At 71.5% G+C, this 115,343-nt stretch carries 88 protein-coding genes (1 of these 88 only partly in view); 31 read left to right on the plus strand and 57 right to left on the minus strand.

The window, feature by feature from the left end:
• Positions 1 to 109: 109 nt before the first annotated feature.
• From WME97_RS00220 to fadI, 9 genes are all read right to left on the minus strand, one after another.
• The gene (locus tag WME97_RS00220; protein WP_437548462.1) at positions 110 to 1,117 is read right to left on the minus strand and encodes a tetratricopeptide repeat protein; all 1,008 of its coding nucleotides are present in this window, start codon (positions 1,115 to 1,117) and stop codon (positions 110 to 112) included.
• Entirely contained in the window at positions 1,104 to 2,492 is a 1,389-nt protein-coding gene (locus WME97_RS00225; RefSeq protein WP_437548463.1) for a serine/threonine-protein kinase, read from the minus strand. Before WME97_RS00225 ends, WME97_RS00220 begins: the two co-directional genes overlap by 14 nt.
• 135 nt (positions 2,493 to 2,627) lie before the next feature.
• Positions 2,628 to 3,620, minus strand: coding sequence for a M14 family metallopeptidase (locus WME97_RS00230; RefSeq protein WP_437548464.1), 993 nt, complete (start codon positions 3,618 to 3,620; stop codon positions 2,628 to 2,630).
• A gap of 138 nt (positions 3,621 to 3,758) precedes the next feature.
• On the minus strand, positions 3,759 to 4,745 hold the full coding sequence (gene speB / locus WME97_RS00235; RefSeq protein WP_437548466.1) for an agmatinase: 987 nt from the start codon (positions 4,743 to 4,745) through the stop codon (positions 3,759 to 3,761).
• A gap of 8 nt (positions 4,746 to 4,753) precedes the next feature.
• Positions 4,754 to 5,533, minus strand: coding sequence for a lysophospholipid acyltransferase family protein (locus WME97_RS00240; protein ID WP_437548468.1), 780 nt, complete (start codon positions 5,531 to 5,533; stop codon positions 4,754 to 4,756).
• A gap of 12 nt (positions 5,534 to 5,545) precedes the next feature.
• The gene (locus WME97_RS00245; protein ID WP_437548470.1) at positions 5,546 to 6,106 is read right to left on the minus strand and encodes a GNAT family N-acetyltransferase; all 561 of its coding nucleotides are present in this window, start codon (positions 6,104 to 6,106) and stop codon (positions 5,546 to 5,548) included.
• 163 nt (positions 6,107 to 6,269) lie between these two features.
• A complete protein-coding gene (locus WME97_RS00250) occupies positions 6,270 to 7,250 on the minus strand; it encodes an SDR family oxidoreductase (protein ID WP_437548472.1) in 981 nt (326 codons plus the stop codon).
• Between the two features lie 250 nt (positions 7,251 to 7,500).
• A complete protein-coding gene (fadJ, locus tag WME97_RS00255; RefSeq protein WP_437548474.1) occupies positions 7,501 to 9,723 on the minus strand; it encodes a fatty acid oxidation complex subunit alpha FadJ in 2,223 nt (740 codons plus the stop codon).
• A complete protein-coding gene (gene fadI / locus WME97_RS00260; RefSeq protein ID WP_437548475.1) occupies positions 9,720 to 11,030 on the minus strand; it encodes an acetyl-CoA C-acyltransferase FadI in 1,311 nt (436 codons plus the stop codon). The genes fadJ and fadI overlap by 4 nt, the downstream gene beginning before the upstream one ends.
• 259 nt (positions 11,031 to 11,289) lie before the next feature.
• Here fadI and WME97_RS00265 point away from each other — a divergent pair, with 259 nt between their 5' ends.
• The gene (locus WME97_RS00265; RefSeq protein ID WP_157906336.1) at positions 11,290 to 11,502 is read left to right on the plus strand and encodes a hypothetical protein; all 213 of its coding nucleotides are present in this window, start codon (positions 11,290 to 11,292) and stop codon (positions 11,500 to 11,502) included.
• Positions 11,499 to 11,705: a hypothetical protein gene (locus WME97_RS00270; RefSeq protein ID WP_012232684.1), complete on the plus strand. Its 207-nt coding sequence runs from the start codon at positions 11,499 to 11,501 to the stop codon at positions 11,703 to 11,705. The genes WME97_RS00265 and WME97_RS00270 overlap by 4 nt, the downstream gene beginning before the upstream one ends.
• Positions 11,706 to 11,913: 208 nt before the next feature.
• Here the strand turns inward: WME97_RS00270 and WME97_RS00275 are convergent, their stop codons facing one another.
• The 4 genes from WME97_RS00275 to WME97_RS00290 all read right to left on the minus strand — a co-directional run bounded on the left by WME97_RS00275 (position 11,914) and on the right by WME97_RS00290 (position 17,531).
• Positions 11,914 to 13,860 carry a CBS domain-containing protein gene (locus WME97_RS00275; protein WP_437548478.1) on the minus strand — a complete coding sequence of 649 codons (1,947 nt, stop codon included), beginning with the start codon at positions 13,858 to 13,860 and terminating at the stop codon, positions 11,914 to 11,916.
• A gap of 137 nt (positions 13,861 to 13,997) precedes the next feature.
• The gene (locus WME97_RS00280; protein ID WP_437548480.1) at positions 13,998 to 14,735 is read right to left on the minus strand and encodes a hypothetical protein; all 738 of its coding nucleotides are present in this window, start codon (positions 14,733 to 14,735) and stop codon (positions 13,998 to 14,000) included.
• Positions 14,736 to 14,935: 200 nt separating this feature from the next.
• Positions 14,936 to 15,739, minus strand: coding sequence for a hypothetical protein (locus WME97_RS00285; RefSeq protein ID WP_437548482.1), 804 nt, complete (start codon positions 15,737 to 15,739; stop codon positions 14,936 to 14,938).
• 94 nt (positions 15,740 to 15,833) lie between these two features.
• Positions 15,834 to 17,531, minus strand: coding sequence for a hypothetical protein (locus tag WME97_RS00290; RefSeq protein ID WP_437548483.1), 1,698 nt, complete (start codon positions 17,529 to 17,531; stop codon positions 15,834 to 15,836).
• An 80-nt stretch (positions 17,532 to 17,611) separates the two neighbouring features.
• Here WME97_RS00290 and WME97_RS00295 point away from each other — a divergent pair, with 80 nt between their 5' ends.
• Together WME97_RS00295 and WME97_RS00300 are read left to right on the plus strand one after the other, a co-directional pair.
• Positions 17,612 to 18,937 carry a hypothetical protein gene (locus WME97_RS00295; protein ID WP_437548485.1) on the plus strand — a complete coding sequence of 442 codons (1,326 nt, stop codon included), beginning with the start codon at positions 17,612 to 17,614 and terminating at the stop codon, positions 18,935 to 18,937.
• 37 nt (positions 18,938 to 18,974) lie between these two features.
• Positions 18,975 to 22,304 carry a lamin tail domain-containing protein gene (locus tag WME97_RS00300; RefSeq protein ID WP_437548487.1) on the plus strand — a complete coding sequence of 1,110 codons (3,330 nt, stop codon included), beginning with the start codon at positions 18,975 to 18,977 and terminating at the stop codon, positions 22,302 to 22,304.
• A gap of 141 nt (positions 22,305 to 22,445) precedes the next feature.
• Here WME97_RS00300 and WME97_RS00305 read toward each other — a convergent pair whose 3' ends face one another.
• The 6 genes from WME97_RS00305 to WME97_RS00330 form a co-directional block, all read right to left on the minus strand.
• Positions 22,446 to 23,081 (minus strand): hypothetical protein, encoded by a 636-nt coding sequence (locus WME97_RS00305; RefSeq protein WP_437548489.1) that lies wholly within the window; start codon positions 23,079 to 23,081, stop codon positions 22,446 to 22,448.
• A gap of 484 nt (positions 23,082 to 23,565) precedes the next feature.
• A complete protein-coding gene (locus WME97_RS00310) occupies positions 23,566 to 25,251 on the minus strand; it encodes an SBBP repeat-containing protein (protein WP_437548490.1) in 1,686 nt (561 codons plus the stop codon).
• Positions 25,251 to 26,243, minus strand: a complete 993-nt coding sequence (locus tag WME97_RS00315) for a tetratricopeptide repeat protein (protein WP_437548492.1) — start codon at positions 26,241 to 26,243, stop codon at positions 25,251 to 25,253. The genes WME97_RS00310 and WME97_RS00315 overlap by 1 nt, the downstream gene beginning before the upstream one ends.
• Positions 26,244 to 26,251: 8 nt before the next feature.
• Positions 26,252 to 27,778, minus strand: a complete 1,527-nt coding sequence (locus WME97_RS00320) for a protein kinase domain-containing protein (protein ID WP_437548494.1) — start codon at positions 27,776 to 27,778, stop codon at positions 26,252 to 26,254.
• Between the two features lie 276 nt (positions 27,779 to 28,054).
• Positions 28,055 to 29,410 carry a cyclic nucleotide-binding domain-containing protein gene (locus WME97_RS00325; protein ID WP_437548496.1) on the minus strand — a complete coding sequence of 452 codons (1,356 nt, stop codon included), beginning with the start codon at positions 29,408 to 29,410 and terminating at the stop codon, positions 28,055 to 28,057.
• 128 nt (positions 29,411 to 29,538) lie between these two features.
• Positions 29,539 to 30,213: a dienelactone hydrolase family protein gene (locus tag WME97_RS00330; protein WP_437548498.1), complete on the minus strand. Its 675-nt coding sequence runs from the start codon at positions 30,211 to 30,213 to the stop codon at positions 29,539 to 29,541.
• Between the two features lie 207 nt (positions 30,214 to 30,420).
• On the opposite strand from WME97_RS00330, the gene WME97_RS00335 reads away from it, so the two are divergent.
• Positions 30,421 to 31,203 carry a hypothetical protein gene (locus WME97_RS00335; protein ID WP_437548500.1) on the plus strand — a complete coding sequence of 261 codons (783 nt, stop codon included), beginning with the start codon at positions 30,421 to 30,423 and terminating at the stop codon, positions 31,201 to 31,203.
• Positions 31,204 to 31,389: 186 nt separating this feature from the next.
• Here WME97_RS00335 and WME97_RS00340 read toward each other — a convergent pair whose 3' ends face one another.
• Both WME97_RS00340 and WME97_RS00345 read right to left on the minus strand, forming a co-directional pair.
• Positions 31,390 to 32,436, minus strand: coding sequence for a PLP-dependent aminotransferase family protein (locus WME97_RS00340; protein WP_437548501.1), 1,047 nt, complete (start codon positions 32,434 to 32,436; stop codon positions 31,390 to 31,392).
• A 552-nt stretch (positions 32,437 to 32,988) separates the two neighbouring features.
• The gene (locus WME97_RS00345) at positions 32,989 to 33,384 is read right to left on the minus strand and encodes a cellulose binding domain-containing protein (RefSeq protein ID WP_437548503.1); all 396 of its coding nucleotides are present in this window, start codon (positions 33,382 to 33,384) and stop codon (positions 32,989 to 32,991) included.
• Here WME97_RS00345 and WME97_RS00350 point away from each other — a divergent pair.
• Positions 33,383 to 34,144 carry a hypothetical protein gene (locus tag WME97_RS00350; protein ID WP_437548505.1) on the plus strand — a complete coding sequence of 254 codons (762 nt, stop codon included), beginning with the start codon at positions 33,383 to 33,385 and terminating at the stop codon, positions 34,142 to 34,144. The two genes, WME97_RS00345 and WME97_RS00350, sit on opposite strands and share 2 nt — an antisense overlap.
• Positions 34,145 to 34,353: 209 nt before the next feature.
• On the opposite strand, the gene WME97_RS00355 is transcribed toward WME97_RS00350, so the two are convergent.
• The 3 genes from WME97_RS00355 to WME97_RS00365 all read right to left on the minus strand — a co-directional run bounded on the left by WME97_RS00355 (position 34,354) and on the right by WME97_RS00365 (position 35,607).
• Positions 34,354 to 34,560, minus strand: coding sequence for a hypothetical protein (locus WME97_RS00355; protein ID WP_437548507.1), 207 nt, complete (start codon positions 34,558 to 34,560; stop codon positions 34,354 to 34,356).
• A 39-nt stretch (positions 34,561 to 34,599) separates the two neighbouring features.
• Positions 34,600 to 35,064 carry an SRPBCC family protein gene (locus WME97_RS00360; RefSeq protein WP_437548509.1) on the minus strand — a complete coding sequence of 155 codons (465 nt, stop codon included), beginning with the start codon at positions 35,062 to 35,064 and terminating at the stop codon, positions 34,600 to 34,602.
• A gap of 288 nt (positions 35,065 to 35,352) precedes the next feature.
• Positions 35,353 to 35,607 (minus strand): hypothetical protein, encoded by a 255-nt coding sequence (locus tag WME97_RS00365; protein WP_437548510.1) that lies wholly within the window; start codon positions 35,605 to 35,607, stop codon positions 35,353 to 35,355.
• A 121-nt stretch (positions 35,608 to 35,728) separates the two neighbouring features.
• Here WME97_RS00365 and WME97_RS00370 point away from each other — a divergent pair, with 121 nt between their 5' ends.
• Together WME97_RS00370 and WME97_RS00375 are read left to right on the plus strand one after the other, a co-directional pair.
• A complete protein-coding gene (locus WME97_RS00370; RefSeq protein WP_437548512.1) occupies positions 35,729 to 37,363 on the plus strand; it encodes an FAD-dependent monooxygenase in 1,635 nt (544 codons plus the stop codon).
• A 68-nt stretch (positions 37,364 to 37,431) separates the two neighbouring features.
• On the plus strand, positions 37,432 to 38,067 hold the full coding sequence (locus WME97_RS00375; RefSeq protein WP_437548514.1) for a TetR/AcrR family transcriptional regulator: 636 nt from the start codon (positions 37,432 to 37,434) through the stop codon (positions 38,065 to 38,067).
• A gap of 41 nt (positions 38,068 to 38,108) precedes the next feature.
• Here the strand turns inward: WME97_RS00375 and WME97_RS00380 are convergent, their stop codons facing one another.
• The 3 genes from WME97_RS00380 to WME97_RS00390 form a co-directional block, all read right to left on the minus strand.
• Entirely contained in the window at positions 38,109 to 38,975 is an 867-nt protein-coding gene (locus tag WME97_RS00380; RefSeq protein ID WP_437548515.1) for an Hsp33 family molecular chaperone HslO, read from the minus strand.
• A gap of 191 nt (positions 38,976 to 39,166) precedes the next feature.
• The gene (locus tag WME97_RS00385; protein ID WP_437548517.1) at positions 39,167 to 43,420 is read right to left on the minus strand and encodes a hypothetical protein; all 4,254 of its coding nucleotides are present in this window, start codon (positions 43,418 to 43,420) and stop codon (positions 39,167 to 39,169) included.
• A 13-nt stretch (positions 43,421 to 43,433) separates the two neighbouring features.
• Positions 43,434 to 45,260: an OmpA family protein gene (locus WME97_RS00390; protein ID WP_437548519.1), complete on the minus strand. Its 1,827-nt coding sequence runs from the start codon at positions 45,258 to 45,260 to the stop codon at positions 43,434 to 43,436.
• A gap of 347 nt (positions 45,261 to 45,607) precedes the next feature.
• Here WME97_RS00390 and WME97_RS00395 point away from each other — a divergent pair, with 347 nt between their 5' ends.
• On the plus strand, positions 45,608 to 46,219 hold the full coding sequence (locus WME97_RS00395; protein WP_437548521.1) for a superoxide dismutase: 612 nt from the start codon (positions 45,608 to 45,610) through the stop codon (positions 46,217 to 46,219).
• A 174-nt stretch (positions 46,220 to 46,393) separates the two neighbouring features.
• A complete protein-coding gene (locus tag WME97_RS00400) occupies positions 46,394 to 47,185 on the plus strand; it encodes a GNAT family N-acetyltransferase (protein ID WP_437548522.1) in 792 nt (263 codons plus the stop codon).
• A 46-nt stretch (positions 47,186 to 47,231) separates the two neighbouring features.
• Here the strand turns inward: WME97_RS00400 and WME97_RS00405 are convergent, their stop codons facing one another.
• Both WME97_RS00405 and WME97_RS00410 read right to left on the minus strand, forming a co-directional pair.
• Positions 47,232 to 48,566 carry an acetylglutamate kinase gene (locus WME97_RS00405; protein ID WP_437548524.1) on the minus strand — a complete coding sequence of 445 codons (1,335 nt, stop codon included), beginning with the start codon at positions 48,564 to 48,566 and terminating at the stop codon, positions 47,232 to 47,234.
• Between the two features lie 5 nt (positions 48,567 to 48,571).
• Positions 48,572 to 49,573, minus strand: a complete 1,002-nt coding sequence (locus tag WME97_RS00410) for an N-acetylornithine carbamoyltransferase (protein WP_437548526.1) — start codon at positions 49,571 to 49,573, stop codon at positions 48,572 to 48,574.
• Positions 49,574 to 50,060: 487 nt separating this feature from the next.
• On the opposite strand from WME97_RS00410, the gene WME97_RS00415 reads away from it, so the two are divergent.
• Positions 50,061 to 50,372, plus strand: coding sequence for a hypothetical protein (locus tag WME97_RS00415; protein WP_437548527.1), 312 nt, complete (start codon positions 50,061 to 50,063; stop codon positions 50,370 to 50,372).
• Between the two features lie 24 nt (positions 50,373 to 50,396).
• Here WME97_RS00415 and WME97_RS00420 read toward each other — a convergent pair whose 3' ends face one another.
• Positions 50,397 to 51,245 (minus strand): GNAT family N-acetyltransferase, encoded by an 849-nt coding sequence (locus tag WME97_RS00420; protein WP_437548528.1) that lies wholly within the window; start codon positions 51,243 to 51,245, stop codon positions 50,397 to 50,399.
• Positions 51,246 to 51,398: 153 nt separating this feature from the next.
• Between WME97_RS00420 and WME97_RS00425 the strand changes: the two genes are divergently transcribed.
• The 3 genes from WME97_RS00425 (at position 51,399) to WME97_RS00435 (ending at position 54,300) form a co-directional block, all read left to right on the plus strand.
• The gene (locus tag WME97_RS00425) at positions 51,399 to 51,926 is read left to right on the plus strand and encodes a hypothetical protein (protein ID WP_437548529.1); all 528 of its coding nucleotides are present in this window, start codon (positions 51,399 to 51,401) and stop codon (positions 51,924 to 51,926) included.
• Positions 51,927 to 52,388: 462 nt separating this feature from the next.
• Complete coding sequence (locus WME97_RS00430; protein WP_437548531.1) at positions 52,389 to 53,006, plus strand: hypothetical protein; 618 nt, start codon at positions 52,389 to 52,391, stop codon at positions 53,004 to 53,006.
• Between the two features lie 1,000 nt (positions 53,007 to 54,006).
• Positions 54,007 to 54,300 (plus strand): hypothetical protein, encoded by a 294-nt coding sequence (locus WME97_RS00435; RefSeq protein WP_437548532.1) that lies wholly within the window; start codon positions 54,007 to 54,009, stop codon positions 54,298 to 54,300.
• Between the two features lie 277 nt (positions 54,301 to 54,577).
• Here WME97_RS00435 and WME97_RS00440 read toward each other — a convergent pair whose 3' ends face one another.
• Both WME97_RS00440 and WME97_RS00445 read right to left on the minus strand, forming a co-directional pair.
• Positions 54,578 to 55,204 (minus strand): Uma2 family endonuclease, encoded by a 627-nt coding sequence (locus tag WME97_RS00440; RefSeq protein WP_437548534.1) that lies wholly within the window; start codon positions 55,202 to 55,204, stop codon positions 54,578 to 54,580.
• Between the two features lie 76 nt (positions 55,205 to 55,280).
• Positions 55,281 to 59,006 carry a UvrD-helicase domain-containing protein gene (locus WME97_RS00445; RefSeq protein WP_437548536.1) on the minus strand — a complete coding sequence of 1,242 codons (3,726 nt, stop codon included), beginning with the start codon at positions 59,004 to 59,006 and terminating at the stop codon, positions 55,281 to 55,283.
• A 250-nt stretch (positions 59,007 to 59,256) separates the two neighbouring features.
• Here WME97_RS00445 and WME97_RS00450 point away from each other — a divergent pair, with 250 nt between their 5' ends.
• The 4 genes from WME97_RS00450 to WME97_RS00465 are packed head-to-tail and all read left to right on the plus strand — an operon-like array spanning position 59,257 to position 62,586.
• Positions 59,257 to 60,216 carry a prenyltransferase gene (locus tag WME97_RS00450; protein ID WP_437548538.1) on the plus strand — a complete coding sequence of 320 codons (960 nt, stop codon included), beginning with the start codon at positions 59,257 to 59,259 and terminating at the stop codon, positions 60,214 to 60,216.
• Complete coding sequence (locus WME97_RS00455; protein WP_437548540.1) at positions 60,213 to 60,947, plus strand: ferrochelatase; 735 nt, start codon at positions 60,213 to 60,215, stop codon at positions 60,945 to 60,947. Before WME97_RS00450 ends, WME97_RS00455 begins: the two co-directional genes overlap by 4 nt.
• A complete protein-coding gene (locus WME97_RS00460; protein ID WP_437548542.1) occupies positions 60,944 to 61,861 on the plus strand; it encodes a prenyltransferase in 918 nt (305 codons plus the stop codon). Before WME97_RS00455 ends, WME97_RS00460 begins: the two co-directional genes overlap by 4 nt.
• A gap of 14 nt (positions 61,862 to 61,875) precedes the next feature.
• Positions 61,876 to 62,586 carry a lycopene cyclase domain-containing protein gene (locus WME97_RS00465; RefSeq protein ID WP_437548544.1) on the plus strand — a complete coding sequence of 237 codons (711 nt, stop codon included), beginning with the start codon at positions 61,876 to 61,878 and terminating at the stop codon, positions 62,584 to 62,586.
• Here the strand turns inward: WME97_RS00465 and WME97_RS00470 are convergent.
• The 4 genes from WME97_RS00470 to leuC all read right to left on the minus strand — a co-directional run bounded on the left by WME97_RS00470 (position 62,552) and on the right by leuC (position 69,269).
• Positions 62,552 to 63,271 carry a TIM-barrel domain-containing protein gene (locus WME97_RS00470; protein WP_437548545.1) on the minus strand — a complete coding sequence of 240 codons (720 nt, stop codon included), beginning with the start codon at positions 63,269 to 63,271 and terminating at the stop codon, positions 62,552 to 62,554. The genes WME97_RS00465 and WME97_RS00470 overlap by 35 nt on opposite strands.
• A 1,518-nt stretch (positions 63,272 to 64,789) precedes the next feature.
• Positions 64,790 to 66,286: a hypothetical protein gene (locus WME97_RS00475; RefSeq protein ID WP_437548547.1), complete on the minus strand. Its 1,497-nt coding sequence runs from the start codon at positions 66,284 to 66,286 to the stop codon at positions 64,790 to 64,792.
• A 928-nt stretch (positions 66,287 to 67,214) separates the two neighbouring features.
• Positions 67,215 to 67,832, minus strand: a complete 618-nt coding sequence (gene leuD, locus WME97_RS00480; protein ID WP_437548549.1) for a 3-isopropylmalate dehydratase small subunit — start codon at positions 67,830 to 67,832, stop codon at positions 67,215 to 67,217.
• Between the two features lie 27 nt (positions 67,833 to 67,859).
• Complete coding sequence (gene leuC, locus WME97_RS00485; protein ID WP_437548551.1) at positions 67,860 to 69,269, minus strand: 3-isopropylmalate dehydratase large subunit; 1,410 nt, start codon at positions 69,267 to 69,269, stop codon at positions 67,860 to 67,862.
• A 230-nt stretch (positions 69,270 to 69,499) separates the two neighbouring features.
• Between leuC and WME97_RS00490 the strand changes: the two genes are divergently transcribed.
• Positions 69,500 to 70,411, plus strand: a complete 912-nt coding sequence (locus WME97_RS00490) for a LysR family transcriptional regulator (protein ID WP_437548553.1) — start codon at positions 69,500 to 69,502, stop codon at positions 70,409 to 70,411.
• A 118-nt stretch (positions 70,412 to 70,529) separates the two neighbouring features.
• On the opposite strand, the gene WME97_RS00495 is transcribed toward WME97_RS00490, so the two are convergent.
• Positions 70,530 to 72,074: an IMP dehydrogenase gene (locus WME97_RS00495; protein ID WP_437548554.1), complete on the minus strand. Its 1,545-nt coding sequence runs from the start codon at positions 72,072 to 72,074 to the stop codon at positions 70,530 to 70,532.
• 210 nt (positions 72,075 to 72,284) lie between these two features.
• Positions 72,285 to 73,250, minus strand: a complete 966-nt coding sequence (locus WME97_RS00500) for an AraC family transcriptional regulator (protein WP_437548556.1) — start codon at positions 73,248 to 73,250, stop codon at positions 72,285 to 72,287.
• Positions 73,251 to 73,650: 400 nt separating this feature from the next.
• Between WME97_RS00500 and WME97_RS00505 the strand changes: the two genes are divergently transcribed.
• Positions 73,651 to 74,571, plus strand: a complete 921-nt coding sequence (locus WME97_RS00505) for a transposase (RefSeq protein WP_437555674.1) — start codon at positions 73,651 to 73,653, stop codon at positions 74,569 to 74,571.
• A gap of 461 nt (positions 74,572 to 75,032) precedes the next feature.
• On the opposite strand, the gene WME97_RS00510 is transcribed toward WME97_RS00505, so the two are convergent.
• The 3 genes from WME97_RS00510 to WME97_RS00520 form a co-directional block, all read right to left on the minus strand.
• Positions 75,033 to 76,154 (minus strand): DUF4185 domain-containing protein, encoded by a 1,122-nt coding sequence (locus tag WME97_RS00510; protein WP_437548558.1) that lies wholly within the window; start codon positions 76,152 to 76,154, stop codon positions 75,033 to 75,035.
• Positions 76,155 to 76,356: 202 nt separating this feature from the next.
• Entirely contained in the window at positions 76,357 to 76,695 is a 339-nt protein-coding gene (locus WME97_RS00515) for a four-helix bundle copper-binding protein (RefSeq protein WP_437297157.1), read from the minus strand.
• Between the two features lie 382 nt (positions 76,696 to 77,077).
• On the minus strand, positions 77,078 to 77,734 hold the full coding sequence (locus WME97_RS00520) for a ferritin-like domain-containing protein (RefSeq protein ID WP_437548559.1): 657 nt from the start codon (positions 77,732 to 77,734) through the stop codon (positions 77,078 to 77,080).
• A 79-nt stretch (positions 77,735 to 77,813) separates the two neighbouring features.
• Here WME97_RS00520 and WME97_RS00525 point away from each other — a divergent pair, with 79 nt between their 5' ends.
• The 3 genes from WME97_RS00525 (at position 77,814) to WME97_RS00535 (ending at position 80,296) form a co-directional block, all read left to right on the plus strand.
• Entirely contained in the window at positions 77,814 to 78,797 is a 984-nt protein-coding gene (locus tag WME97_RS00525) for a hypothetical protein (RefSeq protein WP_437548561.1), read from the plus strand.
• An 82-nt stretch (positions 78,798 to 78,879) separates the two neighbouring features.
• The gene (locus WME97_RS00530) at positions 78,880 to 79,698 is read left to right on the plus strand and encodes an MOSC domain-containing protein (RefSeq protein ID WP_437548563.1); all 819 of its coding nucleotides are present in this window, start codon (positions 78,880 to 78,882) and stop codon (positions 79,696 to 79,698) included.
• A gap of 121 nt (positions 79,699 to 79,819) precedes the next feature.
• Positions 79,820 to 80,296, plus strand: coding sequence for a DUF2059 domain-containing protein (locus WME97_RS00535; RefSeq protein WP_437548565.1), 477 nt, complete (start codon positions 79,820 to 79,822; stop codon positions 80,294 to 80,296).
• A gap of 32 nt (positions 80,297 to 80,328) precedes the next feature.
• On the opposite strand, the gene WME97_RS00540 is transcribed toward WME97_RS00535, so the two are convergent.
• The 4 genes from WME97_RS00540 to WME97_RS00555 form a co-directional block, all read right to left on the minus strand.
• Complete coding sequence (locus tag WME97_RS00540) at positions 80,329 to 81,189, minus strand: alpha/beta fold hydrolase (RefSeq protein WP_437548566.1); 861 nt, start codon at positions 81,187 to 81,189, stop codon at positions 80,329 to 80,331.
• A 126-nt stretch (positions 81,190 to 81,315) separates the two neighbouring features.
• Positions 81,316 to 82,128 carry a dienelactone hydrolase family protein gene (locus tag WME97_RS00545; RefSeq protein WP_437548568.1) on the minus strand — a complete coding sequence of 271 codons (813 nt, stop codon included), beginning with the start codon at positions 82,126 to 82,128 and terminating at the stop codon, positions 81,316 to 81,318.
• Between the two features lie 280 nt (positions 82,129 to 82,408).
• Positions 82,409 to 83,260, minus strand: coding sequence for a dienelactone hydrolase family protein (locus tag WME97_RS00550; protein WP_437548570.1), 852 nt, complete (start codon positions 83,258 to 83,260; stop codon positions 82,409 to 82,411).
• The gene (locus tag WME97_RS00555) at positions 83,257 to 84,240 is read right to left on the minus strand and encodes a TauD/TfdA dioxygenase family protein (protein WP_437548571.1); all 984 of its coding nucleotides are present in this window, start codon (positions 84,238 to 84,240) and stop codon (positions 83,257 to 83,259) included. Before WME97_RS00555 ends, WME97_RS00550 begins: the two co-directional genes overlap by 4 nt.
• Positions 84,241 to 84,397: 157 nt before the next feature.
• Here WME97_RS00555 and WME97_RS00560 point away from each other — a divergent pair, with 157 nt between their 5' ends.
• The gene (locus WME97_RS00560) at positions 84,398 to 84,655 is read left to right on the plus strand and encodes a hypothetical protein (protein WP_437548573.1); all 258 of its coding nucleotides are present in this window, start codon (positions 84,398 to 84,400) and stop codon (positions 84,653 to 84,655) included.
• Between the two features lie 204 nt (positions 84,656 to 84,859).
• Here the strand turns inward: WME97_RS00560 and WME97_RS00565 are convergent, their stop codons facing one another.
• The 9 genes from WME97_RS00565 to WME97_RS00605 all read right to left on the minus strand — a co-directional run bounded on the left by WME97_RS00565 (position 84,860) and on the right by WME97_RS00605 (position 98,272).
• The gene (locus WME97_RS00565) at positions 84,860 to 85,720 is read right to left on the minus strand and encodes a class I SAM-dependent methyltransferase (RefSeq protein ID WP_437548575.1); all 861 of its coding nucleotides are present in this window, start codon (positions 85,718 to 85,720) and stop codon (positions 84,860 to 84,862) included.
• Positions 85,721 to 85,783: 63 nt separating this feature from the next.
• A complete protein-coding gene (locus tag WME97_RS00570) occupies positions 85,784 to 86,659 on the minus strand; it encodes a transglutaminase family protein (protein WP_437548576.1) in 876 nt (291 codons plus the stop codon).
• 30 nt (positions 86,660 to 86,689) lie between these two features.
• Positions 86,690 to 87,103, minus strand: coding sequence for a DUF4150 domain-containing protein (locus WME97_RS00575; protein ID WP_437297167.1), 414 nt, complete (start codon positions 87,101 to 87,103; stop codon positions 86,690 to 86,692).
• 12 nt (positions 87,104 to 87,115) lie between these two features.
• Positions 87,116 to 87,856, minus strand: coding sequence for a DUF3540 domain-containing protein (locus tag WME97_RS00580; RefSeq protein WP_437548579.1), 741 nt, complete (start codon positions 87,854 to 87,856; stop codon positions 87,116 to 87,118).
• A gap of 44 nt (positions 87,857 to 87,900) precedes the next feature.
• On the minus strand, positions 87,901 to 89,913 hold the full coding sequence (locus WME97_RS00585) for a pentapeptide repeat-containing protein (RefSeq protein ID WP_437548581.1): 2,013 nt from the start codon (positions 89,911 to 89,913) through the stop codon (positions 87,901 to 87,903).
• Complete coding sequence (locus WME97_RS00590; RefSeq protein WP_437548583.1) at positions 89,910 to 92,267, minus strand: DUF2169 family type VI secretion system accessory protein; 2,358 nt, start codon at positions 92,265 to 92,267, stop codon at positions 89,910 to 89,912. The genes WME97_RS00585 and WME97_RS00590 overlap by 4 nt, the downstream gene beginning before the upstream one ends.
• Positions 92,268 to 92,315: 48 nt before the next feature.
• The gene (locus tag WME97_RS00595; RefSeq protein WP_437548585.1) at positions 92,316 to 94,994 is read right to left on the minus strand and encodes a type VI secretion system Vgr family protein; all 2,679 of its coding nucleotides are present in this window, start codon (positions 94,992 to 94,994) and stop codon (positions 92,316 to 92,318) included.
• On the minus strand, positions 94,991 to 96,451 hold the full coding sequence (locus WME97_RS00600) for a type VI secretion system Vgr family protein (RefSeq protein WP_437548587.1): 1,461 nt from the start codon (positions 96,449 to 96,451) through the stop codon (positions 94,991 to 94,993). Before WME97_RS00600 ends, WME97_RS00595 begins: the two co-directional genes overlap by 4 nt.
• Before the next feature lie 162 nt (positions 96,452 to 96,613).
• Positions 96,614 to 98,272, minus strand: coding sequence for a DUF2169 family type VI secretion system accessory protein (locus WME97_RS00605; RefSeq protein WP_437548589.1), 1,659 nt, complete (start codon positions 98,270 to 98,272; stop codon positions 96,614 to 96,616).
• 387 nt (positions 98,273 to 98,659) lie between these two features.
• Between WME97_RS00605 and WME97_RS00610 the strand changes: the two genes are divergently transcribed.
• From WME97_RS00610 to WME97_RS00640, 7 genes are all read left to right on the plus strand, one after another.
• Entirely contained in the window at positions 98,660 to 99,238 is a 579-nt protein-coding gene (locus WME97_RS00610) for a Uma2 family endonuclease (protein ID WP_437548591.1), read from the plus strand.
• Between the two features lie 280 nt (positions 99,239 to 99,518).
• The gene (locus WME97_RS00615) at positions 99,519 to 100,052 is read left to right on the plus strand and encodes a DUF6531 domain-containing protein (protein ID WP_437548593.1); all 534 of its coding nucleotides are present in this window, start codon (positions 99,519 to 99,521) and stop codon (positions 100,050 to 100,052) included.
• Positions 100,046 to 103,606: an RHS repeat-associated core domain-containing protein gene (locus WME97_RS00620; protein ID WP_437548595.1), complete on the plus strand. Its 3,561-nt coding sequence runs from the start codon at positions 100,046 to 100,048 to the stop codon at positions 103,604 to 103,606. The genes WME97_RS00615 and WME97_RS00620 overlap by 7 nt, the downstream gene beginning before the upstream one ends.
• Positions 103,606 to 104,877 carry a hypothetical protein gene (locus tag WME97_RS00625; protein WP_437555676.1) on the plus strand — a complete coding sequence of 424 codons (1,272 nt, stop codon included), beginning with the start codon at positions 103,606 to 103,608 and terminating at the stop codon, positions 104,875 to 104,877. The genes WME97_RS00620 and WME97_RS00625 overlap by 1 nt, the downstream gene beginning before the upstream one ends.
• Positions 104,878 to 104,979: 102 nt before the next feature.
• Positions 104,980 to 106,275, plus strand: a complete 1,296-nt coding sequence (locus WME97_RS00630) for a hypothetical protein (RefSeq protein ID WP_437548597.1) — start codon at positions 104,980 to 104,982, stop codon at positions 106,273 to 106,275.
• 162 nt (positions 106,276 to 106,437) lie between these two features.
• Positions 106,438 to 108,099, plus strand: a complete 1,662-nt coding sequence (locus WME97_RS00635; RefSeq protein ID WP_437548599.1) for an amidase — start codon at positions 106,438 to 106,440, stop codon at positions 108,097 to 108,099.
• 32 nt (positions 108,100 to 108,131) lie between these two features.
• A complete protein-coding gene (locus WME97_RS00640) occupies positions 108,132 to 108,830 on the plus strand; it encodes an acetoacetate decarboxylase family protein (protein ID WP_437548601.1) in 699 nt (232 codons plus the stop codon).
• Between the two features lie 64 nt (positions 108,831 to 108,894).
• Here the strand turns inward: WME97_RS00640 and WME97_RS00645 are convergent, their stop codons facing one another.
• The 3 genes from WME97_RS00645 to WME97_RS00655 all read right to left on the minus strand — a co-directional run.
• Entirely contained in the window at positions 108,895 to 109,308 is a 414-nt protein-coding gene (locus WME97_RS00645; protein ID WP_437548603.1) for a PilZ domain-containing protein, read from the minus strand.
• A 243-nt stretch (positions 109,309 to 109,551) separates the two neighbouring features.
• The gene (locus tag WME97_RS00650; RefSeq protein WP_437548605.1) at positions 109,552 to 113,652 is read right to left on the minus strand and encodes a DUF3344 domain-containing protein; all 4,101 of its coding nucleotides are present in this window, start codon (positions 113,650 to 113,652) and stop codon (positions 109,552 to 109,554) included.
• Positions 113,649 to 115,343, minus strand: partial view of an OmpA family protein gene (locus WME97_RS00655; RefSeq protein WP_437548607.1) — the 3' portion only. Its footprint extends 159 nt past the window's final position; the window shows 1,695 of its 1,854 coding nt (coding positions 160-1,854); the start codon falls outside the window, past its right edge — the gene reads right to left on this strand; its stop codon occupies positions 113,649 to 113,651. The genes WME97_RS00650 and WME97_RS00655 overlap by 4 nt, the downstream gene beginning before the upstream one ends.

The raw sequence follows: 115,343 nt of genomic DNA on the forward strand, positions 1-115,343 counted from the left end.
CGCCCTCGCCTCGATCATGGGGTAGCGCCCGGGTGCGGAAAGACAAGCTCAGCGACGCGCGCTCCCACGCTGCCGTGTCGCGGCGCCGGCCGCGTCCGATCGCCGGACCTCAGAACCTCACGAGCAGGCGCGAGCCGAGGCCGCCCGGCGCTGGCGTGAGGACGAGCTCTGCCGCCGGTTTGCCAGAGGCCGGCGCCGTGGGCTCGGAAGGGCTCAGCAGGAGCAGCGTGACGCCGGCGCCGATCCCGACGAGGCCGACGCCGGCGAAGACGCCGGCGAGCGTCGAGGCGGTCTTGCCCGTGTCGTAGTCGCCCTGGAGCGACGGCGGGCACTCGTAGGCGCCTCCGCCGGCGGGGGAGCACCCCTCCTCGACCGCGGACAGCGCGCCGGCGCGCACGGCCAGCGCCACGACGGTCGCGATCGCGCCAGCGCCGCCGACGCCGAGCGCGACGTAGCCGCCCATGCGAATGCCGCTGGCCGGCGTGCCGGAGGCGCTCGGCGCGGAGAGCGCGTCGCGCCCCGGGAGCGGCGCGGGCACGGTCAGCGTCACGACCTGACGGGCGCCAGGCGTGAGGTTGGCGCGCTCCGCGATGGGCGCGGCGCCGCCGTAGAACAGCTCGACCGTGTGGGCGCCGAGATCGCGCTCGAGCTCGACGCCGAGGAGCCTCGGGTCGAGGGGCTTGCCGTCCAGCACCACCTGGACCGGCGGCCGCCCCTCGGCGCCTTTCAGCCGGACGGTCAGCGTCCCGACCTTGCCGCCGAGCGCCCGGTAGCGGGCCTCGGCGTCATCGCTCCACCCGGCGTACTTCGCCTCGTTGGACTGCAGCGCGGCGCGCCGGAGATCCCACCAGTCTCGCCTCGCCGAGGCATAGCGGCCGAGCTCCTCCTCGCACTCGGCGATGTTCCGGAGCGCGCCGAGCCCCTCGGGGTAGATCTCCAGCGCGCTCCGGAAGGCGATGACCGCCTGCTCGCACTGTCCGGTGCTCCGCAGCTCGCGCCCCCGGGCGAACAGCGTCTTCGCGTCCTCCTCGGCCCCGATGGCGAGCGCGCGCGCCGGCGCCGCCGCGAGCATGGCGACGCCGCAGAGCGTGATGAGCCGTCGCTCAAAAGGTCTCACTCTTGTCGATCTCCTTGCGGCGCCGGGGCACCGTGGGCGCGGCGGTCGCCGTCGCGCGCGGGGTGGCCTTGTCAGCCCCGGGGCGGCGCTGGGATGAGCGCGGCTGCGCAGGCGCTGCGGAGGCAGGCGGCGCGGGCGCTGCTGCGGAAGCAGGCGGCTCGGCCATGGCCGGCGGCTCGGTCGCGGCGGGCTGCTGCGGTGGGGGCGGCGAGCGCAGCGCGACCGCCTGGAGCGCGCCCCGCACGCCGGGGGCCATGAGCCGCGCCGGCTGTTCCAGGCGCGGCCGATCGAGCAGGCGCGCCGCCAGCGCGGCGGTCCCCCCGAGCGCGGTCAGGCAGGCCAGCGCCACGGCGGGCGCCACCCGAGGCCGCCGCGGCGGCGCGACCTCCGCGGGCCGCTCGGGCGGCGGCGCCGAGAGCGCGGCGTGGTAGGCCCCGACCATCTCGCGGATCGAGGCGAACCGCTGCGCCGGCCCCTTCGCGAGGGCGCGCGAGAACCAGGCGTCGAGCCCCTGGGGAAGCGATCGCCGGACCTCCGTGGCAGGCTCGAAATCGCGGGTGCTGACCGCCACGATGATCTCCGCGATGCTGTTGCCTTGAAAGGGCGTCCAGTCCGTCAGCACCTCGTAGGTCAGCACGCCGAGCGCCCAGACATCGGCCCGCGCGTCGACCGCGAGCGGCGAGGCGAGCTGCTCCGGGCTCATGTAGTTCGGCGAGCCCAGCATCACGTCGGCCTCCGTCTCCTGCGGCCGATCCAGGCCTAGATCGCCGTGCAGCGCCTTGGCGATGCCGAAATCCGCGACCTTCACCGTCAGCTCCGCGCCGGGCGCGTCGACGAGCATCACGTTCGAAGGCTTCAGGTCGCGGTGCACGATGCCCATGTCGTGCGCCACGGTGAGCGCGTCCCCGATCTGATCAAGGATGTTCCCGAAGCGCGCCGGATCGATCGGCCCCTTGTGGCGCACCTCGGCGAACAGCGTTCGCCCCGGGATGTACTCCATCACCAGGTAAGGGATGTCGTCGTGGACCCCTGCGTCGTGGACCGCGACGATGTGCCGCGTGCGCGCGCTCAGGCGGGCCGAGATCTGGGCCTCGAACCGGAACCTCTCCAGGACGGTGCGGCTCCGCTCCGCGTCGCCGGTCAGCGAGGCGCTGAGGAACTTCACGGCGAGCTCGGTCTTGAGCGTGACGTGCACGGCGAGCCAGACCTCGGCCATGCCCCCGCGCCCGAGCGGCCGGACCAGCCGGTATTTGCCGTCGACGACCTCGTCGGGGGTGTGCTGCCAGATGTCCGACTCGTCGGCGCCGGCCTGACGGGCCGCCGCGCTCGGGCTGATCCGCACGGTCGGCGGTATGCGGGGCGTGGCGGCGTCCACGCCCGAAGGATAGTGGATGCGGCGCGCGGGACTGGCACTTTTCGACAGCCCTCGCCGCCGTCGCCCTCTGGCCAGCGCGGAATGCCGGCCGCCGGCAGCCGCGCGCCCGGCGAGTACACGAGGAGCGCGGCCGTTTCACTCGGCGGCGTCGGCGAAGAGCTCCGCAGGCGGCGCGTCGATCGGCGGGGCCTCCCGCGAGGCCGCGCCGCCCACGCCGCGGTCGAGGGCGTCGCAGAGGAGCGCGCCGACGCCGGGGACGACGTTGGCGATCGACTCGTCGGCCTCGCGCGGGTTCAACCACCAGAACGGGTTCAGCAGCCGGCGGAGGTCGCGAAAGGAGCGTGCAGGACGGCTGACCTCCACCGTGAAGGCGAGCGTTCCAAGGTTGGCGTCGAGCCAGTCGTCCATGTCGCCGACCGTGGGGTACCAGTGCGCCGCCTGGCGGATCTCGTACCGCTCGTGCGGCAGAGCCCGGCAGAAGGCGTCGCCGAGCGCCCGGTACAGCGGCTCGCGCGGGTTGGGCACGTCGGTGTGCGCCCACGGGTAGAGCAGGAGGTTGCCGCAGCTGTGAAAGCCGATCGCGAGCGAAGGCCGCGTCTCCAGCGCGACGTCGCGCAGGGCGCGCGACTCGGGCTCCGAGAACGCGTGAGGCCCCGTGTAGTGCGGCGACCACCGGAGCCGCGAGCCCGCGAACGGGTGCAGCGGCCGTGACGAGGACAGCGGCGCGAAATTCCGGTTCAGATCCACGCCGCGGGCGTTGCAGCGCTGCGACGCCCGCCGCTCGCCGCGGAGGCGCTCCAGGTTGTCGGCGAACGCGTCGGGGTTGACGACCGGCACCACGACGAGCCGCGCCCGCGCCGCCGCGCCCGCGCGTCCGCTCGCCAGGATCGACCGGACCGCGTCGAGCAGCGCGAGCCCGCCGATCACCTCGACCCCGTGCATGAGCGACGTCAGCAGGAACGTCGGACCCAGCGGATTGCCGAAGTCGTAGCGCCGCAAGGGTCGTCCATTCGCAGACGTCCCGATCGCTATGTCCCGTCCGCCGTGGGTGCGCGCGAGGCGCGTCCAGGCATCATCGAGCTGCGGGAGCTCGGCGTAGCGGCCGCATAGATCGGGCGAGCGTGTCATCCCAGTGTCTCTTATGTGACACCGGAATGGCGGCGGGCGCCAGCGGATTGAGTGGATTCATGGGTCGCGATTCCACGGTTCCGCGATTCGCGTCGGTTCGCGTCGGTTCGCGTCGATTCGCCGATTCGTCGATTCGCATCATCCGCGCGGCTGGTCGCGCTGGTCGCGCTTGTCGCCCTTGCGCGTCGCGAGGAGAGCCAGGCCCTCGAACAGGAGGTGCGCGCCGAGGTGGAGGGTGACGTCGGCGTGATCCAGCGCGGGGCATACCTCGACGAGATCCATGCCCACCAGGTTGATCCCCGCGAGGCCGCGGAGCAGCTGGATCGCCTCGCGTGAGGTGAGCCCGCCGGGCACGGGCGTGCCGGTGCCCGGGGCATAGGCCGGGTCGATGCCGTCGATATCGAAGGAGATGTAGACGGGCGATTCGCCCGCGGCTGCCCTGATGGCGGCGGCGATCGCAGGAGCGCCGTCGCGGTCGATCCGATCCATGCCGTACGGGGTCGCCCCGGCGTGCGCCGCGAAGGCGCCTTCCTCCGGGTGGCCCCACGTGGCGCGGATGCCGATCTGGTGGAGCGCGCTCCGCCCGATGAGCCCCTCTTCGATCGCGTTGCGGAACGGCGTGCCGTGGTGGAACGGCTCGCCCCACACCTCCGAGGTGCTCGTGTCGAGGTGCGCGTCGACGTGAACGACCGTGACCGGGCCGTGGCGCCGCGACAGCGCGCGGAGCACCGGAAGCGCGATCGAGTGGTCGCCGCCGACGACGAACGGGACCGCGCCGGCCGCGAGCACCTCGTCGACCGAGGCCTGGATCAGCTCGCGAACGGAGTCTGCGTGAAACGGGGGAAAGGGCACATTGCCCCCGTCGAGCACGTCGATCGCACGGAACACGTCGATGCCGTGGCCGGGGTGATACGACTGCACGAGCGCGCTCACGCGGCGCAGCTCGTAGGGGGCGAACCGTGTGCCGGGGCGGTACGTGACGCTCCCGTCCCACGGGACGCCGAGGAGCACGGCGTCGGCGCCGGAATAGGCGGACGCGCCGGCCTCGTGGAATCCCGCCGTGGGGAGGCGAAAGAACGGCGTCTGCCCGTGCCGCAGGTAGGCGGCTGCTCGTTGTTGGGACATGAGATCTCCTACAGGCTCAAGAGGTCCAGGATCACGGCGCGGGCGCGGTCCGCGAGATCCGCCGCGCCGCCGTGATCGCCGAGCGGCGGGCCAAAGGCGACGCGGGCGCTCGCCTCTCGGCGGCTGGAGAAGCGGAGGAAATGGGGGAGGAAGGTGTCGTCGCCCGCCCAGCAGAGCTCCGGATCATCGTAGGTGATGGCCGCGGGCACGATGGGGACGCCCGCGAGCCGGGCGACGCCGAAGATGCCTTTCCGGAACGGGAGGACCTTCTCGCCGCGGGTGGTCGATCCCTCCGGGAAATTCAGCACCGGGACGCCATGGCGCAGGGCCCGGAGCGCGCTCCGGAGCACGCGCGCGCCGCTCGCCGGGCGCTGCCGATCGACGAGCAGCACGCCGAGATCGCGCGCGCGATCGCCGATGATCGGCCAGCTGCCGATCTCCTGCTTCGCGACGGCGGTGCAGGGGGTGAGCGACGCGAGCAGGATCGGATCGAGGTAGCTGACGTGGTTGGCCACGACCACGAACGGCGACGCGGGGAGCGCGCCGGTCACGCGGACACGCAGGCAGTGCAGCGCGCATAGATCCCGCGCGATCCCGTGAAGGAGGCGCGCCCTCTCGCGGCGGCGCGAGGCGGGCAGCGTGGGCAGCAGGCTGGTCCGGAACACGGTGTCGAGCGCGAGCCCCATCACGCCGGAGACCCGGCTGGCGATGGAGAGCGCCTCGGTCCAGGGCCGGTCGCCCGCCGCCGGCGCGCGGCGGCCGTGGTCGAGCGGAGCGGTGGTCGTCATGGTCCGTCGGCCTCAGGCCACCGCGGCGATGCCGCCGCTCTCCGCCGCGCGCGGCTCCTTCACGTCGGCCTGGCGATCGACGAGCCCCACCTTCTCGAAGCGGGCCCGGAGCGCCATGAACGCGTCGCGATCGATGCGCGAGATGATGCGCGGGTGTCCGGTGCCATAGAAATCGGGGCGGACCTCGATCTCCCTGGCGCCGAGCATGGCGTGGAGCGCCCGCGCGGCGTGGTTGTCCTCCTCGACGGTGAACCAGCACGACTCCGCCCATCCAAGGATCGACCCGACGAACGCGCGGAGCAGCGTGTGCGTCGCGCGGGAGCCCTGATACTCGGGCAGGACGGCGAGGGTCGTGCAGTAGACCTCCTTGCCGCGCGCGAAGGAGAGCAGGTAGCCCGCGGGCCTCCCAGCGGCCTCGACCATGAAACAAGAGTCCTTGAAGAAGTCGCAGCAAAGACGGATGTAATACCGCCCGAGCTCCCCTTCGCCCGCGCCGCCGAAGAGGGTCGTCTCCAGTTCCATCAGAGTCGAAAAGTCATCGCTCCGGAGCGTGCGCGCCACATAACGGCTCATTGTTGCGCCTCCTTACTTCAATTGAATCGTTGCTGTGGGCGCAGCATGCCGGGACTCGGTGGAGAACAGGTCACAGGACCCCCGAGGTTGAGAGACACGTCGGGGGCGATGGCGCGTCAAGATGGCTGGAGAATCGCGTACGGAAGGTGCCAGGACGGCAATGTCATCGTGGCCTGAGGCGCTCTGCCGCGGTGGACGGGAGTGCGAGCGCGAGGCCGGCGAAGGCCCGGGCGGTGTCGAGGAGCGCGGCGAGGCCCGAGGACGCGCGCCATCCGCCGGTCACGCCGGTCCAGTGCTTCATGGGCACGAAGAGGTTGCCGTCGGTGTGCGGCGCCGCGCGATCCAGGAAGGTCGCGCGGAGCGTGTACGCCGCGAACAGCCGCTCCATGAGGCCCGGGAAGGCGACGAACGCCGCGGCGGTGATGCGGCCAGCGGCGCCGACGTAGACATCTCGCCGCGGCCGCTCGGCGAGGGAGACCATCGCCGCCGCGACCCGCTCGGGGTCGACGATCGGCCGGATCGGCTGGACGGCGCGGCCGGTGAAATTGCCGGCGTGCTGGTAGATCGGGGTGTCGATCGTCGCGGGAAGGAGGTTGCAAACGTGGATGTCCGGCGTGCTGGAGAGCTCCTGTCTCAAGCAGGACGTGAGTCCGAGGACCCCGAACTTGGAGATGACGTAGGCGCTCATCGTCGGCGCGCCGAACTTGCCAAGAACGGAGACGTTGTTGATGAGCACCCCGGCGCCCTGCGCGCGGAAACAGGGCAGCACCGCCCGCGCCCCGTGCACATAGCCGAGCAGGTTCGTCTCGATGACCTGGCGGTAGGCCTCGTAGGGCGCCTCGTCCGCGCGCGTGTAGAGGAACACGGCGGCGTTGTTCACCCAGACGTCGATCCTGCCGAACACCTCGACGGCGGCGCGGGCGAGCGCTCGGACGGCTTGCTCGTCCCTCACGTCCGTCGGGACGGCGAGCGCCGGCGCGCCGACGCTGGCGCACTCGGCGGCGACCTCCTCGAGGGCCGCCTCGTTCCGAGCGGCGATGACGACCCGCGCGCCGCGCCTCGCGAACGCTAGCGCGGCCGCCCTGCCAATGCCCGAAGATGCCCCGGTGATAACGACCACCGCGTCACGAATGCACTTCCGCATGACTGGCCCCCTCCCGCGCGGTCTGTCCCTCGCCGGGAGGAGAGCAAGGCGCGGGCCATCAGGGCCGGGGGCCGGGTCGGATGTGGCTGCGGAGCTCGATTGAAACGGCGAGCGTGGTGGATGGATGAAGAATTTCAAACGCAAAGACGCAAAGACGCAAAGACGCAAGGAGAAGAAGAAACAAATCTTTCTCTCTCCTTTGCGCCTTTGCGCCTTTGCGCCTTTGCGCCTTTGCGTTCTTTCTCTCTCTTCAGCCGTAGAAGGGCTTCCCGGTCCTCGCCGCCTCGACGAGCGCCGGGGCGGGCGTCCAGCGCTTGCCGAAGCGGCGCTCGTAGATCTCGATGCGGCGGAGCACCTCCGCGGCGCCGAGGCCGTCGACGTAGCGGAACGGCCCGCCGCGGAACGGCGGGAAACCCAGGCCGAAGATCGCGCCGATGTCGCCGTCGCGCGGGCTCCGGAGGATCCCCTCGCCGAGGCAGTGCAGCGCCTCGTTCACGAGCTGGAGCGAGCAGCGCAGCTGGATCTCCTCGACGGGCACCGGCGGGCTGTCCTTCGCCCTCGGCACCGGCAGCCCGAGCACGCCATAGACGCCCTCGTCGGCGTGCTTGCCCTTGCCCTTCTTCTTCGCCGCCGCGCCGTACAGGTACATCCCGCGCTCGTTCTTGCGGCCCCTCCGGTCGTCGGACACCAGCCTGGCCATCGTGGGAGGCGGCGCGAGGCGGTCGCCGAACGCCTCGAGCATGATCGGGCCGACGTGCGCCGCCACGTCGATGCCCACCTCGTCGAGCAGCGCGAGCGGGCCGACCGGCCAGCCCCACGCGACGAGCGCCGCGTCGACCTGCTCGATCGCGACCCCCTCGGCGAGCAGCCAGCTCGCCTCGTTCATGTACGGACCGAGGATCCGGCTCGTGTAGAAGCCGACCCCATCGTTCACGACGATGACCGTCTTGCCCTGGCGCTTGCCGACCGCCACCGCCGTCGCGACCACCTCGGGGGACGTCGCCTCGGTCCGGATGACCTCGAGCAACGGCATCTTGTGCACCGGGCTGAAGTAGTGCATCCCGACCACGTTCTCCGGCCGCTTCGACGCGGCCGCGATCCGGGCGATCGGGATCGACGACGTGTTCGACGCGAAGATCACCCCGTCCTTGCCGTGCTGCTCGACGTCCCGCAGGACCGCTTGCTTCACCGCCAGATCCTCGAACACCGCCTCGATCACCAGATCGGCGCTCCGGAGGCCCGAGCCGTCCGTCGTCGCGGTGAGCAGCGCGAGCTTCTCGTCGCGCTCGAGCGGCGTGAGCTGCTTCTTCTTCACCCGATCGCCGAGGATGTCGGCCACGTACTTGAGCCCGCGGCCGATCGACGCGTCGTCGCGGTCCCGGAGCCGCACGGAGATGCCGGCGTTCAGGCTGACATAGGCGATGCCGGCCCCCATCAGGCCGGCGCCGATCATCGCGATCTTCTCGACCTTCCTCGGCTGCACGGCGGGGTCGTCCACGCCGGTGTCCTTCTTCATCGCGTTCGTCGCGAAGAAGAGCTCCATCAGCCGGTGCGCCGTGCTCGACGCGACGAGCTCGCCGAACGCGCGCGCCTCGACCTCCTTCGACGCCTCGAAGCCCTTCTCCGCATAGGTCCTCAGCACGTCGATGATCCGCTCGGGCGCCGGGTAGTGCCCGCCGGTCTTCTTGCGGGTCTGCCGCGCTGCCTGCTGGAAGAGCAGGGCACGGCCGATCGGGTTCCGCTCGAGGGCAGCGCGGGTGAGCGCGGCGGTGTCGAGCTTCGGCGCGCTCGCCCGCTTGGGCCGGAACGGCGGGCCGGCCGCAGCGAGCTTGAGCGCGAGCGCCGCGGCCGTCTCCCTCAGGATGGCCGCGGGGACGACGTCGTCGGCGACGCCGAGCTGCCGCGCCTTCGAGGGGCGCATGTTCTTGCCGGTGAGGCCGTGGTCGAGCGCCGCGTTCAGGCCGGCGCGCTCCGCGAGCCGCTGGAGCCCGTTGATCCCGGGGAGCAGGCCGAGCTGCACCTCGGGCAGGCCGAGCACCGTCTTCCGGTCGTCGCTCAGCACCCGGGCATGGCAGGCGAGCGCCACCTCGAGGCCGCCCCCGAGCGCGGCGCCGTGGATCGCCGCGACGATCGGCTTCGGCGAGCGCACGATCCGCAGGATCGCCTCGTGCCCGGCACGGCACATCGCCTCGGCCTGGGCCGCCGTGGAGACGCTCTTCAGCATCTCGATGTCAGCGCCCGCGATCCAGGTGTCGGCCTTGCCGGACACGAGGATCGCCGCCTTGATGAGCGGGTTGCTCGCGATCTGGCCCGCGATCCGCTCGAGATCGCCGGTGAACGTGGGCTTCAACGTGTTGACCGCCTCGCCCGGGACATCGTAGGTGACGACGGCCACGCCGTCGGGGCGCACCTCGAGGGACAGCGGGCTCGCGGCCGCGAGGGCCGGCGTGGCGGCGGCGGATGTCGTGGTCATGCGGCCTCCAGGACGACGGCGGCGCCGAGGCCGCCCGCCGCGCAGACGGTGAGGAGCGCGTGGTGCCCGCCGCGCTTCTTGAGCTCTCGGAGCGTGGAGAGGACCATGCGTCCTCCCGTGGCCGCGAAGGGGTGGCCGAGCGCGATCGAGCCGCCGTTGACGTTGAGCTTCTCCGGATCGATCTCGCCGACAGGGGCGGACCGGCCGAGCTTCTCCGCGGCGAACGACGGCGACGCGAGCGCCTTCAGGTTGGACGCGACCTGGGCGGCGAAGGCCTCGTGCATGTCGACGAGATCCATGTCGGCGAGCGAGAGGCCGGCGCGCTCGAGCGCCCGCGGCACGGCGAGCACCGGGGCCATCAGGAGCTGCCAGCCAGGGTCGACCGCCGCGTAGGACCACGATTTGACGTACCCGAGCGGCTGGTAGCCGAGCGCCTTGGCCTTGCCCTCGCGCATCAGGAGCAGGGCGCTCGCCCCGTCGGTGAGCGGCGACGCGTTGCCCGCGGTGATCGTGCCGTGCCGCCGATCGAAGGCCGGCGACAGCTTCGCGTAGGCGTCGAGGGTCGAGTCGTCCCGGACCACGTTGTCGCGCTCGACCGGCTTGTCGTAAGGCGGGGGGATCACGTGCATGACCTCGGCGGCGTAGGTGCCGTCGCGCCAGGCGCGCGCGGCGTTCGTGTGCGAGCGGTGGGCGATCGCGTCCTGCTCGGCGCGCGAGATGCCGTTCTGCTTCGCCATCTTCTCGGCGGCCTCGCCCATCTGCTCGCCCGTGGTCGGCTCGCGCGAGAAGCCCGGGATCGGGGGCACGAGGTCCTTCAGCGAGAGGCGGGAGAGGATCTCCAGCCGGGCGCCGAGCGTCCTGGCCTTCTGGAAGTCGGTCAGCGCGGAGGCGAGCTTCCGGGAGACGCCGAGCGGCACGTCGCTCATGCTGTCGGCGCCGCCGACGAGGGCGACGTTGTGCTGGCCGGCGAGCATCGCCTCGGCGGCGCTCGTCATGGCCTGGAGAGACGTGGCGCACGCGCGCGAGACGCTGTAGGCGTCGGTGTCCTTGGGCAGGCCGGTGCGCAGCACGACCTCGCGCGCGATGTTGAGCCAGTCGAGCGTCGGCACCACCTGGCCGTAGACGACCAGCGTGACGTCGCGCGGGGTCACCTCGCTCCTCTGGAGGAGCTCCTTGACCACCGTGGCCGCGAGATCGACCGTGCGCAGCGCCTTGAGCGCCGTCCCCGCCTTGGTGAACGGCGTGCGCAGCCCGGCAACGACCGCCACCCGGTCCTTGCCGCCCTTCCCATTCTTGCCTGAAGCCATGTCGACTCCTCTGCTGCCGGAGAGCCCATCGCGAGCCCGCCCCGCGCGCCCCGCGCAGCCCCCCGGATCCCGGCGTGCCAGCGCACACCGGTTGGGGGTATTCCCTTAGGTGTGCTAACGCGGCGTGTCAACCGTGGGCGGCCAGGGCGTCGCAGGTGGCGAGGCGCTCCACGAGAACGCGACGTGGGAGGAAGGACGGTTGGGGCAGCCTGGGCGCTAATTTGGCCCACGCCTGAGCTTGCCGATAGGGTGGTTGGCCATGCGGAAACTCATTCTATGCAGTGCGTTGCTCTGCGGCGCTCCGGCGCTCGCCGGGTGTGCGACGTTTGCAAGCGACTCGGCGCCGGCGGCGCCGGGTTATGTGTATGTGGCCGGTCACAAGAACAACCAGCCTGCGATGTGGATGTGCCCTGACGCGCCGGGCAAGGCGGAGTGCACCGAGGTCGAGGTAACGACGGAGGCAGGCGAATGAAGCGTTCTTTGATTTTCGGGCTCTTGCTCGCGAGCTTCGGCGCGATCGGCTGTCAGGGGAGCTACACGAGCATCCGGCAGATCGACGGGACGCGGTACCACGTCACGCGCACGAAGCAGGGCTTCTTCAACGCGTACGGCACCGTGTTCGACTGCCAGGCCAAGGGCGACGCGATGACGTGCGTCGAGATCAGCGATCTGTGAGCTCCGCGGGAGCGCTGCTCCCGCAGGGTCTCTAGATCGCCGGCCGGTCGAAGAATAAAAAACGCAAAGGCGCAAAGACGCAAAGGCGCAAAAAGACGTCGAGAAGGATTTTTTTTCTCGCTTCTTCTTGCGCCTTTGCGTCTTTGCGTCTTTGCGTTTCATTCTCTCTCTGCGGCTCCGGTGCGCGCCTCGCGGCAGCCGCGCCCGCTCACGCCTCGCGCAGGAAGGCCTCGAGCAGCGCCGCCGAGACGTCGAGGAGATCGCGCTCGGTCACGATGCCCACGAGCCGCTCGCCCGCGACGACGGGCAGGCAGCCGACGCGGTGCTCGCGCATGATCCGCATCGCCTCCAGCGTCGGCGTGTCAGGCGCGACGGTCACGGGGTCGGGCCGCATGATCGACGCCACCGTGGGCGGCGCGGATCCGCTCGGCGCCGCCGCGGCGCCGCGGGCGACGAGCCGGAGCAGCGCGCGGTGGGAGACGACGCCGACGAGCCGGCCCTGCTCGTCCTCGACCGGGACATGGCGCACGTGCCGCCAGTCCATGACGCTCGCGGCGAAGTCGACGATGTCGGTGGGACGCACCGTGAAGAGATCGGTCGACATGAACTGGCCGACGGTCCGGTAGCTGTCGCGCACGAGGTCCAGGTCGTCTTCGAGGGCGGCGGGCTCCCACGCGTGCACCGGGCGCCCGGCCCCGCCGCCCCGGGCCTCCTCCCGCTGGCGGGCGAGCATCGCGGCGCAGAGGGCGCGGCTTCGCAGCTCGGGGGTGCCCCGCCCGGCCATGGCCGCGAGGGAGCCGAGCGCCCACTGCGCGCCCGTCTGGCCGCGGTGGACCCGCTCCTCGACGACGCCGAGGTACCGGTCGACGTCGGCGGCGTCGATGCCCGCGGCCGAGAGGCCCGCCCGGGCGGCGGGGAGGAGGTGCGAGAGGATGAGCTCCGGGGCAGGGAGGCTCCGGCCGCCGAGCCACGTGAGCTGCGCCTTGAGGCCGTGGCGGGCCGCCGCGAAGAAGTTCGCCTTGGCGTCCTCGAATGGCATCTCGAGGTCGATGCGCGGGTGCTCGTCGGCGAGGCCGGTCATGAGGCCGAAGAAGAAGGCGGCGTTCGCGACCTCGTCGAGGACCGTGGGCCCCGAGGGCAGCGCGCGGCTCTCGATGCGCAGGTGCGCGACCCCGGCCAGGGCCCCGTAACAGGGGCGGTTCCAGCGGTAGACGGTGCCGTTGTGGACCCGCAGGGCCTTGAGGTCCGGCACCTCCCCGCGCGCGAGCACGGCCGCGGGGGGCTCGCCGGGATCGGCGGTCATGATCACGCGGAACCGCGCGATGTCCTCGCGGAAGAGATCGAGCACGCCGCCCTGCACCCAGCCGTCGCCGAAGTGGACGCGGGGCCTCTGCTGCCGGCCCTCGAGCGCGCTCGGGCGGGTGTCGACCGAGGTCTCGAAGAGGGCGATCCGCGTCTCGTGCCAGAGCCTCTGCCCGAGGAGCAGCGGCGAGTTGACCGCGGCGGCGAGGACGGGCGCGGTCACCGCCTGGGCGAGGTTGTAGAGCGACGCGAACTCCCGCGCCCCGACCTGGAGGTGGACCTGGAAGCTCGTGTTGCACGACTCGAGCAGGATGTTGTCGTGGGTCATCTCGAGCTCGTCGAGCCCGTGGATCGAGACGCGGAAGTCGCCCTGGCGCAGCCGCAAGAGCGCGCGGTTGAGCTCGTGGTAGCGAGGCGCCGGCGTGAGGTTCTCGAGGCGGAGGTCGCCGGCGCGCAGGGTGGGGAGGATGCCCGTGAGCAGGACGTCGGCGCCGGCGGCGCGCGCGGCCTCGGCCGCCCGCCCGATGACCTCCGACAGCTCGGCCTCGAGCCGCCGCAGGCAGTCGCCGCCGAACGGGAGCGGGGTGAGGTTCGCCTCCAGGTTGAAGCGAGCGAGCTCGGTCGTGAGCCGATCGTCGGCGGCCCGCTCGAGCACCTCCAGCGCGAGCGGAGCGGGCCGGAGCGCGCGGTCGACGAGGAACATCTCCTGCTCGGCGCCGATGCGGCGCACGCCGGACTCGATGCGATCCTCCACGAGGAGGCGCTCGAGCGCCTCCACGTCGTCGAGCAGCGCCCGCATGAACGCCTTGTGCTGCTGCTCGCTCGCCTGCTCGGAGACGTGCTGCTCGCCCATGGTGATCGCCCCGCCTTTCGCTCGCTCTCGCTCCAGGGAAGCCTACGACGGCGAGCGGCAGGGGGCGCGGGGGATCCCCCGGCGGGGAGGGCGGGCGTCTGGCTCGGCGCGGGCGGCGCGGCGGCGGCCCGTCGCGGTCAAAAGCTGCGGCCGGCCGCGAGCCGCAGGGTGGCGACCTTGTCCTCGGCGAGGCCGAACCCGAGCGGCGGGTCGAGCGCCACGAGCAGCCCTGCCCGGGCGTAGTAGCCAGGCTGCTTCAGCGTGTAGGTGAAGAACGGCTCCATCGCGAGCTGCATCCTGTCGTCGCGGGTGAGCGTCAGCGCGGCCTGGAGGCGGAGCCCGCCGCCGTAAGGGCCTCGGCCGCGCAGCTCGAGCTCGTCGCCCTGCTCGACCACGAGCTCGACGCCGGCCCTGCTGGTCGGGAGGGCGAACATCACCGCCGTGTCCGCGCGGTAGACGAGCCGCGCGGCGAGCTCCGCCTCGACGCCGCCGCGGGCCCTCAGGGGCAGGTGCCCGACGGTGAGCCGGTGCAGGTCGAAGGAGGCGCGCGCGGGGGCGGTCGCCTGCAGCGTGGCGCGGGCGTCGGCGTCGGGGGCGCTGAGGACGGGGATCGAGAGCGCGCCGCCGCCGAAGACGGTGACCTTGCGCGAGAGGGCGCGCGCATAGTGGGCGCCGACCGTGGGGTTGCCGAAGAGAAGGCTGCCGGCGCTGCTGCTCTCGTCGACGCCGAGCCGGTCGGACCGGAACGAGGCGGAGACGTCGCCATAAGCGAGCGGGAGATCCACGTCGAGGTGGAGCCGGCCGAACCACTCGAGCTGACCTCGGAGATCGAAGGTCAGCCCGAACGTGCTGACCTCGGAGGTGACATCGTCCATGGCCCAGGAGGCCGACTTGCTCAGGACGTCGAGCTCGAGCTCCGCACGCGATCCCTGGGATTTAGCCCAGCTGTTCTTTTCTGCCGGAGCGGCAGGTGGTGCCGTGAGCCAGAGCGAGAGCAGGAGAGCGGAGGAGAGCAGTGATCTCGCGTTCAATCAGGCCCACCTGCGAGGACTACCATGGCTCGGCTCGGCCGTGGCTATCGAACGGCACCCTCGGCGCCCGCGGCGTCCTCGTCGTCGTCCTCGTCCTCGTCGTCGTTCTCCTCGTCGTCGTCGTCCTCGTCGTCGTCAGCGTCGCCGCTGCCGTCGAACAGCAGGGAGGGAGCGTCTTCGTTGCCGTGCTCCGCGAAGATCGCGTCGGCGGCGATCACGAGCTCCTCCATGCGGTCGGCGTCGACGGGGCCGTACACGGCGAGCGCCATGGCGCGATCCTGCACGAACAGCCACGCGTCGGGGAAGTCGAGCAGGGCGTCGCGGATGCTCTTCGAGAGCCAACGGCCGATGGCCTTCGCTTCGGGTCCCTCGACAAGGAACTGCTCCATGAACTCCGGGTCCTTCTTGAACTGGACGCCGGTGTTGGGGGCACGCCTGCCATCGACGATGGGCAGCGGGCACACGGTGAGCCGGGGTCCGGCCTTGGCCAGCTTTGTGAGGACCACCTGGTACTCGCTGCCGTTCTTCGCGTCCGGGCCCACGACCGCGACGTAGGCGAGCTTCGGGACGAGCTCGTAACGGGCGAGGACCTCGCCGCCGCCCGTCTCCTGCAGCGTGTGCTGGAGGCTGGACGGCAACGAGCGCACCGGACGAGGGCCGTCGCTGCCGGCGCCGGCCTTCTGGCCGCCGGGCTTCGCGCCGGGGCGGGCCGGGGCCGCCTCGGGGGTCATCAGCGCGCGCCAGCGCGCGAGCTCGCGGTCGCGCCGCGCCTCGTGCCGACCGCGCAAGCCGGTCAGGAACCAGACGACGAGCAACGCAAAGGGACCTACGTACCAGAGCCAGGGCATGGGGCGGCGATGCTAGCAAACCTCGCGGAGCTGCGGTGGGGTCGCGCGCGCCCGCGGTCGCGCCCGCGGTGGGGTGCGGCTGTCGCGGCGAGGTTCAGGGCGCGGGGGCCGGAGCGGCGTCGTCCGGCCGCTCGAAGACGCACCAGTAGCCGTTCTTGCTGTGGCGCACCATCCCGGCCACCTCGTACACGCCCCGGAAACGCCGGTCCTTGCGGAGCTTCTCCTGCGCCGGGAACGGGAGCTTGTCGCACGTGTCGGCGCCGCCGACGAACACGAAGTAGCGCGGCATCTTGTCGAAGACGTGCTGCACGTAGCCGGGGCCCGTCTTGCGCGTGTAGCCGCCCGGGAGCTTGGAGATCACGGGATCGACGAGGCCGAGGAGATCGAGCACCGGGTAGTCCGTCACATACCCGATGTACCCGATGTCGCCCACGGCGACCTCGCCGGGCTTGCCGTGCTCCTTGAACCAGTTGGCCACGCCGCCCGCGGCGCTGTCCCAGAACCGCTTCTCGTCGTCGAGGATCCGGTGCTGGGCGCGCTCGATCCGCTGCGCCCGGAAGGCGCCCAGCGCGATGAGGCAGCCGAGCGCGAGCACGCCGGCCCCCGCGGCGAGGGCGATCGTCCCGCCCTCGGGCGCGTCCGCGGCGCGGGCCGAGAGCTGGGCGAGCAGCGGCTCGAGCAGCGCGCGCGCGCCGAGGCCCGCGAGGAGGAAGCAGAACGGCTCGAACGGGCTCATGAAGCGGTAGTACGGCATCCAGTCGCCGCCCACGAGGAGCACGTAGCCCCCCACCGCGAGCGCGAGGGCCGCGACGCAGAGCGCGTCGCGGTGGCGCGCGACGATCGCCACGCAGAGGCCGAAGAGCCCGAGCAGCAGCGCCGGCCACGTGTGCCCCGCGTACTCCGCGAGGTAGTGCTGGCCCCCGGCCAGCTGCTCCGCGAGGCTGCCGGTCTTGGCGCTCAGCGTGTTCGGCAGCCACGTGCCGTAGTAGCTGTGCCGCCAGAGCATGTGGCACGCGATGGGCGCGGCGAAGACGACGCCGCGGAGGAGGTTCTGCCGCCCGAAGAAGCGCAGGCCGAGGAAGAGCATCGGTATGCCGATGAACATCGGCGCTTCCGGGCGCGTCAGGCCAGCGAGCCCGAAGACGAGGCCCGAATACGGGAAGCCGGTCCCCCGGTCGCGCTCGCGGAACATCATCTCGGTGCCCGCGAGGACGAGCAGGACGAACAGCGGCGTCTCCAGGCCGAAGACGGCATATCCGCTCTGCACGATCGAGCTCGCGAACAGCCACGTGGCGATGCAAGGGACCGCGCCGTACGGGCGGAGCCGGGCCGAGAGGAGGTAGAGCGCGCCGAGCGAGCCGCAGGCGGCGAGCCCGCCGAGCACCTTGGCGACGACGTCGGGGTCGAGGCCGAGCTTGATGCCGCCCGCGAGCAGCACGGTCCAGAGGAAGTTCGTGTACCCCTCGATGCGCTCGCCGGCGTTGTAGACGAGCCCGAGGCCCCGGGCGAAGTTGCGCGCGTACCGGTACGAGATGTACGCGTCGTCGATCGTGAACGAGCGCACGCGCACCATGTTCACGACGAGCAGGAACGCCGGCAGCACGAGGCCGAACGCGAGGTGCAGGCGCTCGGAGAGCGGCGCGCCTCGCAGCCAGTCGCGCCAGCTTCGGGCCGGGGGCGCGCCTTCGACGACGCCGTCGCCCGCCGCTTCCATGTCGCCGTCGGCCTCGCCGCTCGGAGGGGCGACCCCGAGTTGCCCGTGCTCTGCTTCTTCCGGTTCCAGGAAAGCCATGTGAAGCCTCTCCCTACCATGGATGGTTCATGTCGGGGTCGTTTCTTGGTCGAGGCGCTCATCCCAGCTATCCTCGCGACATGCGTGCAGCCATGTTCGCTCTTGCCGCCTCCTCCGCCCTTTTCGTCGCGCCCCCGGCGCTCGGCGCCCGAGGCGTGCCGTGCGGCTTCTATGGCATCGATCCAGGGGCGCCCGTCGACGCAGGGGAGGTGATCCTCGACGACGATCACGCGAAGCGGCTCGCGCGCGCGGGCGCCGGCGCCGTGCGCGTCGAGTTCCTGCTCGATGACGTCGAGGCGTGGGACGACGACAAGCTCGAGCAGTACGACGCCATCATCGACGCGGCGCGCGCCGCGGGCCTCGAGCCGGTCGGGCTCCTCTCTCACCGCACGATCGGAGAAGGACAGGACGTCTGGAATGACGATCCGGACCGGGACGGCGACAACGCGTACGTGGAGGCGTTCGCCGAGACGGCAGAGGCGCTCATGACGAGGTACGCCGGGGACGTCGTCCAGTGGGAGATCTGGAGTCAGCCGAACTGCGCCGAGCTCCCCGACCCCGCGCTCGACCCGGAGCACGCCGGCTGCACCTTCATCCTGCCCCGGGTGCTCGCGCAGATCCTCGCCCAGATCCGCATCCGCAACGAGGCGCTCTTCAACGTCGACGAGCTGTCGCTGACCACGGGCGGCCTGCTCGCCTCGGACGACGCGGCCGCGCCGTTCTCGGGGGTCGATTACCTGCGCGAGCTCTACGCGCAGCCGGTGTGGGACGAACTCGAGGCGCGCTTCGGCCAGCGGACGCCGTGGTCTCGCCTCGGTCAACAGCTGTTCTTCCATCAGGGCACCGAGGTCGATCCGGTGACGCTCAACGATTACCTCGACGCGCTGCGCGACCTCGCCGACGAGGAGGGGGACGAGAGCCCCTTCGCCGTGACCGGGATGGCGTGGTCGAGCGCGCTCGCCGGCGAGGAGCTCCAGGCGGCGAACCTGACAACATCGTTCGAGCTCCTCTCGGAGCGCGACGACATCGCCGGCGTGGTCTGGGCCAGCTTCCAGGACGCGCCGCTCGACGAGCAGCCCTTCGGCCTCGTCGACGAGGCCGGCGTGGAAAAGCTGGCGCTCGCCGCGTTCAGCGGGTCGGCCGACAACTGCGAGCCGGCGGTGCAAGGCGGGGGGTCGGGGAGCGGCGGCGGGGGGAGCGGATCGAGCGGCGGCGGCGTCGTCGCCGGCTCGCCGCCCGGCACCAGCGGACAGATGGGGCGGCCGATCGACGGAAAGCGGCGCGCGAGCTCCTGCAGTTATGCCGCGGGCGCAACCAGCGGAGGCGGAACGCGGCCCGATGTGGGTTGGCTCGCGTTGTTCGCGATCGGCGCGATCGCGATGGTGCGCTGCCGCCGCGTCATTTGAAGGCAACTCGAGCGCTCTCGTCGCCGACAGGGGAGGCATGCCTCACAGCTCGGCGCGCGTCGCGCGGCGGATTGCCGTGCACGTCGGACTTTTGCTCTTCAATGGTTGCGGGCGCGACGGCGCGGGTGATCGCTTCGGCGTCTGCGGCGACGGCGTGGTCGACGAGGGCGAGGCGTGCGACGACGTCAACACCGCGGAGGGCGACGGCTGCTCGCCGACGTGCCAGCGCGAGGCGCCAGCGGCGCCCCGCTGCGGCGACGGCGCGCTCGACGCGGGCGAGGCGTGCGACGATGGCAACACGGCGGCCAGGGACGGCTGCTCGGCGGCGTGCGAGATCGAGGTGCCCCCGCGCTGCGGCGACGGCGCCATCGATCCGGGGGAGCAGTGCGACGACGGGAACGTCGCGACGGGCGACGGCTGCGAGGTCGATTGCGCGAAGACGCCGGCCGAGGAGACCGTCTGCGAGGAGCTTTTGCCGCTCGCGCAAGGGACGTGCGAGGTGGTCGCCGGCGCGGGCGCGACGCTGATCCGGGGCGTGGTGCTGGCCCCGGGCAGGGTGTACAGGGGCGGGCGGGTGCTCGTGGACGAGCGGGGCGCGATCGCGTGCGTCGGCTGCGATTGCGGGGCGGCGGGCGCGACGGAGATCCTGTGCCCGACCGGCGTCGTCTCCCCGGCGCTGATCAACACGCATGATCACATCACGTACACGCAGAACAGCCCGTATACCCCGACCGAGGAGCGCTATGAGCACCGGCACGACTGGCGCATCGGCAACAACAAGCACACGAGAATCGATACGCCCGGCATGGCGAGCCCGGCGCAGATCCGCTGGGGCGAGCTCCGCTTCCTGATGGGCGGCGCGACCTCGATCGTGGGCTCGGGGAGCGCGCCAGGCCTCCTCCGGAACCTGGACCGGGCCGACCAAGAGGGCCTGGGCCAGAGCGCGGTCCGTTTCGACACGTTCCCGCTCGACGACACGGGCGGCCGCGAGCTCGTGAGCGGTTGCGGCTACTCGGCCGATATGGTGACAGGGGAGGACGTCGAGGGAGAGGACGCCTATTGCCCGCACGTCGCCGAGGGGATCGATGCGTCGGCGCGCAACGAGTTCGCCTGCCTGAAGGCGGAGCCGAACGACGTGCTCGAGCCGCAGAGCGCGTTCATCCATGGGATCGGCCTGACCGCGCCCGACTACGCGGCGATGGCGGCGGAGGGCACGGCGCTCATCTGGTCTCCCCGCTCCAACATCACGCTTTACGGCGACACCGCCGTGGTCACCGCCGCCGCCCGCCTCGGGGTGCAGATCGCGCTCGGCACCGACTGGATCGCGACCGGATCGATGAACCTCCTGCGCGAGCTCCGGTGCGCGTCGGCGCTCAACGAGACGTATTACGACGGCTTCTTCACCGATGAGGAGCTGTGGAGGATGGTCACCGGGAGCGCCGCCGCGGTCACCGCGATGGACGACGTGATCGGCGCGCTGTCCACGGGGAAGGTCGCCGACATCGCGATCTTCGACGGCAGAGAGCGCGAGGGCCACCGCGCGGTCGTCGCCGCCGATCCCGAGGACGTCGTCCTCGTGATGCGCGGCGGAAAGGTCCTGTATGGCGACGCGGCCGTGGTGTCCGCGGTCCGGGGCGCGGGCGCATGCGACGCGGTCGATGTGTGCGGCGTGTCGAAGCAGGTCTGTCTGCAGGACGAGATCGGGATGACGCTGGAGGACCTCGAGCAGCAGGCGGGCGAGATTTACCCGGCCTTCTTCTGCGGCGAGCCCGAGGGCGAGCCGCTCTGCACCCCGTCGCGCGCGGTGAGCGCGCCCCGGAACGCCTCGGTGAACGGCTCGACTGTCTACACCGGGCAGCCGACGGACGCGGATCTCGACGGTGACGGCATCGAGAACGGCGCGGACGATTGCCCGAGCGTCTTCAACCCGATCCGGCCGCTCGACGACGGGGTCCAGGCCGACTTCGACGGCGACGGCGACGGCGACGCCTGCGACGCGTGCCCGCTCGACGCGGGCAGCGCGCTCTGCTCGCCGCCGGACCCGAACGACGCCGACAACGACGGCACGCCGAACGGCGCGGACAACTGCCCGAACCTCCAGAACCCCGGCCAGGCCGACGCGGACGGCGACGGCAAGGGCGACCCGTGCGACCTGTGCCCGGACCAGGCGAACCCAGGGGCCCTGGGCTGCACGGTGGCGATCTACGATATCAAGGACGGCACGCGCGCGGAGGGCGACACGGTGGCCCTGGAGGACGTGCTCGTGACCGGGAAGCACGCGAGCGGCTTCTTCGTCCAGGCGAAGCCGGGCGACCCGGGGTACGCGGGGCCTGCGCACTCCGGCGTCTACGTGTACAGCCCGCAGAACACGGTGCTGACCGGCGATCGCGTGCGGATCACGAGCGCGGTGATCGCGAATTACTTCGGGCAGATCCAGCTCGGGTCCGCCGTGGTCGAGGTGAGCGCGTCGCTCGGCGAGGCGGCGCCGGCGCCGGAGCCCGTCGCGCCGGCCGACATCGCGACGGGCGGCGCGCGCGCCGCCGAGCTCGAGGGGGTCCTCGTCGAGGTGGAGGACGTCACGGTGATCGGGCTCGATACGATGGTTCATGAATTCGTCGTCACAGGCGATCTGCGCGTGGACGACCTCCTGTACCGGTCCAGCCCCTTCCCGGCGGAAGGCCAGCATTTCGCGAGCATCCGCGGCATCCTCACCCACCGGAACGACGACTCGAAGATCGAGCCGCGCGGCGTCGAGGACCTCGTGACGACCCTCGGGGCGGCGGCCGCGACGGCAGGGCTCGTGATCAACGAGGTGGATTACGATCAGCCGGGCGGAGATGGAGCCGAGTTCATCGAGATCTACAATGGCGCCGGCGCGCCCGTGGATCTCACGGGCCATGCGCTCGTGCTGGTCGATGGATCCAGCAGCGCGCCCTCCGCCTACAGAACGCTCGATCTGAGCTCCGCGGGTACGCTCGCGGCTGGCCAGTACCTCGTCGTCGGCAGCAGGGCGGTGGTCGGCACCGACACCATGCCAGGCGTCGTGGCGGAAGGTGCGGTGACGATCGCCTTCTCGGGCGCGCAGACCGACCGGATGCAGAACGGGGCTTCCGACGGGATCGCGCTGATAAACACCAGCTCAGGGGCCGTGATCGACGCGCTCTCTTACGAGGGGAGCATCCCCTTCGTCACGATCGGGGGCGCCAGCGTGAGCCTCGAAGGCGACGCGTTGCCGGCCACGGTGGCGGACGGCGGCATGGCGGCTGGCTCGCTCTGCCGCCTGCCCGACGGGACGGACACGAACCAGGCCGCCGCCGACTGGGCGCTCTCCGCGACGATCACCCCTGGTGCGGCGAACGTGCCGTGAGCCCGGCCGAGACGCTGCGCTCCTCGGCGCAGCGCACCCAGCGCCACGCGGTCCACGCCGCGAGCGCCGGTGTCTTCGTCCTGTCAGCTGTGTCCGGAGAGAGTGAAGAGAATCAAGGAGGAATGAGCCGTGAGCGGGCGCTCACAGGCAGCCGCAGAGCGGGTCGCCCGCCTTGCACACGCACTTTCCGCCCTTCTTGGCCGGCGCCGCCGCGCTGGCGCCCCGCGCCGCGCTGGCGCCCCGCACCGCCTTGCCGGACGTCGCCGCTCGGCCGCGGAGGGTTGCGGCCCCCTTGATGTTCGACGTCTTTGCGTCGGCCACGTCCTCGCCCTGCGCCAGCGCCTTGGTCGCCTCCGTCGCCTTGTAATCGGAGAACGCCTTCTGCGCCTTCTCGGCGTCGCTCTTGGCGGCGTCGAGCGCGAGGGTAAGCTCGGTGATCTTCCGGTTGCGCTCGTCGAGCTGGAGGTTGAGCTGCGCGATCCTGTCCTGCTCGGCGACGCGGGCGGCCACCGCCTCGGCCTGAGCCGCCTCGGCTTCCTTCACCTTGCCGGCGAAGGTGGTCACCGCGACCGCGGCCACGGCCGCCACGACCAGACCCACCCCGAACACGAACCGACCCCGCCGCTTCTGTCGCACGCCCTGGGCGATCGCCTCGAGCTCGCGTTCAAGGTCCCCCGAGCCCGACATGGGCGGCACGCTGGCAGCGACCGGCGCGATGCTGGCGGGCCCTCTCGTCCCCTGGTAGAGCACTCCCGGGCTTTGCTGCGTGTTCATCATCGCGCGAGACCTCCTCCTGCGTGAGCGATTCCTCCTCTAAGCAAGTGGGGGGCCTCTAAGCAAGTGTGGTGCCAGGTGAGCGCGCCCCGACTTGGCACCGCGTGCATCGTCCGTGAAGCAAACGGCGGTGCAAAGCGAGGACTCCCACCGCAAAGCGGTGGCTCGCACCGCAAAACCAGGACTCCCACCGTAAAACGACGACTCTCGAGGTGCTCCAGAGGCGAGCCGCGGGAGATCCGGGTGGATCACTTGTTCTGGTGCATGGATCGCTCACCGGACCTCGACGCGTCCCCTGGTCCAACGGAGGTCCTGCACCACGCGCCGGCAACACCGGTGCTGCCGGCGGGGAGGGAGGGCCGCCTCAGGGCAGCGACCGGAATCGCTCGAAGTGCGCCAACGATTCCGGCTACTTGCGGCCGTAGATCGGCCACGGCCGCGTCTCCGCGGGATCCGAGGACGAGAGCGCTTCGTGGCGAGGTGGCCGTCAGGGCTGCAGTTTGGCGACGAAGGCGTCGGGGCCCCCGGAGCTCATCATGGGGTCCCCCCCGAGATCGATCCTGCCGCTGAAGCTGCCCGTCAGCGCGATGGTTCCCAGCGCATCCACGGCGACGGCCCGGGCGCGCTGCTCCGCCGCGTCGCCGAACGATTTGGCCCAGGCCGTATCGCCGTTCGGAGCGAGCTTCGCGAAGAAGGCGTCGTTGCCGCCGAGCGCCTGGAGCCTCGGGCTCGGGGCGCCGAAGTCGATGGCGCTCTCGAACTCTCCGACCACGATGACGTTGCCCGCCTGGTCGACCGCCACCCCCAGCGCCTCCTGATCTTCGTCGTCCCCGTACAGACGGTTCCAGAGGTGCTTGCCGTCCGCGTTGAAGGCGGCGACGACCGCGTCGTTTCCTCCGGCGTATCTCCGCGGCGCTCCGTCGAAATTGATCGTTCCCCCGGTGCTCCCTGCGACGACGATGTCCCCCTCCGCGTCCACCGCGACCGCCGTGAATTCCTGGCTCATGGTGTCGCCAAACATCTTGGCCCAGAGCGGCGTCCCGCCCCCGTCGAGCTTCGCAATGAAGGCGTCGTCGCCCTGAGCCGTGAGGAGCGTCGTCCCGAAGTACACCTTGCCCGCGATGCGGCCGACCAGGACCACGCCTCCGTCGGGCGTGATGGCAGCGTCGTTCGCGACCTCGGCGGTCGTATCGCCGAAGTTCGTGCTCCAGGCGAAGTTCCCGAGGCGGTCCATCTTCGCGACGAAGATGTCCTCTCCACCTTTGCTCGTCAGGTGGTCCCCGCCCATCCGCTGCCCGCCCAGCACGTCGGCCCAGTCGGTGAAGCTGCCAGCGACGATGATGTTGTCGTCCGAATCCACCGCGAGCCCGTAAACTCTATCGACGCTCGGACCGGTGATCGTCTTGATCCAGTCCAGGCCGCCAATTGCGTCGAGCTTCGCCACGAACACGTCCGAGCTGCCTTGGCTCGTGAGCGACGTCCCGTCGAAGTTAACTGTATTTTCGAAGGTCCCGGCCACGATCACGCCGCCGTTCTTGTCGAGCGCCACGCGATTGCAAGAATCCGAGCCGTTCCCCCCGAGCACCTTCGACCATTCCGTCGCGCCGCCAGGAGCGAGCTTGACGACGAAGCCGTCGTACGCTCCCTGGCTGCCGACGGAACCCAGGCTGGTGCTGAAGGCACCCGCGATCAGGAGGTTCCCTTCCCTGTCGAACGCGACGTCATACCCGATCTGGTCGCCGTTCCCTCCGAGCTTGGCGCTCCAGTCGTGAGCTCCGGTGCACTCCGCCACACGATCGCAGTTCTCGTCATTCGCCTTCGTCGTACAGGCCTCGGTCCTGGGGAGCACCTCGTCGACGCACGAGTCGTCGCGCAGGCAGCCGTCCTTGCACTCGCCGACTCCCCTTGTCGACTCGGGGCCTGTATAACAAGGCACGCAGGGCTCGTTGCCGCCTGCGCCGCCCGTGCCGCCCGCACCTCCCGCGGCGCCCGCGCCTCCCACGCCGCCCGTGCCGCCCGCGCCTCCCGCGGCGCCCACGCCGGCCATCCCGCCTTGCGCGGCGCCGCCGCCGCTGATGGCGCCCGGCACGAGCACGCCTTGATCGAAGCACCCGCCGAGCGCGCCGGCCACGCCGAGCGCGCCGCAAAGGATCATGAAGCCGTTGCGTTTCATCAAAACACCCCCGCGATCCCGGCACCCCACGGCGATATCCATGGACGGACCGCTGCGCCCTTGGGCCTCGCCGCCGCGGACGGTGCGGTGAGGAGCAGCGCGACGCCGCCCGCGGCGAGCGCCCCGCCCACGATGAACGCCGGCGCAGGGACGAGGCGCAGGTCGTTGTACGAGCCCAGCTTGGCCCGCGTCTTCGGCGTGTCCGGGCACACGACATCTTCGGTGCACCCGAGGTCGATCAGCTCGGCGCGCCGCGCGCTCGTGATGCCGAACGTGATCCCACCGACCACGAGCGCCGCGGCGCCCGTGCCGACGGCGGTCCAGCCGAGCACGCGCTGCGTGGTGCCCGGCGCCGGGCCGGCGGGCGGGGGGAGGACGATAGGCGGGCGGACACCGACGGGGAACTCGAGCGCGAGCGCCGCCTCCTGCCGCTCCTGCAGCGCGACCTCCCGCCGGACGACGCGCCCCGCCCACGCGGCCTCGACGACGTGCTTGCCAGGATCGACAGGCTGGCTGACGCCCACCAGCGCGGGTGGCATCGGCTTGCCGTCGATGGTGATCTGCACCTCGCGCTCCGGGGCGCCGCGCACCCCCACAGAGAGCCTCGGGATCCGGGGCTTGAGATCGTCGTACGCTTTCCCGGCGTCGGCGACCGCGGCCTTGAAGACGTCGCTGGCCGAGGCGTCGAGCGAGGTGCGGCTCACTTGCAGGTAGCGCTCGGAGGCCTCGATGAGGCGCCCGAGCTGCTCGAGGCACCGCGCGGCATAAAGGTCGATCGTCGGCGCCTGGATCAGCTGGTCCGCGCGCCCGAACTTGTCGAGCGCCGCCGCGTACTGGCCCTTGTCGAAGAGGTCGAGGCCCTCTTCGGCGAGGGCCCGGGCGGCGTTCATGGTGGCAGGGTCGACGTCGGCCGCCCGCGCGGTGGTCGCGAGCGCGAGCGCGAGCGCGAGCGCGATGGTGGCGGTGCCCGAGACCCTCGATCGCGCGCGCATTCGTCTCCTCAGAAGCCGAGGCGGTCGGACCTGGGGCGCGTCGCGCTGGAGGCCGCGGGCGGGGCCGCCGACGAGGACCTGGGCCGCGGCGGGGAGGACGCGGCCCTGCCCGGGCGAGCCGGCGCCGTCTGGGCGGAGGAGGCGGCAGCGGCCGGAGCGCTGGCCGCCAGCGCGGAGCCGGCGCGGGGCGCAGGCGTCGAGGTCGCCGCGGCCGTCGTGTCCTGGGGAGGCGCGAGATCGGGCGCCCCCCTGGGCGAATTCGCTTCCGCCGGCGGATTGTTCGCGGGGGCGGCGACAGGCGGTGTCTCGAGCGTCACCGGCGGCGAGGCCGCGCCGGATGGCGGCGGTGCGTGCGGGATCGGGTCGTCCCCGAGCGCGCGCCAGCCGATGAAGAGCGCCCCGCCGAGGACCGAAGCCGCGAGGCCGAGCGCGACGGCCGGGATCGGCATCCTGCGGCGAGGTCTCGAGTCGGCCCCGGCCTCGTCGTAGAGGCCCGGCGGCGAGGCGACGCTCCCCTCCGGCGAGACGGAGAGCGGGGAGGTGGAGATCGGCGGACCGGAGAGCGGCGCGGCGGAGAGCGGCGCAGCGGAGAGCGGCGGGACGGAGGGCGACGTGCTGCCCGCGCCCCCGGGGATCGAGCTCGCCGAGGCCCGCCCGCCCTCCTGCGCGTCGCTGGGCGGCAAGAGCGCGTCGCGCAGCGCGTCGACCATCGCCGTCGCCGAGGCGAACCGCCCGTTCGGGTCACGGCTGCACGCCTGCATGAACCACTCATCGAACGCCGGCGGCACGGGCACAGACGCCACCTTCGAGGGGACAGGCAGCGGATCACTGCATATCTCGAGGATCATCGCGCCAGGCGCCTCGGCCGTGATCGCAGCCCGGCCGCACACGCATTCGAACGCGATCACCCCGAGCGCCCAGAGGTCCGACCGGTAATCGACGGTCGCGCCCTGCGCCTGTTCAGGGCTCATGTACGGCAGCGTCCCGATCAGCACGCCAGCCTGCGTCCCGATGCCCTCTTTGCCGGACATGCGCGTCTTGGCGACGCCGAAATCGAGGACCTTGGCCACCTCCCGGTCGTCGTCGCGGGCGAGGAAGATGTTGTCGGGCTTGAGGTCGCGGTGGACGATGCCGGCGTCGTGGGCCTTGCGCACGGCGCGCGCGACGTCGGCGAAGATGCGCGCCGTATCGGCTGGATCGAGCGCGCCGACACGCTCGAGCCGGTGCGCGAGGTCCTCGCCCTCGAGGAGCTCCATCGCGATGAAGGGGACGTCGTTCTCGACGCCGTGATCGAGGATCTGCACGACGTTCGGGCTGCGGAGCGCCGCCGCCGCCTGCGCCTCCTGGTAGAAGCGCGCGCGGACCGTCTCGTCCTTCGCATAGAGAGGCCCGAGCATCTTGATCGCCACCGGCGAGCCCAGCGTGAGATCGTCCGCGCGCCAGACGGTGCCCATGCTGCCCGAGCTGAGAGGGCGGAGCAGCCGATAACGGCCGACCAGCACCTGTCCCTCCAGCCCGAACGCGTTCGTCGTCATTGTCGCAGGACCTGTGGAGCGCGCGTGGCCTTCCCTACGCTGGTGGTTGTTCAGTGCTGGTCAACAACAACAACGGGTAGACTGAAAGTCTACGGGGCGTGGCGCGGAGCGTCAATCGGTGCACCCGCCGCGTGCTCGCAGGGCGTCGCCAGAGCACCGAACAGGTTGAAACGCCGCGCGAGAGAGAGTTTGAACCACAGAGACACAGAAGCGACAACAACAAAACCTCGGCGCATCCGTGGTTCGTTTCGTCAATTTTTCGATCGGATCGGTACCCTAGATCAACACGAAGTCCTCGGCCACGGAGACCTCCTCGGCCATGATGCTCGTGGTCTCGTCGTCGCGCTGGACGGCGAGCTTGTAGAGTTGCGCCAGCACGGCCGGGTGATCCTCGACCAGACCCATGAACTCGGTGGCCGGCAGGTACAGCGTCACGGTGGGGTGCACGGCGATCACATCGGCGTTCGCCGGGCGGCGGAGGACCATCGCGATCTCGCCGGCGACGTCGCCGGGGCCGAGCGTCGAGAGCACGAGCGGCTCGACGCGGGCGTCGTCCGCCGCGTCGCGCCGGACGACGGCGACCTCTCCGGAGGCGATGAGGAACAGGCCGGGGGGCCGCTCATCCTGGACGAGCAGCCGCTCGTTCTTCTCGAACGTGCGCGTGCGGAACCGCTTCACGAGCGCGGGCCTGTTGGCCTCGGGCACGACGCGGAGCACGTCGCTCATCCGGACGAGGTTCTCCACCATGCGGTCCCGGCAGTAGGCCGCGAGCTCCAGGCCCACCTCGGGCTCGCGCTGCGCGATGTCGTCGATCGCGTCGCGCTTCACCTCGAGCACGATGGAGGGCCGCGTGGCGATGACGCTCCCGGTGCGCGGGGCCCGGGAGAGCAGCGCCATCTCGCCGAACATGGCGCCGTTCGTGAGCCGGGCGAGGAGGATCTCCTCGTCCGCGCGCCGGCGCCGCGCCTCGAGCTCCCCGCGCGCGACGAAGTAGGCCTCGCTGCGCGCGGCGCCCTGCTCGATCACGGTCGTCCCCGCCGCCACCCAGATGGGCGTGAAGGCGGCGCACAGGGCGCGGAGCGCGTCGCGCCCGACGGACGAGAAGACCGGCTGGGGCGCGATCCCCGGGTGATCGGCCTGGGCGGCCAGCCTGCGCGTGGCGTCGTGGAGGATCTCCGTCGCCTTGTTGAGCAGGAGCGCGCCGGTCAGCACGGAGGCGAGCGGCTGGAACGCCTCGGCGGCCGGCAGGGGCGGCGGCGGCGGCGCGCCCTCGCCGAGCCGCGGCGAGTCCCGGCAGAACGCCTCGGCGATCTGGTCGAGCCCGGGCCCGGCATCGCCGCCGAAGCGCTCGCTCTCGCGCGCGGCCGCCACGGCGAGCGGCAGGTTCTCGAGGTCGATCGCGCGGGCGATCGCGGTGGAGCACGCCTCGCGCGCGGCCTCGTGCCGGTTCAGCTCGCCGAGGAGGCGCCCGCAGAGGCAGAGCGCCGACGGCATCGTCGGGTCGTGCCGGACCAGCGCGGCGGCCCAGCGCAGCGCGGCGTCCCGCTCTCCCGCGAGCGCCAGCGAGAGCGCGCGGTCGATCGGCGACTCCGCCTGCTGGATCGAGCCCGGGAGTACCGGGGGGAGGGCCATGTAAGCGTCTATATCAGGGTTCATTGCGCGGCGGCAAAGAACGCGCCCGGTTGACGGCGCGCACGCCCCGCGCGCCGTCAACCGGGCGCCCCGCGCGGATTACCCCGGGAAGGACCGAGGCGTCGTGCTCAGGCGAGGTGCTGCTTCAGGAACGCGATGCTCCGCTCCCACGCGAGCTTCGCGGCCTCGGGGGCGTAGACCTCGGGGCGCGTGTCGTTCGCGAACGCGTGGTCGGCGTCATAGACGTGGAGCTCCATGGATTGGCCGCGGGCGGCGAGCTCGTTCTGGATCGCCTCGGCGGCGGCCGGCGTCGCCCAGCCGTCGCGCGCGGCGAAGTGGGCGAGGATCGGCGCCTTGACGCGCGTGGTGTCGGGCGCGGGGCTCGGGACGCCGTAGAAAGGCACCACGGCCGCGAGCTCGGGGATCGTCGCGGCGGCGGCGAAGCTCAGCGCGCCGCCCATGCAGAACCCGATGACGCCGACCTTGCCGGTCGACCGCTCGTGCGCCGACAGGAAGCGGGCGGCGCCGGCGATCTCCTCGAGGGCGCGCGGCTTGTCGAGCTCGGTCATCAGCCGGTTGGCCTCGGTGGGGTCCTTGGTGGTCTTGCCGTGGTAGAGGTCGGGCGCGAGGGCGATGAACCCGGCGGCGGCGAGCCGGTCGAGCAGCGAGCGGATGTGGTCGTTCACACCCCACCACTCCTGGATCAGGACGACGGCAGGCGACTTGTCCCCCTGCTTCGGCCAGACGATCTCGCCGGTCGCCGACGACCCGTCCTTCGCGGGGAACGAAACCTTTTCGGACATGCGACTCCTCCCTTTCGAGACGGGGATGGGCTGCGCCGTCCTCGTCAGCAATCGGGGATCGGCGTCCGCCGTCCCCGTCAGCAATCGGGGATCGGCTGCGCCGTCCCCTCATGGCGCGGCGCAGGATAACCGCCCCGCGCACGTTGCGTAGCGCAAATTGCCTGGCACGCGCTCCACGCCGGGACGCCGGCGATGTAGATTGACGGCGTGGATGCGCTGGCGGGACGATGGAGGCGAGCCGTCTCGTCCTTGAAGGAGCTCCGGCTGCGGGTCGCGTTCCTGCGGAGCGAGGTGCTGCGGGCCGATCTCCCCTCCGTCGCCCGCGCGCTCGACGACCTCTGCCGCGACGCCGAGCAGGCCAACCCCCTCGCGCGCGACGTGCTGGGCGCCGTCGTGCCGGTCCTCGTGGATCCTGCGCTCTCGGAGCGCGTCGAGCAGCTCCGCGAGCTCGCGTCCTCCCATGCCCTGCTGCCGCTCTCGCGCCTCCTGCGCCGCAAGGCGCGGCGGCCCGAGGCGCAGCCGGCCTCGCCGGCGCCCGACGAGCGGCTCCTCGCCACGTCGAGCGCCGGTCGCGCGCTCACGCTCGGCGAGCGGCGCGCGCTGGCCCGGCGGCCGACCCGCGCGGCCTTCGACGCCCTGCTCCGGGACCCGCACCCGCTGGTCATCCGCAACCTGCTCGCCAACCCGCGCTTGACCGAGGATGACGTCGTCCGCCTCGCGGCGCGCCGCCCGGCGAACGCGGAGGTCCTGACGGAGATCGCGAAGCACCCCGAGTGGCCGCAGCGCGCGCGGGTGCGCATGGCGATCGTGCAGAACCCGGGCGCGCCGCAGGAGATCGCGGTGCCCATGGTGCGCCTCCTCCTGCGGCCCGAGCTCCTGCGGCTCGCGGCGGCGGCGGACGTGCCCGCGGTCGTCCGGGCCGCGGCGCGGGAGCTGCTCGATCGCCGTCCGCCCGTCCCGCACAAGCCAGGCGGCCCGCTGGCGCAGTGAGGCCGCGCCCTGCGCGGGGCCGGCGGCGTGCGCGCAGGCCGCCGCCGCGGTGTCGCGATCGGAGAGGAGACGAAGAGAGCAGAAAGGGAGTGAAGGAGAGATGGAGTTGAAGGAGAGAGGGAGTTGAAGGAGAGAGCGAGAGAGGTCGTGTAGAGCGCTTTCATGAATCGGCGCCCGCGGGAGAGGCTACGCGACCTCGGCCCAGCACCGCGCGAGGCGACGCACGCCCTCGTCCAGGTCCTCGTCGCACGCCACCGAGGAGAAGCAGAGCCGGAGGGCGAACGGGCTCACGGCGCCGTGAGCCCGGAACAGCGAGCCCGGGTCGAAGGCGACGCCGTGCTCGATGGCGGCGGCCAGGAAGAAGGCCTCGTTCGGCTCGGCGTCGGGCTCGACCCAGATCGCGAAGCCGCCGACGGGGGGGTCGAACCGCCAGCCGGGAAGGTGCTTTCGGAGCGCCCGCTCCATGCGGGCGGCGCGGCGACCGTAGAACTCCCGCAGGCGCACGAGCCGCTGATCGAAGTCCTCCGTGCGGAGGTAGTCTTCCAGGATGGCCTGCGGCAGGCTGGCCGCCTGCTGATCGGCGGATTGCTTCAGCTGGAGGACCTCGGCCCGGAGCGAGCGCGGGGGCACGAGCCAGCCGACGCGGAGGCCGGGGCAGAGCGTCTTCGAGAACGTCCCGACGTGGAAGACGCGATCGGGCGCCTCGGCCAGGAGCGGCCGAGGGGCGGCGCCGTCAAAGGAGAGATCCGCGTAAGCATCGTCCTCGATGATGGGCCGGAGGGTCGAGAGGACCCTGGCTCGCTCGCTGCGTGACAGCGTGCGTCCACGCGGATTGGAGACGGCGGGCATGAGATAATAGGCATCGACGTTGCTGCCGCCGTCGACGACCGTCGCGCCGAGCTCCTGGAACCGATCGAGCGCGCCGGGGGAGCTCTCGCGGTCGACGCCGATCCTGGCGCGCGAGCCGCGGACCAGCTGCGCGGCGAGGGACACGGCCTGCTGTGCGCCGCTGGTCACGATGACGTCGTCGCAAGCCACCTGCGCGCCGCGCCGGCGCAGCTGCCCGGCGATCCAGGCGCGGAGATCCTCGTCGCCCTCGGGCCAGCTACACTGGAGCGCCGGGCAGCTGGGGTTCTGAAGAGCGCGAACGAACGAGGCCGCGAGCTTCGATCGCGGGAACTCGCCCGGGGCGGGCAGCCCGCCCGCGAAGCTGATGAGGCCAGGTGTGTCCACGGCTCGCCGCTTCAGGGGGTCGAACGGCTCGAGGCCGTGTCCGAGCCGCGGTCCGCTCCGCGGCGCATCACGCGAGATCGGGGCCTGCACAGGCCGGGTGTGGGACGACGGGGGAGGAGGCGTTGCGCGCGCGGTGGCATCCATAGAGTTCAGGGTCCGAGCGAGGCCATTCAAGGATGGTGCCGCCCGGGCTGCCCGTCTCCAGATGGAGCGGAAGCGCTCGGGTCTCGTGACGGGACGGAATTCCATGGAAAATTGGTTACATCGCGGCAACCTGGGACGGGTCAGGGCGTGTAACGGCATGTTGCGGGGTGTGGCGTGCGCGCGCGGCGAGTCAGGCCGCCACAGGGCACCGATGGGCGTGGAGGGGCGCGCGTCCGCACAGGGCGGCAGGCCCTGGAGCCAGGTCGGGCTGGTCTGGCCGGCGGGGGATCCGTCCTGAGTTCGATCTCCGGAGCTGACCGTACGCCGAGGTCCGGCGAACGTTCGCCCGGGGCGGCTATCGATGTGGGGCTTGCTCCCGCAGGCCGTGGAGCTCGTTCTCGTGGCCAGTCAAGGCTCTGTTCCCCAGGCGAGCACGCCGTCGTGGTACACGGTGACCCGCTCAAAAGGCATGAAGGCGGTGTTGGTGCCGAAGGAGTAGTCGTCGGTCTGCGTCATGCGGTCGTAATTGACGCCGTTGTAGATGCGGATCTGCACGTTTCCGGACGTGACGTTCGGGGCGACGCTACCCGCGGCGGCGAGGAAACCGAGCTCGAGATAGTGATCGGCCTTCGTGTCCGATGCCTCGCCGAACGTCCTTGTGACGTTGGCGCATCCGCCGATGATCGACGAAAAGTCGCACATGCTCTTGAGATCCACCTTCTCGACGTCGGCCGTGAACCAGTAGCGAATCGTCAGATCGCTGAGCGCGATGCTCGCATCGTCCGTGTTCTTGACCTGTACCATGAACGACAGATGCTGGGACTCGACGGTGGTGTCCCTCGCAGCATATTGCAGCTCGAGCGCCGGTGTTGTCACGCCGCCGGTGGTGGAGCTCGCGGTGGTGGAGCTCGTGGCGCTGCCGCCGCCAGCGCCTGTCGTGCTGCTCGTCGTGGAGCTGGCCGAGCTGCTCGCCGAGGAGCTCGCCGAGGCGCTCGCCGAGGAGCTGGCCGTGGCGCTCGCAGCGTCGTCCCCGCCAGCGCCGCCCAGACCCCCAGCGCCGCCGGCACCATCCGCGCCACCTGAGCCAGACGAGCTGCTCACCGTCGCGCTCGTGACATCGCCTGCGGCGCTGGACGAGACGCTCGTTGCAGAGCTCGTCGAGCTGCTCGTCGCAGACACGGTGGAGCCAGCGCCGGCTGAGCTAGACGAAGGTGCCCCACCCGAGCTGGCGGCGGCGCCGCCTCCGGCTCCTGTGTTCTCGCCGTCCAGGCTGGAGCCTTGGGCACATGCCACGAGCGGCAGGAGCGAGATGGCACAGAGCGCGGTGGTTCCCTTCGGCCAGGAGCTCGATCGGTTGACTCGATTGCCACAACTGCCCAGCTGCGGCAGCGCTCCTGCCCTCGTCGACACCTTTCCCCTGGAACTCCGGATACGAGCTGCTCCCGAGGTCATCGGGCCGAGCAGCGACGCACACCTTGCCATCGGTCGCATCTTGAACACCCCTGCGACCGCTCGACCAAGTCCGAAGGCCGAACGGAAGGAAGTTGAGGTCAACAGCTTATAGAGAACCGCCTGGTATCTGCAAGAGGCTTGCCATGGGAACTTTCTGTCGATGTCGCAGATGATGGGGTATTCGTCTACATGCATTGCCCTCGGATCGGGCGGATGAATGCTGGCCATGCACTGGACGACGCTTCATGTGTTTTGCGGACACAGCGCCAGCGGCGTCCGTTCGCGTCGCTGGCGCCGGTCATGTGAAGTGACGGGGCCGCGCTACGCATCCTCCAGCGGAGGCGGCGCGTGGGGCCGGTTGAACTCGGAGTCCCCCATGAACCGCGTTGACCACGGCGCCGGTCTCTCGCCGTTGCCAAACGAGAGCACCGAATCGCAGAACGGGTCGCCCGTGCCCTCCGTGGACGGCGTGCTCCAGCGAGAGGATCGGTCCGCCCAGCCGTAGTTCACGTCCAGGGGAAGGGGCATGAAGACCCGGCGCTGCCTGTCGGCGAGCGCGCGAGAGGGTCACGTGGCGCGCGCGGGCTGCGAGGCCTCGAGCCGCGCCTTTTCAGCGAGCAGCAGCTCGGTGAACGCCGCGATGAACATGCGCCTGGCGAGCGAGCCGAGCGGCTTGCCGATGAGCGGCAGCGGGATGTCGAAGCGCGATGTCCAGTCGATCTCCGTGCCCTCGCCGCGCGGGGTGAAGCGGAGACGCGAGCCCTGGTGCCGGAGCGGCTGCGTGCTCTCGATGATCTGGTAGTCGAACGAGGACGGCCGCTCGAAGGCCGTGATCTCCTCGACGTAGCGGATCCGCTTCCCGACGTGCACCTCGCGGAGGGCGCCGAGGCCGTTGTGCTCCGTGAGCCCTGGCCGGATGACCTTCGTGTGGGTGCCGTCCCCGGAGCGCAGGAAGCGTTCGTGGTCAGCCACCGCATCGAAAACCCGCTCGACCGGGGCGTGGATGTAGACGTTGACGTGGACCTCTTGCATGCGGCGACCATCGCACGAGGACCTCGCCGAGCGAGCACGCAGGCGCGGTCTGCCGAGCGAGGGCGGGGTGGGGGCGGGTGAGCGGAGAGTTCGCTGGTGGGCTTCGAGATCCGTTCCTGTTGAATGTGGCGGCGTCGCGCTGAGCTCAACCAGGGGCGATCGTTGGTCTCCGGTCGTCGGCTCAACCTCGGTCGTCGGCTCAACCTCGGTCGGCGGCTCAACCTGCGGTCGGCGGCTCAACCTCGGTCGGCGGATCAACCTGGGTGCGGTCGACGCAGCTGGGCGAGCTCAACCATGGTGCGGCTCAACCTCGGTCGGCGGCTCAACCTCGGTCGGCGGCTCAACCTCGGTCGGCGGCTCAACCTCGGTCGGCGGCTCAACCTCGGTCGGCGGCTCAACCTCGGTCGGCGGCTCAACCTCGGTCGGCGGCTCAACCTCGGTCGGCGGCTCAACCTCGGTCGGCGGCTCAACCTGGGTGCGGTCGACGACGTCGGTCGTCGGCTCAACCTGGGTGCGTCGACGCAGCTGGGTGAGCTCAACCAAGGTGCGGTTGACTGTGTTAATGTATGTGGATGTAAGACATATTTGCCTTGATGCCTTGCCAACCGACTGGGATCCTCACATAAGGTGAGTGAATGCTCACTCACCAATCCGGAGGCGGTCTATGACAGAAGCTGTGGATGCGCTGGTCGTCGGTGGAGGTCCGACGGGGTTGACGATGGCCGGAGAGCTTGCTCGGCGCGGGCTCACCGTGCGGATCGTGGACAAGGCATTGGAACCGCCGCCGGATCACTCGCGAGCGCTCGTCGTGCAGACGCGGACGATGGAGATCTTCACCAGCATGGGGATCGCAGACGCCGCGCTGGCGCACGCCACGCGCGTCGGAGGGCTCAACGTCCTCCTCTCGAACGGCCAGCGCGCACGCTTGCCGATCTTCGACTTCCCGGAGCTCTCCACGCCCGTTCCTGGCATCTTCGTCATCCAGCAGTTCGACACCGAGCGCGTCCTCGGATCGCGGCTCTCGGAGCTGGGCGTGACGGTCGAGCGCGGCGTCGAGCTCGCCTCCTATACCCAGGACAGCGCCGGCGTCACATGCACGCTCCGCAGGGTCGGCGGGAACACCGAGGTGGTGCGCGCGAAGTGGCTCCTCGGTTGCGACGGCGCGCGCAGCGCCGTCCGCCAGGGCGCAGACATCGCCTTCGAGGGCGACACCTACGACGATCACTGCATGCTCGGCGACCTCGTCATCGACTGGCCGCTGCCGGACGGCGACATCTATATCAGCCCTTCGCGTTGGGGCCTCGCAGCGGCCTTCCCCGTGCCCGGAAGCCACCGGTTCCGGATCGTCCTTATCCTGCCCGAAGCGTCGCCGGCGCGCGGCGCGTCGCTCTCGCTCGAGGAGTTCGAAGGCGTGATGCGCTCGATGATCCCCACGCCGTTCGAGATACAGAAGGCGATCGTCCTCTCGCGCTACCGGCTGCACCACCGCGTCGCAACGCGGCTGCGCAAGGGGCGCGTGTTCCTCGCCGGCGACGCGGCGCACATCCACAGCCCGGCCGGCGGGCAGGGGATGAACACCGGAATCCAGGACGCGTACAACCTGGCGTGGAAGCTCGCGGCCGTCGAGCAGGGCAAGATGCCAGCGTGGCTGCTCGACACCTACGAGATGGAGCGGCTGCCCGTCGCGCGCCGGCTGATCGACTTCACAGACCGCCTCTTCGGGCTCATGGCCGGACACGGTCCCATGGGCCGGGCGCTGCGCCTCGTCGCGCCGCGCCTGATGACCCGCGCCATCGGCGTCGCTGCCGTGCAACGCCGGATCCTGGGGTTCGTCTCGCAGCTCAAGATCCGATACCGGAAGAGCCCGCTGTCCATCCAGATCGGCCACCGGCCGGAGCGCGGGCCCCGCGCCGGATATCGCGCGCCGGACGCCTCGCTGCGCAGCGCGGCGGGACAGCAGGTCCACCTGTTCGAGCTGATGCGCGGCGTCGAATCCACGCTGCTGCTCTTCGCCGGTCCACCCCAGGGCAGCGCGAACACCGAGGCGCACGGGCACGTCCGGCGGCTCGCCGCCGAGCTCAGCCGGCCGGGCCTCAAGGTGCTGGTCATCGGCGCGCCCGAGGCCGGAGGGTACGCAGATCCGGACGGGCGCGCCCACGCGGCGTACGGCGCCGAGGCGGCAGCCGCCGTCCTCGTCCGGCCGGACGGCTACGTCGGCGTGCGCTGCGACCCGCTCGACGAGCGCGAGCTCAGGCAGGCGCTCGACCGGCTCTTCACCCGCAAGGCCGAGGCCGCGTAGCACAGGCCGACCCCAGCGCGCCCGAGCCGCCGCGCGGCGCTGCTAGAAGTCGAGGAGAGAGGACACAGATGAGCCGACGCCCGCGCCCGAACGACACGTTGACCGAGGCGCAGAAGAAGATCGTCGACGCTGCGGTGGCCGCCTTCGCCGAGCAGGGCTTCCACGGGACCGCGACCAAGGAGATCGCGCGGCGCGCAGGGGTCGCCGAGGCGACGATCTTCAAGTACTTCCCGAGCAAGCGGGACCTCCTCCTGGGCGTCATCGGTCCCGCCGTCGAACGGCTCGTCGGGCCCGCGCTGGCGCGGTCCATGGACCCGCTCTTCGACGCGACGTACCCGACCTTCGAGGCGTTCTTGCGGGCGCTCCTCGCAGAGCGCATCGCCTTCGTGCGCGCGCACCCGCAGCTGGTGCGCATCCTCGCGCAGGAGCTGCCGTTCGACGCCGAGCTGCGGCTCGGCATCGCCGGCAGGGTGTTCGCGCCGCTCCTCGAGAAGGGGATCACCTTGATCGAGCACTTCCAGCGCGAAGGGCAGATCGTCGGGTGGCCGCCGCCCCTCGTCCTCCGCTGCGTCGCCTCGACGTTCGTAGGGTACATCGTCCACCGCGTGTACATCGCTCCCGATGCGGCGTGGGACGACGAGGCGGAGATCGAGCGGGTCATCACCTTCGTGATCCGCGGCCTCTCACCCCACGAGCCCGCGTGACCCCGTGCGCGGGTGTGGAGGCCGCGCGGGCGCGCGGCGGCTCAGCTCGTCGTCAGGAGCGAGCGGAGCTGCGACGGCGACACCTGGTAGTCCTTGCCGCAATAATCGCAGCGGATGTCGAGGACCTTCCCGTCCGTGACCATCTCCTCGATGTCGCTCCGCGGCAGGCTCGCCAGCGTGGCCATCACCCGGAGCTCGCTGCAGCGACAGCTGAAGCTGAGCGGCGAGTCCTCGAGCCGTGAGAATGGCATGCCGTAAAGCAGCTCCCCGAGCAGCACGTCCGCCGAGGCTCCCTCGTGCGCGAGCACGTCGTCGAGGCGCTCGAAGTCCTTGAGCCGCTCGGTCATCACCATGAGCGGACCGCGCTCGACCTCCGGGAGCAGCTGCACGAGGTAGCCGCCGGAAGCGCCGACGCCGTCCTCGCCGATCAGCGTCGCCACCGCGATCATCGAGACGACCTGCTCCGATTCCTGCATGTACGTCATCAGGCCCGCGGAGATGCCGCCCTCGGTCGGGATCTCGACGACCCCCTGGTGGAGCATGCCGCTCGGCAGCGTGCGCATGACCTGCAGCAGCGACCCGTCGCCGATCTCCACCGCGCTCTCCGCCGTGGCCCCCTTGCCCAGGTTGACGAGGCCGCGGCTCGTGCCGTCCGGGTGCGAGTCGGCCACCAGGCTCCCGTTACCGGCCGCGCCCTTGACGATCGCCTGGACCCGCAGGTTCGGCGCCATCGCCTCGCGCACGAGGATGGCGCCGGTGATCAGCTCTCCCAGCCGCTGCGCGGTCACGCCGGTCGCAGATTGCACCGCGACGGCCCCCCGCACGGTCTCGGTGGTCAGCGCCGTGATGACGCGAAAAGCGCCATCCATCGTGATGGCGCGGACGACGGAATCAGAAGGTCGGGGCAAGATGCACTCTCCCGTGGGGAAACATCGTTAGGCCACGGACGGCCGATGGCAACCCGCGGCGCATCGGTCGCCGCAGGCGGAGGCGCCCCACAGGCGGGCGCGCCTCGCATAAAAGCACAGTTATTCCGTTGGCTTGTAGCACAGGCGCCCTCTCCTGCGCGGCGCGGGGGGCGCGGTGCGGGGGGGAGAGCTCAGCTGCGCCGGCGGCGCCGGTGCAGCACGGCGGCGCAGGCGCCGGCCGCGAGCAAGGCCCACGGCGCCGAGCGGCTGCCGTCGCCCTCCGCGCCCACCGTGCAGGCGCAGCCGCCGCCTTCCACCACGACGCCCTCACCGGGGAGCGGCTCGGTGCACGGGCCGATCGTATCGTCGGGGTTGCGGCAACCCGGGACGCACTCCTTCGTCTCCTCGTCGCACACCATCCCAGCGCCGCAAGCGCTGTCCTGCTCGCACTGCGCGGGCTGATCGTCCGCGGGGTTGTTCGGATCGCGCTCGCCCTCGTCGACCACCCCGTCGTGGTCCGTGTCCTCCTCGCCGTCGCTCGCTCCGCCGCCGTCGGTGTCGGCCTGCGTCGGCGAGGTCGTCGTCTCCCCGTCGTCGCCGTCCGGCACGCAGGTGGCCGCGTCGGCGTCGGTGTCCTCGTGCGAGCAGCCCTTGCCCAGCTCGGTCCCATCGAGGAGCCCGTCCCCGTCGCTGTCGGGATCGAGCGCGTTGATCTTCCCGTCCTCGTCCGTGTCGACGCCGGGCTCGACCTCCTCGCCGTCGAGCGCGCCGTCGTCGTCGCTGTCGGCGTCGTCCGGATCGGTGCCGAGCGCCGTCTCCTCGCTGTTCGAGAGGCCGTCGCCGTCGCGATCGCCGAGATCGTCCCCGGCGTCGTTCGGATCGGTCTCGCCCTCGTCGACCTTGCCGTCGTGGTTCAGGTCCTCATCGCCGTCGCTCTGGCCGCCGCGGTCCGTGTCGGGATTCACCACGCTCGTCGTGGTGGTCCCGCCGTCGGCATCGGGCGTGCAGCTCTCGGCGGCGGCATTGGTGTCCGCGTCCGCGCAGTCCTTCCCGGCCTCGGTGCCGTCGAAGAGCCCGTCGCCGTCGCTGTCCGCGTCCAGGACGTCGGGCTGGTCGTCGCCGTTGCCGTCGTCGCTGGGGTTCGGCTCCTCGCCGTCGAGCAGGCCGTCGTCGTCGCTGTCGCGATCTTCCGGATCCGAACCGAGGAACACCTCGAGATCGTCGCTCAGCCCGTCGTCGTCTCCGTCGGCGTTCTGGCTATCGTCGGCGCCGTTGCCGGCGGTCGGGTCGGTCTCGCCGGCCTCGAGCGCGCCGTTCAGGTTGGCGTCCTCGGAGCCGTCGGTCGCGCCGCCCCGGTCGGTGTCACGGCTCAGCGCCGACGTGGTCGTGGCCCCGCTGTCCCCGTCCGCCGTGCAGTGCTCGGCGTCCGCGTCGGTGCCGGGGCCGTCGCAGGCGAGGCCGAGCTCGGTCCCGTCGTAGAGGCCGTCGTCGTCGCTGTCCACGTCGAGGGGGTGGATGAGCCCATCGCCGTCCGCGTCGTCCGACGGGTTCGGCTCCTGCCCGTCCTGCACGCCGTCGTCGTCCGAGTCCGCGTCGTCCGGGTCCGTGCCCAGCGTCTCCTCGAGGTCGTCGCTCAGCCCGTCCTCGTCCTCGTCGTCGTTGTCGCCGTCGTCGTCGCCGCTCCCGCGGGTCGGTTCGGTCTCGCCGTTGTCCGCGACGCCGTTCAGGTTGGCGTCCTCGGAGCCGTCGCTCGCGCCGCCGTCGTCCGAGTCCGCGTCGAGCGGCGACGTCTTCGTGGCGCCGGCGTCCCCGTCCGGGGCGCAGTGCCGCGACGGCGCGGTGCCAGGGCCGTCGCAGGCGAGGCCGAGCTCGGTCCCGTCGAAGAGGCCGTCGTTGTCGCTGTCGACGTCGAGCGCGTTGAGGAGCCCGTCGCCGTCCGTATCGTCCGCCGGGTTCGGCTCGAGCCCGTCGCGGACGCCGTCACCGTCGGTGTCCGCGTCGTTCGGGTCCGTGCCGAGCGAGACCTCGAGATCATCGCTCAGCCCGTCGTCGTCGGTGTCCGTGTTCTGCGGATCGTCGTCTCCGTGACCGGAACGGGGGTCGGTCTCGCCCGCGTCGAGCGCGCCGTTCAGGTTGACGTCCTCGGAGCCGTCGCTCGCGCCGCCGCGATCCGTGTCGGCCTCGAGCGGCGACGTCCTCGTGGCGCCCGCGTCGCCGTCGGCAGCGCAGTTGCCCGCCGTCGCGTCGGTGCCCGGGCCGTCGCAGCCGAGCCCGAGCTCGGTCCCGTCGAAGAGGCCGTCGTTGTCGCTGTCGACGTCGAGCGGGTTGATCAGCCCGTCGCCGTCGTTGTCGTCCGTCGGGTTCGGCTCGTCGCCGTCGCGCACGCCGTCGTCGTCGCTGTCGGCGTCGTTCGGATCGGTGCCGAGCGTGCCCTCGAGATCGTCGCCGAGCCCGTCGTTGTCGGCGTCGTCGCGCTGGTCGTCGGCGCCGTGCCCGGCCGCCGGATCGCTCTCGCCCGCGTCGAGCACGCCGTTCAGGTTCGCGTCCTCGGAGCCGTCGAGCACGCCGCCGTTGTCGGTGTCCGCGTCGAGCGGGTCGGTCGTCGTCGCTCCGGCGTCGCCGTCGGGCACGCAGTGCCCCGCCAGCGCGTCCGTCCCCGGACCGTCGCAGTCCGTCAAGCCGATCTCCGTCGCGTCGAACAGCCCGTCGTCGTCGCTGTCGACGTCCCGCGCGTTGACGAGGCCATCGCCGTCGGTGTCGCGATCCCAGAGCTGCTCGTCGCCGTCGCTCACGCCGTCGTCGTCCGTGTCGGCGTCGTTCGGGTCCGTGCCAGCGAAGTTCTCGTCGCCGTCGCTCAGCCCGTCGCTGTCGCTGTCGACGAGGATCTCCGTGGGCGGCGTGCCCGGCTCCGCGCCGTTGCCGTCCGTCGGGTAGTCCTGGGCCGCGCCTCCCTCGGGGCTCTGCCCGGTGATGATGGCCTGGTTCGCGATCTCGCCGTCCGTGCCCGGATCGATGGTCACGCGGAACCGCACCGTCGTGGTCTCGCTGACGCCGAGCGACCCGCCCTGGGCCGCGTCGGCGCCGTCGCCGAGCCGGACGCGGATCGTCCGCGTGCCGGCGACGTACTCGCCCTCGTCGTCGCCGGGCGCGTCGGTCACGCCGCCCATGTTCGGGCCCGAGGCGATCTCGAGCGAGCCCGGCACGAAGGTGACGCCGGCGGGCAGCGGGTCGTTCAGCACGACCGCCGCGGCGTTGTCGTCCCCGGTGTTGGCGACGAGGATCGTGTATTCGAGCGTGTCGCCAGGCGTCACGCCGCCGCCGTTGAGGTCGAGGACCGACTTGGTCGATGTGGAGAGATCCGGGAGGCGCGTCGGCACCGACGTGATGAGGCCGCCGAGCAGGTAGCTGTCGGCGCCGTCGACGGCCGCTCCGACGTTGGCCTCCGTGTCGCCGGCCATGAGCAGGTTGGCCGGCACCTGCGTCACGTCGATGTCGATGCCGCTCATGCTCAGCGGCCCGCCGGTGAGCCTCGGCAGATCGCCCGCCGAGGACATCGGCGCGCCGAGGAACGAACGGGAGCTGTTGAAGAAGTTGTTCGCCGGGTTCTGCGCGTCGAACAGCGCGGTCCCGTTCCACTCGAGCGCGTCGCCGGTCGAGCTGTCGCCGTCGTACCCGATGACGCCGAGCTTCGCCTGGCCGCCGCCCGAGGGGACGACGAACCCCGAGATCCTCCAGCCGACCGTCGCGCCGTCGATCACCTGATCCAGCCCGTCGAAGACGGCGAGGTTCCGCGCGGGCGCGGTCGTCAGCTCGTAGAGCACGACCATCCACCAGCCGGCGAACGCGATCTGCTGGCTCACGCTGTCCAGATCGGTCCCGTTGGAGATCCCGCTCAGGCGATACGCTCCCGCGCCGCGCGTCTGCACGATCGACGTGACGTTGGCGACCGTCTGGGCGTGGGCGAGGCCCAAGATCTCCGTCTGGCCCGAGATCGTACCGGTCACGCTCGAAGAGAAGCCGCCAGGCCGATCCAGGGTCACGGTGAGATCGGCCGAGGTGCCGCTGTCGCGGCTCGCCGTCCAGTAGAGGTACGCGTGGGTCACCCGAGCGCCCGTGGGGAGGCTGAGGACCGCGGTGCTGCGGGCGGCCGCGGGATCGACGGTGTTGTTCGCCTCGGCCTGGCCGGCGAGGGGGCTGTCGCCCCGCCAGTAGATATCGGGCGCGGAGTCCGCCAGCGTCGCGGTCGTGCCGCACGTCCCGACCGTGCCCACCAGCGGCGCGGGCGTGGACGACGCGCAGTCGTGCGCGAGCGTGTTGCCGATGAGGACGAAATCACCCCGCTGCGCCACCTGGACCCGCCGCACCGGAGCCGCGCTCGCGGTCCCGGAGAGCGCCCCGAGCAGCGCGGCGCTGGTGAGCCCCGTGAATGCCAATCGCTTTGCCATCGACGCCTCCAGCCTAGGGCTGCTTCTTTTCCTTCTCGATGATGTTGAACTGGACGCGCCGGTTCTTCTGGCGACCCGCCTCGGTCTTGTTCTCCGCGATCGGGACGTCGGGGCCGTAGCCCTTCGCCTGCAGGCGCTGGGCCGTGATGCCGCGCTCGACGAGCGCCTTCAGCACCGACTCCGCGCGGGCCTGGCTCAGCTTCGTGTTGAACTGGCGCGTGCCGCGGTCGTCCGTGTGGCCCTGGACCTCGATCTTGAGGATCTCCGGGTGGTCCTTGAGCACGCCGGCGACCTCGTCGAGCAGCTCGTTGCTCACCGGACGGATGGTCGCCTTGCCGATGTCGAACTGCACCTGCTGCAAGATGACGATCTCGGTCTCGGTCACCCGGACCGCGACCGGGCACCCGTTCTGCGTCGGATCTTCGTTCGGCTTGCCCTTCTCGTTCGGGCAGGCGTCCTTGTCGTCGCGGATGCCGTCGCCGTCGGTGTCGCCCGGGCAGCCGTTCGTGGCCGGGTCGGTCGTGATGAGGCCGGGCAGATCCGGGCAGGCGTCCGACGCGTCGGGGACCTTGTCGCCGTCGCGATCGGGCGGCGGCGGGCACCCGTGCTGCTTCGGGTCGTCGTTCGGCGGGCCGGCCTGATCCGGGCAGGCGTCGACGTCGTCCGTGATGCCGTCCTTGTCGCGGTCCCCAGGCGGCGGGCAGCCGTTCTTCTTCGGGTCCGGCGAGGCGACGCCGGCCACGGCGGGGCAGGCGTCGACCGCGTCGAGGATGCCGTCGTGGTCCGCGTCCTTGGGCGGCGGACAGCCGTTCTTCGTGCGATCCGGGCTGCGGACGCCCGGGGTGTGCGGGCACGCGTCGTCCACGTCGGCGATGCCGTCGGCGTCCTGGTCCTGCACGGGCGGCTTCACCTCGGGCGAGTAGGCGACCATGGCCACGGCGCGGAACGAGGGCGTGCCGACGCCGGGGGTGAGGCCCGGGCCCACGCCGAGCCCGGCCTCGAAGTCGTCCGCGAAGCGGTAGCGCCCGCCGAGCAGGGCTTCCACGTTGGTCGTGCGCTGCTGGACGTCGGTGACCGTGATCGCGCCGGTGATCTCAGGGCCGATCTGCAGGCGTCGCTCGTCGTCGAGCAGCAGCCCGACGCCGGCGCCCCAGTGCACCGTCATCCCCTGCTCGACGTTGGCGAACTGTTTCGTGGACCGGAACTCCGGCCCCGCGGCGAGCGACCACACCGCGCGATCCAGGTGGCCGCCGAGGATGAGCTGCGGACCGCCGCGCACGCTGCCGTCGCCCGAATACGCCTCGGGGTCGCCGGTCGGCAGCCACACGTAGCCGCCGAGGGCGAGCTGGAAAGGATCGAAGTAGCCGCCGAGGAGCGTCGCGCGCGCGCCGAGCCGGAGATCCCCGAGGGCGCTGCTGGTCGGCGGCGGCAGCAAGGCGCCGGAGGCGGCGCCGCCGTCGCCTGACTGGAGCGCGATGGGCAGATCGACGTTCACCGTGAGGCGCTCCCACAGAGCGAGCGAGGCGCTCAGGTGGAGCAGCAGCTGGCTGCCGACGACCTTGCCGTCGCCGATGTCCTCGTTCCCCGACAACCGCCGCAACACGAGCGGATCCTGGGCATAATCGCCGAGGAGCATGATGTGGGGTGCGGCGCTTCCTGCCGTGTAGGCGGACTGGACTCCGAACATCCTGTCGCCGGCGGGTGCAGGCTGGAACCTGTCGAGCGCGAAGCCTTCGGGTCTCTCGGGTTCCTGCGCCTCGGCGTGAGCCGCTGCGCCGAGCAGGCACAGCGCCGCCGCGAGCGCGGCCGTCGGATGGGTCCCCTGTGTACGAGCCGGCATGAACGAGGTCGCCTCCTTGCGCGAAGGAACAGCAAGCACCAGGAGTATCGACCGAAACGGCGGCGGCGTTCAACGTTTCACGAGGTTTTTGGGCGTGCGCCGGCCGATCGGGCCAGCTCGGGCGCGGCGCCCTGCGGCGCGCGGGGGTCGTGGCGTCCCTTTGCGGGATCACGGCGCGGCCAGAGCCGGCGTCCGGAGTTTCCTGCGCGGAAGGTCAGGCCCGATGGCGTCGTGAGTCGGCGGTGTGTCACGTCGCACGGCAGGGTTGCTACCAGAGAGCGGCAGCGGTAGAGCGGCCACCTGACGCCGCGGCACGCACTGCTTGCGGTGCTCGTTCAGGAGGGACCATGTCACGCGAACCCAAGAGTTTCGACAACCTCCTCGGCGGCAACGCCAAGGGTTTGAGCGACTTGCAGCTCAAGGCGCACTTCACGCTGTACCAGGGCTACGTGAAGAAGCTCAACGAGATCTGGGAGCAGCTTGGCAAGGCCGACCGCAGCGCGCCGAACTACTCGTACAACGCGTACAGCGAGCTGAAGCGCCGCGAGCCGGTCGCCTTCAACGGCACGGTGCTCCACGAGCTGTACTTCGAGAACATCGGCAACGGCTCGACGCAGCCGAGCGCCCAGTCGAAGAAGCTCATCGAGGCGTCGTTCGGCAGCTTCGACGCCTGGCTGGCCGACGCGAAGGCGTCGCTCCTGAGCGCGCACGGCTGGACGGTGCTCGTGTACGACTACCAGGAGCAGAAGCTCTTCAATAACCTCGTCCGGACCGAGCACGATGTCGGTCTGTTCGCGAACACGCATATCATGGTCGCCGTCGACGCCTGGGAGCACGCGTACTTTGCGGACTACCAGACCAAGAAGGCGGACTATGTGGCCAACGTGCTCTCGGGCCTGAACTGGGACGTGATCAACGCGCGCCTCGCGCAGATCGGGCCGCACGCTCAGCAGGGTTGATTCGTTCCACGGCGGGGGCACGCGTCCCCGCCGCCCCCACCGGCGAGTTCGGCGCTCCCGCGCCACGCGACGACCACCTCCCCCTCGGGCCGGACTGCCCGGAGACGCGGCTTTCCAGATCATGCCTCGCCCCCAGTGCCCCGCCCGCGTTCGTCCTGTAGACTGGGCGCGGCGATGAGCAAGGCCGAGTCGAGCACCCGCGCCGCCGGGGAAGAGAGCCTCATCTACGTGCGCCGGATCCACCGGCGCGACCTGAACCGGGTCTGGGAATTCCTCAAGAAGGTGTTCCGCGACGTCAACCGGGAGACGGTCGAATACCAGCGGCCTCGCTCGAAGAAGCGGTTCCTCGAGGTCTACGAAGAAGAAGGGGTCGAGCAGCTCCTCTTCGAGGTCCGGGCGGCGCATGGTCAGGAGATCGTCGGCTACGCGGAGTGCGCCTTCGAGATCACCGGGACCGATAACTGGATGAACGAGCGCTACTTCACGAAGCACGACATGCGCCCGCTCTTCGTCGAGGAGCTCGCGGTCCACCCCGAGTACCAGGGCCGCGGCGTCGGCGCCTTCATGCTCGAGCAGCTCGAGCACCTCGCGCGCATCCACGGCTGCACCCACCTCGTGCTGGAGGTGGCCGAGAACAACGACGGCGCCCTCAAGTTCTACCGGAAGCGCAGCTTCTACCGGCTCGACGCCGCGATCTTCATGGCGAAGAAGGTCGCTGTCGACGCGGAGCTCCTGCCGCCTCGAGCGCTCAAGAAGCCCCGCAACCCGGAGGCGCTCGGCGCGCCCGCGAAGCCGAAGCGAGCGCCGCGGCGGACGCTGAAGGCGCGCGGCGGCGAGAAGAGGTCGAGCGCCCCGCCGCCGGCGTCGCGCCCGCAGCCGGCGTCGCGCCCAGAGGGCCCCGCGACGGACGAGGCGATCGATCCGCTCGAAGAGGCGGAGAACGACGGCGGCGGCGACCCGCCGTGAGCCCGAGCGCGGCGAGGCGCGCTCGCCACGGCGGGTCAGGGCCGGGTCAGACCGTGCCGTGCTGGCGCAGGGTCGCCGGCAAGGACAGCGCGTGATCGATGCAGGCGCGGATGTCGTCGAAGCTCGACAGGCCGTACCAGAACACCGTCCAGTTCTCGTTGCGGTAGCTGCCCTCGGCCTGCTGGAAATACCAGGGGTTGATCTCGTTGCCGTTCCGGGCGCGCCAGAACAGCTTCGGGTTCTCGCTCTTCATCCGCGTCCAGAGCGAGCCGCCGATCCCCACGCCCTGCGCCTCCGAGGTCACCGCGAACTTGTCGAGGTACGGAGTGAGCGGGGCCCTCCCGCCCGGATCGAGCGTGAGGATCGCCGTCGCCCGGTAGGAGTCGGACAGGTAGATGCGATAGAAAGGCTTCTTGTCGAAGTAGTGCTCGTCGAGCTTCCGCAGGAAGCACGCCTCGAGCAGATCGCGAAGCCGGTCGCGGTCGATGCCGTCCAGCGTGTCGTGCCGGAGGATCCGCTCGCCGCGGCGGACGAGCGTGCCAGAGCCCGTGTGCGTGAAGAGCTCCTTCGCCAGGTGATCGGGCGATGTGATCGAGACCGAGGAGGTCGCCGGCAGCCCGTCGAGCAGGAGCTTGATCTCCTGCAGCTTGAGGCGCATGCCGTCGTTCAGCGAGGGCTGGGCCATGAGGCCCGCGAAATCCTCCTCGAGGTTGATGGCCGAGATGATGCGCCCGTGCTCGTCGAGGAGGCCACCCGTGCTCGTGAGGAAGATCATCTTGAACGGCTGCGTCGCGAGCGCGAGCTCGCGCGCGGCGACGTCGGCGTTGATGTTGAGGATCTGCCCGCCCGGCGTCTCCCCGAGGCAGGCCAGGATCGGCAGGTGCCCGGCGCGGAGGCTGGACCTCACCGCTTCGACGTGGACGCGCTCCACCTTGCCCACCAGCCCGAGGCGCGGCTCGTCGAGCAGCGACGCCTCGAAGACGCCCGCCGTGATCGGCCGCGTGCGCGTGCCCATCTCCTCGAGCGCCTCGACGAGCCGCAGGTTCTCGCGGAGGAAGACGCGGCGGGCGATCTCCAGGATGCGGGGCGTCGTGACGCGCAGGCCATTGACCCGCTCCGTCGGGATGCCCGCCTGGGCGAGCGCCCGATCGAGCTGCGGCCCGGCGCCATGGATGACGACGGGATACAGCCCGACCTGGTTGAGGAACACGAGCGAGGTCGCGAGCGCCTCGAGGTCCTCGTCGAGGATGGCGCCGCCGACCTTGATGATCGCAAATTTCTGCTGATCGACGGCCGCGTACTGCTTCAGGTACTGCTCGACCTCCTTGCGGCTGCCGAGGTTCCTGAGCAGGCGGACGATGACGTCTTGCGTCGAACCCATCGTTGTCACCACCCGTTGGCCAGCACGTCCATCACGGCCTTCTGGACATGCAGCCGATTCTCTGCCTCGTCGATGACCATCGATGCTGGCGAGTCGATCACCGCGTCCGTGACCTTCACGTTGCGCCGGACCGGCAGGCAGTGGGAGAAGAGCCCCCCCGCGGTGAGCGCCATCTTCTGCTCATCGACGATGAAGTGCTTGTTCTTGTCGCGGATGGGCTTCTCCTGCTCCCAGCGCCCGAAGTACGGAATCGCGCCCCAGCTCTTCGCGTACACGACGTGGGCGCCCTCGTAGGCGGACTTGATGTCGTAGGTGATCGAGAGCTTCTGCCCGTTGCCTTCGGCGCTCTTCCTGGCGGCGTCGAGGTAGCGCTCGTCGAGGTGGTACTCCTCGCTGGGGCACAGGAGGGTGACGTCCATGCCGAGCTTGGACGCGATGAGGACGGCCGAGTTGGCGACCGCGGTGTTGAGCGGGCGCGGGTGATACGTCCAGGTGAGGACGAACTTCTTGCCGTCGAGGCGGCCGAGGCGCTCCTTCATGGCGAGCGCGAGCGCGAGCTCCTGGCAGGGGTGGGTGATGGTCTCCAGGTTGATGACCGGCACGGTGGCGTGGCGGGCGAAGCCCTGGAGCACCTTGTCCTGGCGATCGTCCTCCCAGCGCTGGAACTTGGGGAACGCGCGCACGCCGATGAGATCGGCGTAGCGGGAGAGCACGCGGGCGACCTCCTGGATGTGCTCCTCCGGCTCGCCATCCATCGCGATGCCTTCCTCGAACTCGATGGGCCAGGCGCTCCGGCCAGGCTCGAGCACGACGGCGTGGCCGCCGAGCTCCCGGATGCCGACGTCGAAGGAGGTGCGCGTCCGCAGCGATGGGTTGAAGAAGACGAGCGCGATGGTGCGGTCCTTGAGGCGCGGCTCGATCGGCCGCCGCTTGAAGCGCTGCGCGCGCTCGAGGAGGCCCTCGATCTCTGCGCGGGTGTAGTCCATCGTGGTCAGGAAGTGCCGCATCGGATGCCTCCTCGTGTGAACGGCGCGGAGCGGGCACTCGCATTAGGAGCAAGCCTGGCGGTGATGTCAACGCTGCTCGCGCCGCGCGGCGCGCGGGCGATTCAAGGGGGCGGCCCTTCGCCTCCGGCGAGCGGGGACCGCTGCGCGATGCGACGAGAAACCGGTGAGCGTGGTTCGCTTCGAGGACATGTCGGGAGCGGGAACCGACGCCGGTGGCGGGCACGGTCTCGTGCCGGCCCCACCACCCGCTGGACGAGCTCCTCGGCAGTGGCGAGGACACCAGGATTGCAGGTGATGATTTCAGGAACGAAAGGAGTACGCAGGTCCCCTAGGGAAAGACTCGCGGAAATCGGGGGTGCAACCCTTGGCCTGCATCCTGCTAAACAAGTAGGGCAGAGCGCCCGTGACGGTTTCCCCCCCCACCGTCGAATGGGCGCTCTTTTTTTGTGCTTTGGTGATGGGGTGGCGTGAAGGAGCGGCTGTTCCTGTGACGCTGGTCGTGATCCTCACGGTGCGGTGCGAGGCGCTCGACGCGTTCCGCGCGTACGAGAGGAAGGCCGCGGCGGTGATGGCGCGGTACGGCGGCGCGATCGAGCGGACCGTGGTGACCGCGCCCGACGGCGGTGGGCTCACCCTGAAGGAGATCCACCTCGTCACGTTTCCGGATGAACAGGCCTTCTCGGCATATCGCGGCGACGCCGAGCTCGGGGAGGTGGCGCACCTGCGGAGCGCGTCGGTCGTTCATACCGAGATCCTGCGCGGGGAAGAGGGACCGGACTACCACGTCGCCCCTGTCTGACCGGCGCCGCGGTGGGGCGCCGCATCACGTTCCGAGGACGGCGCCGCTCTCCGCTTGCGCGGGCGGTTCTGCGATGCACGCGGTGGCGACGCGCCGGAACCCGACCCGCTCATAGACGCGCGCGACGCGGTCGTTCTGCGCGGACAGGAACACGGTGCGGAGCCCGGCGTCCAGCGCATGGCGGGCCAGAACCGCGGTGACCGCGGCGGCGAGGCCGCGCCCCCGGGCCGCCGGCAGCGTCCCCACGCCGACGATCTCGGCGACGTCCAGCGCGTGCTGGTAGCTGCCGGTGCAGAGCGGACCGGCGAGCGCTCCTTCGCGGCCCCGAGCGGCCGCGTGCACCAGCGTCCCCTCGATCAGCGACGCGTGCCACGCGGCCGCCTGTCCGGCCGGGAGCACGGCCGCGGCGGCCTCCCGCTCGGCCGGTCCCGCAGGACCGACCGCGGTGTCGAGCACGCCGAAGGCGACGGGCGCGACGGCCTGCACCGCGGCGAGATCCGGGTCCTGGGCGGTGACGATCGAGAGCGAGACGTCCTCCGGCAAAGGCGTCTGGTGGGGCTCGCCGCAGAGCACGAGCAGCGGGCAGCGCCGGACATGCAGGCCGGCGGCCTCGGCCGTGGCGTCGAGCCCAGGGGTGGTCTCCAGCACCCACTCGAACGCCTCCGGGATCGAGAGCTCCCGCTGACGCGCGCGCACGGCGGCCACGTCTTCGACCGATACGGGGCCGGGATGGCCGAGGGCAGGGCGGGCGTAGTAGGGCCAGCCGTCGCCGCGGCGAACGAAGAGGGTCAGCGGTCCGTGATCCTCTGCGTCAGCGCGCCAGCGAGGGACGGCATCGTAAAACCGCTCGATGGCGGCGAGGAGGGCGCTCACAGGCCGCGATTGTGTCACCGGATGCGCTCCGGTGCGAGGAACACCGGGCTCCTCGGAGAGGCCCTTGGGTGCCGGCGTCGAGCGGCGCCGGCGCCGGCCGTACATCGCGCGTCCAGGGGGCCGGCGCCCGCCGCCCGGGTGTAGACTCGCCTCATGCACCGACGTGGCTTTGGCGCGACGTGCGCCGCCCTTGCGCTCGCGACGCTCTACATGAGCGGCTGCGGGTCCTCGCCAGCTCGGCTGCCGTCGGGGGCCGCCGCCCCGGTCGAGGTCGTGCTTCCGCCCTCGCGCCCTGGCGCGCCCGAGCCCAGGCTGGCGGCGGATGAGCCGGAGTCCCGGAGGAACGAGACACAGCGCTTGCCCTTCGTGGGCATGTGGGTCAGCGAGGATGACGGCTCGCTCATCGAGCTGAGCGCGACGAGCTTCCACCACCGCTTTCCGTACATGGGCGCTCCGCGCGACCTCTACGCGCGCGTCACCTCGTACAACACCGAGCGTGGCCACATCGCGCTGGAGTACACCCGCATCCTGCAGGATGGAGTCGAGGAGCCCATCGAGGAGCCCGTCGTGTACATGCGCTACGAGATCCGCGAGGGCGACCTGTACAAGCACATCGACGCCGACGATTTTCCCACCACCGTGGACGACGAGCGGTTCGTGCGGACCCCCGGCCGGCGGTGAGCGCCCGTCGGACCCCGGCGTCCACGGCCCGCTGCGTGACATGTCACGGCCCGCTGCGTGACATGTCACGGCCCGCTGCGTGACATGTCACGGCCCGCTGCGTGACATGTCACGGCCCGCTGCGTGACATGTCACGGCCTTGCGGCCGCTCGCGCGGGCAGCGCTCCGGCTTCTTGGCGCGGCGCGAGGAGCTCGTTTCGGACTGCATTTCCCGTGTCGAGGAGCGGTACCGGTCCGGCTTCGAGGCTCGGTGATGACGTTGAAGCCGAGGGGGGCCGGGGTGGCATCTCTCTTGCGAAGTGCCCCTGCGGCGACGACGAGCCGGGCGAGGGAATGCGCCGCTGAAGAGGCGATTCGCCTCCACACCTCCGGCTGGGCGAACCAGCGCATCATGAATTCCGCGGTCCCCCGCTGAACGTCGAGACGCCGTACTCATACGCTTTACACATGGAGAGTGGCACGATGAGCCGAGCTTATGCCGTGGTGGGGTGTCTATTCGCTTCGATGGTCGCGATGGCCGCCACGGGTTGCGCCGTGGAGATGCAGGACGATCTGGTCGACGGGGTCGATTCGCTCGATGAGGACGTCGCTGAGGTGGAGCAGGCGTACAGCGAGGCGACGTGCGCTACCGTCGCGCCGGTGACGACCTACATCGGTGGCTACAACTACACCTCGCCGCAGACGTACACCACGACGGCCTGCTACAAGAGCCTGGCGGTCGACGTCGTCGGCTACGAGGCCGGTTTCACTCCGGCGCCCGGCCCCAACCACGAGCTGAATACGTACGTGGATTGGGCGGACACCCTGCCGACGGACCCGGAGGCGTGCCGCGATCTGTTCATGGCCGCCACCCTGTACCACGAGGATGACGGGGTGATGGTCCCCGTGGAGATGGCGCAGAGACGCGGCAACTACGTCGCCGGCAGCGGCTGCAACGTTGGCCTCAGTCACGGACTCAAGTTCTATACGCCCATGGTGGCCACCCACAGCTACCGCGTCGTCGCCACTGCCCGAACCGGCAATGGCAGCGGCTTCCCGACGCGGAAGTTCAGGGTCCGTTCGGTGTGGGAGCCGAACTGAGCTGCCGATCGCAGGCGCCTGGCGCTGGGGCCGCTCACACCCTGAGCACAACCCCTCTCGCCCTCTCGCCCTCTCGCCCGTCGCCTCCGCGATCGCCTGCACGTAAAGCCGCACCTGCGCCTCCTGCGCTGCGTGCGCCGTGCCCGCCTCGGAGCCGGCCTTGAATCCGACCACGGTCCAGATCCCCACGTCGCCCACGCTCTCGCGGGACGAGAGATCGACGATGCCCTCCGCGAGCGCCGTCACCCCGCGGGAGCGGTGAGGCGAGCGTGCGGCGCAGCCGCGGTACCGGCGCCCGACGACGCTCACCGTGATATGTCACGGCCTGCCGCGTGACATGTCACTTCCCGCTGCGTGACAGACACGCCTTGTGCGGCTCGCGCGGCCAGCGCTCTGGCTTCCTGGCGCGCCACACGGGAGCCCGTTTTGGCTGGATTTGCCGCGTCGAAGGAGCATCCCGGCCCGCGCCCGGGGGCCTGGCGATGGCCTTGAGTCAGAGGGGCGCCTGGCTGGCATGCGCGCTGCATAATGACTCTGCGGCGACGATGAACTGGATGGGGGAACGCCCTCTTGAAGAGGCGACGCGCCTCGACGCCTTTCGCGTGGGCGAACCAGCGCATCATGACCTCCTCGGTCCGGCTGAGCATCGCGGCGCCATTCTCGTACGCTTTACACATGGAGATTCGAAACGATGAGCCGAATCAATGCCGTAGTGGGGTGTCTCTTTGCTTCGATGGCCGCGATGGCCGCCACGGGCTGCGCCGTGGAGATGCAGGACGATTAGGGCCATGAGGACGTCGCGGAGGCGGAGCAGGCGTACAGCGAGTCTACTTGCGCCACCGTCGGCGCGGTTTCGACGTTCACCGGCGGCTACAACAACTACACCTCGCCGACGACGTACAACACGACGGGCTGCTACAAAAGCCTGGCGGTCGACGTCGACAATTACAGGAACGGTTTCACGCCGCAGCCCGGTCCCGGCCACACGCTGCATACGTACGTGACCTGGGCGGACTTCCTGCCGACGAATGAAGCGGATTGCGAGAAGCTGTTCCTGGCGGCCACCCTGTACAAGGAGGTGAACGGGGTCATGCAGTACGTGGATGACCAGGTGCTGCGCGGCGGCTATGCTGATTTCGGCGGCTGCATGGTCGGCTCCCCGGTGGGAATTCACTTCACTGACTTTGTGGCCGGCGCCAACCACCGCATCGTTGTCACGGCTCGAACCGGCAAAGACGGCAGCTTCCCGACGCGGAAGTTCAACATCTCGACGGTGTGGGAGCCATCGATCTGAGCCGCTGGCGCGAGCGCGGCGCAGGCCGCGCTCGCCAAGCTCACCAAACCGCAGGCCGCCTTCGCGAAGGCCCTCGCGGAGCGGGACGCCCTCCTGCCCGAATGGTCCAAGGCGCTCAGGACGCTGAGGAAGCACGCGGCGGCAGCGTGCGACGAGGACGTCGGGACCTACAAGGCCCTGTTCGCGCCGCTGGGCGCCGTCCAGGCGCCGAAGACGCGGCGCTCCAAGGCGAAGCCGGCCGAAGCTCTCGCGGCAGCGCCGGCCTGAGGTCCCCGGCTCACCTGTCGCCGCTCTCGTCCCGCTCCGGCTCGTCGTCGTCCAAGAGCGGCGCCACCTCGGCCCAGAGCGCATCCAGATCGAGCTCCAGCCCGTCGAGCCCTGGTACGCGCACCCTCCCTTCCGAGGCGGGCAACCGCTGCACGTAGTACCCGTCGGGGCCGAGCTCGAACAGCTCGAAGAGCTGCGCGTCCGGATCCACGAGCCAGTACCAGCGCACCCCGAAGCGGGCGTACTCGAGGGTCTTCTCCATCCGATCGCGTCGCACGTCACGCGGCCGCTGCGAGAGCACCTCGACCACCACGGTCGGGGGGATCCGGGAGAGCGCATCGCGGCCGCGGAGAGGCGCGCCCGGGGCGTACATGCACACGTCGGCCTTGCGCCCGCGTCGCGCCGACACGCCGAGCTTGTACTCCGAGCCGAACACCCAGCCGCCCCGCGGTCGGGCCCATCCGCGCAGCACCTCGATCAGCCAGCTCACCACCGCTTCGTGCAGCGTCGTCGGCACCTCTTCCTCCACGAGACGACCGTCCAGGAGCTCACCCGGCTGGTCCTCCTCCAGGTCGGCCCACTGCTCCAGCGTCATCGGCTCAGGTCGGAGGATCTCCGCTGTCGCTGTCGAACCCATGGCACCCATCGTACCACCGCACGGGCTTCCCGCGACGCGCCACCCACGGGCCTCCCTCTGCGTCCGGCAGCGCCCCTCACACCCTGAGCACCACCCCTCTCGCCCTCTCGCCCGTCGCCTCCGCGATGGCCTGCACGTAGAGCCGCACCTGCGCCTCCTGCGCCGCGTGCGCCGTGCCCGCGTCGGAGCCGGTCTTGAAATCGACCACGGTCCAGATCCCCACGTCTCCCACGCTCTCGCGGAACGAGAGGTCGACGATGCCCTCGGCGATCGTCCCGTCCTCGAGCCGCAGGAGCAGCGGCGTCTCCCGCTCGCACGCGCCGCGGGCCGCGCTCTCCGCTGCGCGCCGGAGCAGCGGGTGATCGAGCGCCGCGACCGCCGCGGCGACCGCCGCGTCGAGCTCCTCGGCCGGCGCCCCGAGCAGCCTCGCCTGCGCTGCCGCCACCGTCCTTACCTCGTCCTCGCCCGCCCGGAGGTCCACCTCGGCCAGCACCGCGTGCACCAGCGTCCCGAACCGCTTGCCGTAGGGCCGCCCCTCGCGCGCGATCTCCGTCTGCTCGAACGAGATCACCGGCAGCGCGTCCGCCCTATCCCCGCGCGCCGCCGCTCCGCCGCTCCGCTGCGCCGCCGCCATCCCCGCTCCGACCGCCGCCGCCATCCCCGCTCCGACCGCCGCCGCCGCCTCGTGGCTGATCTCCGTCGCGGTCTTCACGCGGACCGCCGCCACCGCGCCGTCCAGGATCGCCCGCTGCCGCGCCTCCAACCACACCTCGTGCCCGCGCTGTCCGAGCTCTCCTGCGATCACGGCGCTCGACGTCGCCCCGGCGCTTCCGATGATCCCGGCGCCCGCGGCCGCCGCGCCGCCCGCGTCCGCCTGCAGGATCCGCTGCTGGCGCAGCCCCGCCTCCGGCTCGCGATCCAGGTCGAGCGCCCCCGGATCCCACCACACAACGCGGTGCGATCCGGCCATTGGCGCGTGCTCCCCCGGCGCGACCGCGTCCCGCTCGTCGGCCTCGCACCGCGCCGGGCGCTCCAGCACCGTGTCGGTCCCGAACGGAGGGCAGCCGAGGTCCTCGCAACGTCGAGGGCTTCGTCGCTCGCGCGGCGCCGGGTAGAGCACCGGGTGCAGCACGTCGAGCCAGCCGTCGCTCGTGCCGTCGCCTGGGCGCGCGTCGCCGACCGCGGGCACCACCAAGAGCTCGCGCGCGCGCGTCGCCGCCACGTACGCGAGCCGCACCGCCTCCTCGCGATCGCGGCGCAGCACTTCCTCGCGGCGCTCGACGAGCTCCGCGGGCACGCAGCCGGCGATCGGCTCCGCCCACAGGCCGAGCTCCGGATCCACGTGCCGCGACGGGAGCTGGTGCGCCGCCGGCGACGCCGGATCGGCCAGGATCACCACAGGGAACTCGAGCCCCTTGGCCCGGTGCACCGTCATGATCCGCACCCCCTCCGTCCCCTCCTCGACGACCGGCGCCTCGGCGACCTCACCCCGCTCGGCGTCGAGCTCGAGCCGCTCCACGAACGCGCGGAACGACGTCGCGCCGGCCGCCTCGAAGCGCCGCCCGAGATCCATCACCCGCAGCACGTTCGCGAGCGCTTGCTCCCCCGTCGGCCAGATCGCGATGCCCGCGTGCGCGCGCGTCTCGTCGAGGAGCCCGCCGAGGGTGTCCGCGATCGGCCGCCGGTTGCGCTCGCGGTGCAGCCGCCCGAGCACCGCGAGCGCCTCGGCGACCTCCCGGAGCGGCCGCGCCCCGCCCTCCACCGCGAGATCGAGCGCCCCGTCGTCCGGCGGTTGAAACAGCGGGTGCAAGCGCCGGAAGCGGTCGCGGTAGAGCAGCAGCACGTCGTCCGTCAGCGCGAAGAGGGGCCCGCGCAGCGTCGCGTAGACGCTGAGCTCGTCGTCCGGCCACTCGATCGCGAGCAGCGCGCTCCGCACCGCCATCACCTCCTCGCGATCGTGGAACGACCGCCCGCCCACGAGCACGTGCGGGATCCGCCGCGCCTCGAGCGCCCGCACGTAGGCGCGGGTCGCGTCCTCCCCGAACGTCTGGAACCGCTTGAACAAGAGACAGATGTGCCGCGCCTCGAGCGGCACCCGCTGGCCCGGGCGCTCGCGCTCCGTCACCGTCCAGCGCCGCGCGCCCGACGCCGCGCCGCCGTGGATGAGGTGGTGGACGAAGGCGCCCACCGCGTCCGGGATCGACTGCCGCACACGGAAATCGGAGATCTTGCCGAAGTCGCCGTAAGGCCGCGGCACCGGGAGCGCGATGACCGTCGGCTGCTCCGGCGGATCGTCCCGGAACCGCTCGAGCGCGACGTACCGCGCCTGGGTCGCCGCGCGCTCGCCCTCCGCGGTGCCTCCCTGCATCAGCGGCGCGAACGCCGCGTTGACGGCCTCCTGGATCGACGGGGCGCTGCGGAAGCTCGTCGACAGGTACAGGACGCTCGCGCCGCACGCGACGAGCCGGGCCTTGGTCGCCTCGTAGAGCGCGACCTCGGCGCGGCGGAAGCGGTAGATCGACTGCTTCGGATCGCCGACCACGAAGAGCTTGCCGGGCACCGGGCGCGCCCGCGTCCAGTCGGCCTCGGAGAGGTCGTCGGCCGCGAGCAGGAGCAGGATCTCCGCCTGGAGCGGGTCGGTGTCCTGGAACTCGTCGACGAAGAGGTGCGAGAAGCGGAGGTTGAGCTCCTCGCGCACGCCGCGGCTCGATCGGAGCAGGTCCCGGGCGCAGAGCAGCAGGTCGAGGAAGTCGAGCTTGCCGGCGCGGGCCTTGAGCGCGTCGTACGCCTCGATCGGCGGCCGGAGCTCGCGCGAGAGGCAGGCCGCGAGATCGGCGCTCGCGGCCGTGAGCACGGCGTCGAGCTCGACCTTCACGCGGTCGCGCTGCGCGAGCACCTCGGCGCGCGTGAGATCCCCGCCGAACGCCTTGCCTGAGCCCTTCCAGCGCCATTCCTTCCAGCGCGCGACGTCGCCGAGCTCGGCCTCCAGGCCGTCGTGGTCGCGCCCGCCCGTCACCTCCTCGCGGCGGCGGAGCTCCGCGAGGTAGCGGTCGAGGTTCCGGAGGCTCTGCGCGAGGTAGTCGCCCTCCCGGTCGGCCTCGGCGCCCAGGTCCGCGAGCGCCGCGAGGCGGTCCAGGATCTCGTCGATCGCGCGCTCGCGGTCGAACGGATCGCGCCGCCAGGGGCGCGTGAAGTCGCGGTGCTCGGCGAGCTTGAACGCCGCGCTCCGGAGCAGGTCGCGCGGGCCCTGCGCGCCGTCGCGCGGGCGCCGGCGCAGGATCCGGCGCACGCCCTCGGGCGGGTCGTTCAGGGTGCGCTGGAACCAGGCGTCGAAGGCCTGGTCGAAGAGCGCCTCGGCCTGATCCGCGGCCGCGACCTGGAACAGCGGGTCGACGCGCGCCTCGACCGGCCATTCGCGCAGGAGGTCGGCGCAGAAGGAGTGGATGGTCCCGATGCGCGCCGCCTCCAGGTGCGCGAGCGCCTCGTCGAGCCGCGCGCGCTCCGCCGGGCCGGCGCCCGGGTCGCTGCGCGCCCGCTCGATCTCGGCCCGGAGGCGCAGCTTCATCTCGCCGGCCGCCTTCTCCGTGAAGGTCACCGCGACGATGCGATCGAGCGTCCCGCCGCCCTCCTCGGGCGCCCTCCGCAGCACGGCGACGATCCGCGACACGAGCGCGGTGGTCTTGCCGGTGCCCGCGGCGGCCTCGACGACGAGCGTCGTCCGCAGATCGTCGCGGATGCGGCGGCGGGCGGGCTCATCCGCGAGCTCCCGCGCGCCGCGCGATCGGACCGCGTCGGCGGTCACGCGCGCCTCCGCGCGGGCTCGAGGCGCTGCCCGGGGGCGCGCGGCAGGAGCGCGCCGGCCAGGCTCGGGGAGGGGAGGAGGACGTGCCGCACTGGGTCGCGTGGGGAGGCTGTCGGGGGAGTAAGGTGGCGCAGATCGGCGTGGAAGGAAACGCTGCCGTGCCCGGCGGAAGGCGGTCCGTTTTTCCGGACGGGCTCATGTAACCCCTGAGCGTGGATGTTCTTGTGCTAGCAGCAGGGGGAGCTGATCCATGCGCCTCGAGTCGATGAGCCCTGGAGCGCGGTGGGCGTACGCGCTCAAACCCGCGAGCTGGCCCAAGGTGCTCGTCCCGGCCGCATACGGGCACGCGGTGGGCGCGGCCGTCGCCGGCCGGCTGTCCGCAGGGGCCCTCGCCTTCGGCGCGCTGTGGATGATGGCCGACGTCGCCTTCGTCGTGCTCCTGAACGACTGGGGCGATCGCGAGGTGGACGCCCTCAAGCGACGCATGTTCCCGGGCGGCTGCTCGCCGAAGACCATCCCGGACGGCATCCTTCCCGCCAAGGCCCTCCTGCTCGCCGGGCTCGGGGCCGGTGTCTCCGCCTTGCTCATGGCCTGGGGGGCCGGCGCCGCGCTCGATCGCCCGCTGCTGCTCCCCCTGGCCGCGCTCGGCCAGCTCGTCTTCGTCGCCTACACGCTGCCGCCGATCAGGCTCAACTACCGCGGCGGCGGCGAGCTCCTCGAGATGGCCGGCGTCGGCGGCGTGCTCCCCGTGCTGCACGCGTATGCCCAGTGCGGCGCGCTGGCGCCAGCGTGGCTCGTCGCGCTCCTGCCGGGGTTGCTCCTGCTCGCGCTGGCGAGCGCGCTGGCCAGCGGGCTGTCCGACGAGCAGAGCGACCGCGCCGGCGGCAAGCGCACCGTGGCGACGCTGCTCGGCAATGCGGCCACGCGCCGGGTCACCGAGGCCCTCGCCGGCCTTGGCCCGCTCCTCTGGCTCGCGGCGTCCCTCCTCGCCGAGGGCGCGCCGCCGCTCTGGTCGGTCGCGCCGGCGGCGGCCGTGGCGCTCTTCTTCAGGGCGCGGCTCGTCGAGAAGAGCCCCGAGGCGGTGACGAACGCCTTCGCCGCGCAGGCGGCCTACAAGCGCGAGCTCCACCGCGCGATCCAGTGGGGCATCGTCGCCCTGTCGGCGGCCGTGCTCGCCGCCGGGCTCCTCGCCGGGGGAGGGCCGACATGACGGGCGTCGCGGTCATCCCCCCGGAGGAGCGCGACGCGCTCGCGCGCCTCACGCCCCTGCTGGGCGCGCGGGCCTCGGTCGCGCCGGGCCGGCCGTGCGCGCCCACCCCCGTCGCCCTTGTCGAGCAGATCGTGAACGGCAGCGAGGACGCCGAGCGGGCGCGCGCCTTCGCCCGCGGGCTCGGCGAGGTGATCTGCGCGGTCGCCGACAACTTCCCCGACAACATCTTCTGGGATGTCGACTACCTGGCCTGCTGCCTGTGGCAGGCCGGGAGCGCGCCCGCGATCGGCGACTTCGCCCGCCGCGTGGTGTCGCTCTGCCTGGGCTTCGGCAACAAGTCGAAGCTGCGCTTCCGCTACGCGCACGACTTCCTCTACGGCTACGACTGGGCTCGCTGGGTGATGCGCAAGCCGGAGGAGCGCGCGGGCATCGGGCCCTTCGACGTCTCGTTCTTCGACTACCTCGACGGCCGGCAGAGGACGCTCGTCGAGCTCGTGGCCAGCAACGACCGCAAGTACTCGCAGCTGAACGGCCGGGAGTACCGCAACCCCTTCTCGTTCATCCGCGAGCCGCCCGAGGAGTCGCAGCTCCACTGCCTGCTCGCCCAGGTCGACCTGATCCCGCTCAAGGCCTGGCGCCTCGACGGCGAGCGCCGCTGGGACCTCCCCTTCACCGATCTGCGCGCCAAGCTGGCCGATCGCCTCGGCCTGTCGCGGGGCGAGGGGCGATGAGCGTCCGGCCGGGCGCGCTTCGAGCGTGGCTCGATGCGTCTCGGCTGGCCTCGCAGCCGAGCATCGCGCTCCCGCTGCTGCTCGGGCAGCTCGTCGGCGCGCGGGCGGCCGGTCGCCCGCTCGACGTGGGGACGCTCGCGGCGGTCCAGCTGTTCGGCCTGCTGAACCAGCTCTTCATCGTCTACGCGAACGACGTCGCCGACCAGGAGACCGATCGCCGCAACCGGACCGCCACGCCGTTCTCGGGCGGCTCGCGCGTGCTTGTCGAGGGGCGCCTCTCGCCCCGCGCGCTCGGCGCCGCGGCCGTCGTGTGCGCCGCGGCGCTCGTGGCCGTCTCAACGGCGCTCGCCGCGGCGCTGGCGACGGCCGCCGCGCCGCTCCTCGTGCTCCTGGCGATCGCGGCGCTCCTGCTGCTCTGGGCCTACAGCTACCCGCCGCTTCGCCTGTCGTACCGCGGCGGCGGGGAGCTGCTCCAGATGGTCGGCGTCGGCGCGGTCCTGCCGCTCTACGGGTACATCGCCCAGGGGGGCGACCCCGCGCGTTTTCCCTTCGCGCTGCTCGCGTTCCTGCTGCCGAGCCACCTCGGCTCCGCGATCGCCACCGCGCTCCCGGACGAGCCCTCGGATCGCGAGAGCGGCAAGCGGACGCTGCCCGTGCGCGTGGGCGGAGAGCGGGCGGCGCGGTGCGTGGTCCTCCTGAACGGGCTCTCGCTCGTGCTCGCGCCGGTCGGCCTGGGCGCGGTGGGGCTGAGCCCTGGGGCGGCCCTGCTCGCGCCGGCGGCGGCGGCGCTCGTCGTGCTGCTGGCCCGCCCAGCGCCGCCGGGCTCGCGCCTGCTGCTGGTCCGGGTCGCGGCGGCGGGCGCGGCGACGCTGTCGCTGGTCGGCTCGACCGTCATCGCCCTCGCCGCGCGCTGAGGAGCGAGGGCGCGATGTCGCACGAGTTCCTGCTGCTCTCGTTGCTCTTCCTCCTGCCGGGGGGCGTCATCTGGCTCGCGCGCCCGGATCTGCGCCCCCTGATGAAGCGGATGGCGCTCGCCTCGCTGCCGTTCGCGGCGACCGAGCGGCTGTTCTACCCGAGGTACTGGGCCCCGAAGTTCCTGTTCGACCTGGCCGATCGGATCGGGTTCGGCATCGAGGACGTGCTGTTCGTCGTCGGGCTCAGCGGATTCTCCTCGACCGTCTATGCCGTTGTGTTCCGCCGCGCGCCGGTGCCCTGCGCGGCGCAGGGGGCGCCGCGCGCGCGACCGTGGTTGCGTGCCGGGGTGGTGATCGCGCTCGCGCTCGCCGCGGCCGGGGCGCTGGTCGCGGCGGGGGTGCCCGTCCTCTACGCCGCGGTGGCGGCGATGACGGCGTTCTCCGCGGCGCTCGTGGGGGCGCGCCGCGATCTGCTCGTGCCGGGCCTGCTCGGGGCGCTCCTGTCGGCGGCGCTCTACCTCGGCCTGTGCCTCGTCTTCGCTGCGCTCGTGCCCGGCGTGTTCGAGCGCACCTGGCGGCCCAGCGTGCTGCTGCCGGGGAGCGCGCTGCTCGGCGTGCCGCTCGACGAGGTCCTCTACGGGCTCGGCGCGGGCTTCGCGGGCACGGTGTTCCCGGCGTGGGCGTTCGGGTTCAGGTACGGGCACGCCGGAAGCGACGGGGATTGAAATTCCCTCGGCGCTTCCGGCGCGCGTCTTCGGCGAGCGACGCCGTCCATCCGCCTGGACGTCGACGGCCGTAGCTCAGTTCGCGGTTACAACGGTCGATGCTCTGCGTCGCATACTGGATGCTGGGGCCCATGGGGACGATCGATCCCGCTTTGACGAAGAGCGGCAGCTCGCTCAGCGGCGCGGGAACGGAGGCCGTACGTCCGCCGTCTGTCGTCGAGCCCGTCCAGAAATCGTACCAGGTCCCCGCGGGGAGATAAACGGAGCGGCTGGTAGCGCCCGCGGTGGTCACGGGATTGACCAGGAACGCGGGGCCGAACAGGAACTGATCCTTGATGTTGAACACATTCGCATCGCTGGGATAGTCGAAGACCAGGTGCCGCATCATGGTGTAGCCGTCGCTGGTCACCTTCCATGCCAATGAGTAGATGTAAGGCATCAGCCGATAGCGCAGATTGTCGATCTTGAGGAGGTTGGCCTTGGTGGCGGCGCTCCAGCTGTTGCTGTACAGCTCCCTCGAGCCGCCTCCGTGAATCCGGAAGATCGGGGAGAAGGCGCCGTACTGAAACCAGCGGGTGAAGAGCTCATTGTTCGCGCTGGTGGTCCAGTCCACGTTGTGGCCCCAGTACCCGCCGATGTCCGTGGTCCAATAGGGCATCCCCGCGAGCGAGATCAAGTTTCGCATGATTCCTCGCAAGCAACAGAGTTCATGAGTGCTCCCGACTTCAATGGTTCACGCCAGCTGTAAGAGCGCGGACTGTCCCCATGCGGTCGCGGCGCGGAGCTGTCTTCGCCCGCGCTCCGCGCCGCTGAATCAGCATGAGGGCGCCTGGCGACAGCCCGCTTGACCCGTCGCTCGGGAGAGGCGGAGCGCGCGGCGGAGTACGGCGCGGGGGAGCCGCTGGCGCCGGAAGAACGCTGGGGGCGACCTGAACCGCTGCTGTCGAAGACGGAGCCGAAGGCGCAGGGCGGCCGGCCGCGTACTCGTGATCAGATCGCCCTGACGGGGATCTTGTTCGTGCTCAAGGCGGGTTCCTCGAGAGCACCGACCGCAAGAGCTCGGCTACAGCGGCATGGCTCGCCGGCGCGGACTGCGCGGCTGGCAGCAGGCGGGCGCCCTGGGCGCAGCCTGGCTCCGTGATGAAGAAGCGCGATGAGCGCGGTGCGCACCCAACCTCCCGCGTGGCTCAGCCGGATCCCCGGACGGGCCGATGTGATGACACCGGTGCGCCCGAGGAGCGCCTGAGCGTGGCCCGCCGCAAACAACGTTACTCCGCTCCCGAGGTGGCCATCCGGCCACACCGCCAGTATCGCCGGATCCTTGGCGAAATCATGTCCGGTGGACAGCATCCAGGCTTTCACGACAGGCGTCGAATACGCGATGTCTGTCGTGTCCTCTGGCGGATCGCCCTCGGCACAACACCAATCACCCTCGAGCAGCGATCGCTTTCTCGAAGGCCAGGCGAATAGAACTGGTGCAAAAATCGATGAAGAGCGAACAGATGACGAAGATCTCGGTGCCCAGGGCGACCGAGGAGGCCGAAGCGAAAGGATACCCCTCGAGTGCAATGGGAACGCTCACATTGCCGATGTCAATTCCAATCTACCGGCCCGCGGGCATCGTCGAATCCGGGGGAGGACGAGGCTGGCAGGGCTCCTCCGGAGCGCCGCGTCAACAGGGTGAGCGCTGGATCGCGGTCATCGCCGGACCGCCAGACCCGCTCGCAGCGTCGGAGGCAGCCCGATCAACCGTCAAGAAGGCGTGCGCGAAGAGCGCGAGGGGGGATGTGGCGGTGCCCGCCGGTGAAACAGCGAGCCTCCTCGTGGTCAAGGCGGACCTCGCCCGTCGCCGTCTCTCGAAGCGCCCTTCAATCGATCAGCGACCTTCAACGGCACGGATCACGTCGATCGAGCAGGCACGCTTGCTTCAGGGCCCGCTCCACCGTCTTCAATGCGGGTCGCGGCCTGGTCCCGAACGTTGTGCTCTCGGGCGCTCCGTGCGTTGGTGTCGGGTACGAGCCTCGGTGGATGACAGCCGCGCAACGCCGCGACGGTGCCGTCCTGGAACGCCGAAACGCCGGGAGCGCCAGGGGATCGTGCTTCCCCTGGCGCTCCCGGCGCCTTCGTCATCGGATGGGCGCGGGCGGCGGCGTTTCGCTCGCGAAGCCTCCCGCGGTCGGGGGGATCGCCCGCGCCCGTCGCGTCACGGCAGCATCAGGACGCACTCGGTCCGGCAGACGGGGCCGCCGGCGCCGCCGCCGCTCGGCTCCTCGCAGATGGTCCGGACGATCGCGCCGGGGGGGCAGGTGGCTCCGTCCACACACTCGATCCAGCAATCGCCGGGCGGGTACGCGTCGGCGCCGCCCATGCCGGTGCCGGTGCTGCTGCTGCTGCTCTCGCCGGAGCAGACCTTCTGCTCGATCATGCCCGCGGGGCAGTAGGGCTCGACGGGCACGCACTCGGTCCAGCAATCGCCGGGGTAGGGCATGGCGCCCGCGCCGGTGCCGGAGCTGCTGGAGCTGCCGACAGCGACGGAGCTGCCGCCGCCGCAGACGGTCTGCGGGATGCTGTTCGGCGGGCAGTAGGGCTCGGTGGGCACACAGTCGGTCCAGCAGCCGCCGCCGGGGAAGGGCATGCCACCCATGCCGGTGCCGCTGCTGCTCGTGCCGGGCACGGGCTCGCCGTCCTCGCAGATGGTCTGCTGGGTCGTGCCCGGCGGGCAGTAGGGCTCGACAGGCACGCACTCGGTCCAGCAGTACTCCTGGCCGGGGTACGGGTCCTGGCCGGGGTACGGGCCGCTGCCGCCGCTGCCGCCATAGCCGGTGCCGGTGCTGCCCGAGCTGCCGACCGAGACCGCGCTGCCGCCGCAGACGGTCTGCGGGATGCTGTTCGGCGGGCAGTAGGGCTCGGTGGGCACACACTCGGTTCGGCAGCCGCCCCAGTCGCCGTCATAGGCGCCAGTGCCGCCGACGCCGCTGCTGCCGCTGCAGACGGTCTGCGGGGTGGTGCCCGGCGGGCAGTAGGGCTCGGTGGGCACGCAGTCGGTCCAGCAACTGCCGCCGGGGGGGCGCGGCGCGGCGAAGCCTGGATCGGAGCCGCCCATGCCCCCGCCAGCGGTGCCACCGCCGGCGCCGCCGGTGCCCGCCCAGCCACCCGAGCCGCCGACGCCGACGCTGCTGCTGCTGGTGACGGAGGTGCCGCCGTCGCAGTAGGTCTGCGGGGTGGTGCCGGGCGGGCAGTAGGGCTCGGTGGGCACGCACTCGTTCCAGCAGCCGCCGCCGGGGTACGGCGGGCTCGCGCCCGCATCGGCGCCGCCGGTGCCCGCCCAGCCACCCGAGCCGCCGACGCCGACGCTGCTGCTGGTGACGGTGGTGCTTTCGTCGCAGAAGGTCTGCAGGGTGGTGCCGGGCGGGCAATAGGGCTCGACGGGCACGCACTGAGTCCAGCACGGCTCGGAAGGCATCGGCATGCCGCCGGTGCCCCAGCCGCCGGAGCCGACCGTGGTGGTGCCGCCACACACGGTCTGCTCGATCGTGCCCGGCGGGCAGTACGGCTGCGGCGGGATGCACTCGGTCCAGCACTCGCCCGGATCGACGGGGATGGCGGTGCCGCCGGCGAAGCCACCCTGGCCCGAAGACGTGGTGCCGCCGCTGCAGATGGTCTGTTCGCTCCAGTCAGCAGGACAGATGCTGTCGGGCACACACTGCTCCTCGCACATCTCGCCGATCTCGCACGGTGAACAGACCGTCTCCCAGTGAAAGCCAGGTCCGCAGTCGGGCTCTGGTGGCGGTGGGGGCTCGTCCACGCCCCCACAGCCCTGCCCCTTGGCGCCGGTGAGCACAACGAGCGCGGAGAGCGCAACCAGACCCTGGAGAGAGGAGCGAGCGGCTGACGAACGCGAGATAAGAGAGGAGAAGATCGCGAAACGCATGGGGGTACTCCATCCTGCGTGCCTGTGCGAGACACGCGATCAAGGAACGATGGCTCTGCGCCGCAGCCTGCGAGCGCTGCTGCGCGCGGCGTCTCAGCGCCGACTCGGAGAGCTCGCGTGGAGATAAAGCACTGGACATGCCAGGCGCGTCCGCCTGCTCGGTAGCGTCGACGGCCGCACGGCGCGCCGCGCATCGGCCGGCTTTTCGCGGTCGCGCGGCGCCCGCTGCGCGCATCCGCTCAGCGCGACGGGGCGGCAGTGTGACGGGGAGCGCTGGCTACGTGTCACGTTGAGCCAACTGGCGCCACAGGGGGTGCCGGGAGGCAAGGGGATGGAAGGATGGGGAATTTTTTTTCTTGAGTGAGCTGGGTTACGCGACCCAGGGGGGATGACCCGACCCAGGTTGAGGTACGGATGACCGACCCAGGTTGAGGTTCGGCCGGCGATGACCCGACCCAGGTTGAGGCTAGCCGCGACCCAGGTTGAGGTTCAGCAGGGGGCGTGGGCGTGGTGGCCCGACCCGGGTTGAGGTGCTCGGGGGCGTGGGCGTGGTGCCCGACCCAGGTTGAGGTGGTAACCCAGGTTGAGGTGGTAACTGAGGTGGTGACCCAGGTTGAGGTGGTGACCCAGGTTGAGGTGGTGCTCGCGAGGTGCTCGCGCGCCCCAGGTTGGGGCAGCGCCCCGATCGAGCGCGGAGCTACTGCGCGGAGGTGGGCCGCACGTAGGGCAGCCGCGCCGCCACCTGCCGGACCTCCGCGGCCCCCTCGAGCAGCTGGGCGATCGGATCCCAGGTGCCCCGGATCAGCGACTCGCGCGCGCCCGGCTTGATCGTGAAGGGCACCGTGAGATCGCTCCCCGCCCGGACGAGCTGCCCCTGCAGGTCGACCGTGACGGGGGTCGTCGGGTCGGCGTTCACGCGCGCCACGAGCGCGGCGCGGTCCTCGCGGCTCACCGAGACGCAGGGGATGCCGAGCGTCGTCGAGTTGCCGAAGAAGATCTCGGCGAAGCTCTCGGCGATGACGGCCTTGAAACCCGCCTTCGCGATCGACTGCGGCGCGTGCTCGCGCGACGACCCGCAGCCGAAGTTGCGATCGGCGATCAGCACCGTGGCCCCCGCGAAGCGCGGGTCGTTCAGCGGGTGCTCCCGCTTCTCGCCGCGCTCGTCGAAGCGCACGTCCCGGAAGAGGTGCTCGCCGATGCCGTCGAAGGTGACGCACTTCAAGAAGCGCGCCGGGATGATGCGGTCCGTGTCGATGTCGTCCCCCGGAACGTGAACGGCGCGACCGGTGACGGATTGAATCAAATCGAGTGCCATTGGGATCTCCCTCGGGTGCGAGCGTCGTCAGATTCCGAACACGTCACGAGCGTCGGCGATCTCGCCGCGGACGGCGGCAGCCGCGACCATCACCGGACTCATGAGCACGGTGCGCCCGGTGGGGCTCCCCTGCCTGCCCTTGAAGTTGCGGTTGGACGAGGACGCGCACAGCTCATCCCCGATGAGCTTGTCGGGGTTCATCGCCAGGCACATCGAGCAGCCCGGCTCGCGCCACTCGAAGCCCGCGTCGCGGAAGACCCGGTCCAGCCCCTCGGCCTCGGCCGCGCGCGCCACCTCCATCGACCCCGGGACGGCCAGCGCGCGCACGTGCGGCGCGACCCTGTGCCCCTGGATGCGCCGCGCGACCTCCCGGAAATCCGACAGGCGCCCGTTCGTGCAGCTCCCGATGAACGCCACGTTGATCTTCGTCCCCTCGATCGGCTTGCCGCCCTCGAGCCGCATGTACTCGAGCGCCTCGCGGATCAGCGCCCGCTCGGACTCGTTCGCCACGTCCTCGGCCGCCGGGACCTTCTCCTTCACCGAGATCGCCTGCCCCGGCGTGATGCCCCAGGTGACCGTCGGCGCGATCTCGCTCGCGTCGATCCGGACGACGTCGTCGTAACGCGCGTCCTCGTCCGACGCGATCGAGCGCCAGTACTCGAGCGCCTTCTCCCACGCTTCGCCCTTCGGCGCGTACGGACGCCCCTTCATGTACTCGAACGTCACCTGGTCCGGGTTGACATAGCCGACCCGGGCGCCGCCCTCGATCGACATGTTGCACAGGGTCATCCGCTCCTCCATCGAGAACCCCTCGATGGTCGACCCGCCGTACTCGTACGCGTAGCCCGTGCCGCCGGACACGCCGAGCCGGCGGATGATCTCGAGGATGATGTCCTTCGCGTAGACGCCCGGCCCGAGCTTGCCCTCCACCTGGATCCGCCGGACCTTGAGCCGCTGGAGGCTCAGCGTCTGCGTGGCGAGCACGTCGCGCACCTGCGTCGTCCCGATCCCGAACGCGATCGCGCCGAACGCGCCGTGCGTCGACGTGTGCGAGTCGCCGCACGCGATCGTCATGCCCGGCTGCGTGAGGCCGAGCTCCGGGCCGATGATGTGCACGATGCCCTGCTTCCCCGACTCGAGATCGAAGAAGGTGACGCCCTGCTCGGTGCACGCCTTCTTGAGCGCGTCGACCATCCCCTCGGCCAGCGTGTCCTTGAACGGCCGCTTGCGGTTGTCGGTCGGGACGATGTGATCGAGGGTCGCGAACGTCCGCTCGGGCATGCTCACCCGCAGGCCGAGATCGCGGAGCATCCCGAACGCCTGGGGGCTCGTCACCTCGTGGATCAGGTGAAGGCCGATGAAGAGCTGGTCCTCGCCGCTCGGCAACGTGCGGACTTTGTGGAGGTCCCAAACCTTGTCATAGAGACTCTTACCCATGATGGCCTCTCGCGGTGCGCTGGAATCGGGTGAAGGGGGGTGAAGGGGACGGCGTGCGAAGCGAAGCGGACCGGCCCGACGCCGGCGCCAGGGCGCGCCAGCGGCCTCCCTCGAAGGCCGCCGGCCGCCGCCGGTCTGGCGGTGCAACGTCGGGCGGGCGGCATGACTATGCGGGCGCGAGAGAATTAAGTCGAATGAAACTTTTTTCACGATCGATTAAGTAAAGCTACATGGACGCGTCGCTGCTCCCCGCGCTCGAGGACGTGCTGATGGTGGCCCGGTCGGGCTCGGTCGCCGAGGCGGCGCGGCGGCTGCACAAGACGCCGTCGGCGATCAGCCAGCAGGTGCGCCGGGTGGAGGAGCGCTTCGGGGTGGCGCTGTTCGAGCGCGACGGGCGCGGCGTGCGGCTGAGCCCGGCCGGCGAGGCGGCGCTCGGCGCGATCACGCGGCTGTTCGACCAGGCGGAGGGGGTGTTCGAGCTGCTCTCGGAGCTGGCGGGGGAGCCGTCGACGACCCTGCGCGTGGCGGCGAGCGACTACCTCGGCAAGGGGCTGCTCGTGCCGGTGATCCGCCAGATGCTCGAGAAGCGCGCGCCGGTGCGGTTCGCGATCACGACGGCGAACTCGGTCGACGCCGCGCGGGGGGTGGAGCGCGGCGAGGTGGATCTGGGCCTCGCGTCGGCGTCCTCGGCGGGCGGCGATCTCGTGAAGCTGCCGCTGTTCGTGCAGCCGTTCCTCTGGGTGGGGCCGCGGCTCAAGGGCTCGGCGCCGGCGCTGCGCGAGCGGCTCCGGCACGAGCCGCTGCTCCGGCTGGCGCCCGGCAGCGTGGGGCGGCGGATGCTCGACGCGTACCTGGATCGCGAGCGGATCCGGCCCATCTCGACGATCGACGTGTCGAGCGTGTCGCTCCTTGTCTCGTACGTCTCCGGCGGGCTCGGCATCGGCCTCGCGCCGGCGCTCGCGCTGACCGAGGTTGCGCGCTCGCGGCTCGACGTCGAGGTCGCGGAGGTCGACCCGCTGCCCGTCGAGCTGATGACGCGCGAGAATTTCCGGCGCAATCCGATCGTCGAGCGCTTCGTCGAGCGGCTCGCCGCCGAGGGGCGCCGCGCGGAGCAGCGGACGCGCGCGCTCCTCGGCGGCTGACACCGCGCGAGGCGCGCCGCTTCTCGTCAGATCGACGGGGGCGCGACACGAGGGCTCGCTTCGTCGACCGGAGCGCGCGCCCCGGGGCGCCAGAGCGACGGTCGGCCTGAGTGGCTCCTCAGGGCTCGCGCGTGTTGCCGCGTGTGTCCTTCAGCATCACGTCGTGGACGCCGCCCTCGTGGATGCTCACCGCGGACGCGACGGTCAGGCGCGCGCGCATGTACAGGTCGCGCAGCGAGGTGGCGCCGCAGTTGCACATCGTCGAGCGCACCTTGGCGAGGGTGACGTCGAGGTTGTCCTTCAGCTTGCCGGCGTACGGCACGTAGCTGTCGACGCCCTCCTCGAACTCGAGCTGATCCTTCTTCTTGCTGGTATCGCCGTGGTCGTAGCGCTGCCAGTTGCGCGCGCGGTTGCTCCCTTCGCCCCAGTACTCCTTCATGAACTGGTTGTTGACGCGGACCTTGCGCCCGGGCGACTCGTCGAAGCGCGCGAAGTAGCGGCCCATCATGACGAAGTCGGCGCCCATCGCGAGGGCGATGGTGATGTGGTAGTCCTGGCTGATGCCGCCGTCGGAGCAGATCGGCACGTAGACGCCGGTCCGCTGGAAGTACTCGTCGCGCGCCTTGGCCACCTCGATCACGGCCGACGCCTGGCCGCGGCCGATCCCCTTCTGCTCGCGCGTGATGCAGATCGAGCCGCCGCCGATGCCGACCTTGACGAAGTCGGCGCCGGCCTCGACCAGGTAGAGGAAGCCCTCGCGATCGACGACGTTGCCGGCGCCGACATAGGCCGGCTTGCCGAGCGACTTCACGAAGGCGATGGTGTCGCCCTGCCACTCGGAGTAGCCGTCCGACGAGTCGATACAGAGCACGTCGGCGCCCGCCTCCACGAGCGCCGGCACGCGATCTCTGTAGTCGCGCGAGTTGATGCCGGCGCCGACGATGAGGCGCTTCTCGTGATCCACGTTCTCGAGCGGGTGCGCCTGGTGCGACTCGTAGTCCTTGCGAAACACCAGGTACTGGAGGTGCTGCCGCTCGTCGATGACAGGCAGGGTGTTGAGCTTGTGACGCCAGATGAGCTCATTCGCCTCCTGAAGATCGAGGCCGACCTTGCCGCAGTGGATCGACTTGAACGGCGTCATGATCTCGCGCACCGGCGTGCTGAGCGGCGTCTTGCCGAGCCGGTAATCGCGGCTCGTGATGATGCCGACGAACCTGCCCGTGGGCGTGCCGTCCTCGGTGATCGCAATGGTGGAGTGGCCCGTGCGATCGGTGAGCGCGAGGACGTCGCCGAGCGTCGCGTCGGGGCGCAGGTTCGAGTCGCTCACGACGAACCCGGCCTTGTAGTTCTTCACGCGCCGCACCATGGCGGCTTCCTCCTCGATGCCCTGCGAGCCGTACACGAACGACAGGCCGCCGCAGCGCGCGAGCGCGATCGCGAGCTCGGCGCCCGAGACCGACTGCATCATCGCGCTGGTGATCGGCACGCTGATCGTGAGCGGCGCGAGCCTCGGATCCGGCGGCGTCGCGCCCGGATCGGCCTTGAACCGGACGACAGGAGCCGTGAGATCGACGTTCGAGGGGACGCAGTCCTTCGTCGTCAGATTCGGGACGAGCAGGTACTCGCCAAACGTCCTGCTCGGCTCATCGTAGATGAATGCCATGTCGGCTCCTAGTGCAAGGATCCCCGGCTGTCAAACGCGAGCGACGCCGCTCTCCCGTGAAAATCGTGTAATATCGATGGCTTGCGGGGCAACGGCGGGCTCTGAAGGGCGGCGCGAGGGGCGAGGCGGCCGGGGCCCGGCCGCCCGCCAGCGTCGCGGCGAGGCGGTACAGGAGCCCGGGCGGATGACCGGGCTCCCTGGGGGGCGGAGCTAGAGCGGGCGCACCGGCAAGCAGAGATCGCAGCGGAAGGTGTTGGTCTTGGGATCGTGGAACTCGCCCTGGTAGAGCTCGAAGCAGGGCCGATGGTCGGGCTGATAGCCGCTCTCAGGGAGCCACTTCCCGAAGAGCTGGTCCCAGGCGGCGCCGATCGTGCGCGCGTCGCCGACCCACGCGCCCGCGGCGTACTTGCCGCCGGCGATGTCGGTCACGTTGACGTCGCCGTCCGCCTTGAAGTCCTGCGGGATCACGATGGCGGCGTCGAGGCGGCACTTGGCAGGCTCGGTGACCTTGGGGTTGTCGTGCGCGATGTTGAGGCAGATGCGGTCCGGGGTCCACAGATCGCGGGCGCTCGCCCAGCGGATGAGCCGTTGCCAGGCCTCGCCGACGCCCCCTTCCGGGCCATAGGGGCCGACGGTTCGGACATAGGCCACGTGGTAGCTCGGCAGGGTCTTCACGGTCACGTTCATGATCTCCTCCTCGTGTTGGCGGGCGTCCGCGCCCGACGAGGAGGCATCTTGGTCGGGCGCGCAGACCGCTGCTTTGCACGGATTGCGCTCGACTTGACCCGGCTTGCGATCCGCTTGCCGCGCGTTGCGCGCGTGCGCGGCGCCGCCGTTGCGCCAGGCGGAGGCGCTCATGCCGAAGCGCTCCTTGAAGGCGCGCGCGAAGGCGCTCGCCGAGCTGAAGCCGTTCTCGAGGGCGATCTCGAGGATGTCGGCGCGCGGCCGCTGCACGAGGTGGCTCGCCGCGGTCTCGAGGCGCGTTCTCTGGATGAACTCGCGAAGGTTCTCGCCCGTCATGGACTTGAACACGCGGTGGAAGTGAAACGGCGAGAACGCCGCCACCGCGGCCAGCGTGTCGAGGGAGAGGTCCTCGGCGCGATGGGCCTGGATGTAGTCGACCACGCGGTTGACCCGCCGCTCGTACTCGGCGCGGCTCCTGTCGGACGTTGCCACAGGCGGAGGGTAGCTGATGGCTGGTTGCAGAAAAAAGTGCCTCGGTGGCGACCGCACCCAGGTTGAGGTGGCGACCGCACCCAGGTTGCGGCGGCGACCGCACCCAGGTTGAGGTGATCGGGCAGAAGACGACCACACCCGGGTTGCTACCGACGACGGTCGAGGCCGGGCGACCTCACCCAAGTTGCGCGCACCCACCCAGAGCGCGCTCCTCGGTTTGTGTGAGCCGCAGGTTCCGCTATCCAGCCGATGCCGCCAAGGCTAGCAGCCGTCGCTGCGACAGCGGTCCAGGTGGCGGACCACGTGGCGGCCGCCACCCGTCGTACCCGTCGCGCGGGCATAAGTCATTGAAATGATTGATCACGATCTCTGGCACGGCATTTGTTCGTATGCCCAGGCCATGAGCCAGCCTCGTGAAATCGCTCCCGGCGCCACCTACCTCATCACCCGTCGCGTCCTGCGCCGGCATCTCCTTCTCCGCCCGGATGCTGCCCTCACCCAGTTCCTGGTCTACACGCTCGCCGTTTCGACCCGTCGATTTGGCATCGAAGTCCACGCTCTTTGCGCGATGTCAACGCATCTGCACCTCGTCGTGACCGATGTGCAAGGCGTTTTGCCGCGCTTCTTGCAGTTTTTTCACCGCATCGTTGCGCTTGGAACGAAGGTCCTCCGCACGTGGGAAGGACCGGTGTGGGACCACGAACCCACGAGCGTGGTGCGGCTGCTGACGCGCGCGGCTACGGTGGAGAAGATCGCCTACGTCCTCGCGAACCCCGTAGCCGCTGGCCTCGTCCGCCACGCGCACGAGTGGCCGGGGGCCAAGTCGGATGTGAGCGAGCTCGGCGGTGGCGCGCTCCGTGCAGCGCGTCCCTCCGTGTATCTTGATCCAGAGAATCGGCAGTGGCCGGAGGAAGCAACGCTTTCGCTCACGCTACCACCCGCCATCGAGCACGACAACGCAGAAGGCTTTCGCCGTGAAGTCGCGGCCGAGCTTGAGCGACAGGAAGCGCAGGCCCATGCGGAGTTGCAGCGGCAAGGGCTCCGATTATTAGGCAACAAAGGCGCCAGTACGGTCTCCCCTTACAGCCGCGCGACGAGCTTCGAGGCGCTGCGCGATCGCAATCCGACGTTTGCCGTCGGCCGTAACCAAGGCGATGCATGGCGAATCGCTGGTGCCGCTGTGCGAGCGTTTCGTGCATCATACCGTGCGGCGCTCGAACGATGGCGTGCCGGGGTACGAAGCGCCGTCTTTCCGTGGGGGACGTGGTGGATGCGCATCTATCACGGTGCCAACGTGGCGGACGTCGTGATCGCGATGTAGGCACCTCGGCGGTGCGTCACAGCGCCAGAGCAGGGCGGGCTAAGGCGCCGTCGTGGGGAAGGTCCGTCTGGGGAAGGTGAGGCGAGCGGGAGCGTTCTCGTGGCGCTGGGGATGGATTGCCGCGCTGGGCTCGCGCGAAGCCGGGTTAACGTTGTGGTCGGATGGGTCTGAGCGAAAGGCACCTTGGGTGCTGGTGAAGTAGACCTGCCCAACCGATGGAGCGATCCGGCTGGGGCCATTCGGGTTAGGTTCATGGCGGATGGTCGACCGAGCCAGGTCGTTTCAACCCGGTTCGACCGTCTTCAGCTGCCCCTCTTTACCTGGTCGGGCGGTCTCGGCAGCCCGCAGACCTCAACCTGGGTCAGGCCGCAGGCCTCAACCTAGGTCGGGTCGGGCGGTCTGGATTGGGTCGGGTCGAGCGGCGTCCGGCAGGCCGCAGGCCTCAACCTGGGTCGGGTCGTCTACTGGAGCTCCAGCTCGACGAGTCGGATCTCTCCCTCCAGGAACCCCGTCTCCCGGAAGTACGTCACGTACTCCACCCGCCCTCCTTCCCGCGCGAGCTCCGCGTGCACGAGGCCGGCATACGGCCACGCCTCCGGGATAGGCGGGACCTCGGCGGTGACAACCACCGCGCTGTCCGACCATGGCCCCTCCGGCGCCGGCGCCGTCCGGAGCGAGATCTCCGACGATACCGGCTCGCTGTACAGCGCGATGTACCTGCCGACGTGCTCGTTCCAATGCACCGACATCATCGGTGCCCCCGCCATGACCGGCTCCGCCTCCTCATGGCCCTCCACCCAGCGCCCGTCCGAGAAGAACCGCCACGCGTCGCGCTCCGTTGCCTCCGCGAGCGCGGCGCGCGCGACGAGGCACGGGCACGTGAGACCCGAGCACGCGCAGGCGTAGGCGTAGAGCATCCCCTCGCGGACGAGCGCCGCCGACGTGAGCGAGGGCTCATCCGCGCCGAAGAGGAGCGTCGGATCCGCAGCGCCCGGGCGTACCTCCGGGCGCGCGAGCGGCGCATCCAAGCTCTCCCAGACCGCGATCGACGAACCCCGCATGTCGAAGTCGAACACCCCGAGCCGCCCCGTCACCTTGCTGTAGAAGACGAGCGCACGGCCGGTCGCCTCGTCGACGACGATGGGGCCCGGCCACAGCGCATAGCGGGCTCCGCAGTCCTCCTCGCACGTCTCCTGCGCCCGAGGGTCGGAGTGCGCGAGGTTGAACGCGAGCTCCTCCTCGGTGAACGGGAGGAACTCCCGCGGCGCGCCGGCCGCGTCGAGCGGCTCGGTGAGCGACGAGAGCCCATCCGACGCATCCAGATCGTCGGTCGCGCAGAAGGTGCTCGACCTCCACAGCGCTCCGTCTTCCCCCGGCATCTCCAGGGTCGTGTCGCCGAACACCCACACCGAACGGTCGCCCCACCGCGCGCTGTAGCCGCCGTCCCGCCCTCGAATCGCCGGGGCAAACTCCAGCGCACCCAGGTCGCGCACCGCACGCACCGCTGCCTCGGGCGCGTCCCCGCCACACCCGGCGCACAGGAGAGCGAACCCCGCGGCTCCCATGGTCCTTCGATAACGCATGCGCGCGAGGGTACCATGGGGAGCCAGAACGCCGCCGCCGTCGGCGTCGCTCCGCCGCCGGACCACACGCGACCGCGGCGCCGACGGTCCGCCGCGCGCGTGAGGGCTCTGGCGCGGAGGACGGCGGCGATCCGCAAAAGGCGAGGGGAGCTACTCCGCTGCTCGGCTCACGGTCCGGAAGACCACGATGTCTCCGCCGCTCTCAGATCTGCCGGCAGGCGGCAGCGCAGCGGCGGCACTCGTCAGCGCACGTCTTCATCTGCGTATCACCCGTGAGCTTATCGCAGCTCGCCGCGCACTGTTCGCAGAGGCTCGCGCACACGCTCATCATCTGGGTGATCTGCGGCGAGCTGCGCAGGAGGAGCTTCGACGTCGCCTCGCAGATGTCGGCGCAGTCCTGGAGCAGCCGCATGTGCGGGGCGCTCACGTGAGAGCCTCCCATCTCGAGGCAATACTGCGCCGCGTGCGTGCAGATCGAACCACAATCCTGGGTGAACCGGGCCACCTCCCGGAACGATCTGTCCCCCGGAAACTTGATCATGAGAACCCCCCTTGACCCAACTGGCCGCCTCTCGCCGCGAGTAAGCCTCGCGACAAGGCGGCAACTTCGGTATCTGGAGGGTGCATGGATTCGATGGCTTTCGCATGTCGGGCCATCCCGCATATAGGCCTCGGAACAGCGACCGACGCCGAGACCGCCGTGCCCTGAACGCCCCTCGCGAACAGCCGGGACGCCGCGAGGCATGCGCGAACGCCTTGCCCGAACGGCTGTTCCCGCCCTGGTCGCTCTCTCTGCGCGACAGCGCGACACCACGACACGCTAGCTCGCGATCGACGCCCGGACGTCGACGGTCAGATCGGCGAACCGCATCGGAGCGGCTGGATCGAGCGGGGTGGCGGTCCGTCAGGACGGTGCCTGAACACTAGCACCCAGGCGCGCGGCAGATACCCATCTTCAGGCGGGCGATCTCCTGGAGCTCCTCGGCGATCTCGAGCGTGCGCATCGCGGCGGCGCGCGCGAGCGCCTGGGCCTCCTCGGTGACCGCGAGGCGCGTGAGGAGCCGCCGGCCCATCTCGTGGTGATGGCCCTCGTCCGGCTGGATGACCTCGCGGTAAAGGCGCGCGGTCTCGGCGTCGCCTTGCGACTCGCAGTAATCGATGAACGCCTGGTTGTGCACCTTCGCGAGCGCCTCCCGCGTGAACTGGCCCGCTGCGACGCGCTCGACCGTGGAGCCGAGCCCCTTCAAGTACCCGAACATCGGCGTGGGCGGCCCGAACTTCGCCGGGATGGCGGCGGGGTCGACGCCGAGCGCGCGGAGCCGCTCGGCGATGAGCCGGTAGTGCCTCGCCTCGTCGCCGCACTGGCGGGCGAGGGCGAGCTTCACCTCCACGTCGGTCTCGGTGGTGAGCCAGAGCGCAGCCTCCTCGGTCGCCTCGAGCTCCTTCTTGAGCGCGGTCGCGAGCAGTGCCGGGACGCCGACGCCGCTCGCCGGCTCCGCCGCGCGGGCCACTGCGCCGATGTGGGCGAGGCGCTCACCGACCTTGCGGTCGAGCTCGTCGAGGAATTCCTCTGGCTTCATGCGGGACATGATGGGCGCGCCCCGTGCGGCGGGTCAATAGGCCGCGCTTCCGGCGGCCAGGGGGGTGTACCCTCCTCGAATGGCCTGGAGCTTCCTGCCGTCGTGGATCGATCTCGAGTCGGTCTCGATCTCGTTCGACCTCCCCGCTCGCGCCGTCCTGAGGCGCACCGGAATCGCCGCGCTCGCCACGTCGAGCGCGACGGCGCTCCGCCTGACGCTCGCGCCGGCGCTCCTGCGGATCACCTTCGAGCCGTACCTCGTCATCAATCTGCCGCCGCCGCTCGGCGACATGGGGCTTCAGCAGGTCGAGTACGACTTCCGTTCAGGCGCGATGACGCCCAACGTCTTCTACACGGGAGGGCTCGTCCGGGTCGGAAAGGGATCGGCGGAGGACGAGGCGCGCGCCTTCATGCGCGGACTGGTCACCTCGACGCCCATGGCCATGCCCCCGTACGACCCCACAAGCGATCCCGATCTCGTCGTGACGGTGCGTCAGGTGCTCTCGAACCTCGAGGCCGGCGGCAGCACGGCCGTGCGGGGCGCCCGCTTGTCTGCGCGGCTGACGCTGCACCAGGAGCTCGCGGGCGGGGTGGGCTCGGATGGGTTCCGCATCCCGGCCGGCGCGACCATCGCGGCCAGCGTCGATATCGAGGGCACCCGGCAGGAGATCGAGACCGCGCCGCGCGTGCAGCGCATCGAGGTCGACTGCTCCTCGGCGGTGCTCCACAAGGGGGGAGTCGACCAGGCCGACGTCCGTCGCTTCGTCGTGAAGCGCGGCGGCGAGATCGCCGTCGAGCGGGTCGAGCCGCTCGGCGCGGCACGAAACGCGGCGGGCGCCGAGTCGCTCGTGCGCCTGTTCAGCGCCCTGGTCGCGGGCGGCGGCGTCGCGCTCGACCCGCAGCGCCTCGGGCCGAGCGTCGTGGAAGGGCTCGTCAAGGAAGAGATCGCGCGCGCCCTGCGCCCCGCGCTCGTCGAATGGGTGCAGCAGAACGCGGACGTCGTCGTGGGGATGGACCTGCGGCAGGTGCTCGGGATACCGGCGGCGGGAGGCGACGTGGCATGACGGCGGGGAGCGTGGGCGCTCGGAACGTGCGCGCCGCGCTTCTGCGGGCGCCGAGCGCCGGAGGGGTGTTATAAGCTCCGGAATGCGACTCTCCGCGATCCACATCTATCCCGTCAAAGGTTGCCGGGGCCTCGCGGTCGACGCGGCCGCCGTCGACGCGCTCGGCCTCGCGGGCGATCGGCGGTTCATGATCGTCGACCCCGAGGGAAAGCCCCTCACGCAGCGCCCGCTGCCGCGCATGGCGCTCATCGAGACGCAGCTCTCCGAGAGCGCGCTCACGCTCGGCTTCGCCGGCAGGCCGCCGATCTCCGTGCCGCGCAGGGCCGAGGGCGCGCGCCTGCTCACGGTCGAGGTCTGGAGCAGCAGCGGCCTCCTGGCCGAGGATTGCGGTGACGAAGCCGCCGCGTGGCTCAGCGGCGTCCTGGATCACCCGGCGCGGCTCGTCCGCATCGGCGAGGCGTTCCGGCGGCCCGTCCTCAAGGCCTCGGTGGCAGGCCCGGAAGACGTCGTGTCGTTCGCCGATGAGTTCCCGCTGCTCGTGATCTCCGAGGCCTCCCTCGCCGATCTGAACGCTCACCTCGAGGGCCGGGGCGCCGCGCCGTTGCCGATGGATCGCTTCCGGCCCAACCTCGTCGTGAGCGGCTGCGCTGCCTTCGACGAGGACCGGTGGGGCCGCGTCCGCATCGGAGACCTCGTGCTCCGCGCCGGCGGCCCGTGCGCCCGCTGCGTCGTCACCACGACCGACCAGCGCACCGCGGAGCGCGGCCCGGAGCCGCTCCGCACGCTGGCCACGTACCGGCGCGACGCGCAGAAGCCCAGCGACGTGAACTTCGGACAGAACTACATCCAGGAGACGAAAGCCGGCACGTTGCGCGTGGGGGACGAGGTGACAGTCGTGTGACCGAGCGCCCGAACGGCTGCTGCATGGCGGCTCCTCAGGTGTCGCGGCGGCTGCGGGGAGGGGATGCGGCGGGCCTGCCTGCGCGGCGCGGATCGCAGCGCGGTCGTGATACAAAGGGCCCATGAAAAAGCACGCGCTTCGTTCATGGATCGTCTCGCTCGCCATTGTGACCCTGCTCTCCTTCGTGTCGCTCGGCAGCGCGTACGCCGGAGAGGCGGAGAAGAAGCTCGCCCTGGAGCTCACGCACCTCGTGATGCCCAAGGACGTCTACAATGCGCTCCTCGATCAGCTGATGACCAACATGGGAGCCTCGATGCAGCAAGCGGGCGCGAAGATCTCGCCCAGGGACGCCAGCAAGCTGAAGGCGGTGGTCGCCGAGGTGCTGCCGTACGACGAGCTCGTCCAGTGGAACGTCGAGATCTATGCGGGGAAGTTCACCGCCGATGAGCTGAAGGAGCTCATCAAGTTCTACGGGACCCCGGTCGGAAAGAAGGCCGCGAAGCTCCTCCCGGAGATCAGCGGCGAGGTGGGGAAGAAGGTCGGGACGGTCATCGTCCAGCGGATGCCCGCGGCGATGAAGAAGGCCGGGATCCAGTAGAGGGCGCGGCGCTCGGCGGTGCGCTCCGCGCGCTACCGCCTCTGGGCCAGGAAGCCGGCGATGGCGTCGAGCAGCGCCCGCGGCTCGTCAGCGCGCACCCAGTGGCTGCTGCGCTCCAAGATGCGTAGATTCGCGCCCGGGATGAGCCGCGCTATCTCCTCCGAGAGATCGAGTGGGCAGATCCAGTCGTGTCGGCCGGCGATGACGAGCGTGGGCACCGCGATCTCGGGGAGGCGCGGCGTGAAATCGAATCTCCGCATGAACCCCTCCAGGCCGACGTTCCACGCGTCGACGCTGTAGATGGTGCGCGCGCGGGCCTCGGCCGCCTTGTGTGGATCGAAGGTGGTCGAGTAGAGCGGCCCCAGGATCTGGAGGAGGTCGGCGAACCGCTCGTCGCTCTCGATCTCGCCGGCCCAGAGGCGCTCGCACGCCGCTCTCTGCTGCTCCGTGCCTCGCTCCGCGACGATCCGCTTCGCCCGGTCGATGAGGCGATGGCTTGGCGCCGTGGCCACCAGGATGAGATGGGAGATGTTCCGCTGGTATTCGAGCGCATAGGCCATGGCCACCATGCCGCCATAGGAGGTGCCCATCACCACGATACGATCGAGGCCGAGGTGCAGGCGCAGCGCCTCCATGTCCTCGACGTTGTTCTCGAGCGTATACGTTTCCTTTGGCCCGCGCGCGGAGCGGCCCTGTCCGCGATGATCGAAGTAGACGAGCTGCGCCTGGTCGGCGAGCGGCGTCATCCCGCCCTTGTGCGAGGAGTGATCTGCGCCAGGTCCGCCATGTACGACGAACATCACCGGCTTTTCGCGCATCCGCGGGCCGTCGGGGACGAGGCCCATGCCCTCGATGTCGAAGTAGAGCTCGGTGTCTCGGATCCTGGCGCGCACCGCGTCAGGGTATCCGATCGCGGGGCGCGCTGGCGCGGGCGTGGGGTGCGTAAGGAGTAGCAGTGGAGGCGCAGCTTGTTGCCGGGGCAGCAGGGGTCGCCGGGGCGCTGTCGCGGCCGGTCGCCGTCAGGCAACGCCGTGTCGGGCCAGCCAGTCGAGCTGGCGCTGCCAGGCGTCGGCGGCGGCTTCCGGCCGGTAACTCGGCCGGTAGTCGGCGTAAAAGGCGTGAGGGACGTCAGGGTAGACCCGGATCTCGGAGTGCGCGGCGCCGGGCGCGCTGGCGGTCTCGGAGGCGGTACGGAGCGCCTCCTGCAGCGCGGTGACCGTCGGGAGGGGGATGCCCTGGTCCTGTCCGGCATAGAGGCCCAGCACGGGCGCCTTCAGCGCGCTCGCCACGTCGATCGGGTGCTTGGGCTGGGCCTCGGTCCGATCGCCGGTCAGGCGTCCGTACCAGGCCACCGCCGCCTTCAGCGCCGGGTTGTGCGCGGCGTACAGCCACGTGATGCGCCCGCCCCAGCAGAAGCCGACCGCGGCCGCCTTGCGGACGTCGGCCTTCCCGGAGGCTTCGGCGAAGGCCACGCTCGCATCGAGGTCCGAGAGCACCTGATGGTCGGGCACGCGGCCCGCCAGAGCCCGGAACTCGTCGACGGTGCGGAGGTGGCTCGGATCGCCTTGCCGAACGAACAGATCCGGGGCGAGGGCGTAGTAGCCGCGGTGCGCGAAGCGACGGACCACGTCGCGGATGTGCTCGTGGACGCCGAAGATTTCCTGGATCACCAGCACCAGAGGGAAGGGGCCACCGGAGGCGGGGTAGGCGCGGTAGCCGGGGAGGTCACCGGCGGGCGCGGGAAGGGTGATCGCGCCGGCGATGAGTCCGGCGTCGTCGGTATGGACGGGCTTCGGAGCGTTGCTCTCGGCGATGGGGGTGGAGGCGGTCATGGCGGGCGATCAGCAGCCTCCGTGCCATGACGGGACCGACCCGACCCAGGTTGAGGTTCGAGATTCCGACCCGACCCAGGTTGAGGTTCGAGATTCCGACCCGACCCAGGTTGAGGTTCGGGGTTCTGACCCGACCCAGGTTGAGGTTCGGGGTTCTGACCCGACCCAGGTTGAGATTCCGACCCGACCGAGGTTGCGGTTCGATGACCCAGGCTGAGGTTCCGGAGGTTCCGACCCGACCCAGGTTGAGGTGCCAGAGGTGCCAGCGACGGAGCCGCAGCTACCCTGCAGCGCGCGCACCCTCGCCGGCGACGGCCTGCGGCCGCCATTGCCCGACGTTGCCGGTGCGCTCGGCGAAGAACTCCCGCGTGCGCCGCCACGAGAGCTGCGCCGCGTCGGCGTGGTACGCCGGCCGCGTCTCGTTGAAGAACCCGTGGCGCGTCCCAGGGTACACGAACGAGATCAGCTCCCGCCCCGCAGCCCTGAACGCCTCCCCCACCGCTGGCGCCCTCGGGGTGATCGCCGGATCCTCCTCCGCATAATGCACCTGCAACGGAAACCGCACGTTCTTCACCTGCTCCAGAGCCGGCGCCTGCCCATAGAACACCGCGCCCGCCGCGAGCGCCACGCCTGCGACCGCGAGCTGCCCCACGAGCCCTCCGCCCAGCGAGAACCCGACGGCGGCGACGCCCCCTGACCGCACGTCCGCCCGCCCGACGAGGTGCGCCGCCGCCGCCCTCGCGTCGGGCAGGTAGGTCGACGTGTCGCGGCTACCGAACCAGGCGAACACCTTCTTCAGCCGCTCCTGTTCGTTCGCCGGCAACCGGCCGACCACCTCGTCGCGGTCGGCCGCGCGGAGCAGGCTCACCCCCCGGGCCACCTCCGCCTCGGTGAAGGTCCGGTGCGTCGCGTCGTGCGAATACAGGTTCGGCGCAAACGCGAGGTACCCTTCCTGCGCGAAGCGCCTTGCCAGCTCGATCGTATGGACCGTGAGCCCCAGCCCCTCGTGGAGGATCAGCACCGCCGGCGCCGGCGAGCGCCCGCCCGACGCCGGGCGGACCTGCACCGCCTCCACCGGCCTGTGGGGCCCCTCGAACGACGTCCTCTCGACGCCTGCGCTCGCGGCGCTCATGCCTGCACCTCCGCCTCGGGCGCCTTGTCCTTGCGGGCGGGTTTTACCTTGCTCGGAGGTCGCTTCCCGAACGGCTCCCCGGCCACGATCTCGGAGCGGACCCCGTCGACCCCCACCGGGATGTCTCCGGTCAGCGTCACCCGGTAGAGGACGCGCTCGACGTCGAGGTGCCCGAGGTCCTGCGGCCCCAGGTGCGCCGTGGCCCGGTTGTCCCAGAACGCAATGCTGCCCGGCGCCCACCGGAACCGCACCGTGTACGCCGGGCGGCTGATCTGCTCGAAGAGCAGATCGAGGATCGCGCTGCTCTCGCGCGGCGACAGCCCGACGATGTGGCTGGTGAAGCCCGGGCTGACGAACAGCGCCCGCTCGCCGGTCTCGGGGTGGACGCGCACCACGGGGTGGATCGAGATCAGCGGGTTCTCGCGCACCTTGCGCAGGTACGGGCTGTCCTGGTCCTGCGGCGCGAACCGCAGCCCGAAGCGGTGCTCCGCGCGCAGGCCATCGACGAGCGCGCGCAGCGGCGCGGACAGCCCCTCGTAGGCTGCCACGAGGTTCGTCCAGGTCGTGTCGCCGCCGTAGGGCGGCAGGATGTGCGCCCGCAGGATCGACGCCGCCGGCGGGTTCACGGCCGCGGTGACGTCGGTATGCCAGCGGTTCTCGTAGCTGAAGCGCCTGCCGTAGCGGCGATCGTAGCGGCGGCTGTCGATGGCGAGGATCTCCGGGTGCTCGTCGAACGGCTCGTCCTCGTGCGGATGGGCGTAAGTCACCTCGCCGAAGCGCGCGGCGAAGGCGATCTGCTCGGCGTGGTCGAGCGGCTGGTTCCGGAAGAAGACGACCTTCCACTTCAGCAGCGCCGCGCGGATGGCCGCCACGGCCTCGTCGGGCAGCGGCTTCGAGATGTCGGCGCCGTGGATCTCGGCGCCGATGTGCCCTGCGAGCGGCTTCACCTGGATGGCTTGATCGGATGCTCTCTGGCTCATGGGTCTCCTCCGCGTGGTCCCCCCGCCACGTCCTTCGCGACGGTCGGTATGCGGGCGCCGTGCCAGGGAGCGAGCGGCGCCGTGCGCGTAGGGACGCACGAGGCGGGGCGAGCGTGCGGAGGTTCGTTTGGAGGGGGATCGAGGTGGCCGGGGTATCGTGACGTCGCCGCCCGCGGCGAGCGCGTCGAACACCTTCGTCCCCTCCGCGACTTCGCCGAAGTGCAAGCAGACCTCGGTGTTGCTCCCCTTCGCGGCCGGCGTGCCGGGCATCGTGTCGCTGACCAGGATGACGCCAGGACCGATGTGCAGCGTGGCGTGGATCATCCGGTCCTTGCTCTCGGGAGATGCGTTGTCGCCCGGCACATCGCCGAAGCGCATCACGCCCTCTCACTTCGCCCCGAGCGCGCTCTCGTAGAGCTTGATGGCCCTCTCGGCGGCTCCGTCGAACATCAGACAGGGATCCAGGCGCTTGAACGACATGGGGGTGCCCCGTGCGGCCCAGGAGCGAGCGGCGTCGCTCCGGGAGCGATTTCGATGCGTCGACTCTTTGAGGAGCTCCAGGACCTCCGTCGTCGCGGAGATGACGCGGCTGACGAGCGGGAGGGGCGTCCCGGAGGCGTCAGTCCACTGCCGCCGTCACGATCCACGCGGCGCTTGCCATGCGCACGCCTCCGGGGCCGTCGTGCGGCGCGACCGCCTCGCGCACGGCGGCCCGCACGCGGTCGACGACCTCCGGTGTGGGGCTCGCCTCGCGCAGCGCCGCGGCCGACGGGCCCATCTGCAGGAGGAAGTCCACGGTCTCATCGAGCGACCTCCCGCCCGCCACGAGGAGCTCCCGATCGAGCGGCTCGTGATGGATCCGGACGAACCCCGCGCGCGACAGGATCTCCCGGACGCGCGCGGCGTCGGCGAACGCGAACGGGCCTGGCGCGTGCGGCTCGGCCTGCGGCATGGGGATGTGCCGGGCCGTCGCCATGGCCGGCACGTGCAACCAGGGGTTCTCCTGGAGCGGCCGCCAGCAGACGAACGCGAGCCGCGCGCCGCCCCGCAGCGCTCGCCGGAGGTTCGCGAAGGCCGCCTCGGGCTCGGTGAAGAACATGACGCCGAAGCGCGAGTAGAGGACATCGAACAGCCCGGGCAGCGCCGCGGTCTGCGCGTCCGCGTTCTCGAAGGCCACGCGCGCGGCGCCTGCCGCCCGCGCGTCCTCGCGCGCCCTCTCCAGCATCGGCGCGGAGATGTCGACGCCGAGCACGGAGCCGCCCGCGCCGACGCGCCGGGCAAGCTCGAGCGTGGTGTCGCCGAGCCCGCAGCCGACGTCGAGGACGCGCTCGCCCGCGGCGATCCCCGCGCGATCCATGGCGACGACGCCCAGCGGCCGGGTCGACGCCGAGATGGCATCGCCGAGGGCCACCCATTTCGGTCCGGCGACCTCGTTCCAGTAACGGATCTGCTCGGCGTTCGGTCCGGCAACCTCGATCATCGTTCGAGCTCCTTTCGATTTTCGGCTGGGTACGCGCGACCCGCTCGTGCAAACGGCGCGACGTCATTCGCTTTCCTGCGGCGCCACCACGATCTCCGTCCGCAGCCGGACGCCGCGCGCGCCCTCGGCGGTGCCCCTGAGGGGCGCGACGTCATCGTAGTCGCGTCCGTAGCCCAGCACGATGTGCCCGGGCGCGCCCAGGCGCCCGAGCGTCGGATCGAGGTCGTGCCAGCCGCCCGACGGCAACCACACCGACGCCCACGCGTGCGAGGCGCGCGCCGGCGCCGAGGCGGAGCCGGCCACGTAGCCGCTCGCATAACGCGCCGCGAGGCCCATCGATCGCAAGCACGCCACGGCGAGGTGCGCGAAGTCCTGGCAGACGCCGCGCCGGAGCTCGCAGAAGACGGCGAGGCCGGTGTCCGCGGCGGTGACGCCCGGGGTAAAGGTGAAATCCCGTCGGATCTGGTCGACCAGCCCCTCCAGCGCGCCGCCGAGCGGGAGGCCTTCCCGGAAGCACCCCCGCGCGTAGTCCGCCATCGCGCCGCTCCGCGGCGCGCGCGCCGTGCCCTCCACGAGCGCGCGCAGCGCCGGGTCCTCCGCCGCGGCGGCCGCCGTGCGCGCCGCCACCGCCCGCCAGTCGTCCCCGAGATCGCCGGCGCCGCCCGTCGCCTCCTCGCAGAGGCGCACAACGCTGAGGGCCGTGACGTCGATCGCGCCGAAGCTCCCGCAGATCTCTATCCGCGCGCAGAGGTTGCCGAAGGCGTCCTCCTCGACCCGCCTCGAGCGCGGCAATGGCCGCACCACGAGCTGGTGAAACTCGACCGCTTGATGCGGCAGCGCGCGCGGGGTGAGGTGCGCCTCCAGCCGGCACGCGACCGCGCCCTCGGCGCCGAGCTCGTACCGGCTGCGGTGAACCACGCGGTAACGACGCGCTGCCACGTGGACCCCCTCCGCCAGCCGCGCGGCCCCTCAGCCGCCCACCATCACCTTCGCCTGCGACGGCGCGACCTGCACGCCCATGGGCATGTTCGGGCTCTTTCCGTTCTGCGCCACCGCGCACGCGTGGAACACGACCGGATTGCCCTCGGCCTTCACCTTCGCCGAGAAGCTGCGGAACATCGCCTCGCCCTTGATCTTGCCGCTCACGACGCCGCCGGCAGCGCCCGCCTCGTCGCCGGTCGACATCGGGATCTCGCTCTGCTTCGTGAGCACCGGCTTGCCCTCCACCAGCACCTTCAGGGCGCAGGTGCTCGGGAGCGCCTGGTTGCACATCGCCACGTTCGGGTACGGCAGCGGCACCGGCGGACCAGGCGGCGCAGGGGTCTTGCACGTGTCCGGCATGGCCTGGCAGATCCCGGCCTGCGTCGTGGTCACAGGGAACATCGCCGCGCCCTCCTAACCCAGGTTGATCCGCTGGCCATCGATGCTCACGTCCTCGCGCGCGTCCACCGATACCTCGCGCCCGCGCAGCTCGATCACGTCCTCGACCAGCGCGCGCACCCGCCCGGCGCGGAGCTGGTGCAGCTCGCGCACCTCCTGGAAGAGATCCCCCGCCCGCGCGATCACCCGCCCGGCGATCGACTCGATCTTGCCCACGGTGGTGTGCGCCCGCTCCAGCACCGCGGTGAGCGCCCGCCCCTCATAGCGCGCCTCGGCGATGCGCACGTCGCCCCGCTCGGCGACGGCGGCGAGCGCCTCTCCGGCCACGGTGACGCGCCCGGGCGCGACCTGCACCGTCGCCCCGCGCTCGCCGGCGCGCGCGCTCAGGCTCGCGCCGCTCCGGCTCGCGATCGCGACCTCGCCGGCCGCCCAGCAGCGGATGGCGCCGCCCGCCACGAGATCGATGTCGCCCCCGGGCGCCGCGAGCGAGAGGCCGCCCGCCGCGACGAGGCTGCCCCGACCGGTCTCCGCGTCGTACTCGAAGAGCAGCCGGCCGGCCCGGTCGTGCACCGCGACGACCTCGTGGCCGTCGCGCTCGACGATCGACGCCGAGGCGCCTGCGCGCGCCACGATGCGCAGCGGGCGCTCCTCTGACGGAGCGCACGGCGCGCACGGCGCACCGTCGCCGAGCCCCTCGGGGCGCGCGTCGGAGGGCGGGGGCTCGACGGGGAGAGCGGGGAGGGCAGCGGTGGGCATGGCGGTGGTCCTCGGGTCGTGGCTTCGCGGCCGTCGTCGGCCGTTCATAACAGCGTGGGCGGGCGCCAGTCCTCGGCGCGGGCACGATCCGGATCGGTCCCGCGGGCGCCCTCGCGCTTCGCGCCGTCCCAGCGCGCGTGCGCGGTGGCCGCCCGGTGCAGGTTCACGCCGCGGCAATCGGCGCCCGACAGATCGGCGCCCGACAGGTCGGCGTGCGACAGATCCGCGCCGACGAGCGAGGCGCCCTCGAGCCGCGCGCCGCTCAGATCCGCCTTGCGCGCCATCGCCTCGTCGAGCCGCGCGCCGCCGAGATCGGCGCGCGCGAGCGCGGCGCCGTCAAGGCACGCCCGGGAGAGATCCGCGCCCGCGAGCCGCGCGCCCCGGAGGCTGGCGCCGGTCAGGTTCGCGACCCCGAGGCGCGCCGAGACGAGCGAGGCGCCGCCCAGCTCGGCGCCGGCCAGGCTCGCTTGCGCCAGATCGGCCCCGTCGAGCCGCGCGTCCCGGAGGTCCGCGCGCGACAGGTCGCAGTCGCGGAGCACCGCGCCCGAGAGATCCATCCCGCCGAGCTTCGCCTCGACGAGCGAGCTCTTCGCGAGCCGCGCGCCGGCGAGCCGCACGCCCCGGAGATCGAGCCCGAGCAGCGAGGTCCCCTCGAGCGAGGCCCCCCCGAAATCCGCGCCGGAGAGGGCGGCGCCGGCGAGCTGCGCGCGCTTCAGCGTGGCGCCGTGCAGGCGCGCGCCGGACAGGTTCGCGCCGCGGAGGCGCCCGCCCGCGACGCGCGCCTCGGAGAGATCGGCGCCTGCGAGGTCGGCGTCCGAGAGATCGACGCCGGTGAGCTCGGCCCGGGCGAGGCGGGCGCCCGGGAGGCGCGCGCGGCGCAGATCCGCGCCGTCGAGCGCGGCGTCCTGGAGCGACGCCTCGGCGAGATCGGCGCCCGTGAGCTCGGTCCCGCGCAGCGTGGCGGCCGCGAGCAGCGCGCCGCGCAGGCGGGCGCCGCGCAGGCGCGCGCCCGAGAGATCGCAGCCCGACAGGTTGGCGCCGGTGAGGTCGGCCCCCTCGAGGCCGGCGCCGTCGAGCCGGGCGCCGTCGAGGTTCGCGCGCTCGAGCACGGCGCCCTCGAGGTCGGCCCCGCTCAGCGTGGCGCCGGCGAGGCGCGCGCCGCGCAGCGAGGCGCCGCGCAGCGAGGCGCCGCCGAGCGCCGCGGACGGGAGCTGCGCGCCGTCGAGATCGGCCGCGTCGAGCTTGCAGCCGCGCAGGTCGAAGCCGGACAGGTCCGCGCCGGCGAGGTTCGCGCCCGTGAGGTCGCCGCCGGCGAGGTCGCGCGGGAGCGCCGCGCCACGGAGGTCCTGGTTCGGAACGCGGAGCCCGCGGACGAGGCGCGCGCGCGACAGGTCGAGCGCGCCGAGCGCGACGCCGATGAGCGTCACGGCGGCGAGCTCGGCGTCGATGAAGCTCGCGCCCGCGAGCGCGCAGCGGTCGAGCTCGACCTCGCGGAGCGTCGCGCCGTCGAGGCGCGCGCCGTCGAGAGCGCACTCCGCGAGCGCGGCGCCGGTCAGCGTCGCGGCCGAGAGATCGGCGCCGGCGAGGTCCACGCCTTCGAGCCGCGCGCCCGACAGATCGGCCCCGCGGAGCGACGCGCCGGCGAGCGACGTGGCCCCGGCGGCATACCCCGCGTACCCGGCGGCGCGCAGCGCCTCGAGGGACTCGGCGCCGAGGTCGCGATCGGCCTCGAGCGGCAGCGCCGCGGCCGCGGCGTCGCGGGTGAGCCGCGCGTGGCGCGCGAGCACCGCGCGCTCGAGGCGCGCGCCCGACAGATCGGCCCCGCGGAGCGTGACGGCCAGGAAGACGGCGCCGGCGAGCCGCGCGCCGGCGAGCCGCGCGTCGCTCAGGTCGACGCCGTTGAAGAGCACGCCCGAGAGATCGCGGCCCGCGAGGTCCACGCCGCGCAGGTCGAGGCCAACGATCATCGGCGGATCGAGCGGTCCGGCGTCGAGGCGCGCGAGGAGATCGTCCTTGTCCCGCGCGAAGCCCGCGGAGGTGGCGGCGGCGCCGGTCACGTCGCGCCTCGATCGCTCGTGAGCAGCGTGGACGCGAGCTGCGCGTCCTCCAGGTCGGCGCCATCGAGCCGCGCCTGCCACAGGGCGGCCTCGTACAGCCCGGCGCCGCGCAGGTCGGCGCCGCGCAGGTCGGCGGCCTCGAGGCGAGCACCGTGCAGGTTCGCCCGCTCGAGGCGGGCGCCGCCGAGCCGCGCCCGCGTCAGGTCGGCGCCCGCCAGGTCGGCGCCGCGCAGGTCGGCGCCGCCGAGCTCGGCCCGGCCGAGATCCGCGCGGCGCAGGCTCGACAGCGCGAGGTCCGCGCCCGTGAGGTCGGCGTGCATCCAGCGCGAGCCGTCGGCGCGGGCGCCGCGCGCCTGGGCGCACGGCAGGCGGGTGTGCTCCGAGGCGCGCAGCCCGCGCAGGTCGGCGCCGCGCAGGTCGACCGCCTCGCCGTGCGCCCCCTCGAGGCTCGCGCCCTCGAGCGCCGCGCCGGCGAAGGACGCGCGGTCGAGCGCCGCGCGCGCGAGGCGGGCGCCGGCGAGCTGGGCGCCGTCGAGCCGCGCCCCGGTGAGGTCGGCCTCGAGGAACGAGGCGCCGGCCGCGGCCGCGCCGGTCAGGATGGCCCCGCGCAGCGCCGCGCGGTCGAGGCGCGCCTTGCCGAGCGCCGCGCCGGTCAGGTCGGCGCCCGCGAGGTCGGCGCCGGAGAGGTCGGCGTCGTTCAGCCTGGCCGCCGGGAGCCACGCGCCCGCCATCCTGGCGCGGGCGAGCGTCGCGCCGTCGAGGTCGGCCCCGGCGAGGCGGGCGCCGGTCAGGTCGGCGCCGACGAGCAGCGCGCGCGCGAGGCTCGCCTCGCTGAGGTCGAGCCCCGACAGGTCGAGCCCCGAGAGATCGGCGCCCGCCATGCTCTCGCGGATCGACAGGCAGAGCTCCACGCGCTCGCGCGTCCACGGCGCCGCGCGCTCCGTGGCTGCCCGGTCCCGCGCCTCGTCCTCGCGGTCCAGCGCGTCGAGCTGCGCCGGGTCGTGCCCCCCGGCCTCGAGCGCCTTCTTCATCTGCTCGCGGCTCTTCCGCTGGATCTCATCGAGCTGCGCCGGGTCCCCGCCGAGCTTGCCCAGCCACGCCTCGAGCTCCGCGCCGGGCGGGCGCGGGCCATCGACCGACGCGCCGAGCGAGGCCACGAGCGCCGCGGGGGCGCCGCCCCGCTCGAGCGTCGCGCGGATCTGCGCGAGGAGCTCGGCGTCGTCGACGCCGGCCAGGGGAGACGCTCCGTCGTTGTCGTTGCCGGGCGGCGCCGCCGCGGCGGGCGCCTCCGCCACGGCAGGGCGCGCCTCCAGCAGCGCGAGCGCGAGCCGCTCGCGGTAGCGCGCGGCCGCGACGCGGCCCTCGCCGAGCGGCTCGCTCTCGAGGAGCACGTGCCGCACCTCGGGGTGGTCCTCGGCGGAGACGGGCGCATGGCCGCGCCACACGAGGATGAGCGCCTCGGCCTCCATGTCGACCCGGACCGTGTCGAGGTGCAGCTGCACCTCGCGGAAGCGCTCCGCGCCGCCCGCGAGCTCGTCGAGGAAGCAGCGCATCCGGACGCCGGGGAGCCGCGCGCGGTACTCGCGCCGCGCGCGGTGCAGGTTGTGGCAGATGATGTCCTCGTCGCCGCGCGGGTACTCGACCTGGAGCGCCGGCACGGCCGCGTTGAAGTGGCTCCAGTCGAAATCGTCGGGGAAGAAGGGCCAGCGCTGCTTCAGCCAGCGCTCGTCGTAGGTGCCGAGCTTGCTCGCGCGCAGCGCCCAGGCGGCGGCGAGCGGCCCGAAGCCCGCGGGCGGCGGCCGCGCCGCGGGCGAGTCGACCGGCGCGCGCGGATCCTCGATGTTCGGCAGCGGCCGTCGCCGGAGATCGCGCTCGCCCGGGTCGAACACGCCGCGCCCAACCGGGTTGGCCGCGAAGCCCGGGCCCCCGAAGGCGCGGTCGAAGCCGAGCGGCATCTCGACGAACGGCTGCGGGTCGGTGCGCTTGCCGGCGGCCGGGTCGGTCCAGTACCGGTCGCCGGTCACCTGCAGCGCGAGCGACGCCTTGCCGACGGCGAAGCTCACCGGCAGGGAGCTGACGGGCCGGCGGCCGGGCGCGTGGGCCTTGCCGGTCAGCAGGAGATCCGCCTTCGGCTTGAAGGGGGCGAAGTCGGACGCCTGGAGAAGCGCCCCGCGCGGATCGTCGCCCTCGTGCACGTCGCCGAGCGGCGGCTCCGGGGCGTCGGCGGGGCTCGCCGGCTCGCCGGGCACGAGGCGGTAGGTGCCCTTCGCGATCAGGCACAGGGCCCATTGCGGGGGCCGGATCTGCCAGGCTACCGCGGCGAACGTGGTGGGGGTGTGGTTGATGATCTTCATGGCAGCTCTCGACGCGCGCGGGCCGCGCGCCCGCCGGGCGGGCTCCTCCTAGAGCGCGTGGAAGTGGGCGCCCTGGATGAGGGCTCCCGCGGCGTCGATCTGGACCTGGTGGCCGCCGAACCTCAGGACGGAGGACGCGGCTGTGCTGCTCAGCTCCAGCTTGGCGGTCCCGGTTCCGGCGATCACGCTCGTCGCGTCGATCCTGAGGCTGCTGGGACCGCAGGCGAGCTCGATCGCGGCGGGCTCGATCTTGATGTACGCGCCGGCCAGCCCGCCGCAGCGCAGCAGGAGCTGGGTCGGCTCGATGATCAGCTCGGCGTCGTTCAGCGGGCTCGCGTGGGCGAGCTTGTGGACAAGGTACGTTCCGACGAGCGCCCCGAGCGTCGCGATGCCCCACGTCGCGCCCGTGAGCCCGCTGCCCTTCTCGAGATCGTCCTTGCCCGCGGAGGCGCCGAGCGGGCCCGCCACCGCGCCCAGGGCGCCCGCGACCACGGCGGCTGCCCACGGCTTCGCGGCTTCGACCGTCGGGGCGTCGGTGCTCCGCACGCGCAGGTGCACCTTGGAGCGCGCCTTGATGTCTTGCTCGTCGGCCGTGGTGAGCTTCTTCGTGCTGCCGAACTCGAGCACCGGGCCGTACGCGATGTTGCAGCTCATCCCGGCCGTGATCCCCGTGTTGAGCCCGAGGAAGACGTTGCCGTTCACGCCCGCCGCGATGCTGTAGTTCCCGCCGAGGCTCGCCCCGAAGTTGACGCCGGTGAAGAAATTCGAGTTGTCGCCGTAGGTGAGGTTGACCGTCGAGACGTGGCTGCGCGTCGTCTTTCGCCAGCCCTGCCAGTCCTTGCTGAACGTCATCGAGTAGAAGTCAACGTCGAAGATGCCGAGCGTCCGGTTCGGGATGACGAGCCGGTAGTTCCCCAGGACGACGTCGGTGCGGTTGCCCGTGGTGACCGACTGGTAGTCCCCCTGGGTCACGACCGTGCGGTTGCCGTCCGTGTGATCGTAGACCCCGTCGCTCGCCGCCCAGCCGAAGTGCGCCGCTTTCCCCTTGTCATTGGCGTCCGAGCTCGTGTCGTAGCCGTTGTCGAGGCTCGACCACGTCCAGCCGCTGTCGCCGAACCCCGCGGTCGGATCGAGCCGCGCGGACTCGGTGAACGTCCCGGCCGACGCGGTCGCCCGCTCGCCGTAGCGCAGGTAGCTGTACTTCCCGTCGCTGTGGGGGACCGCGATGCGGATCCAGTCCTCCGCGCTGCTCGCGGTGGTCGTCATGTCGTCCTGGCCGAGCTGCTGCTCCGTCGGCAGCGCGCCCTCGGCGCCGGCGCGCGTCGCGGGCCCGCCGCGCGCGCGCCCGAAGCCGCCTCCCATCTCGACCATCGCCCCGTTCGGCATCCGGATGCGGCCGCGCCCCTCGTCGGCGCTCGTGACCACGCGGCTCTTCGCGTTGGGCACGACGCCGGTGATCACCGGCCGCTCGGGGTCTCCGCCGACGCCGGTCCACAGCACCTCGGCGCCCTTGCGCAACGTGAAGTGCATGCCCTCGTCGGCCCCGCCGTAGGGCGTCGCCAGGCGCATCGGCACCGAGCCCTGCGCCTCGGCCGCGCCGCTCAGATCGAACGGCATCACCACGCGGTAGCGCCCCTCGGCGTCGACCGCGGCGACGCCCTCCGGGCCGCGCGCGTCGACGTGGGCGACCATCGCGCCCTCGAGGCGCGGCCTCGGCGTGGCGCGCGGCGGGCGGTAGCGCGTCGAGGCCGGGATGGCCTCGAACTCGCAAGCATAGCGCGGCCCGTCGCCCGCCCCGGCGCGGTGCACGGCGCGCGTCACCAGGTAATCGCGGTTCCAGTCGGCCCGGAAATGGCCGGAGAGCCCGAGGCGCTCGCCCGCGGCGAGCGGCGCGCCGATCGCGCCGTCGTACACGGTCGCGCGGCAGCGCAGCTCCTCGGCGCGCACGGCGGCGATCGCGGCGCCCTCCTCGGGCGCCGCGAACGAGCCGCCCTCGTCGACGAGCAGCCCGAAGCCGCGCGCGTCGACCTCGGCCTCGGCCTCCAGCGGCACCTCGGGCGTGCGCTCGTTGTAGTCGAGCAGCACGAGCGCGCGCGGCGACATCCGGCGCCGGCAGCGCAGCGCGCGCACCCCTCCGGCCTCCCCCATCGCGGCCTCGACCGCGCCCCGGAAGCCGTCCGGGTGGTCGCAGAGGACGAGCCGCTCCGCCCCCCCGCGTGGCTCGATGAAGTAGCTGACGCCCGCCTGCTCCAGCTGCCGTGACACGAAGTCGAGCGCGCTCTCCTGGTACTGCACGGCGTGCTCGCGCGGCGGATACGCCCGCTCGAGCCGCCGCTCCACCTCGATACCGAGGCCGCTCCCGGCGATCACCGCCTCCACCAGGTCCGGCACGCTGAGCCGCTGGTAGATGCGCGTCTGCCGCGCGAGGCCGAGCAGGGCGAGGCGCGGCACGAGCACGACCCGGTAGGCATACTGATCGCCGCCGAGCGCGCCGCCCTGCTCCACCTCGGCCACGACCCCCGGGACCGCGCGGCCGGCGAGATCGAGCTCCCCGGCCGCGCCGACGAGGTCGTCGAGCGGCAGCGCGGGATCGGGCGACGCGAGATCGATCTCGAAGCGGTACGGGCGCGACAGCGCCTCCTCGCCGCGGAGCCCCAGCACCGTGAACGCCCCGGCCGGGGCGGCCTCGGAGCGGAAGTGGATCCCGACCGTCGTGGGCTTCGTCATCGCTTCTCCGAGATCTCGAGCATGGCGCCGGACGCCGTGGTGATGCGGCTCTGGTTGGCGTTGCGGGCCGTCACGGGCGACGGCGCGAGCGGGTTGAACATGGCCCCGAGGATCACCGGGCGATCCGGGTCGCCGTTGGCGAACGCCACGAGGACCTCGGTGCCCGGGCGCAGCGGGAAGTGCATCCCGTGGCCCACGCCGCTGAAGGGCTGCGCCATCCGGACCGGGCGCGAGGCCTTCTGCTCGCCCGGCTCCGCCGTGTCGAAGTGGAGCTGGACCGTGTAGCGCCCCTCGGCGTCGAGCTGAGCGACGCCGTTCGTCTTTCCCCCGTGCCCCGGCTGCACGATCCCCGTCACAACGCCGGAGATGCGCGGCCTCGGCGTCCGGCGCGGCGGCCGGTAGGCGACGCGCGCCGGGATGGCGCGGAATGCGTTCCTGTACAACGGGCTCTGCTCGCCGGCGTCCTGGAACGCGGGGAACCTCGCCTCGTGCTCCACCTCGACGAGGAGCAGCTCCTCGGGCTCCGGGAAGCGCGGGTGCTCGATCAGGGTCACGCGCCGCCCGGCGGACAGCGCCGCGCGGCTGGCCTTGCCCTCGTACACGCGCTGCCGCGACAGCCGCTCGTCCGCCCGGATCTGCGCCAGCTTCCCGGCCTCCTCGGGCGTCTTGACGTGGCTGCCGTACTCGACAACGCCGCCGCCGTCGCCCGAGCCCAGGCTGGCGTAGGCCGTCAGGTCGAGCTGGGGCGCGCGGTAGTTGTAGTCCTGCACGACGTAGCTGGTGGGCACCAGGTCGGTCGTCACCTCGAGGGCGAAGATGCCCGAGGCCTCGCCGCGGGCGCGGAAGGGCACCGTCTCCGCGCCCGAGGCGGGGCGGAAGCCGGACGGGTGGTCGGTGAAGACCATCCTGTCGCGGCCGCCCTCGTGCTCGAAGAAGAAGCTGATGCCGACGTGCTCGGCCAGGCGGCTGATGAACGCGAGATCGCTCTCGCCGTACTGCACGACGAACTCGCGCTCGGGGTAGCTCTCGAGCAGCCGCAGCTCGACGTCCTCGGATCCCAGGCCGTGCCGCTCGAGCTTGCTCCGGAGGATGTCGGGAACGCTGCGGTCCAGGTAGATCTCCTGCGTCTCGACGAGGGTGAGCCGGAACGCGCGCGGCACGAGGCGCAGGCGGCAGGTGGCGCGCTCGGCCAGCGGCTCCAGGCGGTCCCGGATCGGGCCGAGCATGCCCGAGACGCGGCGGATCTCCTCACCGTCGGCCTCGAAGACCAGGCTGACCTCGGCGCCGGGCGCGGCGTCGGCCGGGAGCTCGCGGCCCTCGTCGATCACGACGTCGAGGTCGAACGAGAAGAGCTGCGAGATCGCCTCTCGCCCGGAGAGCTCGCGGACCTGCACGTGGTCCCACGGCCCCCGCGCTGACTCGATGCGAACGCTCAACGTCCCGGAGGCTTCCTTCATCGCTCGTTCTCCGATTCCGCTGCGGCCTTCCCTGGGGCACCGGAAAGGTGGAGAGGCCGCGTGGGCGTGTGCGCCGCGGGGGCGCCGGGATGGCCGCACGAGGGCTGCTGGCACCCTGCGCCACCGGGGCTCGCTCTTCGGGGTCTCACGGGCATCGGAGCGTCAGCCTCGCCCCTTGCCGGTGCCGTACAGGAGCGCCCGCACATCGAGCTTCGCGGGGCGCTTCGGCGCTCCGGGGGGCGGCGGCTCCGGGGGCGGCGGTTCGGGAGGCGGCGTCGCCCAGGCGAAGGTGCCCCCCGCGGTCGCGGGGCTTGCCGGCTCCGGCGTGGGGACCGCGGGCGCGGCCGCGGGGCTCGCCGGCTCCGGCGTGGGGACCGCGGGCGCGGCCGCGCTGGCGGCGGGAGCGCTCGGCACGGACGCCAGCGCAGGGGGCGGCTCGGCCGGCGGCGCGCGCGGCGGTCCGGCCGGCAGCGCGCGTGGCGGTTCGGCCGTGAAGGGAGTCGCCGGCTGGCGCGCCGCATGGCTGTCGACGTCCTTCGGCATCTGCATCGTCCCCGACCTGGCGAGCGGAGCCTCCGGTGGCGATGGCGCAGGCCGTTTCGGCGGCGACGGCGAGGCGCTTTGGCTGCCGACGTCCTTCGGCATCTGCATCGTCCCCGACCTGGCGAGCGGAGCCTCGGGCGGCGATGGCGCGGGCCGTTTCGGCGACGACGGCGAGGCGCCTGCGGGGGCCGGACGAAACGGCAGCGTCGCCGGGACCGCGAGCGCCCTGTTCGGCGCGATGTCCAGCGTCCCGCTGGGACTCATGCTCGCCGCGGCGGACAGCGCGACGGTCGACTCGAGGGCAGCGTCGTCCTCGTCGCCCGCCGCGCCCGCGCGGGGCGCCGTCGCTCCGGCCCTGCTGACCGCGGCGCCCGGAGCGGGCCACGCGATCGGCTCGCCCGGGAGCTCGACGCCGGCGAAGATGCGCATGCGCGGGAGCACGTCCTCCGAGGGCACGGGGAAGCTGCCGCGCCACGTCACCGTGCAGCGCTGCTCGTCGCCGTCGATACGCAGCACGTCGGCGCTCAGCGGGAGCTCCTGGTGCTCGGCGAGGCCGAGGCCCGCAAGGCCGTGGATGCGCGCGAAGCCGCGCGCGCCGGGCAGGCGCATGCGCATGCGCGCCGCGCTCGGGTGCAGGCCGTCCATCACGATCCACTCGTCGCCGCGCAGGAAATGCGTGCGCTGATCCGGCGGCGCCGCCTGGAAGTAGTCCCAGCTGAGCTCGTCCGGGATCTCGCGGATACCGCGCTCCAGCAGGGAGCGCGGGGTCGTCCCGAGGAGCCGCCGGCGGGCGGGGCTGACCTTCGAGATCGGGCCGAAGCCGGCCACGCGCCTCGCGTCGGCCGGATCGAGGATGTTCGGCTCGCCCGAGCCCTGCGGATGGCCCTCTCCGAACGGGTTGTCCGGGAAGCCGATCCCGCCAAAAGCATGCTCGTAATCGACGGGGAGCCGCACGAAGCCGCCCCGCTTACGGACCATCAGCGTCTTGTCCAGCAGCGTCCAGCTGCCCGAGAAGAGTCCCAGCCGAACATGCGCCGCCTCGACGGGGCGGCCGTGCGGCGCGTGCGCATGGCCCGTGAAGAGCACGTCGGCCTTGAGCAGGCGAGGAACCAGATCGGTCGTGAACCGGATGCTCCGCGAGGGGAGCCCGCCGTGATGGACCTCCTCCCCGATGATCTCCTGCGGGGCGATGCGCTGCATCATCGTGTCGCTGGCGAACCCGAAGGTGGCTTTCACCATCGCGGTCACCCAGAGCTTGCCCTTGAACCTCCATGCCATGGCGGCGGCGGTCGCAGCGCCGATCGGAGTCGCGCTCACATGCGGAGGGCTGCTCGTCGCCATGGATCCACCAGCGATGAGACCCGCCCTCCGACGCTGCTGTCAAGCCGTTGTGGCCGTCACGCGGCGCAGCGATCACCGGTTCAATCGGCGAGAGGATCGCCCCGCTCCGCTTCTGGCGAGCGCGTCCTCGATATTCGATGTCATCGACGTACCGAGCGGAGCCTGCGAGCCGTTGAATCGCCGCTCCGCGGGGCTCGTGAGCTGTTCGGGTCGGCCGCGATCGAGGGCGCCGGAGACGCCGCCTTGCGGCGCCGGACGCAGAGGCCGCGCCCGCGCGCCGGCTACCCGCGGCGAACGCCGTGCGCTGTGCCATACTGCGCGGCCATGGTGGCCCCGGCACATCGCGTCCACTACACGTACGCCGAGTACCTGGCCCTCGAGGCGTCCAGCAACGTCAAGCACGAGTACCTGGACGGCCAGATCTACGCGATGGCGGGAGGTACGCCCGAGCATGCCGCGCTCGCTGCGGCGGTCATCGGCCTCCTCTTCCCCGAGCTTCGCAGAGGTCGATGCCGTGCTTACGACGCCGATCTTCGCGTGCGTGTGCCGTCGACAGGCCTCGCCACCTACCCCGACGTCACGGTCGTGTGTGGGCCGATCGAGCGCGACGCCCAGGACGAGCAAGCCGTGACGAACCCCACGCTCATCGTCGAGGTGTTGAGCCGCAGCACCGAGGAGTACGACCGAGGCGACAAGTTCGAGCACTACAAGAGCCTCGCCTCCTTGCGCCAGTACGTCCTGGTGTCGCACCGGGAGCGCAGCGTGGAGGTGTGGACTCGCGACGTCGACGGCGACTTCACGTCTGCCATCGCGCGGGATGGCGACGTCGCGCTCCTCGCGTCGATCAGCGCCCGGCTCGACGTCCGCGAGCTGTACGAGGCTGCGGCCCAGCCGAAGGCCTGAGGACGGCGCTATCGACAGGACGTTGTGACAACCTGGCGGTCGAGCGCTCGGGCGGCGCACGCCCCGTGAGCCATGATTGCCCCTCCGCCTCTGGAATGCGAGCGTCGGCCCTCTATCGAGGCAACCTCGGCTCGCGCTCACCCGTCGAGCTCATCGCGGATTCAGGCGTCGAGTGCAGGGACGCCACGCTCCGTCAACCCACCATGGGCTGCGCCATCCCAGCACATTTCTGCGTGGCAGCGGGTATTGACTCCGTGGTTCGTTGGGCGACCATCGCATCATGGCGCGCACAGCTCCGGTTCCCAACATCCCCGCGATCCCTGGGATGAACCCGGGTGTCTTCATCCTCGGCGGCGGCGGCGCCGGCGGTGGCAGCGGCGGGCGGGGCGGCAACGGCGCCGGCGGCGATCAGGGCGCGGGCGGCAAGAACGGCGGCAACGGCGCCCAGGGCGGCGGCCGCAACGCCGGCAGCTGCGGTCAGGGCAGCGGCGGCGGCTGCCCCAACCCGACGCATGGGGGCGGTGGAGGAACGCACGCGGGGCACCCCATCGATCCGGTGACGGGCCGCGTCTACACCCTCGCCGTCACCGACATGGCGCTGCCAGGAGCGTTCCCGCTCGTGATCGAGCGCGCCTATAACTCTGCGCAGCGCGACCTCGACTACGGCCTTGGCTATGGCTGGAACCATTCGCTCGGCTGGCGCGTCGTCGAGCTCCGCCGCCGCAGGGTGCGCGTCGTTACCGCGACGGCGCTCGCGTGCGAGGGCCGCTGCCCCGAGGAGGGAGAGACCGGAAGCTCCCGGTCGGCTTGCTGACGCGCACCCGCGACGGCTATCTCCTCAAGGCCGACGACGGGATCACGCGGGTCTTCGAGGACGTCTTTGCCATCGACAACGAGTTCCGCCTCAGCGCGCTCGTCGATCACAACGGCAACCAGGCACGGCTCTTCTACGAAAACGGCACCGGTCCGCTCCAGTTCGTGAACGACAGCGTGGGCCGCCTGCTCCGCGTGCGGCGGCATCGCGACGGCCGCATCGCCGCGTTCGAGGTGAAGAACGCGTCCTCGAGAGGCGCCTGGACGTCCTTCCGCACGTACGAATACGATGAACGCGGAGATCTCGTGGTCGCGCGCGACGCCTTGGGGCACGCGATGATCTTCGCGTACGACGCAGACCATCGGCTCGTGCTGGAGCGCTGGCCCACGGGCCTCGAGGTGCATTACGGCTACGATGACCGCGGCCGCTGCGTGGAGACGTGGTGCAATGATCCCAAGGAACGCGCGCTCCTGGCCGAGGGCGTGCCCGAGGTGCTGGCGGACGGAAGTCGCGCGAAGGGGTTTCTGCACGCGAAGGTCGAGTACTGCGGGGACGAGAGCAACGTCATCACCTCGCGCGCCCTGCGGAGGATCGGGGTCAACGCTTTCGGAAAGGCGGACCGGATCGTCTGGGCGGGGCAGGTGCACGAGAATGTGTTCGACGATGCAGGCGAGCTCGTGGGGTATCGCGACGGCCTCAGGCGCATATGGCGGATGGGTGAGGCCGACGGCGTGTACCGCGTTGTCGACCCGCTCGCTCATGTGACGGAGTACCGGTACGATGATCGCGGCAACGTCGTGACGACGCGCGGTCCTGAGGGCCTGGAGACGCAGCACGCGCGCGATCCGAACGGCAACCTGATCTACCTCTCCGACGCGATGGGGCTCGTCGCCAGCTTCCGTTACGACGAGCGCGGCTGCCTTGTCCAGGCCGAGACCGCTGACGGCGGCAAGACGGCGATGACGTACGACGCGCTCTGCAACCGCGTCGGGATCGTCGAGCCGGACGGCGGCGCGCGGGCGCTCCGCTACGATTTCCTCGGGCGACTCGTGGAGATGCGGGACGAGAAGGGCGGGGTCCACCGCTGGATCTACGACGCGATGGGGCGTGTGGTCGAGCACCGCTCGCCGCTGGGCGCTCGCACGGTCACGACCTACGACGAGGCCGGCCGCTTCGCCGGCGAGCGCGACGCGGATGGCCGCTGGTTCCGGCTGATCTACGCGGGCCTCCGCGAGGTGATCGCGGTCGAGCGGAGCGACGGCACGCGCGTCTCGTACGCCTACGATCGAGAGCTCGACATGGTACGCATCGTCAACGAGGAGGGCGACGTGCACACCATCGAGCGGGACCTCGAGGGTCGGATCCTCTCCGAGCGCACCTTCGACGGTCGCCTGCTGCGGTACAGGAACGACCAGGCCGGGCGGCTGTCGAGGATCACCTTCGATGACGGCGAATTCGTCGAGCTCGCCTACGACGACCTCGATCGGCTGATCGCACGCACCTTCTCGGACGACACATCCCACAAGCTGGAGTACGACGAGCGCGGGCGCCTCCTGCGCTTCGAGACGGAGGCCGTCTGCACGCTCTATACGTACGACGAGCGAGGGCGTTGCATCCGCGAGGACATGGAGCGGAAGGACGATCCCTCGTCCGCGACATCGCTCCGGCACGTCTACGACGCCGGCCTGCATCGCACGAAGGTGGAAGCGCTCGGCGCTTTCGCGATCGCCGCCCCGCGCGACGCCGTCGGGCGATGCGCCGCGCTCGTCTTCTCGGATCTCTCGGGTACCCGGGGTGCGAACCAGCCGATCGCGAGGTTCGCGTACGACCCGAAGGACGGCGAGACGGGGCGCTTCTTCGCCGGCGGTGGCCGTATCGAGCTCACGAGGGACGCGCACGGCAACGTCCTCCGCTCGGCGGTCTTCGGCGGCAGCACCGCCGTCATCCGCCCGGGCGAGCCCATATGGGTCGGCGGCCTGGGCGGCCCGGAGACCCTGCGGTTCGACTACCGATGGTCGCCTGCCGACGAGCTCCAGGTGCTCGCCGATCGCGATCGTGGGGCGCAGTCCTTCCTGTACGACGCGCGCGGCCGAATCGCGCAGAAGCAGCATGAGGGACGGGCCAGGACCGAGGACTACGTGCTCTCGCCGCGAGGCGACGTGCAATGGATCGACGGCCGCGCGCAGTCCCACCTCAGCGGGGGCCGCCTCGTGACCACCAACGGCGCGGCCCTCACGTACGACGCGCGCGGCCGGCTCGTGAAGAAGGTCGAGGGCACCGCGGTGACCACCTACGCATGGAGCGCGCTCGGCTTGCTCTCGGGCATGACGCTGCCCGACGGCATGCGCCTCGAGTTCGTCTACGATGGGTTCGCTCGGCGGATCGAGAAGCGGTTGCTACGGCGGGACGCGGCGATGGTGCGGCACCGCTACCGCTGGGATGGCGAGGACCTCCTGGAGGAGACGGTGGAGCGCCAGGCGAGCGCCACAGGCGCATCCGCGCCGCTCACGCTGGTGGAGCGCCGGCGCTACGCGTACTCGCCGGGCTCGCCGGCGCCGATCGCGCAGGCGATCGACACCGAGGCGGGCCCGGGCGCCTGGAAGTACTTCGTGCACCGGGACGGGGCGCCTGTGCCGCTCGGGCTCGTTAATGCTGACGGGAGCGTCGACCAGGTCTTCGAGACCGACGCGTACGGTCGGGTCATTGCGGGCGACGCTGCTGCCACGCTGGTCCGGTTCCCGGGGCACTGGTACGAGCCGGAGACGGGGCTCCACTACAACCGGTGGCGGTACTTCGATCCGGCGAGCGCTACGTACCTGAGCCCGGAGCCGCTGGGGCTCCTCGGCGGGCTCGAGATTTACGGGTACGTGAACGGGAAGCCGCTCGCCTGGATCGATCGCGACGGTTTGGCACGGAGCGTGACGACACTTACCGGTCACAGCGGCAATGTGATTGGAACGGGCACGTCCTCCCGTGAGGCAGACCTACATCCCGCAGTGGCGGCGGCGCTGCCGATTCGGAGCGCGCGTGGCGGGGACACGGACGCCGCCTCCTGCTCGGAGCCAGCGGCGCTGTCGGCACACCTTCGAAACTGGGAGGGTCGCAACCCCGGGCAGAGCTGCGATCCTGGCACACCGCAGGGACGACAGAACCTTAGCAGGGCGCTGTCAGAGATCGGCGGCATCTCGAGCCGCGCAGGAACGAAGGACCTCGCGGCGTGCCCGAACTGCTCGCAGACGATCTCCCGGCTTTGGGCGCTCGCCGATCCGCGCCCCGAGGCACCCGCGGTGGCGGGGGGTCGAGTCTCGACGAAAGATCCGACCCACGTGCCGGGGGGGCTCCAGAACCCAGAGGGACCACGCATCGTGAACCCGGCTGGTGCGCCAGGACCCATCACGCTTCCCGCCTCGCCTCTCGCGCAGAACATCAACGACCCTGCAATGAGGGCGGCGAACGAGCAAGAGTACCGCCGTGCCCGCGGGACGGGCTCGGTGGCGGGGCTCAATCCAGGCGTATTCGACAACTCGTCGGGGTCCTGGAGGCCACGCCTGTGATGTTCACCGACCGCGACGATCTGCCGAGCGCCCCGGGGCTCGAGAATCTGGGACCACTGGGCTCACTCGCCCTGTCCGACGGGGCGGCGGTGCGCATTCCACTCTCTGGGAACCCCTTCGAGCCGCGACCTCCGGTGCCCGTCGACGATCGGACTGTCCTCCGCGAGGCAGCGCGGCTGGTCTCCGAGGGGCTCGTGCTCCGCGAGCGCCACAACCACGGGGCGCAGGGAGCGCTCATGACCGCGTGGATCGAAGGCGCGCTGGGACCGCCGTGCGCAGTTCGCTCGATCGGGCGTTCGGAGCAATTGCTCTGGTTCGAAGGAGCGATCGTCCTGCTGCTGTGCGACGCGCTGACGGTGGCGTGCGCGACCAGCGAGCGGCTTCGAGCTTTGCTCGCACATCCCCTGCCGCGTGGCCTCTCGCCCGCGCCGGCGAGGTACTCGTACGGCTCAATGGCCGGCGTTCCGCCGCATGGATCGCTGCTCGGGTCGGTGGACCACATGGATAGATACTTCCCAGAGGCGTTCGAGCTGTACGAGACGGCGACCGGTTGCTGGATTCGTGGAGTGCTCGACGGCGCTTTCGAGACGCAATTCCACATGACGGCCGGTGGGCGCATCGCCACGGTTCCGCGTCATCCCGACCGACTCACGGGCGCCAGCTCATTCGGAGAGTGGCAGCCTGGTCTGCAGAATCGTGATGGTCTGCGCGCCCAGCTCGAGCGATACCGGGCATCGGAGGCGCTTACCAGTACTGTCTTCGCTGTGGACGAGCTCGTGGGGGGCTTCCGCGGGCAGAGGGGAATTTCACTCGTTGCCCCATGGGCGGCAGGCGCGATCCGGGAACGGACTTCACCGGGCATCTGGTCTGAGCCAGTCCATCCTTACAATGGCGCCTGGTTCATCGGTTGGATTGAGAACACGTCGGTGCGCACCAGCCTGTACGTCGACGAGACGGGCGGCGTGTGGGCCTCGTGGCAGGAGCCGGACGACGACGATGTGCAATTGCGCCTGGTGGGCACGAGTGTCGAGCGCTGGTTCGAGCGCCAAGTCTACCTTCTCGAGAACGGTTACGCATCGGAGGCCACATGCCGTTCGGAGGAGGTGCTGCCCCACGGACTCAGTCTCCGCGGAGACCTCTCTGACGCTGCAGCGCAGGTCTTCGTCGACGGAGATGCCGTCTGGCTCGTTGAGGAGTGCGGCATTCAGCGAATGTCCCGCCGCGTCTCCAGCGTGTCGGAGGTGCTGGCCATCGCAGATCGCTTCAGGTAGAGGTGGCTCGGATGCAGAGATTGAGCACCGCCGCAATCGCGTGGCCGGAATGACGCCGGATGTCTTCGGAGGCACCGGGGAGAACGACGATTGGGGGCCGACGTGAAAACTCGATTCAGCCATCCCCTTCTCGGAACCATCGCGAAAGGTACGTTCAGCCCCCAGCTCCGATCCATCTGCGGGGCCAAGCAGCTCACGGCCTCCCTGGCGCAGCTGAACGAGGTGGCGGAAAGGCTCGAGCCGTGGCGTGCTCCGAACTTCGAGCTGCGCGCGCGTGTCGATCTCGGGAACTTCTATCCCGAGACGGGACGGGTCACCGCGCTCGACAAGACGAACGCTCTCGTCAAGGGCGTTGCTCGCCGGGTCGGGCAGGCGAGCCGCCAGTATCGCCTGCACGGGTTCGTGTGGCATGTTTGCGATGGGGTGCTCGCACTGCGCGACGACGTGTTCTTGCGCGTGCTGGGCCCCACAGCGACGAGCCTGCGGCCCTGGCTCGAAGAGTGCGCGGCCTTGCGGTTACAGTGCGTCTTTCCGGTGGTGCGAGCGGTCGACAAGCCGCCTATCGCGCCGGAGTCTGGCTGGATCGAGTTTCGCGACGATCTCATCGATGCGACCGGGCGAGCAGCCCTGGACAACGAAGCCTGGCATCTGGATCTCCCGCTTGCGGCACCAGATAAGCGATGTCGGCAGAGCGTGGTCGGGTTTCTCTGCGCAACCGTAGATCCAGCGTCGAGGACGCTTCCATTATCACCCCGCGTGAGAGAGGCGGCATCGCGCTGGCTGTGCCGGCTGCACGATCCCGGCGACCCCGCGCGGCTCGCCTCGTGGGTGCTGGAGAACGGTGGTAGCGAGGCGCTCGCCAGGACGGTCGCAGAAGCCGAGGGCTCGTTCGGTGGTCTGCGCAGCGTCGACCGGATCCAGCGCTTCGGCGGGATCCAGATGCTCGATCGAGCCCTCGCCGAAGGGAGCGTCGCCGAGTGGCCGCTTCAGCAGACGCCGGACGGCCCCGCGATCCTGGTGAGTCCGCGAGACATCGACAACCCCGACACCCTCGCATGCGTGACGGAGGACGGCAGGATGTGGGCCTATGGGTTCGGCTGGGACGAGTGGGAGCGAACGAGCGACTCGGTGCGCGCTTTCGTCTCCCGCATTGCGTTGTGGGGACATCCCAAGGAAGTGCCGGTTCATGTCTCGCGCTCGTCGCACGGTCGTGAACTCGCGCAGGCGCTCGGCCTGGACGAGGTGGAAGAGGCGACCGACTCGACCGGCACGTTCTACGCGGGCGACGCGGCGCTGGTGTTCGAGCGGAGGCTGTCCGAGGGGCGCGCAGTGACGTGGCTGCGCGAGCTGCGCCCCGAGTCGGTGCTTGCCTGGGACGCCCTCACCTCGTCCGCCTGAGCTCCGGGGTCGCGGCGGCCGACGTCCCAGGCCCTCCCACGCGCGGATCGACGAGAACGACGACCGATCCCGCCACCGACGACACGCAGCCACGGCGTGATCCCGCGGAGCACCCTGACCATGAGCGCCGCGCCGCCCAGCCCGTCGAGTAAGCTGCGCCGCATGAAGGTCCCCCGACTCACCGGCCGCGCGCTCACCGCGGCGCGCCTCGCCGCCGAGGCGCCCGGATCCTCCGCCGCGCTCCGGGAGGTGATGAAGCGCAGCCTGGGCATCGATCGCCTCGCCTCGCTCCCGGACGCCTTCCGCGACGACGTCCCCGCAGAGGCGCGCCCCCTCCAGGCCGCGCCGCCGCGGCGCTGGGAGGACGCCGGGCTCGGCGCGCCCCCCGTCCGCGACTGGCCCAGGCCCTCGGTGGCCTACGCGGCGGCCTACCGCAAGGGCGCCACCACCCCGCTCCGCGTCGCCGAGCGCGCGCTCTCGGCGCTCGAGGCGCTCGCCGCCGAGCGACCGTGCATGAACATCGCCGTCGCCACCTCGCGCGAGGCGACGCTCAGGGACGCCGAAGGGGCGACCGCGCGCCACGCCGCGGGGCGGCCGCGCGGCCTGCTCGACGGCGTGCCCCTGCTCGTCAAGGACGAGTTCGACGTCGAGGGCCTCCCGACCACGCTCGGCTCGCCCTGCGGCCCGCAGCCGCCCGCGCCGCGCGACGCCGCCGTGGTCGCCCGGCTCCGGCAGGCGGGCGCCGTGTTCCTCTGCAAGACCGTGCTCACCGAGTGGGGCATGTCGCCGATCGGCAACAGCGTCCACCAGCGCATGCCCCACAACCCGCACCACAAGGAGCGCGCCGCGGGCGGCTCCTCCACCGGCTCCGCCGTCGGCGTGGCGCTCGGGCTCGCGCCGCTCGCGGCCAGCGGCGACGGCGGCGGCTCCATCCGGGCGCCCGCCGCGCTGAACGGCGTCTTCGGCATCAAGCCGACCTTCGGCCGCGTCAGCCGCGCCGGCGACGGCTTCAAGGGCTCGGTCGCCCACGCCGGGCCGATCGCCAGCAGCACGGCCGATCTCGCGCGCTTCCTCGACGCCGTCGCCAGCGAGCCCGACCCCGACGACGACCTCACCGCATGGGCGCCCCCGCCGCCCCCCGGAGGCTTCGGCGCGCGCCTCGGCGCCGGCGTGCGCGGCCTGCGCATCGGCGTCGACGAGGCGGAGTGGCGCGACGCCTCCACCCCGGTCGCGAGCGTGTGCTGGGGGGCGCTGCGCGCGCTCGAGCGCGAGGGCGCGACCCTCGTCAACGTGAAGATCCCCCTCGCCAGGCACGCGGCCTCCATCGGCTACCTCGTCATCGGCCCCGAGTCGCTCGCGGCGTTCCAGCGCGCCTGGAGGGAGCAGCGCGACCTCATCAGCGAGGACCTGCGCGTCACCTTCAGCCTCCTCTCGGGCGTCACCGCGCTCGAGCAGATCGACGCCGCGCGGCTGCGCGCGGGCATGCGGCGCGAGGTGGCGCGCGCCCTCGCCGGCGTCGACGTCCTCGCGCTCCCGACGACGGCGATCACCGCGCCCCCCTACGCGCAGGCCGAGGAAGGCCGCGCCTTCCTGGATCCCATCGCCCTCGACGGCATGTGCCGCTTCGCCTTCCTCGGCAACCTCACCGGCCTCCCCGCCGGCACGGCGCCCGTCGGCGTCGACGCCGAGCGCCTGCCCATCGGCCTGCAGATCCTCGGCGACGCGTGGGACGAAGCGGCCGTCCTCGCCGTCCTCGCCCACCTCGAGCGATCGGAGCTCGCGAGCGCGCGGCGCCCCCCGGGGGCGATCGATCTGCTCGAATAACCAGATCCCATCGAGCCCGAGGAGAGGTCGTGATGAGCCAGAGCGCCGGAAATCATCCTCCTGCTGACGTGAAGCCAGCGCCAGCGCCGTGGACGCTGGCTGGCGACGCGACCATCGTGATGCTCGAGCTCCCGGAGCGGCTGCTCCAGGAGCAGAGCTTCATCCCGGAGGCGCTCCGCCCCCGCTTCGAGGGGCGCTACAGCCTGCTGATGGCGCTCGACTACACGTCGTCGAACGTGGGGCCTTATCGCGAGCTCCTGTTCATCCCCGGGCGCTTCCGCACGCGCCGCGGCCTCTGCTGGTCCATCAGCAAGATCTACGTCAGCTCGTGGGACAGCGTGGTGAACGGGCAGCTCAACTGGGGTATCCCCAAGGAGCACGCCGATTTCGAGATCGCGCGCGAGGCGGACGGGAGCGAGCGCTTCCGGGCGTCGCAGGGCGGCGACGTCTTCGCCGATCTGCGCTTCGCGGCCGCGGGCCCGAGCCTGCCCGCCACGAGCGCGCTCGTGCCCGCGCGCCTCCGCCGGCTGGTGCACCACCGCGACGGGCACGACTACTTCTGCGCGCCGACCGCGCGCGGGAGCGCCCGCCACGCGCGCTTGCTCGAGGCGCGCGTCGATCCGGCGCGCATGCCGCGCGTCGACGAGGGTCGTGTGGTGTTCGCCGTCCGGCTGTCCGGCTTCAAGGCCGAGTTCCCGGTCGCCGACGTCGAGCCCCCTCGCTCGCTCTGATCTCTCACCGCGGGGAGCTGCCCCGCAGCGGCGTCAGGGCGGCTCGGTCGCTCGGGCGCGCAGATCAGCCGAGCGCGATCATCGCGGCCGTCGCCGCGTAGTCGACGCGCTGCGCGCGGTAGGGGTACGTCGGCGGGAAATGCTCGAGCGCCGCGCGGAGGCGCCGGCTCGACGCCCTGTCGAGCGGGTCGAAGCGCAGGCCCACGGCGCGCCCCGGGTCGCCCAGGCGCCGGCCGTGGAGCGTGCGCGCGATCGTCGCCGTCGCGTCGATCCAGACGCTCGTGTCCGGGATCCGGAACGAGACGATCACCGGCTCACCCGTGAGCGGGCGGGCGCTCGTCAGCACGAGCATGCCGTCGATCGACAGGTCGATCGCCCGGGTCCCGAGCAGCCGGAAGCCCCGCTCGCGCACGGCCTGGCACTCCACGATCGCAGCGCGGCGCGTGGCGCGGCGCTCGCTGGCGAGCAGCATCTCCATGGTCGTTCTCCTTGGCGCGGTACGCTACGGAGGACGCCTACAGGTGGACAAGAAACTTACACGCTGGCGCCCAGCGCTGCAGGGGGCGAGGGCGAACGCAGGTAGCAGGTAGAGGAGCGGGTGGGGGATCTCGGCGCCCCTGAGAGGGCGCTCGCGGCGAGAGGCGGCCGCGGCCGCTGGAGGGGTCGCCGCCCCGCCAGGTGGGCGGGGCGGCGCGCGGCCGTGGGCCTCTCTATCCGCCGGTCAGCGGCTCGCGCGGCGCCGGCGCAGGGCGAGGCCGGCGAGGGCGGCGAGCATGGGCAGCAGCGCGGCGGCGCCGCGGGTGCTGCCCGCGGGCGTGGGCCGCGCGGCGCAGAAGCCGTTGCCCTCGGCGAAGATGCCGGTCGGGTCGTTGTCGCTCTCGGGCGCGCAGGTGCCCGCCGTGCTGTCGGTCGAGCTGCACACCTCGCCGGACGGGCAGCTGTTGCCGTCGCTGCCGCGGCAGCCCTCCACGCAGGCGTGATCCTCGCAGATCATCCCGCTCGTCGCGCCGCCGCAGTCGCTGTCCTGCCGGCACGCCGACTGATCGTCGTCGCCGTTGTTGGGATCGGTCTCGCCCTCGTCGATGGCGCCGTTGTGGTTCGCGTCCTCCACGCCGTCGGTCACGCCGCCGTCGTCCGTGTCCGGATCGAGCGGGTTCGTCGTCGTCGTGGGATCGGCGTCCGCGATGCAGGTCCCCGCGGCCGCGGCGGTCGCCGCGTTGTCGCAGGGCAGGCCGAGCTCGGTGCCGTCGAACAGGCCGTCGCCGTCGCTGTCGGGGTCGAGCGCGTTGATGAGGCCGTCGCCGTCGTGGTCGTCGCTGAAGTTCGGCTCATCGCCGTCGACCACGCCGTCGTCGTCGCTGTCCGCGTCGTTCGGGTCGGTGCCGATCTCGTCCTCGAGCGAGTCGACCAGGCCGTCGCCGTCGCTGTCCGCCGGCGTCCCGTCGTCCTCGCCGACGTTGGGATCGGTCTCGCCCGCGTCGACGACGCCGTTCAGGTTCACGTCCTCCTGACCGTCGGGCACGCCGCCGTCGTCGGTGTCGGCGTCGAGCGGGTCGGTCTTTGTCGCGCCGGCGTCGCCGTCGGGGCGGCAGTGGCCCGCCTCCGCGTCGGTGCCCTCGCTGTCGCAGGGCAGGCCGAGCTCGGTGCCGTCGAACAGCCCGTCGTTGTCGCTGTCGACGTCGCGCACGTTGATGAGGCCGTCGCCGTCGGTGTCCTCGCCGGGCTTCGGCTCCTGGCCGTCGGGCACGCCGTCGTCGTCGGTGTCGGCGTCGTCCGGATCGCTCCCGATCGCCTCCTCCTCCGCGTCGGGCAGCCCGTCGCCGTCGCGGTCCTCGTCCACCGCGTCGTCGTCGCCGTTGTTGGGATCGGTCTCGCCCTCGTCGATGGCGCCGTCGTGATCCGCGTCCTCCGCGCCGTCGGAGATGCCGCCGTCGTCCGTGTCCGGGTCGAGCGGGTGCGTCGTCGTCGCGGGGTCGGCGTCCGCGATGCAGGTCCCCGCGGCCGCGTCGGTGGCGGCGTTGTCGCAGGGCAGGCCGAGCTCGGTGCCGTCGAACAGGCCGTCGCCGTCGCTGTCGGGGTCGAGCGCGTTGATGAGGCCGTCGCCGTCGTGGTCGTCGCTGAAGTTCGGCTCGTCGCCGTCGATCACGCCGTCGTCGTCGCTGTCGGCGTCGCTCGGGTCGGTGCCGACCTCCTCCTCGATCACGTCGATCAGCCCGTCGCCGTCGCTGTCCGCCGGCGTCCCGTCGTCGGCGCCGTTGTTCGGATCGGTCTCGCCCGCGTCGATCTCGCCGTCGAGATCGAGGTCCTCCTGGCCGTCGGGCACGCCGCCGTCGTCGGTGTCCGGATCGACCGGCGAGGTCTTGGTCGCCCCCTCGTCCGCGTCGGCGCGGCAGTGGCCCGCCTCCGCGTCGGTGGCGGCGTTGTCGCAGGGCAGGCCGAGCTCGGTGCCGTCGAAGAGCCCGTCGTTGTCGCTGTCGACGTCGCGCACGTTGATGAGGCCGTCGCCGTCGGTGTCGTCGGCGGGGTTCGGCTCCTGGCCGTCGAGCGCGCCGTCGTCGTCGGTGTCGGCGTCGTTCGGATCGCTCCCGATCGTCTCCTCCAGATCGTCGCTCAGCCCGTCGCCGTCGGTGTCCGTCGGCGGCACGTCGTCGGCGCGGACGTTCGGATCGGTCTCGCCTGCGTCGACGACGCCGTCGAGATCGAAGTCCTCGTGGCCGTCGGGCACGCCGCCGTCATCGGTGTCGGCGTCGAGCGGGTCGGTCTTTGTCGCGCCGGCGTCCCCGTCGGCACGACAATGGCCCGCGGCGGCGTCGGTGGCGGCGTTGTCGCAGGGCAGGCCGAGCTCGGTGCCGTCATAGAGCCCGTCGTTGTCGCTGTCGGGGTCGAGCGCGTTGATGAGGCCGTCGTCGTCGGAGTCCTCGCCGAAGTCCGGCTCATCACCGTCGATCACGCCGTCGTCGTCGCTGTCCGCGTCGTTCGGGTCGGTGCCGGCCTCGACCTCGTCGGGATCGTCGATCCCGTCGTTGTCCGAGTCGCAGCCGTTGTTGAACACGCCGTCGCAGTCGTTGTCGATCGAATCGCCGCAGACCTCGGCGCCCGTCGGCTCGCAGACGCAGGCGTGCGTGTCGGGATCGCACGTCGGCGAGAGCGGCCCGCAGTGCGCGTCCGTGAGGCACTCGACGCACTCGTTGGGGGTCGCCGCCGTATCGCAGTGAGGCGTCGGCGCGGCGCACTGCGCGTTGGTCTCGCATTCGTCGATGACGACCTCGGTCGGCGGCACGCCGTCGGTCGGGCCGTTGCCGTCGGTCGGCGTGTCCTCTTCGGGCGCGCCTTGCTGCCCGGAGGCGCGGACGATCGCCTGGTTCGCGATGACCCCCGAGGCGTCGGCGTTGACCGTCACCTGGAAGGTCACCCGCGACGACATTCCGACGGGGATCGACCCCCCCGCCGTCCCGTTCGCGCCCGTGCCGAGCCGCACGCGGACCGTGCGCGTCCCGGCGTCGTACTCGCCCTGGTCGTCGGCGGCCGCGTCCGTCTTCGCGCCCATGTTGGCGCCCGCCACGATGGAGAGCGAGTTGGGCACGTAGCTGACGCCCGCGGGCAGCGGATCGGTGAGCACGGTGTCCCTCGACGCGTCGTTGCCGCTGTTGACGACCTCGATCGTGTACTGGAGCACGTCGCCCGGGAGCAGCAGCCCGCCGTTCACGTCGACGGCCGACTTCGAGGAGGACGTGAAGTCCGGCTTGAAGGTCGAGATCGACGTGATGAAGCCGGCGAGGAAGTAGAGGTCCATGCTGCTCGACGCCCGGATGGGCGCCGAGGTCTGCCTCGGGGTCACCAGCGAGGTGATATCGAAGACGTCGATATCCATGCCCGACATGCTCCCCGCGGTCCCGGCGAGCTGCGGCAGGTCCCCGACGTTCGACACCGGCGCGTTGAAGTAGGAGCGCGTGCCGTTGAAGAAGTTGTCGGCCGGGTTCTGCGTATTGCCGAGCGCGGTCCCGTTGAAGAGGAACTGGTCGCCCGAGTGCGCCACGTCGCCCTCGAACGCGACCATGCCGATCTTCGCGTCGTAGCCCGCGTTCGGCACCAGGAACCCGTCGAGGGTGGCGTTCTGGGTCGAGCCGCTGGCCACCGTGTCGAGACCGTCGAAGAGCGCCAGGTTGCGCGGCGGCTCGGAGGCGAGCTCGTAGAACACGACCAGCCACCACCCGGCGAAGTGGTTGTCGAAGTTGTTGTTCGTGAAGCTCGCGCTGTTGACGCCGCTCACCCGGTACGCGCCGGACCCGTGCTCCTGCACGAGGGCGGTGATGTTCGCGACCGACTGGTAGTAGACGCGGCTCGAGCTGATCGTCTCGACGAAGTCGTCGGCGGTGACCTCCTCGGAGAAGCTGCCCGTGCCGGGCCGCTCCAGCGTGACGGCCTGGTCCGCGTTCCCGGTGGCCCCGAGGTGCGCGCCCCAGTAGAGGTACGCGTGGGTGACCGTCGCGCCGGTCGGCACCTGGAGCACCGCGGTGGTGCGCGCCTGCGCGGCGGTGATGGTGGTGCTCGCCTCCGCCTGGCCATCCGCGGGCGAGTCGGCGCGCCAGTACGTGTCGGGCGCGCTGTCGCCGATGTTGCTCCCGCAGGCACCGATGTCGCCCAGAACGGGCGAGTCGATGTCGTCCCTGCCGCACTCGTGGCCGAGCGTGTTCCCGATGAGGAGGAAGTCGCCCCGCTGGTCGACCTGCTCGCGCAACTCGGGCGCGGCGTGCGCGGCCCCGCGCTGCCCGCCCACGCAGGCGAGCCCGACAAGACTACCTATGACCCAACGTCTCTTCACGGCGCCTCCTGCTGCTGCTTCGGCTTCTTCTCGAGGATCTTGAACTGCACGCGGCGGTTCTGCTGGCGTCCCTCGTCGGTGTCGTTGTCCGCGATCGGGACGTCGGGCCCGTAGCCCTTCGACGCCAGCCGCTCGGCCTCGACGCCGCGCTGGACCAGCGCCTTCATGACCGACTCGGCCCTCGCCTGGCTGAGCTTGATATTGTACGCGCGTCCGCCGCGCGGGTCTGTGTGCCCTTGCACCTCGATCTTGGTGATCTCCGGGTGCTCCTTCAGCACACTCGCCACCTCATCGAGGAGCGGATCGCTCACCTTCTTGATGGTCGCCTTGCCGGTGTCGAACTGCACCTGCTGGAGGATGACGATCTCGGTCTCGGTCATGCGCACGGCCACGGGGCAGCCGTTCTTCGTCGGATCCGGATCGGGCTTGCCCTTGATGTCGGGGCAGGCGTCCTGATCGTCGCGCACCGTGTCGCCGTCGCGGTCGCCGGGGCAGCCGTTCGTCGCCGGATCCGAGGTGCGGATACCGGGGATGTCGGGGCAGGCGTCCTCCGCGTCGATCACGCCGTCTCCGTCCCTGTCGGGCGGCGGCGGGCAGCCGTGCTTCTTCGGATCCTCGTTCGCCGGGCCGGCCTCGTCCGGGCACGCGTCGACGTCGTCCGTGATGCCGTCCTTGTCGCGGTCCCCGGGCGGCGGGCAGCCGTGCTTCTTCGGGTCGTCGTTCGCGATGCCGGGCGTGTCCGGGCACGCGTCGACGCGATCGAGGAAGCCGTCCTCGTCGCGATCGGACGGCGGGCAGCCGTTCTTCTTCGGATCCGGGTCGCCGACGCCGGGCACGTCGGGGCAGGCGTCCTTCTCGTTGACGATGCCGTCCTTGTCGCGGTCCGGGTCCGCGCGCCGGACCTCGGGCGAGTACGCGAGCATCGCGACGGCGCGGAAATCCGGGGTGCCGATGCCCGAGGTGAAGCCGGGGCCGGCGGCGACGCCGAGCTCGAAGTCGCGGAGCGTCGGCGCGAAGCGGTAGCGCAGGCCGAGCAGCGCCTCGACGTTCGTGTTGCGGGCCTCCGGGTCCTCCAGCACCGTCGACACGGTCGCCTCGGGGCCGATCTGGAGCTGCTCCTCCGAGCCCAGCAGCAGGCCGACGCCCGCGCCGCCGTTGAACATCAGGCCTTGCCGCACCTGCGCGAACGTCTGCGCCGGGCGCAGATCGACGCCGGCCGCGGCCGACCAGACGAAGCCCGGGATCCGGCCGCCGGCGAGGATCTGCGGCAGGCCGCGGACCGACTCCTCGCCCACGAACGAGCCGTCGCGGTCGCCGGTCGGCACCCACACGAAGCCGCCGACGGCGAGCTGGAACGGGTCGTAGTAATCGCCGAGGAGGCGCAGGCGCAGGCCGACCCGGAGATCGCCGAGCTGCACGTCGCTCGGCGACCTGAACGAGAGGCCCTCGGCCGCGGGGCTGTCGCCCTGCTGCAGCACGGCGAGGGGCAGGTCGACGTTGACGTGCAGCCGGTCCCAGAGCGTGAGCGAGGAGTTCAGGTGCAGGAACAGCTGGTGGCCGACGATCGCGCCGAGGTGCTCGTCGCTGCCCTGCCGCGTGAGCACGAGCGGGTTGTGCGCGTAGTCGCCGAGCAGCATCACGTGCAGCGTCGCGCTGCCGTCCTGGTTCGGCGAGGCTGCGTACGGCGACGG

Origin of the sequence: Sorangium sp. So ce367 (genome assembly GCF_051520455.1) — a bacterium.
GTDB classification, from domain to species: Bacteria; Myxococcota_A; Polyangia; order Polyangiales; family Polyangiaceae; genus Sorangium; species Sorangium cellulosum_B.

What these genes read in the sequence shown, in the direction of transcription:
- WME97_RS00245 (WP_437548470.1), bottom strand. Translation starts at nt 6,106, where the DNA reads ATGAGCCGTTATGTGGCGCGCACGCTCCGGAGCGATGACTTTTCGACT.
- WME97_RS00425 (WP_437548529.1), top strand. Translation starts at nt 51,399, where the DNA reads ATGCACCGACGTGGCTTTGGCGCGACGTGCGCCGCCCTTGCGCTCGCG.
- WME97_RS00615 (WP_437548593.1), top strand. Translation starts at nt 99,519, where the DNA reads ATGGCGCGCACAGCTCCGGTTCCCAACATCCCCGCGATCCCTGGGATG.
- WME97_RS00230 (WP_437548464.1), bottom strand. Translation starts at nt 3,620, where the DNA reads ATGACACGCTCGCCCGATCTATGCGGCCGCTACGCCGAGCTCCCGCAG.
- WME97_RS00285 (WP_437548482.1), bottom strand. Translation starts at nt 15,739, where the DNA reads ATGCCCTGGCTCTGGTACGTAGGTCCCTTTGCGTTGCTCGTCGTCTGG.
- WME97_RS00390 (WP_437548519.1), bottom strand. Translation starts at nt 45,260, where the DNA reads ATGCCGGCTCGTACACAGGGGACCCATCCGACGGCCGCGCTCGCGGCG.
- WME97_RS00275 (WP_437548478.1), bottom strand. Translation starts at nt 13,860, where the DNA reads ATGGGCGAGCAGCACGTCTCCGAGCAGGCGAGCGAGCAGCAGCACAAG.
- WME97_RS00515 (WP_437297157.1), bottom strand. Translation starts at nt 76,695, where the DNA reads ATGATCAAGTTTCCGGGGGACAGATCGTTCCGGGAGGTGGCCCGGTTC.
- WME97_RS00595 (WP_437548585.1), bottom strand. Translation starts at nt 94,994, where the DNA reads ATGACGAAGCCCACGACGGTCGGGATCCACTTCCGCTCCGAGGCCGCC.
- WME97_RS00360 (WP_437548509.1), bottom strand. Translation starts at nt 35,064, where the DNA reads ATGCAAGAGGTCCACGTCAACGTCTACATCCACGCCCCGGTCGAGCGG.
- WME97_RS00605 (WP_437548589.1), bottom strand. Translation starts at nt 98,272, where the DNA reads ATGGCATGGAGGTTCAAGGGCAAGCTCTGGGTGACCGCGATGGTGAAA.
- WME97_RS00545 (WP_437548568.1), bottom strand. Translation starts at nt 82,128, where the DNA reads ATGACCGCCTCCACCCCCATCGCCGAGAGCAACGCTCCGAAGCCCGTC.
- WME97_RS00265 (WP_157906336.1), top strand. Translation starts at nt 11,290, where the DNA reads ATGCGGAAACTCATTCTATGCAGTGCGTTGCTCTGCGGCGCTCCGGCG.
- WME97_RS00305 (WP_437548489.1), bottom strand. Translation starts at nt 23,081, where the DNA reads ATGATGAACACGCAGCAAAGCCCGGGAGTGCTCTACCAGGGGACGAGA.
- WME97_RS00345 (WP_437548503.1), bottom strand. Translation starts at nt 33,384, where the DNA reads ATGGTACAGGTCAAGAACACGGACGATGCGAGCATCGCGCTCAGCGAT.
- WME97_RS00470 (WP_437548545.1), bottom strand. Translation starts at nt 63,271, where the DNA reads ATGCGAAACTTGATCTCGCTCGCGGGGATGCCCTATTGGACCACGGAC.
- WME97_RS00440 (WP_437548534.1), bottom strand. Translation starts at nt 55,204, where the DNA reads ATGGGTTCGACAGCGACAGCGGAGATCCTCCGACCTGAGCCGATGACG.
- WME97_RS00250 (WP_437548472.1), bottom strand. Translation starts at nt 7,250, where the DNA reads ATGCGGAAGTGCATTCGTGACGCGGTGGTCGTTATCACCGGGGCATCT.
- WME97_RS00430 (WP_437548531.1), top strand. Translation starts at nt 52,389, where the DNA reads ATGAGCCGAGCTTATGCCGTGGTGGGGTGTCTATTCGCTTCGATGGTC.
- WME97_RS00590 (WP_437548583.1), bottom strand. Translation starts at nt 92,267, where the DNA reads ATGAAGATCATCAACCACACCCCCACCACGTTCGCCGCGGTAGCCTGG.
- leuC (WP_437548551.1), bottom strand. Translation starts at nt 69,269, where the DNA reads ATGGGTAAGAGTCTCTATGACAAGGTTTGGGACCTCCACAAAGTCCGC.
- WME97_RS00495 (WP_437548554.1), bottom strand. Translation starts at nt 72,074, where the DNA reads ATGGCATTCATCTACGATGAGCCGAGCAGGACGTTTGGCGAGTACCTG.
- WME97_RS00550 (WP_437548570.1), bottom strand. Translation starts at nt 83,260, where the DNA reads ATGAGCGCCGCGAGCGCAGGCGTCGAGAGGACGTCGTTCGAGGGGCCC.
- WME97_RS00375 (WP_437548514.1), top strand. Translation starts at nt 37,432, where the DNA reads ATGAGCCGACGCCCGCGCCCGAACGACACGTTGACCGAGGCGCAGAAG.
- WME97_RS00555 (WP_437548571.1), bottom strand. Translation starts at nt 84,240, where the DNA reads ATGAGCCAGAGAGCATCCGATCAAGCCATCCAGGTGAAGCCGCTCGCA.
- WME97_RS00405 (WP_437548524.1), bottom strand. Translation starts at nt 48,566, where the DNA reads ATGGGTTCGACGCAAGACGTCATCGTCCGCCTGCTCAGGAACCTCGGC.
- WME97_RS00350 (WP_437548505.1), top strand. Translation starts at nt 33,383, where the DNA reads ATGAACGACAGATGCTGGGACTCGACGGTGGTGTCCCTCGCAGCATAT.
- leuD (WP_437548549.1), bottom strand. Translation starts at nt 67,832, where the DNA reads ATGGCACTCGATTTGATTCAATCCGTCACCGGTCGCGCCGTTCACGTT.
- WME97_RS00520 (WP_437548559.1), bottom strand. Translation starts at nt 77,734, where the DNA reads ATGAAGCCAGAGGAATTCCTCGACGAGCTCGACCGCAAGGTCGGTGAG.
- fadI (WP_437548475.1), bottom strand. Translation starts at nt 11,030, where the DNA reads ATGGCTTCAGGCAAGAATGGGAAGGGCGGCAAGGACCGGGTGGCGGTC.
- WME97_RS00625 (WP_437555676.1), top strand. Translation starts at nt 103,606, where the DNA reads ATGTTCACCGACCGCGACGATCTGCCGAGCGCCCCGGGGCTCGAGAAT.
- WME97_RS00535 (WP_437548565.1), top strand. Translation starts at nt 79,820, where the DNA reads ATGAAAAAGCACGCGCTTCGTTCATGGATCGTCTCGCTCGCCATTGTG.
- fadJ (WP_437548474.1), bottom strand. Translation starts at nt 9,723, where the DNA reads ATGACCACGACATCCGCCGCCGCCACGCCGGCCCTCGCGGCCGCGAGC.
- WME97_RS00385 (WP_437548517.1), bottom strand. Translation starts at nt 43,420, where the DNA reads ATGGCAAAGCGATTGGCATTCACGGGGCTCACCAGCGCCGCGCTGCTC.
- WME97_RS00645 (WP_437548603.1), bottom strand. Translation starts at nt 109,308, where the DNA reads ATGGAGATGCTGCTCGCCAGCGAGCGCCGCGCCACGCGCCGCGCTGCG.
- WME97_RS00400 (WP_437548522.1), top strand. Translation starts at nt 46,394, where the DNA reads ATGAGCAAGGCCGAGTCGAGCACCCGCGCCGCCGGGGAAGAGAGCCTC.
- WME97_RS00325 (WP_437548496.1), bottom strand. Translation starts at nt 29,410, where the DNA reads ATGGCCCTCCCCCCGGTACTCCCGGGCTCGATCCAGCAGGCGGAGTCG.
- WME97_RS00450 (WP_437548538.1), top strand. Translation starts at nt 59,257, where the DNA reads ATGCGCCTCGAGTCGATGAGCCCTGGAGCGCGGTGGGCGTACGCGCTC.
- WME97_RS00575 (WP_437297167.1), bottom strand. Translation starts at nt 87,103, where the DNA reads ATGTTCCCTGTGACCACGACGCAGGCCGGGATCTGCCAGGCCATGCCG.
- WME97_RS00310 (WP_437548490.1), bottom strand. Translation starts at nt 25,251, where the DNA reads ATGAAACGCAACGGCTTCATGATCCTTTGCGGCGCGCTCGGCGTGGCC.
- WME97_RS00295 (WP_437548485.1), top strand. Translation starts at nt 17,612, where the DNA reads ATGCGTGCAGCCATGTTCGCTCTTGCCGCCTCCTCCGCCCTTTTCGTC.
- WME97_RS00395 (WP_437548521.1), top strand. Translation starts at nt 45,608, where the DNA reads ATGTCACGCGAACCCAAGAGTTTCGACAACCTCCTCGGCGGCAACGCC.
- WME97_RS00510 (WP_437548558.1), bottom strand. Translation starts at nt 76,154, where the DNA reads ATGCGTTATCGAAGGACCATGGGAGCCGCGGGGTTCGCTCTCCTGTGC.
- WME97_RS00530 (WP_437548563.1), top strand. Translation starts at nt 78,880, where the DNA reads ATGCGACTCTCCGCGATCCACATCTATCCCGTCAAAGGTTGCCGGGGC.
- WME97_RS00290 (WP_437548483.1), bottom strand. Translation starts at nt 17,531, where the DNA reads ATGGCTTTCCTGGAACCGGAAGAAGCAGAGCACGGGCAACTCGGGGTC.
- WME97_RS00580 (WP_437548579.1), bottom strand. Translation starts at nt 87,856, where the DNA reads ATGCCCACCGCTGCCCTCCCCGCTCTCCCCGTCGAGCCCCCGCCCTCC.
- WME97_RS00525 (WP_437548561.1), top strand. Translation starts at nt 77,814, where the DNA reads ATGGCCTGGAGCTTCCTGCCGTCGTGGATCGATCTCGAGTCGGTCTCG.
- WME97_RS00610 (WP_437548591.1), top strand. Translation starts at nt 98,660, where the DNA reads ATGGTGGCCCCGGCACATCGCGTCCACTACACGTACGCCGAGTACCTG.
- WME97_RS00300 (WP_437548487.1), top strand. Translation starts at nt 18,975, where the DNA reads ATGCCTCACAGCTCGGCGCGCGTCGCGCGGCGGATTGCCGTGCACGTC.
- WME97_RS00460 (WP_437548542.1), top strand. Translation starts at nt 60,944, where the DNA reads ATGAGCGTCCGGCCGGGCGCGCTTCGAGCGTGGCTCGATGCGTCTCGG.
- WME97_RS00240 (WP_437548468.1), bottom strand. Translation starts at nt 5,533, where the DNA reads ATGACGACCACCGCTCCGCTCGACCACGGCCGCCGCGCGCCGGCGGCG.
- speB (WP_437548466.1), bottom strand. Translation starts at nt 4,745, where the DNA reads ATGTCCCAACAACGAGCAGCCGCCTACCTGCGGCACGGGCAGACGCCG.
- WME97_RS00280 (WP_437548480.1), bottom strand. Translation starts at nt 14,735, where the DNA reads ATGGACGATGTCACCTCCGAGGTCAGCACGTTCGGGCTGACCTTCGAT.
- WME97_RS00635 (WP_437548599.1), top strand. Translation starts at nt 106,438, where the DNA reads ATGAAGGTCCCCCGACTCACCGGCCGCGCGCTCACCGCGGCGCGCCTC.
- WME97_RS00600 (WP_437548587.1), bottom strand. Translation starts at nt 96,451, where the DNA reads ATGAAGGAAGCCTCCGGGACGTTGAGCGTTCGCATCGAGTCAGCGCGG.
- WME97_RS00320 (WP_437548494.1), bottom strand. Translation starts at nt 27,778, where the DNA reads ATGACGACGAACGCGTTCGGGCTGGAGGGACAGGTGCTGGTCGGCCGT.
- WME97_RS00565 (WP_437548575.1), bottom strand. Translation starts at nt 85,720, where the DNA reads ATGATCGAGGTTGCCGGACCGAACGCCGAGCAGATCCGTTACTGGAAC.
- WME97_RS00315 (WP_437548492.1), bottom strand. Translation starts at nt 26,243, where the DNA reads ATGCGCGCGCGATCGAGGGTCTCGGGCACCGCCACCATCGCGCTCGCG.
- WME97_RS00410 (WP_437548526.1), bottom strand. Translation starts at nt 49,573, where the DNA reads ATGCGGCACTTCCTGACCACGATGGACTACACCCGCGCAGAGATCGAG.
- WME97_RS00455 (WP_437548540.1), top strand. Translation starts at nt 60,213, where the DNA reads ATGACGGGCGTCGCGGTCATCCCCCCGGAGGAGCGCGACGCGCTCGCG.
- WME97_RS00270 (WP_012232684.1), top strand. Translation starts at nt 11,499, where the DNA reads ATGAAGCGTTCTTTGATTTTCGGGCTCTTGCTCGCGAGCTTCGGCGCG.
- WME97_RS00355 (WP_437548507.1), bottom strand. Translation starts at nt 34,560, where the DNA reads ATGCCCCTTCCCCTGGACGTGAACTACGGCTGGGCGGACCGATCCTCT.
- WME97_RS00640 (WP_437548601.1), top strand. Translation starts at nt 108,132, where the DNA reads ATGAGCCAGAGCGCCGGAAATCATCCTCCTGCTGACGTGAAGCCAGCG.
- WME97_RS00330 (WP_437548498.1), bottom strand. Translation starts at nt 30,213, where the DNA reads ATGTCCGAAAAGGTTTCGTTCCCCGCGAAGGACGGGTCGTCGGCGACC.
- WME97_RS00505 (WP_437555674.1), top strand. Translation starts at nt 73,651, where the DNA reads ATGAGCCAGCCTCGTGAAATCGCTCCCGGCGCCACCTACCTCATCACC.
- WME97_RS00490 (WP_437548553.1), top strand. Translation starts at nt 69,500, where the DNA reads ATGGACGCGTCGCTGCTCCCCGCGCTCGAGGACGTGCTGATGGTGGCC.
- WME97_RS00370 (WP_437548512.1), top strand. Translation starts at nt 35,729, where the DNA reads ATGACAGAAGCTGTGGATGCGCTGGTCGTCGGTGGAGGTCCGACGGGG.
- WME97_RS00465 (WP_437548544.1), top strand. Translation starts at nt 61,876, where the DNA reads ATGTCGCACGAGTTCCTGCTGCTCTCGTTGCTCTTCCTCCTGCCGGGG.